The sequence below is a fragment of the Microbacterium sp. NPDC019599 genome (assembly GCF_040632175.1).
Classification (GTDB): domain Bacteria; phylum Actinomycetota; class Actinomycetes; order Actinomycetales; family Microbacteriaceae; genus Microbacterium.
In genome coordinates, this window is record NZ_JBEYBL010000002.1 from 620,891 (window position 1) to 705,768 (window position 84,878).

Genomic DNA, 84,878 nt, shown 5'->3' on the forward strand with positions numbered 1-84,878 from the left:
CGGCGCCGACATCATCGGCGTGAGCACGGCGCCCGCTCCCGGCAGCGCCGTCGAGCGGGCCGTGACGGCGCACGGGCGGTCGTTCTCCGCGCGCGCCGTCGACTTCGCGGATCGCGACGCCGTCGCGGCCCTCGGCGCCGAGCTCGAGCAGCTCCCCGTCGACATCCTGGTCAACAACGCCGGCACGATCGAGCGCGCCCCGGCCGCACAGCATCCGCTCGAGCTCTGGGACCGCGTCATCGACATCAACCTCTCCAGCCAGTTCGTCCTGACGCAGGCCGTCGGACGAGGGATGCTGTCACGCGGCCACGGCAAGGTGATCTTCACGGCGAGCCTCCTGAGCTTCCAGGGCGGCATCAACGTGCCGGGCTACGCCGCCGCGAAGTCGGGCGTCGCGGGTCTTGTGAAGGCCCTCGCGAACGAGTGGGCGGCGCACGGCGTCAACGTCAACGCGATCGCCCCGGGCTACATCGCGACCGACAACACCCAGGCGCTGCGCGACGACCCCGACCGCTCGCGCGCGATCCTGGACCGCATCCCGGCAGGCCGGTGGGGCCGTAGCGATGACATCGCGGGCGCCGCCGTGTTCCTCGCCTCCCCCGCATCGGACTACGTCTCGGGCGTCGTGCTCCCCGTCGACGGCGGCTGGCTGGGCCGGTGAGGGCGCCGACCCTGACCCACGGTCGCTGAGCATGTCGACGCGTCGAACCTGAGCGGTCGGAGGGCTCAGGCCCGACCCCTCGACAAGCTCGGGGACCGTGCTTGCGTGGCGGGTTACGCGCCGCGCTCAAGAGGACCTGTCCCCTTCGGGAGGCGAGATCCGAGGCATCCCTCCTCCGCTCGAGGACAACACCTCCGCAACGGCACGCGCGAAGCGGGCGACCGACCTCAGCCGGCCGGCTGACCCGCCCGCACGCCCGTCTCGGCCGCTGCGCCGGAGGCCAGCAGCTCGTCGATCCGCGCGTCGTCGTACCCGGCGGCGGCGAGGATCTCACGCGTGTGCTCGCCGGTGAGCGGGGCACCGCGCTCGATGCGCGGCGGCGTCTTGGAGAAGCGGTAGGGGAAGCCCGGCGTCTTGATGCGTCCCTCCGTCGGGTGGTCGTACTCGACGAAGGTGCCGTTGTGCACGATCTGCGGGTCGTCGACGAGGTCGGCGTAGTCCAGCACGGGGCCGATCCAGATGCCGGCGGCGCCCAGGATCGAGATCCAGTGCTCCGACGTGTTCTGGCGCAGTCGCGCCGCCGTGCGGGCGTGGATCTCGTCCCGGCGCGTCCAGCCCTCGACCTCGCTGCGCCAGCCCTCGAACGCCGGCTCGCCGATGAGCTCGCCCAGCGTGTGCAGGTCGGCGAAGGCGAGAGCGACATAGCCGTCGCTCGTGCGGAAGACGCCGTACGGCGCGCGGATGAAGACGTGCGCGTGCGGCTCCTGCGAGCGCTGCTGCGCCTTCCCGCCCACCGTGAAGACGGAGAGCTCCTGCATCTGCAGGGTCGTCAGGGCGTCGAGCATGTTGACCGTCACGAGCTGGCCCTCACCCGTCCGCTCGCGGTGCAGCAGCGCCGCGAGGACGCCTTCGAACGCCGTAGAGGCGGTGACAGCATCCGCGAGGTACTGGCCGGCAGGCGTCGGCTCGTCGCCATCGCGGCCCGCCGAGTACATCGCGCCGGACATGGCCTGCAGGAGGAGGTCCTGTCCGGGGCGGTCGCGGTACGGCCCGTCCTCGCCGTAGCCCGACATCGAGACGTAGACGAGGCCCGGGTTGACGGCGCTGAGCGAGGCGTAGTCCACGCCGAGGCGCGCGGCGACGCCGGGTCGGTAGTTCTGGAGGAACACGTCGGCCGTGCGCACGAGGTCCAGGAGCGCGGCCTTGCCCTCGGCGCTCTTGAGGTCGAGCGCGATGGAGCGCTTGTTGCGGTTGAGCGAGAGGAACGAGACGTTGATCTCGTTCCCTTGCGCACCGCCCGCCGCCGCGTGACGCTGCCACTCCCCCGTCGTCGGCTCGACCTTGATGACGTCCGCCCCGAGGTCTCCGAGGCGCTGCGCCGCGAACGGCCCCGCCATCGCGATCGAGCAGTCCAGGACCGTGTACCCCGCCAGGATGCCGTCCGTCATCGTGTCTTCTCCTCCTGTGCCGCGAGCTCGCGGACGTCGACCTCGATGCCGCCGGCAGCGGAGCTGCGCAGCATCCCGTCGATCAGTTCGATGGAGCGCGCCGCGACGCGGGCGTCCGAGTTGTTCTGGATGCTGGTCCCGGCGACCAGGTCGATGAACCGGTTCGGCGGCACGATGCACTCGTACGCGCCCTCACCTGGCGGGATGTCGAGATCCCACGCCTGGCCGTCGTAGCGGTGCAGCGACACGCGCTCGCGCTCGGTGTCGAGGAGCAGGACGCCCTCGCTCCCGAAGACCCGGAGGTCGACCTGGTAGTCGTTGCCGTCGGGGAGGGTCGCGGCGCCCGAGACCGTGCCGAGCGCTCCGTCGTCGAAGCTCACGACGGCCGCGTCGAACAGATCGACGGCCGCGCCCGCGGTCGAGACCTTCGCGGTGACGGTCGCGGCGCGCAGGTCGTCGAAGAGCCAGAAGAGCAGCGCGCTCGAGTGCGTGATCTGTCCGTGGGCGTAGCCGCCGCCGCGCGACGGCGTCTGCCACGTGCGCGGGTCGGGCCCGCTCGTCTGCGAATCCCACAGCCGGCGGATGTGATTCGTGTCGCCCGCGAACAGGCCGCGCGTCGGCGATGCCATGTGGCACAGGACGTACTGCACGTCGCCGACGTGTCCTTCGTCGACGAGCCGCTTCGCCTCGAGCGTGAAGGGCTTGTAGTTCCAGCCGTACGGCGCGAGGAAGTGCACGCCCGCCTCGCGCACGCGGCGCTCGAGGTCCCAGCCCTGCCAGGCCTCGAGAGTCACGGGCTTCTCGACGAGGACGTGCAGCCCGCGCTCGACGGCAGCGACGGCCTGCGGGTAGTGCAGGTCGTGCGGCGTCGTGATCACGACGGCGTCGAGATCCTGCGCGAGCAGCTCGTCGTAGTCGGTCGTCGCGAAGCCGAAGCCGAACTGCTCGCGCACCGCCTCGAGTTCGGGGCCGATGCCGCACACGCCGACGAGCTCGACGTCGTCGCGCGCCGCGAGGATCGGGAAATGGTTGCTCGTGGCCCACCAGCCGGCGCCGACTGCGCCCACCCGCACGGTCATCGCACGAGCTCCCAGCGCCGCCGACCGTCCTCGGCTCGGGTCGAGACGACCTCGCCGCGGGCCTCGAGCCGCTCGAGGTTGCCGGTCACTGGGAACACGGAGTAGTCCAGCGCCTCAGCCGGCCAGGGTCCGAGGCGCTCGCCCGCAGCGCGGATGATCTCGAGGGTCGTCAGCGGCTCGGGGCTCGACGCGAGCACGGAGCGCGCGACGTCGTCGATGAGCGCCACGTACTCCTCGGACTCCGCGAGGAACCCTTCGACCCCAGCGTCCTGGTAGACGGGATAGTGCGCCGTGAGGAAGAGGTCGGCATCGAACTCGCGGAAGCGGCGGATGCTGTCCAGATACGGCTCGACATCCCGATACGTCGGCGGGAACGCCGCGCGGCCGTCGGCGAACAGCACCGACCGGCCGAGCGTCGCGTCGCCGATCAGGAGCGCGCGGTTCGCCGGGTCGTGGACCGCGACATGCCCCGGGCTGTGCCCCGGCACGTGCAGCACCGTGACGCTCCGGCCGCCGAGATCGAACTCCTCGCCGCCGCGGAGCACGCCGTCGAGCGGGACGAGGTCGCTCACCGAGCGCAGGTACGCCGTCGTTTCGGCGGGGTCGTCGAAGCCGTCGCTGTCGCGGAACTCGCCGTAGCGCTCGTCGATGAGCCGCTGGATGTCCTCGACGAGAGGCTGGTCCTCCACGTGGGCGAGGAGCCGGACGGTCGGGATCGCGGCCTTCAGGGCGCCGTTGCCGCCCGTGTGGTCGAAGTCGCAGTGCGTGTCGATCGCCCAGCGGACCTTGTCACGCGGGATGCCATGCTCGTCGAGATAGGGCAGCAGGCTCTCGGTGATGCTCTCGCGGATGCCGGTGTCCACGAGGAGTGCGGCATCCGTCCCCTCCAGCAGGTAGAGGGCGACGAAGCGCTCGCCGAGCGGGGCCTGGATGCGGTGCAGTCCGGGTCTGATCTCCATCGGACGCCCCTACCGCTCGACGCCGTCGAGGACGAGCCGCAGCCCCGCGCGCGCGGGCCGCATGTGCGGCCCGGCCGGGTCGCGCCAGCCGTCGGACGCGGCGGCGTCCTGAATCGCCGCTTCGTCGACCCGGATGCCGCTCCCCGGCTCGTCCGAGAGCACGATGCCGCCGTCGGCGAACTCGTGGTCGACGGCGAGACCTACCGCGAAGCGGAGGTCCTGCACCTCGGTCGTGAGGTGATTCGGCACGGCGGCCATCGCGTGCGCGACGGCGGGGTTGGCGCCGTAGCCCACTGCGCTGATCGGCAGATCGCGCGCCGCGGCCGCGTGCGCGAGCCGCAGGATGTGCGTGACGCCCCAGATCGCGCCGGCCTGCACGATATCGGGGGCTCCCGCATCGAAGAGCGGACGGAACTGCTCGACGCCCGTGAGGTTCTCGCCGGTCGCGACCGCCGCGCGGATGCCGTCGCTCAGCCGCGCGTGACCCGCGCCGTCCCAGCGCCGGAGCGGCTCCTCGACCCACAGCAGGTCGTGGGCCTCCTCGATCGCGCACACGTAGCGGACGGCCTGCTTGACCTGCCACGACTCGTTCGCGTCGAGCATGAGGCCGGGGCGGGTCGTGTTGCCGGCGAGCACGTCGCGGATGATGCCGAGGCGCCGGATGTCGGCATCGATGTCGAGGCCGCCCTTGAGCTTGCCTGCGACGTAGCCTCGCTCTGCGAACGCGCCGTAGAAGCGCGCGAGCTCGTCATCGGTCAGCGCGATGTCCAGGCCCGACGCGTAGGCCGGGACGAACCGGTCGCCCCCGCCGAGCAGCCGCCACAGCGGCTCGCCCGCGAGCTTGGCCTTGATGTCCCACAGGGCGGCGTCGAAGGTCGCGACGCCTCCGTAGGTCGCTCCGGCGTGGCTCGACTTGAACACCTGCGCGAGCATGCGGTCGAACAGGTAGGAGACCGACCGCGGATCCTGCCCCACGATCGCGGGGAAGAGACGGTCGAGGTCGGCGTGCGACCCGATACCGACGCCCTCGACGCCCTCGTCCGTCTCGACGATCACGAGCGGAACCGTCGTGATGGCATGCGGGACGTGCCCGTTGGCGTCGCCGATGGCGCGGCCCCAGTCATGGTGCGCAGTGAGGGTGCGGTAGCCCGTGATCTTCATGTCGTCCTCGATATGTCACGTTTCGAAGGAGAATACATCATACGAGTGATGAATATAAGGTCCATCTTCGCTAGACTTCCCGCATGAGCGACCTCGAGACGGAAAGCCGCGTCTTCGGCGGCACGGCGCGGCGCACCGCGCCGTCGCGACTGGGGGTCGTCGTCGTGCACGATCTCGTCGCGGCGATCGTGACCGGCGAAGTGCGGCCGGGCGATCTCCTGCCGACCGAGGCCGAGCTCTGCGAGCACTTCGGCGTGAGCCGCACCGTTATCCGCGAGTCCGTCAAACGGATCGAGGAGAAGGGCATGGTCAAGGTCACGCAGGGCCGCGGGACGGTCGTGACCGACGAGCGGCACTGGAACATCCTCGACCACGTCGTCCTGTCGGCCCTCATCGAGAACGATGCGACGCTGGGCGTCCTCGACGAGGTCGCGTCGATCCGCGCCGAGCTCGAGTCCGTGATGGCGCGGGATGCCGCGGCGAAACGCACCGATCCGCAGGTCGTGCTGCTGCGCGACGCGCTGGACCGCATGCGGGACACGATCGACGACTCCGAGCGCTTCGGAGACCAGGACATCGCCTTCCACGGCGTCGTCATGGCGATGTCCGAGCACATCATCGCGCGCGGCATCGCGCGCCGTCTCGTCGACGAGGCGCGGCAGAACTCGGCGCGCTTCCGCACGACCCCGGGCCCCGACGCCCACCGGCTCACGATCGAGGAGCACGACCGCATCCTCCGGGCCATCGAAGCCGGCGACGCTGCGGCGGCAGCCGACGCGATGCGCGACCACATCAACCGCGCGTGGGACCGGCGCCGCTCGAAGTAGCACGCGCCCGCCTCTCTGAAACCCCCGCCATGACAGCGCTGTCAATCGCATTCAAACCGGTTGACGTCACACCTAATACATAGTACATTTCGAGTCACCTGCACGATGTCCCTGCCCGAGGGCGGATGCATCACAATCGACGATGAGAGGTAACGCAATGAAGCGGACAATCGCAGCGGCGGCCGTCGGGGCCACCGCCGCACTGGTGCTCACGGGCTGCGGCGGCGCCGCGACCACGACGCCCACCGAGGGCGGGAGCGACGGCGGCAAGCTCACGGTCTGGAACTGGGGCAGCGCCGACGACGCGGCCAAGGCCTACGAGGCCGACGTCCTGGCGGCCTTCAAGGAGGTCCACCCGGATGTCGAAGTCGAGATCGTCTCGCAGCCGTTCGACCAGTACTACACGCTGCTCGGCAGCGCGATCGAGGCCGGCACCGGTCCGGACCTGGCCCTCTTCAACGGCGGCACGCAGCTGAAGTCGCGCGCCGACCAGCTCATCCCCGTCACCGACGAGCTCGCCGACCTCGAGGACACCCTCGCCGGCTGGCCCGCCTTCCAGACCGGCGGCGAGACCTACTCGGCGCCGATGTTCCTGCAGGGCTTCCCGATCTACTACAACAAGGCGATCTTCGAAGCGGCCGGCCTCGACCCCGAGAACCCGCCCACGACGTGGGACGACCTCTCGGCCGCATGCGACGCGGTCCTCGCGAGCACCGACAAGTCCTGCTTCGCGCTCGGCAACAAGGAGGGCCTCGGCATCGAGTTCTTCCTGTCCGGGTTCGCCTCGGGCCTGTTCACCCCCGAGGAGTACGACTCCTGGATCGACGGCACGCGCGACTGGGAGAGCGAGCACGCCAAGCAGGCGCTCCAGCTCTGGGCCGACACCTCGGCGGACGGCTGGTACAACGACGGCGCCAACTCGACCGCCATGTTCAACGACTCGTTCGACCTCTTCTCGGGCGGCGAGGCTGCGATGGTCATCGGCCTGACGAGCGGCATCGCGCACTGGAAGCAGTTCGACGAGTTCCTCGGCGAGGACCTCGGCTTCATGATGCCCGTGACGGTCAACGACGGCACGACGCTCGCGCTCCCCGTCGAGGGCGGCATCGGCTACGGCATCCTCAACGAGGACAAGAAGGACCTCGGCGTCGACTGGATCAAGGCGACCGTCGACCACGACGCCCTCGCGGCCTACTCGGTCGCCGGTGGCCAGATCACGTCCGACACGACGATCGAGCTCGACACCGACATCCAGTCCGCTCAGGACATCGTCGCCGAGCTGCCCGGTTCCAAGCCCCTCCTCCACACGGCACTGTCCGGTGAGACGCTCGACCTGCTGCACCGCCTCGGCCAGCAGCTGCTCATCGGAGAAGTGACCGTCGACGACGCCGCGAGCCAGCTGGCGGCCAGCGAAGGCTGACATGTCTGTAGACACCACCACGACCCGGAGCCTGGTCCTCAAAGACCGGGCTCCGGGCCGGGGCCGGGCCACCCCGGTCCCCCGCCGCAAGCGCCCGTGGAACTCGGAGCGGATCGCTCCCTACCTCCTGGTCGCGCCGGTCCTCATCATCCTGCTCGTCTTCCGCATCTACCCCCTGCTCCTGGGCATCAACTTCTCGTTCACGGGAGACCGCGAGCTCAACGGCGTCTTCATCGGCCTGGACAACTACGTCACGCTCCTCGGCGACGAGCGCTTCCAGGCTTCGGCCCGCAACGTCCTGGTCGTCCTGCTGTTCGTCCCGATCGAGGTCTTCGTCGCCGGCATCCTCGCGACGTTCATCTTCCTCAAGGTCCCGGGACACCGGTTCTACCGCAGCGTGTACTTCCTGCCGGTCGTGCTGTCGCCCATCATCATCGGCGCGATCTTCAACATCGTCCTCGGGGCGAACGGGCCCCTCAACGGCATCGCGGGCTCGATCGGCCTGCCGACGGTCGACTGGCTCGGGCAGACCTTCACGGCCCTGCCGAGCGTGCTCGCGGTCCACATCTGGGCGACCTTCGGGATGGCCATGGTCATCTTCCTCGCGGGCCTGTCGACCCTCGACACCGAGCTCCTGGACGCCGCGAAGATCGACGGCGCCAACATCCGCCAGACGATCGTGCACGTCATCATCCCCGGACTCTCGCAGACGATCGTGTTCGTCTTCGTCACGACGACGATCGGCATGCTCACCGGGCTGTTCGGACTCCTCTACACGATGACGGCGGGCGGCCCGGGTGCCGCCTCGTACCTGCCGGAGTTCCTCATCTGGAAGCTCAACGGCGAAGCGCGGCCCGCACTCGCGTCGGCGGCATCCGTCTTCCTCCTGCTGATCGTCCTGGTGATCGGCCTCGTCCAGATCCGCGTGCTGCGCCGCGCGACGAAGGAGGCATGATGCGCAAGGAGAAGGCCGGCCTCTGGCTCATCGCGATCCCGATGATGGTGCTCGCCATCGCGACGATCTACCCGATGGTCTACGCCGTCAACATCGCGCTCAAGACCCGCCGCGAGTACGTGCTCGACCGCCTCGGCCCCACGTCGGAGTTCAACATCCAGAACTTCTTCGACGCGTGGGTGCAGGCCGACATGGGCCGGTACTACATCAACTCGATCATCGTGACCGTCATCTCGGTCGCGCTGATCCTGGTGCTCGCCTCGATGGCGGGCTACTCGCTGAGCCACCTCACCTTCCGCGGGAGCCGCGTCGCATTCCTCATGATCCTCGCGACGATGATGGTGCCCTTCCAGGTCATCATGGTCCCGATCATCAAGGTGCTCAGCGACATGGGCCTGCTCGACTCGTACGCGGGCCTCATCATCGCGTACGTCTCGCAGTTCCTGCCGTTCACGGTGTTCTTCATGACGGCGTACTACTCCGGCATCCCGAAGGAGATCACCGAGGCGGCGCGCGTCGACGGAAACGGCCTGTTCGGGGTCTGGGCGCGCATCATGCTGCCGATCGGGCGACCCGCCCTGCTGTCGATGGGCATCCTCAACGCCCTCTTCTGCTGGAACGACATCCTCATCGCGCTGCTCATCATGCAATCGCCCTCCAACCGCACCGTCATGGTCGGCGTCAGCGCCCTGCGCGGGCAGTACCCCGACAACGTCCCGACGTACCTCGCGGGTGTGCTGCTCGTGGTGCTGCCGCTCGTGATCGTGTACATCATCTTCCAGCGCCAGATCACCGCCGGTGTCACGGCGGGCGCGACGAAGGGATAGCCGTGACGGACGAGAGCGCCCGCGTGAAGCGCGTGGCATCGGTCATCGGGCTGCCGGCCGAGCATCGCGAGGAGTACGAGCGGCACCACGCCGCCGTATGGCCCGGGGTGCTCGAGCGGCTCGCGAAGAGCAACATCCACAACTACTCGATCTACCGCCACGGCGAGCTGCTGTTCGCCTACTTCGAGTACACCGGCGACGACTACGAGGCCGACATGGCAGCGATCGCGGCGGATGCCGAGACGCAGCGGTGGTGGGCCGTGCAGGAGCCGCTCCAGCGGCCCCTCGACGACCGCGCCGCCGGCGAGTGGTGGACCGAGATCCCGGAGATCTTCCATACCGACTGAGTCGCGGCATCCCGCCGCTGGATGAAGGGAACCCACACCCCATGCCGACCGATCGGCTCGAGGTCTACATCGGCCCGCACGGCTCCCACCACGGCATCGGCTCGCGCGGATACCCCGTGCGCGAGCTCGGACAGGCTCTCTCGCTCATCCGCGGGCGACGCGAGCCGGGACAGGATGCTGTCGTCTGGGTCTTCCCCGGCACCTACCGCATCGGCGAGACGCTCGTCCTCGGCCCAGAGGACTCGCGCACGACGGTCGCGGCGCTCGGCGACGGGGAGGCCGTCTTCGACGGCTCGGTCCGGGTGACCGGCTGGCAGGAGGTCGAGGTCGCGGGGCGGACCGTGTGGGCCGCTCCCCCGCCGGAGCGCGGCTTCGTGAGCCTGTACGTCGACGGCGAGCGCCGGCAGCGCCCGCGGTTCCCGCGCGGGGGCGAGCTGCGCATGCGTCGGCAGCGCGGCCTCGACGTGCGGGCGGACTTCGACGGGACGCTCTTCGACGGCTCCGACCGCTTCGAGGTCGAGGACGGCGATGTGCCCGACCTCGCCGACCTGGCGGCCGTCGAGGTCGTCGTGCCGCACTTCTGGGTGCAGGAGCGGATGCCGGTCTCCACGTTCGACCGCGACTCCGGCGAGATCGTGTCGACGCGGACGAGCATCTTCGCGCTGCGCGACGACGCGACGAAGAGGTTCGCGCGCTACTGGCTCGATAACGTCGCCGAGGCGTTCGGGGAGGTGCCGGGCGAGTGGTACCTCGACCGCTCCGGCGTGCTGACGGGTGCGCCGCGCCTGCTCTACGCGCCGCGGGACGGCGAGACGATCGAAGACACCGTCATCACGGTGCCGGGCCTCGAGCAGTTCGTGCGGGTGGAGGGCGATGCGGCCGCGGGCGAGGTCGTGCGCAGCATCCGGATCGAGGGCATCACGTTCCGCGGCGCGGGGTTCGAGGAGATGCCCGCCGCGCGTGCGCCGTTCGACGTGCGGGAGGACGGCCTGCTCCCCCGCGACGTCGACTTCGCGGCGGCCGTCCAGGGTGCGACCGAGGCGACGGCGGCGCTGAGCTACTCGGGCGCGCGCGACTGCGCGATCGTCGGGGGTGGGGTCACGCAGGTCGACGGGTATGCCATCTCGTTCCTCGAGGGCAGCCGCGGCAACGTCGTGAGCGGCGTGCACGTTCGCGACGTCGGAGCGGGGGCGGTGCGGATCGGCGGCGCCGGCGTCGCCTCGTCGCCGCTGTTCTCGCGGGCGAACGAGGTGAGCGACTCGCACCTGCACGCGGGCGGCCGGCTCTACCCGAACGCCGTCGCGGTGCTGCTGCAGCACGGCGCCGACAGCGTCGTCGCCCACAACGAGATCCACGACTTCTTCTACACGGGCATCTCGGTCGGCTGGACGTGGGACTACGTGCCCAGTGTGTCGACGGGCAACGACATCGCGTTCAACCACGTGCACGACATCGGGCAGGGCCGGCTCAACGACACCGGCGCGATCTACCTGCTCGGCATCGCACCGGGCACGCTCGTGCGCGGCAACCACGTGCACCATGTGCGGTGCCGCAACTACGGGGGCTGGGGCATCTACCTCGACCAGGGCTCATCGCACGTCGTCGTCGAGGGCAACACGGTGCACGACTGCAGCCACCAGGCCTTCCACGTCAACTACGGCCGAGAGAACACCGTGCGGCACAACGTCTTCGCGTACGGCGGGGAGAGCCAGGTCGCCGTCACGAAGCCCGAGGCGCACCGGCCGTTCACGTTCGAGCGCAACATCGTCGTGGGGGCCGGCACGCCCGCCTTCGCGGGCCGGCAGGACCACCGCGACATCCGCAACCTGACCCTCGACAGCGACCTCAACCTCTACTGGGACGCGAGTCCCGTTCCGGGTGCTCGCTTCGCGGCCAACGGCGGGTACTCCGGTGCGATGGAGTGGGAGCTCCGCGAGCCCGCCGACGAGGTCTGGCTCGCGGCGGGGCGGGACGCCCATTCCGTCTTCGCCGATCCCGGGTTCCGGGATGCCGCTGCCCGCGACCTGCGCGTGGTCCCGGGCGGCCCGGCCGAGGCGCTCGGTATCCAGGCTCCGGACCCGACGCGGGCCGGACCTCGGCCGGTCGAGGACCGCCGGCATCCCCTGGTGCGCCGGACGCGGGAGGACGCGCCCATCCCGGAGTGAGGGCCGGGGCGTTTGCGGGCGGGCCGACGGGCGGGGCTGCCGGGGGCTCCGGCCCGGCGCGGCGAGATGCCAGAACTTCTGGCGAATCGGCGTCGAGATGCCAGAAGTTCGGGTATCTCGGCCGCGAGCGGCGGGCCACTCGGGCGCGAGCGCTCGAGGGCCGGGCGGGACGGATGCCGCGGCCCGGCGCGTCGAGATGCCACAACTTCTGGCGAATCGGCGTCGAGATGCCAGAAGTTCGGGTATCTCGGCCGCTCGATGCCGGTCTGGCGTGCAGGGGCCGGCGCCGCGGGTCGGGATGTCGGAGTCCGGCGCGTAGGGTGAGGCCATGACAACCTCGCTGTCGCGCATCCGGTCGCTGCCGGCCGCGCGCGGCGGCGATCGAGCCGAGAGCGGCGCACGCGGGGTCGAGAGCGCACCCGCTCACGGAAGTCCGCTCGAGACGGAGTATCGGCCGCAGCGACCGCTCGATCTGGGCCGCACGGTGCTGTACCAGCGCCGCGGTGCGGGAGACCCGACCATGACGGTGGCCGGGTCCGTGATCTGGCGCGCGAGTCGCACGCCGGACGGTGTCGCGACACTCGCTCTGCGCGAATCCGCCTGCGGGGCGATCCGCGGCGCCGCCTGGGGCCCGGGTGCCGACTGGGCGCTCGCGCAGCTTCCCGCGCTGTGCGGCGCCGAGGACGACCCGGACGACTTCGATGCCGGCATCCATCCCCTCATCGCGGATGCGCACCACCGGACGCCCGGCCTGCGCCTCAGCCGCACCGACCTCCTTTTCGATGCCCTCGCGAGCGCGATCTTCGAGCAGAAGGTCACGGGCATGCAGGCGTTCGGCGCATGGCGGCGCATCGTGACGTGGTTCGGCGAGCGGACGCCGGGCCCCACGCCCAAGCCGATGTTCGCGCCGCCGACCATCGAGGGGTGGCGCGGCATCCCGTCCTGGGCGTGGCATCGTGCGGGGCTCGAGCCTCCGCAGTCCCGGACGGTCGTCGCGGCGGCGCAGCGCGGCGAGTCCATCGTGCGCGCCGTCTCGTCCGTCACGGCCGGAGAGGACCGCGAGCGCGTCCTCACGTCGCTGCCCGGCATCGGCCCGTGGACGAGCGCCGAGACGCGCATCCGCGCCTACGGCGACCCCGATGCAGTGAGCGTCGGCGACTACCACCTCGCTCACGAGGTCGGCTACGCGCTGACGGGGCGGCGGGTCGACGACGACGGGATGCTGGAACTCCTGGCCTCGTGGCCGGGTCACCGGCAGCGCGTCATCCGCCTCATCGGCGCGAGCGGCGTGCACGAGGCGCGGCGCGGGCCGCGCCTGCACCCCGAGGACCATCGCGCGCGCTGAGTCAAGCGCCTACCGGCGGATGGCGCGGGACGACAGGATGATGCCATGATCGAGCCTCTTCCCGACCTCCCGCCCGGCGTCCTCGGCTTCCGCGCCGTCGGCACCGTCGAGGCGTCCGACTACCGCACCGTGCTCAACCCGGCCGTGGATGCGCAGATCGCCGCGGGCAAGAAGGTCGACCTCGTGCTCGTCCTGGGCAAGGAGTTCGATCGGTACTCCCTGAGCGCCCTGTGGCAGGACGCGCTGATGGAGGGCAAGCCCGAGAACAGCTGGGGCCGCGTCGCTCTCGTGACGCACCACAAGGTCATCGGCGAGATCGTGCAGGGGCTCGCGTTCCTCCTGCCGGCGGAGTTCCGCCTGTTCAAGCTCGAGGACCTGGAGACCGCCGTCGAGTGGGTCGCGGCGCGGGCCACCTCGCCCTCGGCCTGACCTCTTGCGGATGTCGGAGGCCCCGACGACACTGGGACGCGCCGCGGGCCGGAGCGGCATCCCGAACCGACGAGCACAGGAGACGCGATGCCCAGCCTGAACCCCTACCTGTCCTTCAAGGACAACGCCCGCGACGCGATCGAGTTCTACCAGAGCGTCTTCGGCGGCGACCTGCAGATCTCGACCTTCGGCGACTACGAGGGCATGGTGCAGGACCCCGCCGAGAAGGACCTTGTGATGCACTCGCAGCTCACGAGCCCCGACGGCTTCGTGCTCATGGCGTCCGACACGCCGTCGAGCATGCCGTACCGCGAGCCGGGTGGCAGCTCGATCTCGGTGAGCGGCGACGACGAGGCCATGCTCCAGGGCTTCTGGGACGCCCTGTCGGCCGGCGGCACTGTCAAGATGCCGTACGAGACGCCGCCGTGGGGCGGTCGCTTCGGCATGCTCACCGACAAGTTCGGGATCGACTGGATGGTGGCGTACAGCCCCGCGCAGGAGTGAGACGGGATGCTGTCGCCGGCCGTGAACCGTTGGCCGGCCGGCAGCGGCGGGCCAGGCCGTGGCGCGCGGTCCGCGGCGCGCCAGGCCCGGGCGCGCGGGCTGCAGCGCCCCAGGCGGTGACGGACGGCCTGCGGCAGCGCGGCCGGCTCGCGGTGGGGCGCCCCCGGCTCGCGGTGACGCGCCCCGGCTCGCGGTGACGCGCCCTCGGCTCGAGGTGGGGCGCCCTCGGCGCGAGGTGGGGCGCCCCCGGCTCGCGGCGGGGCGCCCCCGGCTCGCGGTGACGCGCCCTCTGCGCGCGGGCTGCAGCGCCCTCGGCGGCCGGCTCGAGGTGGGGCGCCCTCGGCGCGCGGGCTGCAGCGCCCTCGGCTTGCGGTGGAGCGCCCTCGGCGCGCGGGCTGCAGCGCCCCAGGCGGTGACGGACGGCCTGCGGCGCGCTGCGGCGCAGCCGCACCCCTAGGCTGGCGGCATGACGCAATCGAGCGACGGCGGTCCGCGGCGGGGCTGGCCCCGCGGGCGCAAGCAGTGGCTCATCGGCACGATCGTGCTGCTCGCCGCGGGGGCGCTCGTCGGCCTCGTTCTCGGCAGCCTGCTGCTGGGACTCATGATCGCGGCCGTCGTGTCGATCGGGTGGCTCATGGCGTACGAGTCCTGGCGCGGCCGCGCGCCCGACCTGTACGACGACGATGATGACGGAGCGCGGCTCTAGGCGTTCCGCTCGGGCGCCTGCCGTCGTATCGTGACGGCAGGAGGTGTGCCATGCGAGCCACAGTGGGCGACCGGGTGCTGATCCACGGACGTGCGGTAGGGATGGCGGAGCGGACCGGCGAGGTCGTCGAGATCCGCGGCCACGAGTCGGACCCCCTGCTGGTCGTGCGCTTCGACGACGGGCACGAGGCGATCCTCTCACCCGGTTCGGATTGCGAGATCCTGCACGCCACGTGACGGTGCTCCGGCACCGGTAGCGTCGGGCGAGGATGCCATGCATCCCCGTCCGATCGCCGTGTAAAGGAGCAGCACCCATGAGGATCGCCGTCGCAGGTGGAACCGGTCAGGCAGGAGCTGCGGCGGTGGTCGCCGCGCGCGATCGCGGGCATGACGTCGTCGTGCTGGCGCGCTCGGCAGGTGTCGACCTCGTGCGGGGATCGGGCGTCGCCGCAGCGCTGGACGGCGTGGATGCTGTCATCGACGCGTCCGGCGTCCAGGGCAAGGACGATCCCACCGAGTTCCACCAGGCCGTCACGCGATCCCTCACGACCGAGGGCCGCCGCGCCGGGGTGCGACGGATCGTCGTCCTCTCGATCGTCGGGTGCGACCGCGTGCCGGGGTTCGCGCTCTATGCCGGGAAGGTCGCTCAGGAGCGCGCGACGGCGGGTGGCGGCATCCCGTTCACGATCGCCCGCGCGACGCAGTTCCACGAGTTCGCCCGGCAGGTGTGGGGCTTCGCGAAGGCTGGCCCGGTCCACCTCGCTCCGCGCGGCCGCACGCAGCCCGTCGCGGTGCGGGAAGTCGGCGCGCGCCTCGTCGATCTCGTGGAGGCCGACCCCGTGGAGGGCCGCGCCCCCGACTTCGCAGGTCCGCGCGAGGAGGACCTCGGCCACATGGTGCGCGCGTACGCGAAAGCCGCGGGCGAGCGGGGCCTGATCATCCCAGGGCTCGTTCCCGGCGCGCTCGGACGCGCCCAGCGCGACGGCTCGCTCCTCCCGGGACCGGACGCGGTCCTCGGCGTGCAGACCTTCCAGGAGTGGATCGCGGCGCTCGCGCGAGGGACCTGACCGGCCCCGCACGTCGCACCGGTGCCGAGCCGCCAGAAGATCTGGCGATTCGGCGCCGAATCACCAGAAGTTCTGGAGATTCGATGCCGGTTCGCGCACGTCCGCCGCGGCCGGGAAGTCCCTACATCTCCTCGTGGTGGTTCGGGTCGCCGTCCCACAGTCGGCCGCGCTCGAGCGCCGAGATCGCCGCGACCTCGTCATCCGTGAGCTCGAATCCGAAGACGTCCGCGTTCTCGATCTGGCGCGCCGGGTCGGCCGACTTCGGGATCGGCGTCGAGCCGAGCTGCACGTGCCAGCGCAGCACCGCCTGGGTCGGCGACACGCCGTGCGCCGCCGCAACCTCGCCGACGACGGACTCGCTCAGCAGCTCGGAGCGGCGGGCGAGGGGGCTCCAGCTCTCGGTGCGGATGCCGTGCTCGACGTGGAACGCCCGCAGGGCCGCCTGGGGGTAGTAGGGGTGCAGCTCGACCTGGTTGACGGCGGGCGTGACGCCCGTCTCATCGATGAGCTGCGTGAGCATCGCCTCGGTGAAGTTCGAGACGCCGATCGAGCCGACGAGGCCGCCCTCGCGCAGCGCGATCATCGCCTGCCACGTCTCGAGGTACTTGCCGACGCTCGGGTTCGGCCAGTGGATGAGGTACAGGTCGATGCGCTCGAGTCCGAGCGAGGCCAGCGACTTCTCCGCGCTCGCCATGGTCGCGTCGTAGCCGTGGTCCCGGCCGGGGATCTTCGTCGTGACGATGAGCTCGTCGCGCGCGACCCCCAGCTCGTCGCCGGCCCGGCGCACGGCGGCGCCGACCTCGGGTTCGTTCTGGTAGTTGACCGCCGAGTCCAGCAGCCGGTAGCCGTTGGAGATCGCCGCGACGATGGAGTCGGTCCCTTCGTCACCGCGCAGGTTGTAGGTGCCGAGTCCGAGCTCCGGGAATGCCGTGCCGTCGTTGAGTTTCACAGTGGGAATCGTGGGCATCCTCCCATCCTGCCCCTCCCCCGCCGACGGCGGGCGCCCAGTGGCGCCTACGCCTCGAGAGGATGCCCGTCCAGGAGCCGCCGGATGGTCGTGAGCACGCCGCGCTCGAGGTTCGACGGGGCCTGGTGGCGGGCCCGGGCCAGCACGTCGGGGTGCGCGTTGGCCATGGCGAACGAGTAGCCGGCGGCATCCATGAGCTCGAGGTCGTTGAGGTAGTCGCCGAACGCGGCGGTCTGCTCGCGTGTGACGCCGAGCGCCGCCTGCAGCCGCTCGAGCGCGACGCCCTTGTTGACGCCGAGGTTCATGACGTCGATCCAGTGCTGCCCCGACACGACGACCTGATGCGTCTCGCGCAGGTCGGCCAGGCGCGGCGCCGTCGAGGTCTCGGCGACGGCGAAGTCGAAGATCGCGAGCTTGAGCACCTGGTCGTCGGCTTGGAGCAGATCGTCGACGACCTCGAGCTTCGCGTAGTACTTCTCGCACTCCTCGAGGAACGCGGCATCCTTCCGCTCGATGTACGCCGACCGCTTGCCGCACACGACGAGCCCCGCGTCGAAGCCCTCGGCCACGAGCTCCCGCACGCGGTGGACGACGGATGCCGCGAACTGGGCATCCATCGCGTCCGAGCCGATCTCGGCATCGCCTCGGACGACGTACGCGCCGTTCTCGGCGATGTATACGACATCGTCGCGGGCGTGGTCGAACGATCGTCGGAGGGTCGCGAGCTGGCGTCCGCTCGCGGGCGCGAAGAGGATGCCGCGCTCGTCGAGCTCGTCCAGCAACGGCCACAGCTCGTCCGGGATGTTGCCCTCGCCGTCCAGGAGCGTCCCGTCCATGTCGACGGCGATGAGGCGGATGTCGTGGTGCACGGGTTCCGCGCCGCCGCCGCCGGCGAGCCGCCAGCGCTCCATGTGCGGCCCGAGCCCGAGCGCCGCAGCAGCCTCGAGATGGTCCGGCGTGTCGACGTCGCGGCGCAGCGTCGAGTCGGCGGGAACATCGAGCACGGCGCAGCCGAGCGCGACGTGGCGCTGGAGCGACGAAGCGCCGAAGGCGGAAGCCCACGGCACATCCGCGCGCGCCGTCACGAGCGTCGACCCGTCGCCCTCGGCATCCGGAACCACACCCCGGTCGACGGCGTCGGCGAGCCTCAGCGCGTGCGACAGCTCGCCGGGGCGCAGGGCGGCGAGGTCGGCGAGCAGCGCCGCACGCGGCTGCGACACCGGGATCGACGCCATGGCCGCCTCCACAGCGGCGTTCGGGCCGCTGCGCACGCGATCCTCGACGATCACGACGCCGGGCGGGACGGATGCCGTCAGCCCGTCGTCGTCGGTCACGACGACGACGCGAGCCACCGCCTGGCACGCGGCGACCGCCTCGATCGTGTCGAGCGCGATCGCGCGGGCGAGGCCGGGACCGGCATCCCGCAGCCCCGCGAGCCTCGACTTCGCGCGACCGGCGTTCTTGACCGGGAGGACGACCGTCCAGCCGGTGCGGTCTGCGATCGTCATGAGAACCGCTCCCGCAGGCGCGGCAGGATCTCTTCGCCGTAGCGCCGGAGGAAGTCGGCCTGATCGGCGCCGGGGTCGTGGAAGACCAGGTGGCGGAAGCCGAGCCCGATGTACCAGGCGATGCGCTCGATGTGCTCGTCGGGGTCGTCCGAGACGATGAACCGGGATGCGGCGCGCTCGATCGGCAGCGCCTCGCCGAGCCGCTGCATCTCGAGGGGGTCGTCGACGCCCATCTTCTCCTCGGGGCTGAGCGCGAGCGGCGCCCAGAACCGGGTCTTCTCCATCGCCACATCGCGCGAAGGGTGGTAGGAGACCTTGATCTCCATCAGTGTGTCGATCGCGCCCTCGGGCCGCCCCGCCTTCTGCAGCCCCTCATGAAGGGCAGGCAGCAGCGTGTCGGTGTACAGCTCGCGCTTCTTGCCGCTGGTCGTGATGAACCCGTCCGCGATCCGGCCCGCCAGCCGCGTCGCGGCGGGGCCGGCCGCGCCGATGTAGATCGGCACGGGGTCGTCCATCTTGTCGTAGATCGTGATGTTGCGGGTCGTGTAGAACTCGCCCTCGAAGTTCACCCGATCCTCCGACCACAGCCGCCGGATCAGGCCGATCGACTCCTTCAGCCGGCGGAACCGCTCGGGCGGGTCGGGCCACGGGATGCCGAGATTCGCCTCGTTCAGCGCCTCACCCGTGCCCACCCCGAGGATCACCCGCCCCGGGTACATGACCCCGAGCGTCGCGAAGTCCTGCGCGACGACGGTCGGGTTGTAGCGGAACGTCGGGGTCAGCACCGACGTGCCGATCAGCACGCGCGACGTCTTCGCGCCGAGCGCGCCGAGCCACGGGACGGATGCCGGGGCGTGGCCGCCCTCGTGCAGCCAGGGCTGCAGATGGTCCGACACGAACACCGAGTCGAACCCCACCTCCTCCGCGAGGATCGCGTAGTCCAGCAGCTCGGTCGGCCCGAACTGCTCGGCCGAGGCCTTGTAGCCGAACCGGATCGGCACCGTCATGCTCGCCCTCTCTCCGCCGGCACGCCCGGCATCCGTGTCTGCGTCGCCGCGATCTCCAGCTCCGAGCCGTCCGCCTCCGCGAGCACGCCGCGATAGTCCGCGACGGTCCCGGGCCACACGAGGGTGAGCCGGCGCGAGCGCTCGTCGACGTACCAGCTGCGGCATCCGCCCGTGAGCCACGGGGTGCCCGCGGCCCGCTCGTCGACCATCCGCGTGTACTCCTGCTCCGCCTCGGGACGCGCACGCACGATCCCGCCCGCGGGTCGCCGCGCGAGCACCGCGGCGGCATACTCGGCCTGCGCCTCGAGCATCAGAACGGACGACGTGTGGCCGAGCGAGGCGTTGGGGCCGTTCAGCACGAAGAGGTTCGGGAACCCGGGCACGACGGTGGACGCGTACGAGGTCATACCGCAGGACCAGTGCTCCTCGAGCGTCGCGCCGTGCTCGCCACGCACGAAGGCCGCGTACGGCTGGCGCGTCGTCTGGAAGCCCGTCGCGAGGACGATGGCGTCGATTCCCCCGTAGCGGGCTCCGGATGCTGCCACGAGGTCGTCCCCGTCCACCGCGGCGAGCGCGCTGGGCTCGAGCGCGACGCGCCCCGACGCGAGGGCCGGGTAGAAGTCGTCCGACAGCAGCACGCGCTTGCAGCCGAAGGCGTAGTCGGGTGTGAGGAGGGCGCGCAGAGCGGGATCCGGGACCTGGGCCTCGAGGTGTGCGCACGCGGCGGCTTGGGCGGCAGCGGCATCCGGTCCGCCCGAGCGGGACGAGAACCGCGCCTCGCCCTCGGCGTCGAGCCGGGCACGCAGCGCCGCGAGGTGCTCGGGATGCTGGGCGAAGCGCTTGCGCTCCTCCGCGGTGTACGAGCGCCCGCCGCGGGGGACGATCCACGGCGCGCTGCGCTGGAAAAGTGTGACGGCCGCGGCCCGGCGCGCGAGCTCGGGCACGACCTGCACGGCACTCGCGCCGGAGCCGACGACGGCGACGTGGCGCCCGTCGAGGTCGGCCGCGGCATCCCATCGTGCCGTATGGAAGATCGGCCCAGGGAATGCCTCGAGCCCGTCGACGGCGGGGATGCGCGGCTCGGCGAGGCGCCCGCACGCGAGGACGAGGACTTCGGCGTCGATTTCGAACGGGCTCGTTCCGCCGAACGACAGGAGCCAACGACCGGCCTCCCACGCGACGTCCAGGAGCGGCGCACCGAACGTGATCGAGGGCCTGAGCTGCTCGCACTCGACGACGCGCTCGAGGTACGCCTGGATCTCGGCGCCGGGCGCGAACTCCGCCGACCAGCTCGGCTCGGGATGCCGCGCGAAGCCGTACAGGTGCGATGGGACGTCACAGGCGACGCCGGGGTACGTGTTGTCGCGCCACGTGCCGCCGACCCGCTCGGCGCGCTCGAACACAGCGATGTCGTGGCCTGCGTCGCGCAGTGTCATCGCCGCCGCGAGGCCGGCGAAGCCGGCGCCCACGATCGCGACCTCGACCGTCCGGCGGCTCATCGGGTCACCTCGCGGTAGTCGGTCGTGCGCTCGCGCAGCGGCCGGAAGATCCGGCCGACGCGTGCCGAGGCCTCGCCGAACGGGAACTCGAGGCCCTGCTCGATCCCGGTGTCGGGGCGCACGCGGCCGTCGAGGAGCGTCCCGCCGAGGTCGTCGCCGCCCGCCCGCAGCAACTCGACCGCAAGGTCTCGGCCGTGCCGCGTCCACGGGATCTGGATGTGACGGATGCTGCCCGCGAGCATGAGCCGCGAGACGGCGATCATCGCGCGATGTTCGTCGGCCGGGGCGCGCCCTGCCACGAGCGGGGTGCCATAGCCGGGCAGCGGGATGGGCACGAACTCGGTGAAGCCGCTCGTCCGGTCCTGGATCCCTCGAAGCGTGCGCAGATGCGCGACGCGCTCCCCCGCCGTCTCGACGTGGCCGTAGAACAGGACCGACGTCGAGCGCAGCCCCGCGCGGTGCGCCGCCGTGATCGTCTCGATCCATCGATCGATCTCGAGGTCGCCCGGGGCGATTTCCGCGCGCACGCGCTCGCTGAGGACCTTCACACCAGTGCCCGGCACCGTCTTGACGCCCGCCGCCTTGAGCGCTTCGAACGCCTCGTCGAGCCCGAGGCCCGCGCGGTCGCAGAGGTCCGCGACATCCTGCGGCCGATACGCGTGCAGGTGGAGGCCCGCCTCGGCGGCGGAGATCGTGCGGATCAGGTCGAGGTACAGCCCGGGGTCCTCGGTCGGAGGCAGCACGCCCTGCACGCACAGCTCGGTGGCGCCGAGGTCGGCGGCATCGTGCGCGATCGCGGCGGCGTCGGCGAGACCGAACTCGGGCGGCGCTTCGGGCTCGGACCGGAGGTGGCTCGACGTCAGGTTGCGGTTGGCGACCATGCTCACCGCCTCGCCCACGGTGTAGCGGCGGACGTCGTCGGCGGTGCCCACGAGAGCCTCGAGGTCGTCCCCCGTCGCAGTGAGGAGCGCCTCCCACTCGGCGTCGTCGAGCGCGGTGGGGTCGTCGGCCGCGCGCGCGGCGAGGCGGCCGAGGGCCGAATCACCGGTCGTTGAGCGAGGAGCGGAGCGAAGAGACGAAACGCCCGAGCCAGCGGGCAAGACGTGATCGGCGGGTTCGGCGCGTTTCGTCTCGCTGAATCGCGGTTCCTGAGCGAGCGAAGCGAGTCGAAGGGCGCTCAACGACCGGGGGTAGCCCGCGGGCGGCGCCGGGTGGACAGCATCCGTCATCGCCAGTCCCGTCTCGGGATCCGCGAGCCGGGCCACGGCGTCGTGCAGGCCCGCGTCGATCCACCGGTCCGCGTCGCGCACGAACTCGGGATGCGCCGTGAGCCGCTCCTGCAGGTCGAATCCGGATGCCGCGGTCAGCGTCGCGAGGTCGTCGAGGTGCGGCCACGGGCGTTCGGGATTGACGTGGTCCGCCGTGAGGGGCGACACGCCGCCCCAGTCGTCGACGCCGGCGCGGACGAGCAGGTCGAGCTCGGCCGGGTCGCTGAGGTTCGGCGGGGCCTGGATGCGCATGCGCGGGCCGAGCACGATCCTCGCGACGGCGACCGTCGCGAGGTACTCGAGCAGCTCGGCATCCGGTGCCGACCGCATCGCGGTGCCCGGCTTCGCGCGGAAGTTCTGGACGATGACCTCCTGCACGTGGCCGTGCTCGGCGTGCAGGTCGCGCAGCGCGATGAGCGACTCGGCGCGGTCGCGGACGGTCTCTCCGATGCCGACGAGGATGCCGGTCGTGAACGGGATGCCGGCGGCTCCGGCATCCGCGACGACCTGCAGCCGGACGGCAGGGTCCTTGTCCGGAGAGCCGTAGTGGGCACCGCCGGGCTGCTCGTAGATCGCGCGCGACGTGGTCTCGAGCATCATGCCCATCGACGGCGCCGTCGGCCTCAGCGCAGCCAGCTCGGACGCCGTCATGACGCCGGGGTTGAGGTGCGCGAGCAGTCCCGTCTCGGCCGTGATGAGGCGCGCCGCATGGCCGACATAGTCCAGCGTCGAGGCGAAGCCGTGCTCGTCGAGCCACGCGCGAGCCTCGGGCCAGCGGTCCTCGGGGCGATCGCCGAGGGTGAGGAGAGCCTCCTTGCACCCGAGCTCCGCCCCCGCGCGGACGACGCGGAGGATCTGCTCGTCCGACATGTACATCGGCGCGCGCTTGAGCTTCAGCTGCCCCGGGGTGTCGACGAAGACGCAGTAGTGGCAGCGGTCGCGGCACAGCGTCGTGAGCGGCACGAACACCTTGCGCGAATACGTGATGACGCCGGGGCGCCCGGCTGCCTCGAGGCCTTCGTCGCGCAGCGTCGAAGCGAGCGCGAGCAGGCGGTCGAACTCGTCGCCGCGTGACGCGAGCAGGCGCTCGGCGTCATCGACCGTGAGCGCGGTGGAGACAGAGGATGTGACGAACGACGGCATGACGACAGCCGTGTTCAGAGGGCCGCGGCGAAGGCTTCGTCGTAGATCGAGAGCGCCTGCGCGACTTCGTCGTCGGTGACGACGCACGGCGGCACGACGTGGATGCGGTTGTCGACGACGAAGGGCAGGAGGCCGCGGGCGACCAGCTCGCCCTTGACCTTGCCGATTCCGGCGGCGGAGAGCGGCTCTCGGGTCTCGCGGTCGGCGACGAGCTCGAGCGCCCAGAAGACGCCCTCGCCGCGGACCTCGCCGATCGCCTCGTGTCGCTCTGCGAGCTCGAGCAGGCCTGGTCCGATCGCCTCGGCACCGACCCGGCGCGCGTTGTCGACGATGCCCTCGGACTCCATCGCGTCCAGCGCCCCGACGATCGACGCGGCCGCGAGCGGATGGCCGCTGTAGGTCAGGCCGCCGGGGAAGACGCGCTCGTCGAAGGTCGCCGCGATGGGCTCCGGGATGATGACGCCGCCGACGGGCACGTAGCCCGAATTGACGCCCTTCGCGAAGGTGATGAGGTCGGGAACGACGTCGTAGCCCTGGAACGCGAACCAGCGCCCCGTGCGTCCGAAGCCCGCCATGACCTCGTCGAGGATGAGGAGGATGCCGTACTTGTCGGCGAGCGCGCGGACACCCGCGAGGTACCCGGGCGGCGGAATGAGGATGCCGGCCGTCCCGGGCACGGACTCGAGCAGGATCGCGGCGATCGAGGCCGGCCCCTCGGACTGGATGACGCGCTCGAGGTGGTGCAGCGCGCGGGCGCCCTCCTCCTCGGGCGTCGTCGCCCAGAACTCCGAGCGGTAGAGGTACGGGCCGAAGAAGTGCACGTGACCGCGCGCGAACTCGTTGGGCACGCGGCGCCAGTCTCCCGTCGCGACGATCGCGGCGCCCGTGTTGCCGTGGTACGAGCGGTACGTCGAGAGGACCTTGTCGCGGCCCGTGTGCAGGCGCGCCATGCGGATGGCGTTCTCGATCGCGTCGGCGCCGCCGTTGGTGAAGAAGACCTTCGCGAAGCCCTCCGGCGCGCGGGCGACGATGCGCTTGGCCGCTTCGCCGCGGGCGAGGTTCGCCGCCGACGGGCCGATCGTCGCGAGGAGGTCGGCCTGGCGGTGGATCGCGTCTACGACGGCGGGATGCTGGTGACCGATGTTGACGTTGACGAGCTGGCTCGAGAAGTCGAGGTAGCGCTTGCCCGCGTGGTCCCACACGGTGCTGCCCGAGCCGCCCGCGATGACGACGGGCGAGAGCGCCCCCTGCGCCGACCACGAATGGAAGACGTACTCGCGGTCGAGCCGCGCCGTCAGCTCATCCAGATCCGTGGTGGCTTCGCTCATGGTCATGTCTGCCATTCTCGCGCTCTCGGGGGACATGTGGGTCGACGGGCCGCGTACCGGCCGGACCCCGGGGGCACGGCCGGTAGGCGGCATCCGTCCTACTGCCCGCCCTCGGTGAGGGTCACGTCGATCGGGGTGTAGTCCCCCGACACGTCGACGCCTTCGTCCGCGAGCGCGGCCAGCGCCGCCTCGATGTACTGATTGGAGTACGCCGTGTCGGACGGCTCGGTCGTAATGAGGTTGAGGCCGTCCTGGTTGACGGCCGAGAGCGCGCCGGCGACGGTCTTGTCCCACGCCGCCTGGTCGACGACGCCGAAGTCGGCGCCCGTCCAGATGAGCTTGTTGACCTCGTTCATCTGCCACAGCTGGTGGACGGGGCCGACGGGGAAGGCCGCCTCGGCGTTCGCGGCGATGTCGTAGACGATCTCGGCCGCCTCCTCGGGGTTGTCGCGCGCGAACAGCCAGCCCTTCGTGATGGCCTTGAGGAAGCGCACGGCGGCGTCGGCGTAGGCCGGGTCTTCGAGGCGCTCGGTGTCGGCCCAGATGGCGTCCTGAAGCATGGCGCCCTCGGTGTCCTCGTACGAGACGACGTCGAAGTCCTCGGGCTGGTAGAGCTCGCCCGTGTCGGGATTGACGACCTCGAGGATCTGCGCCCACTCGTTGTACGTCATCGCCTGCGCGGCGTCGACGTCCCTGTCGAGGAGGGCGTTCATGTCGAAGCCCTGAGTCGTGATCGAGACCGTCGTCGAGTCGAGGCCCTCGGCGGCCATCGCGGCGAAGATCTCCCACTCGTTGCCGAAGCCCCACGAGCCGATCTTCTTGCCTTCGAAGTCGGCGACGCTCGAGATGCCGTCGCCGGCCCACGAGACCTGCAGCGTCCCGGACTTCTGGAACACCTGCGCGATGTCGGTGAGCTCGACGCCGGCTCCTTCGAGCGTCCCGAGGACCTTCGGCACCCACGCGATGGCGAAGTCGGCGTCGCCCGCGACGAGCGCGTCCTGGGGGACGATGTCGCCGCCGGACGGGATGATCTCGACCTCGTCGAAGCCCTCCTCCTCGAAGTAGCCCTTCTCCTGCGCGAGGTAGTAGCCCGCGAACTGGGCCTGCGGCAGCCACTGCAGCTGGAGCCTGATCGACGTGAGCGGCTCGAAGTCGCCGTCGTCCGGCGAGTCCGTCTCGTCCGGTGAACCGGAACCCGAGCAGGCCGCGAGCGCGAGCGATGCGATGGCGACGGTGGACGCGGCGGCGAGGCCGCGACGGATGCTGTGTCTCATGCTGTTCCTTTCCTGGTGGTGGGTGCTCGACGGCCGGGTGAGCACGTCGACCTGCCGGCTCAGGCCGGCTGCCGCCTCGTGACGAGACGCTCGAGGAGCGAGGTGACGAGGAAGAAGACGAGTCCGATGAGGATGCCGCCGAAGACGTACGCCCACGCGAGCGCCGCGCGCCCCGATTTCGCGTAGGTCGCGATCGCCGTTCCGACGCCGTCCGCCGGCCCGCCGAAGTACTCCGCGACTAGGGCCGAGATGACGGCGACCGATGCCGCGATCCGCAGGCCCGTCATGAGGTACGGCAGTGCCGTCGGCAGCGTCAGCTTGCGGAACGTCTGCGCGCTGGTCGCGGCCGAGGCGCGGAAGACGTCCCGGTGCACGGGCCGGGACTGCCGGAGGCCGCGCAGCACGTTGACGAAGACGGGGATGAACGCGGCGATCGCGGCGACCATCTGGCGTCCGAACTGGCTCGACGCGCCGAACATCGTGTTGAGGATGGGCGTGATCGCGACGATCGGCACGACCGCGATCGCCGCGACGAGGGGTGCCAGCATCCCGTCGATCGGCTTGACCGATGCCGCGAGCCCGGCCAGGACGATCCCGAGAAGGGATCCGGCCACGAGGCCGACGAACGCGTTCGTCGCGGTGACCGCCATGTCGGCGGAGATGATGTTCCAGCGCAGGACGAACTCCTGGAGGATCGCGACGGGGCTCGGCAGCATGCGCGGAGCCGTGCCCGAGGCGACCCACGCCCCCCACACGACGAGCCCGATGAGCCCGACGACGAGCGGGGCGACCCACCGCAGCCACCGCGGAAGGGTGCGGGCGACCATCGGTCCCCGAGCCTGCCGAGGGGTCGCGGTCGTCATCGCTCGTTCGCCCTCTCGACGGGAGTGCCGTGCAGCGCTTCGCGCACCGCCGTGACGCGCTCGAAGAACTCCGGCGACTCGCGCAGGCCCTCCGTCCGCCGCGCTCCGAGCCCCATCGGCAGGACGTCGGTGATGCGTCCAGGTCGGGGGCTCATGACGACCACGCGGTCGGAGAGGAACACCGCTTCAGGGATCGAGTGCGTCACGAACACGACGGCGGCGCCCGTCTCTCCCGCGATCCGCGTGAGCTCTCCCTGCAGGTATTCGCGCGTCATCTCGTCGAGCGCTCCGAACGGCTCGTCCATGAGCAGCAGACGGGGGCGCGACGCCAGCGCCCGCGCGATCGCGACGCGCTGCTGCATCCCTCCGGAGAGCTGGTCGGGGTACCGGTCGGCGAAGTCGGAGAGGCCCACGAGCTCGACGAGCTCCTGCACACGGGCGGCGCGCTCGACCTTGCCGCCGCTCTGCAGCTCGAGCGGCAGAGCGATGTTTCCGGCGACCGTGCGCCACGGCAGCAGCCCCGCCTGCTGGAAGGCGATGCCGTAGTCCTGGTCGAGCCGCGCCGTTCGCGCAGGCTTGCCGAAGATCTCGAGCGTCCCCGTGGTGGTGTCGTCGAGGTCGGCGATGAGGCGCAGGAGCGTGGACTTGCCGCACCCCGAGGGGCCGATGAGCGAGACGAACTCCCCCGCCGCGACGTCCAGGCGGACGTCCGTCAGGGCGACGACATCCCCCGCCTTCGTCGCGAACGTCTTGCCGACGCCCACCGCTGTCACGGCCGGACGGCGCTCGTCGGCCGTTGCCGGACGAACCGCCGATCCCTGAGGCTCTCCCGACCCCTGAGGCTCTCGAATTGCGGTCATCCGGTCTCCTCACCTCTGCGGTAGTTCTGGAGGGTCCAGCCGAGGATCGCGATCGCGCCGGCCGCGACGAGGCCGAGCAGGATCGTTCCGAGCGTCGGGCCCCACGGCGCGGCTGGGTCGCTCGAGGCCTGGCCCGCGAGCTGGATGAGCATGCGGCCGATCCCGCCGCGCATCCCGATGGACACCTCGGCCACGACGGCGCCGACGACGGCGCTCGCGGCGGCGAGCCGCAGCGCCGGCAGCAGGTGCGGGACGGCCGCGGGCAGCCGCAGCCGGAACAGCGTCGACCAGTAGCCCGCCGCGTAGGTGCGCATGAGGTCGAGGTGGATGCGATCCGGCGCCCCGAGACCGCGCAGCATGCCGATCGCGACAGGGAAGAACGCGAGGTAGGACGCGATGAGCGCGACCGACAGCCACTGCGGCCAGGGCGCGACGTCGCGGTCGATCTGATTGCCGATCGCGTTGACGACGGGTGCGAAGGCGATGAGCGGCACCGTCTGGCTCACGACGATCCAGGGCAGGAGTCCCCATTCGGCGAGCTGCCAGCGCTGCATGACGGCGCCGAGGACGGCGCCGACCGTGACGCCGATGACCCATCCGACGGCCGCGATCCCGAGTGTCACGAGGCCCGCCCCGACGACCGTCACCCACAGCGCCGGAGTGTCGCCGCCGCTCGTGGGCGCGAACAGGCGCGCGCCCATGTCCCACACGTGGGGCATGGCGCGGTCGTGCGTGCGCGGCAGGATCATGACGCCCGAGCCGGCGTCCCCCGTCCCGCCCAGCACGACGCCCTCGTCCGGGCCGACGAACTTGTACAGCTCCCACAGCGCCATGACGGCCAGGACGCCCAGGACACCCCATACGATCCCGCTGCGCGAGCGCCGGCCGCGCCGCCTCCGCGGCGGCAGCATCGCCTCGGCGACGGGCGCGTCGGCGATGACGGCGCCCGTCGGCGCCGGGTCGTGGGGCGGCGCCGTCATGACTTCGCCGTGACGTGCTCGGAGATCGCCGGGATGACGCGCTCCCCGTAGACGCGCAGCGTCTCCTCCTTGTTGTCGTGCTGGAGGTAGCCGGCGAACTGGGTCACGCCCAGGGCGTGCAGCTGCTGGAGCTTCGCGATGTGCTCCTCGGCCGTCCCGAGGATGCAGAAGCGGTCCACGATCGCGTCCGGCACGAAGTCGACGTGGTCGTTCTCGGCGCGGCCGTGCGTGTTGTAGTCGTAGCCGGTGCGGCCCGCGATGTACTCCGTCAGGGCGTCCGGGACGGCGCCGTGCGCGCCGTACTTCGCGACGATGTCGGCGACGTGGTTGCCCACCATGCCGCCGAACCACCGGCACTGGTCGCGCATGTGCTGCCAGTCGTCGCCGATGTACATGGGCGCGGCGACGCAGAAGGCGAGCGAGTCGGGGTCGCGGCCGACATTGGCCGCGGCATCCCGGACGCTCTTGATCATCCACGCCGCGATGTCGACATCCGCGAGTTGGAGGATGAAGCCGTCGCCGACCTCGCCGGCGAGCTTCAGGGCGAGCGGGCCGTATGCGGCGACCCACACGTCCAGGCTCGAGCCGCGGCTCCACGGGAACTGCAGCGTCGAGCCCTTGTACTCGACCGGCCGCGAATTCGCGAGCTCACGGATGACGTGGATGGCCTCGCGCACCTCGGCGAGCGACGCCGGCTGCCCGTTCGTGACCCGGACCGCCGAGTCCCCGCGGCCGATGCCGCAGATCGTCCGGTTGCCGTACATCTCGTTGAGCGTCGCGAAGACGGATGCCGTCACAGTCCAGTCCCGCGTCGACGGGTTCGTCACGAAGGGCCCGACCGTGATGCGGTTCGTCTCGGCGAGGATCGCGGAGTAGATGACGTACGGCTCCTGCCACAGCAGGTGGGAGTCGAAGGTCCACACGTGGCTGAACCCGTGCGCCTCGGCGAGCTTCGCGAGCTGGACCGTGCGCGAGGCCGGCGGATTGGTCTGCAGGACGACTCCGAAGTCCATGGTCATTCGCCTCCTTCATCCCGTGCTGCGGGAGCGTGTCCCGATCTCGGCCGAGCGTGTCTCACTTCCGGTGGGATGGAGCCCTTCCCACCCGCCGGAAGTGAGACATGCATACCCGTCACAGGAGGTACTGCGACAGGCCGCGCTTGAGGTAGCGTCCGTCGCCCTTCGATCCGAGGTACTCGCCGCCGTCGACGATGACCTTGCCGCGCGAGAGGACGGTGTCGACGTGGCCGTCGATCTCGTAGCCCTCCCACGCCGAGTAGTCCATGTTCATGTGATGCGTCTTGCCGAGGCCGATCGACGTGTGACCCTGAGGGTCGTACACGACGATGTCGCCGTCGGCGCCGGGCTGGATGACGCCCTTGCGGCCGTACAGCCCGAACATCCGCGCCGGAGTCGTCGAGGTGAGCTCGACCCAGCGCTCCAGCGTGATCCTGCCGGTCACGACGCCCTGGTACATGAGGTCCATGCGGTGCTCGATCGAGCCGATGCCGTTCGGGATCTTTCGGAAGTCGCCGAGCCCGAGCTCCTTCTGGTCCTTCATGCAGAACGGGCAGTGGTCGGTCGACACCATCTGCAGGTCGTTCGTGCGCAGAGCCTGCCACATGTGGTCCTGGTGACCTTCGGCCCGCGAGCGCAGCGGCGTCGAGCACACCCACTTCGCGCCCTCGAAGTCGCCCCACTCGTCGCTCGACGCGCCGAGCTGCTCCTCGAGCGAGAGGTAGAGGTACTGCGGGCACGTCTCGCCGAACACGTTCTGCCCTCTGTCGCGGGCCCACGCGAGCTGTTCGACGGCCTGCTTCGCGCTCACGTGCACGACGTAGAGCGGCGCACCCGTGACGTCGGCGAGCATGATCGCGCGGTGCGTCGCCTCCTCCTCCATCTGCCACGCGCGGGCGATGCCGTGGAAGTAGGGCGACGACTTGCCCTGCTCGACGAGCTGTCCTGCGAGCACGTCGATGGCCGGCCCGTTCTCGGCGTGCATCATCGTGAGCAGGCCCGTGTCGCGCGAGACCTGCATTGCCTGCAGGATCTGCGCGTCGTCGGAGTAGAACACACCCGGGTAGGCCATGAAGAGCTTGAAGCTCGTGATGCCCTCGTCGATGAGCGTCGGCATGAACCTCAGCGACTCCTCGTCGATGCCGCCGATGATCTGGTGGAACCCGTAGTCGATCGCGCAGTTGCCGGCCGCGAGCTCGTGCCACTTGGCGAGCCCGTCCTGCACCTTCGTCCCGTACGTCTGCACGGCGAAGTCGATGATCGTCGTGGTGCCGCCCCACGCGGCGGCGCGCGTGCCGGTCTCGAACGTGTCGCTGGCCGACGTGCCGCCGAACGGCAGCTGCATGTGCGTGTGCGCATCGATGCCGCCCGGGATCACGTACTTGCCGGTCGCGTCGATGACGGTGTCGACGGATGCCGCGACATCCGTTCCGAGAAGCTGCGACCCGGGCGCCAGCACCGCGACGATCGTCTCGCCGTCGATCAGGACGTCCGCCTCGCTGCGGCCGGTCGCCGACACCACGGTGCCGCCCTTGATGAATGTGGTTGCCATGTCAGTCTCCGGTTGTTGCGCTCGTCGAGATCACGGCTGCGCGATCTGGGTGTACGAGTCCGGCCGGCGGTCGCGATAGAACTGCCAGTCGTCGCGCATCTCGAGCACCATGTTCAGGTCGAGGTCGCGCACGAGGACCTCCTCGTGCTCGCCCGAGCCGCGCTCTCCGACGAAGTTGCCGCGGGGGTCGATGACCTGGCTCGTGCCGTAGAAGTCGACGGCGAGGTCGCCGTACTCGTTGTCCTCGCGCCCGACGCGGTTGGGCTGCAGCACGAAGTAGCCGTTCGCGACGGCCGCGGCCGGTCCCTCGATCTCCCACAGCCGGTTGGACAACCCGGGCTTGGTCGCGTTGGGGTTGAACACCATGTGCGCGTTGTTGAGGCCGAGCTCACGCCATCCCTCGGGGAAGTGACGGTCGTAGCAGATGTACATGCCCACCCGTCCCACCGCCGTCTCGAACACGGGATAGCCCAGGTTGCCGGGGCGGAAGTAGAACTTCTCCCAGAACCGGTCGAGGTGTGGCAGGTGGTGCTTGCGGTACTTCCCGAGCACCGTGCCGTCCGCGTCGACCAGGACGGCCGTGTTGTAGTAGACGCCGGTCTGCGCCTCCTCGTAGATCGGCAGGACGGTCACGAGGCCGAGCTCCTTCGCGAGCGCCGCGAACCGCTGCACGATCGGGCCCTCGGCCGACTCCGCGAAGCGGTAGTACTTCTTGTCCTGCGTGATCCCGAAGTAGGGGCCGTAGAAGAGCTCCTGGAAGCACAGGACCTGTGCACCCTGGGATGCGGCATCCCGGGCGAACTGCTCGTGCTTGTCGAGCATCGACTCCTTGTCGCCCGTCCAGGTGGTCTGGGTGATCGCCGCTCGAACAACAGCCATAGCCGCCTCCATGTCGCAAGCCGTCGGGTCGGGCGCTGCGTCGGTGCTCGCGCCAGGCTCGGGCGTCCTGTCGGTTCTCTGTATTCCAGGACATGAAGGTTTCATGCCTGTTTCCCGCCGTGTCCTCATCGTTAAGGCTCACGGGCGCGCCCGCAAGGGGCACTTTGCACCGGCTCGCCCGGCGCGCGGGATTGGTACCGTGGCGTGGTGCCGCAACCCGCCGAACTGACGATCGTGCCGCTGCGCGGCATCCCCGAGATCCAGGCCGGCGACGACCTCGTGACCCTCATCGCGGACGCGGCGGACGGCACGCTGCGCGACGGCGACATCCTCGTCGTGACGTCGAAGATCGTCTCGAAGGCCGAGGGTCGCACGATCGCGGCCGACGATCGGACGGCGGCGATCGACGCCGAGACGGTCCGCATCGTCGCGACCTCGGCGGACGGCGGGGTGCGGATCGTGGAGAGCCGGCTCGGGATCATCGCCGCGGCCGCAGGCGTCGACGCGAGCAACACCCCGGAGGGGACGGTCCTGCTCCTCCCAGTGGATCCGGATGCCTCGGCCCGCGCACTCGCGGCGGGCCTGCGCACCGCGACCGACGCGACGGTGGGGGTCATCGTGTCGGACACGCTCGGCCGCGCGTGGCGCGACGGCCAGACCGACAGCGCGATCGGCGCCGCCGGCATCCGCGTCTTCGAGGACTACCGGGGGCAGGCGGATGCCGCGGGCCGGCCCCTCGTCGTCACACTCCCGTGCGCCGCGGACGAACTCGCCGCCGCCGCCGATCTCGTCAAGCGCAAGACGACCGGGATCCCGGTCGCCATCGTGCGCGGACGCCCCGACCTCGTGGGCGACCTCGACCTGCCGGGGGCCCGCAGCATCGTCCGCGCCGCCGAGCGCGACCTGTTCCACACCGGCGCGCGCGAGGCGTGGGAGGCCGGCTATGCGGCGGGTCTCGCGGCAGCCGCCGCCGCAGCGTCGCAGATCACCACAACGCCGGACGCGACCCGCTGATCCGGTCCGACGCTGCGGTCATCTGCGACGTTGTGGTGAACCGGCGCGGGCTGAGTCAGTTGTAGCCGACGGCCACGGATGACGTCGACACCGTGAGGGTCGTCGTGGCGACGGGCGCGCGCCGACGGACCGAGGCAGGAGTGCGCGAGCCGAACGGGATGACGGCCGCGACGGGCTTGGCCGTGGCGACGGGCTTCGACTCTGCTGCCCCAACCCGGGGTCTGCCGGCGATCGCCCAGTAGCCCAGCCCGACGACCAGGGCACCGCCGACGAGATTGCCGAGGCCGACCCACAGCACATTGCTCGCGAAGAGCGCCCACGTCGCGTTGGGGTCGCCGGCGAGAAGGCCGAGCGTGTAGGTCGTCATGTTCGCGACGACGTGCTCGAAGCCGGAGGCGATGAAAGCGAGGATCGCGGCGAAGATCACCATGATTCTCGCGACATCGGACGTGAGCCGCGCGCACATCCAGATCCCGAGGCACACGAGCACGTTGCACAGGATGCCGCGGGCGAAGAGCTCGACCGGAGACTCGGCCGCCTTCCCCTCCAGCATGCTCGACAGCATCCGCCCCGCCGCCTGGTTCGAATGCAGCACCCCCGAGACGGCGACGAGCACCCCGAAGATCAGCGAGCCGACGAAGTTGGCGGCCAGTGTGAACCCCATCGCACCGAGCGCGGGGCCCGGGCGGACGGCGCGCATCGCGGTGCCCTGCGACAGCGTCAGCATCGACGACGTCACGAGCTCGGCTCCGGCGAACACGACGAAGGTCAGGGCGACGCCGAAGACGAGACCGCCGACGAGCTTCGCGAACCCCGAGCCGGCCTCCGCGAGGGGTCCCGCCGTGCTCAGCATCAGCACGACGCCGATGCCGATGAAGGCGCCCGCGAGCATTCCCGAGATCGCGAACCGGGCCGGCTCCCGCAGGCCGTGCACCTTGTGGCGAGCGGCATCCGCCTGCACCGTGACCAGGGTCTCCTCGATCGTGCGCACAACGCACCTCCTCGACCTCCCATTATGTGTGTGGTCTGACCACATCGCGCACGGTGCGGGCCGTGGATAACCGCCCTGCCGGTAGCGGCGGTGCACAAGTCGCGGAAACACTGGAGCCATGACGATGGATCGGATCCTCGATGAAGTGCGATCGTTCGACGGGCTGCTCGAGCTCGCCCCGGAACCAGGCGGCCCTTATCCCGAGATCGCATGGGGCGATCACTTCTTCTACTTCGCTCCCGACGGCCAGGTTCCCGCGAACACGCAGCCCTTCGCGACGATCGTGACGAAGGACTACCCCGACGACGCCTCGTCGGATCTCGATCCGGACGATCGCTGGCGCGTCAACATCCACGTCGGCCGCGCGCTGTTCGATGGGCTCGTCGGCGACGCCGCCGAGCCCATCGACTTCGCCGAGGCCGACGCCTTCCTCCCCCACCCGGTCTACGGATCGCTCGGCTGGATCGCGGTCGTCAACCCGGGAGAGCGCACGCTCGGACGCGTTCTCGAGCTCCTTCGGGGCGCATATCGGGATGCTGTCGCCCGCGCTGAGCGCCGGGCGCAGCATCCGTCAACCTGAGCGTCGGCTATGTGTCGAAAAAGAATCACGAAAAGGTAACGCGCACCTCTTCCCTTCCGTTACCTCCTCGTTATAGAGTGCATGCACGGTAGTTGTTTTGCTGTGGCAGCTACCGGCATGTGATTGCAGGACACTCTTGGTGCAAGGGACAAGGGCCGGTCGGGAGCCTCTCCGACCGGCCCTTACTCTTGCGTCGAGCAGCCCGCCCGAAGGGCGCGCGTATCGAATCCTCCCGAACCCGGCGGTCACCGCTGGGAACATTAGCGCCCGATGAGAATTCCAGGCCTCTGATCGGCCATTTCCTCGAGAACCGCGTACACGGACCTCCCAGGTGAACCTGGGGAACCGTCCAGAAGAGCCATGCAGACTCGGACCTTCGTGCCCACCCGAGGGCGCACACCGGCGCGTGCCGCCGGTGCGAACCACCGCCCGAAGGAACCTCCTCCGCATGCTCGTGATGCGCCCGCACCGCCCTGCCCGCCCGCCTCGCCGCCCCAACAAGGAATCCGCCGCGATCACGGTCGGCGTCGTCCTCGGCGTCGTCGCGCTGACCGGTGTGACCGCGGTCTCCGCCTCGGCCACCGTCGCGAACGCGGCCGACTCGGCGAGCGCCGCCGTCGGCTACTCGACGACCCCGACACTCGGCGGGACCGCACAGCTCCAGTCGCTCCGCGACATCTCGGCCGACGCCAAGACGACCCTCGGCGCGGCACGCTCGGCAGTCGAGGGCGCTGTCGCGATCGGCGCCGACGTCGCAGCATCCGGACTCGACCTGGAAGGCGACACGTCCGTCGACACCGCCGCGCTCCGCGATGCCATCGAGCGCCTCGACGGCATGGACGTCCTGCCGCTCCTGCTGCTTCCGGGCGTCGCCGACGAGACGGCCGACGCGACCGCGCAGGTCGTCGCGCAGACCGAGGCGCTGCGCGAGCGCCTCGACGCCGCCCTCGAGAAGAAGGCCGAAGAGGAGGCCGCCGCCAAGGCCGCCGCCAAGGCCAAGGCCGAAGCGGAAGCCAAGGCGAAGGCCGAAGCCGAAGCCGCGGCGGCACTGGCCGCGGCCAACACTCCCGCCGGGGCTCAGGCCACGGCCCGCCAGCTGATCGGCCAGTACGGGTGGGGCGACGACCAGTTCTCGTGCCTCGTCTCGCTGTGGAATCGCGAGTCCGGCTGGAACTACCAGGCCTACAACTCCGGCTCGGGGGCGACCGGCATCCCTCAGTCCCTCCCCGGCAGCAAGATGGCCAGCGCCGGCGCGGACTGGCAGACGAACGCGACGACGCAGATCCGCTGGGGCCTGGACTACATCCAGCGCTCCTACGGCTCGCCGTGCTCCGCGTGGGGCCACTCCAACGCGACCGGCTGGTATTGAGTCCTCGTCGGCCATGGGCCCGATCCCTGGCCGACGAGTCCCCGCGCCTCACGCCGGGACAGGTGAGGAGTGACGGACCCCTCACAACCGTCGGGCCGCGGCGGTGAGCACGTCACACCCGCGACGCGCCTGAGGCCACCGCGCTAGCGTGGGGGTCGTGAGTGCCCCCATCGATGCAACAGCCACGTCCGCCTGGGCCGAACTCGACGCGCTGCGAGCGAGCTTCACCCCCGATCTGCGCGGCTGGTTCGCCGCCGACCCCGAGCGGGTCTCGAAGCTGAGCCTGACGCTCGCCGACCTGCACGTCGACCTGTCGAAGAACCTCGTCACCGACGAGGTCCTCGCCGGCCTGGTGCGCCTCGCGGAGCAGACGGGCGTCGCCGATCGCTATATCGCGATGCTCTCCGGCGAGCACATCAACACGACGGAGGACCGCGCGGTCCTGCACACGGCGCTGCGCCGGCCCCCGGGCGCCTCGCCCGCCCTGACCGTCGACGGACAGGATGTCGACGCCGATGTGCAGTCCGTCATCGACGCGATGGCCGCGTTCGCCGAGCGCGTCCGCTCCGGGCAGTGGCTCGGCGCGACCGGCAAGAAGGTCGAGACCGTCGTCAACATCGGCATCGGCGGCTCCGACCTCGGTCCGTACATGATCTTCGAGGCGCTCAAGCCCTACGCGGACGCGGGCATCGATGCGCGTTTCGTCTCCAACATCGACCCCGCCGACCTGGCGCTCAAGACTGCGGGCCTCGACCCCGAGACGACGCTCTTCATCGTCGCGTCGAAGACCTTCACGACGCTCGAGACGCTGACCAACGCCCGTCTCGCGCGGGACTGGCTGTGGGCGGGGCTTTCGACGGCGGGCGCGATCGACGGCACCGACGATTCGAAGACGGATGCTGTCGCCCACCACTTCGTCGCAGTGTCGACCGCCCTCGACAAGGTCGCGGCCTTCGGCATCGACCCCTCGAACGCCTTCGGCTTCTGGGACTGGGTCGGCGGCCGCTACTCCGTCGACTCCGCGATCGGGCTGTCGCTGGTCATCTCGCTCGGTCCGGACGTCTTCCGCGAACTCCTCGCCGGCTTCCACGCCGTCGACGAGCACGTCGCCTCGACCCCGCTCGCCGAGAACGTCCCGGTCCTCATGGGGCTGCTCAACGTCTGGTACACGAACTTCCTCGGGGCCCAGACGCACGCCGTCCTCCCCTATGCGCAGCAGCTGCACCGCTTCGCGGCGTACCTGCAGCAGCTCACGATGGAGTCCAACGGCAAGTCGGTGCGCTGGGACGGCTCCCCCGTCACGAGCGACACGGGCGAGGTGTTCTGGGGCGAGCCCGGCACGAACGGCCAGCACGCGTTCTACCAGCTCATCCACCAGGGGACGCGCCTCATCCCGGCCGACTTCATCGCTTTCGTGAACCCCGCGTTCCCGCTCCAGTCCGACGGCCGCGACGTGCACGGCCTCTTCCTCGCGAACTTCCTCGCGCAGACGAAGGCGCTCGCGTTCGGCAAGACGGCCGAGGAGGTCGAGGCCGAGGGCACGACCGGCCCGCTCGTCGCAGCGCGCACGTTCGCCGGCAACCGCCCGACGACGTCGATCTTCGCGCCGGCTCTGACCGCTCGCGTGCTCGGCGAGCTCATCGCACTGTACGAGCACATCACGTTCACGCAGGGCGTCATCTGGGGCATCAACTCGTTCGACCAGTGGGGCGTCGAGCTCGGCAAGCAGCTGGCCCTGCAGATCGCCCCCGCGCTCGAAGGCGACGACGCCGCGCTGCAGGCTCAGGATGCCTCGACCAAGGCGCTCCTCGAGTACTACACGCAGCACCGCTCCTAGCGATCGCGTCGCGGGTATGCCGGAGCCGCCCGCGCGGCCCGGCACGACGGGGATCCGCTCGTCGACCGGAATGCGGAACGGGCCCGTCTCCGAGAGGAGACGGGCCCGTTCGCGCTGCAGGGTTACTGCGGGTTGTTCACCGTGACGGTGAGCGTGCCCTCGGTGTTCTGATCCGTCACCGTCGCCGTGACGCCGTGTCCAGCCACCTTGACGCCGCCGAGCGGGTTCGTGGAGCTGAAGTACGCGTCGACGTCGGTGTCGTCGAACGTGGCGATCTGCTGACCCGTCGGAGCCGCGGCCCCGAGCGTCTGGATCGTCTGCTTGCTGCCCTTGCCGACGATGACCTCCTTGTGGAGCACGACCGTGTCGGTCTGCTGCAGGCCGAAGGTCGCGTCGAACGGCTGGCGCCGGTTGCTCGGCCCCGTCCCGTCGGAGTACGTGAACTTCTCCGGGTGCGAGTCGACCGGGAGGGCCAGGCCGTGGCCGGGGTGGTCGATCGTGTTGTTGTCGGTGTAGGTCTCGTCGACCGCCCACACGAGCAGCCCGTCCTGGAACGAGAAGTGCTCGACGTGGTCGGGCGCCGTGTAGGGCTTGTCGAACTGGTACGGGCCCGTGCGCAGCGTGTCGTCGTAGTCGACGTACGTGCGGTTCTCGAGCAGGTAGTACCGGTCGCCGACAGACTCCTCGGTTCCCGTGCTGATCTTGAAGCCTCCCACGGCCGTCCAGCCGTTGGCACCGGACTCGACGTTGTCGGAGAGCAGCGTCTTGCCGTTCGCCTTCGCCGTGATGTCGTCGAGGAACGCACCGCCGAGGTGCACGCCGCCGTCCGACTGGTAGCGGAACCGGAACTCGACCGGGCCGCCGCCGGGAACCGTGAAGCTCAGGTTCGTCCACTTGCCCTTCGACGATCCGGAGATCGTCGACAGCGTCGTCCAGTTGGCCGCACCGGCGGGCTTGTACTCGGCGTAGAGGTAGTCGAAGCCCTCCTCGATGTCGTACCAGGCCTTCGCCGTGACCGACGCCTTCGCGATGCCCGTGAGGTCGAGCGAACGGGTGAGCGTCGTGTTGAGGTCGTCCGCGCTCGAGGTCCACCACGCGTGCGTGCCCGACGGCGGGGTCGTGTACGTCTCCGACACGGCCTGGTCCGGAACGTCGACGACGACCGCCTGGTCCTGGCCGTCGACCTGGCGAGCCGCAGGGCTCAGCGTGAACGAGCCGCTCTCGCCCTCGGAGACGACCGAGTAGTCGAGCCACCCGAGCTGGAGCTTCTCCCACGGGCCCATGTAGCCGGGCGTCGTGCCGATGTCGGTCGTCCCGTGGTTGAGCCACGAGCCGCTCGACATGAGCGTCCAGAACGCCGTGGAGTTCTCGCCGCCGTTCGTATCGTAGAAGTCGGGCAGACCGAGGTCGTGGGCGAACTCGTGCGCGAACACGCCCAGGCCGCCGTTCTCGGCCTCGACCGTGTAGTCGCCGATCCAGATGCCGGTGTTCCCGATCTGCGTGCCGCCGAACTTGGCGCCGTCCGGACCGGTCACGCCGTAGTCCGTCGAGTTGACGTACCAGCGGTGCGACCAGATGGCGTCCTCGCCCTGCGCGCCGCCGCCGGCGTCTTCGCCCTCACCGGCGTGCACGGCCTGGAAGTGGTCGATGTAGCCGTCGGGCTCGTCGAAGTTGCCGTCTCCGTCCGCGTCGTAGCGGTCCCAGACGTCGAACTGGGCGAGGTCGGCCTTGATGTCGGCATCCGACTTCCCCGCGGCCTTCTGCGCGTCGTACCAGGCGTTGCCCGTGTCGGCGATGAACTTCCATGCCCCACCGAAGTCCTCGACCGCGTTGTCGCCGTAGACCGACGCGTTGCCGGGCACCTTCACCCAGTCGCTCACGCCACCCGCGACGGTGTACGCCCCGGACGACTGCTTCTGATAGAAGTCCTTGAACGACTCGCCGTCGCCGAAGAACAGCTCTTCGTAGGACGCCGTGTCGAAGTCGGGCAGCCAGTGCGTGCTGTTGTTCACCGAGCGGTCAGGCTCGGGGATCTCGTTGTGCAGCGGGCCGGGCGTCGTCCCCAGTTTCTTGTCGCCCTGATCGCCGAACTCGGACAGGATCGTGAAGACCTGAGCCGTGCCGCTCAGCGTCGCCTCGAAGTACTTGTCCTCGGCGAGCTGCACCACGCCTTCCTCACTCGGGCTCGCCTGACCGGACAGGATCAGCTCCTGCGCGGCCTTGCGGCGCTCGTTCTGGCGCTCCGTGAGCGGACCAGGTCGGTTGTCCGGCCGGTGGGCGGCGGACTTCTGGGCTTCATCGACCGGCGGTGCCGCGACAGCCGCGGGCACGAATGCCACGCCTGCCACTACCGTCGCGCCTGCAGCAACTACGGCCCCAAGACCGTGGATGCGTCGTTTCACGCGTTTCTCCTTCTTCGATTCGTGCCCGGGATCACCGGACACACCAGGGCGACCCTAAGCGCGGAATGCCCCTTTGGGAAGATCTTGAGTTAACGATTTGGAACAGAGAGAATCGCGGGCAGACGCAGAAAGAGCGGCGGGATGCTGGAGGCTCCAGCATCCCGCCGCTTTCCTGTCCGGTCGGCTACTCGGTCTTGGGCTCGACCCAGATGAGCGAGTCGCCGGGCTTGATGTCGCCCTCGGTGACCGGCTCGACCTCGCCGAAGTCATCGGCGTTGAGCACGATGACGGGGGTCACGAGCGGGTAGCCCGCGTTCTCGATGACGGCCCGGTCGAACGTCACGAGCGGCGTGCCCAACTCGACGCGGTCGCCGTTCTTGACCTTGACGTCGAAGCCCTCGCCCTTCAGGTTGACCGTGTCGATGCCGACGTGGATCAGCACCTCGAGTCCGCCGTCGAGGACGAGGCCGAAGGCGTGACCCGTGGGCTGCGCCGCGGCGATCGTCCCCGGTCCGGGCGAGTACACCGTGTCGCCCGTGGGCTCGATCGCGGCGCCCGGTCCCATGACTCCGCCCGCGAAGACGGGGTCGGGCACTTCGGAGAGCGGCACGACCTTGCCCGCGAGAGGCGAGTGGACGTTCACCGCGACCCGGTCGAGCACCGCAGTGGCCGCAGGCGCGGCCGCCGTCGCGGCTGCCGCCGCAGCGGGCGCCGCAGCGGAGCCGTCGATGGCTCGGCCCATCGACTCCTCGACGGCGGCCGGCTTCACGTGCTCGGCCGCGGCCTTCGCCTCGGCCGCGTCGCGGGCCGCCTCGAACTCCGCCTGCTGCTCGGGCGTGCGGAAGTTCGAGAGGATCACGAGGAACATCGCCGTGAAGAACGCCGCCGCGATGGCGATCGCGTACAGCCCGATCGGGTTGAACGCGGGGATCGTCAGGAGCGACGTGAACACGAAGGCCTGCGTCGTGACGCCGTTGGGCAGGCCCATGATGAGGCTGCCGACGCCGATCACGAGACCGCCGACGAAGCAGCCCACGAGCATGCGTGGATAGATCCGCTTGAACCGCAGATGGATTCCGTAGAGCGACGGCTCCGAGATCCCGCCGAGCAGACCTGCCGCGAGAGCACCCGTCGCCGTCTGCCTCATCTGCGTGTCCCGGTGCCGGAGCGTCAGGACGAGCACGCCCGCCGTCGCGCCGAAGCACGCGAAGTTCCACGCACCCATGGGGCCCTGGATGAAGTCGTACCCGAGCGTCTGGATGTTCAGGAGCATGACGGCGTTGATCGGCCAGTGCAGGCCGAGCGGCACCATGAACGGGTACGCCAGCGGGATCACGATCGCGAAGATGAACGGCGAGAACTGGTTGATCGCGGCGAGTCCCTGAGCGAGCGCGGCGCCCGCGTAGACGCCGATGGGGCCGATGATGAATGCCGTCAACGGCATCATGATCAGCATCGCGAAGAACGGCACGAAGATGAGCTGCAGGTTCGGAGTGATGATCTTGCGGAGCAGCTTGTACAGCGGGCCGAGCACGGCCGCCATCAGCAGCGGCGGGAACACCTGCGAGCTGTAGTTGGCGATCGGCAGCGGGATGCCGAAGACCGGGACGATCGCGACCTGTGCGGCTTCGAACCCGAACAGCGCCGTGGGCTCGACGCCGGCTCCCAGGGCGGTGAAGCCCGGCAGCATGAGCACCGCCATGATGGCGAAGCCCACCCACGGGTCGGCGCCGATCTTCGCCGACGCGTTGTAGGCGACCATGAGCGGCAGGAAGACGAAGACGCTCTGCCACATCAGGTTGATGAACGCCCAGGAGGGCTCGAGCGTCACGCCGGGCGCGTTCCAGTCCGGGATGACGTCGAGGGTCGCCATGAGCGCCATGAACGTGATGAAGAACGACGCGCCGAGCAGTGCGCCGAGGATCGGGCGGAACGAGTCCGAGAGGAACTCGAAGAAGGTGTCGATCCACGCGACCTTGCCGCGCACGCCCTTGGCGCGCTCGCGCGCCTTGATGGAGTCCATGTCGTCTTCGGGCACCTGGCCGCCGCCCTCGCCGATGCCGGGCAGCGCCATGATGTCGTTGTAGACGTTCTGGACGCCGCCGCCGATCACGACCTGGTATCGGTCGCCGGCCTGCGGCACGGCTCCCATGACACCCGGGACGGCCTCGACGGCCTTCGTGTCGACCTTGCCGCCGTCGCGGAGCTGGAATCTGAGTCGCGTCGCGCAGTGGCTGAGGCTCTGGATGTTGCCGGCCCCTCCCACCGCCTCGACGATGTCTGCTGCTGAGTTGGTGGCCATGGGACTCTCCTTCGAACGTCCGATCCGCGCTGCCTGGCTGACGGGACCCCAACAACCCCATACCCGTCAATCCGGATGCTAGTAGCGCGCGTAGCAGTCCGCGAGGGGGGAGCCGCGCGCGTCGTCTTCACGTGTCGCCGTTCGACGCCGACGCCGCCGGTCAGGGCCGGGCCATGCGCCGCCGCCGCCGTCCGGCGCGTCTCCGTCAGACGCCGCCGCCTCCGCCGCCTCCGCCGCCTCCGCCCGCGGAGCCCCCGCCGCCCGAGCCGCCGGACGATGAGGACGCGGACGTGCTCGTGGAAAGAGTCCCGATCCCGGCCGAAAAGGCGGCGGCGTTGAAGCCGCTCGAGCCGGCATACCAGACCGGGGTGGCACCCTCGCCGTAGAGCACAGCGAGCTCCTTCGCCCACTGCTTCTCCTGCCCGAACACGACCGCGTACGGCAGGAGCGTCTCGTAGAGCTTCAGCATCTCGCCCCGGTCGGTCGTGTCGATCCGGACGCGCTCCGCGCCCTGCGGCGACTGCAGCATCCGGATGCGGTCCGCCTCGGCCCACTCGATGAACACCTTGAGGCCCGCGAGGTGGTCGCGGGTCTCCGCGCCGAGCGCCGTGAGGGGCTTGTGCGACACGAGTGCGATGACGAGCAGTTCCGCGAGCACGGCCCCGACGATGACGAGCAGGGGCGCCCATTCCTGGACGGACGCGTCCAGCGCCGCGAATCCGAACAGCAGGACGAGGCCCGCCGCCAACCCCGTCACGATGATCGGCAGCGCCCGCACCAACCCGGGCACGGTGCGGCGGAGGCCCCGGCGTCGGAGCTCCGTGCTCGCAGCCTTGAGGATGCTCTGCGCCGCGGTCGACAGCCGCCGATCGGTCTGGCCGAACTCGTACTCCTCCCCCACGACGAGTCCGGGGAACAGTCCATCCAGGAGCATGAGCCCGTCGCCGTCGGCACGCGTCGGGTCGACGAGCTGGGCGCGCAGGCGCACCTTGCCGAAGAATCCGCGCTCGCCCTCGACGATCCGGATGCTGCCGGCGACGGCCTGCTCGAGCACCTCCGCCGGGATCGCCTTCGAGGTGCGGCCGAGCAGCACGGCGCTCTCGAGGGCGTCGATGTGGCGCGGAGGCGTGTACTCGGCGATGATCGTCGGCCGCCCGGGCTCGTCGCGGAGCCGGCGCGAGCGGACCACGAAGGCCCACACGACGCCGCCCAGCACCCCGATGCCCGAGACCGCCTGCAGCCACCCCCACGGCGACGCGAAGTAGGACGGGTCGAAGGGCGTGAAGGTGCCCGCCGCGAAGCCCACCGCCATCGTCATCGTCTGGTACGGCTGGAGGTCGCCGGTCTCGGCGAAGACCTCGGTCGAAGCATCCGCCCGCGTCTCGATCGGGCACGTCTCGGTCGAGCCCTGGTATCCGCGGTAACAGGCGGTCGCCCCCGTCAACGCGGCGGCCAGCGTCTCATCGAGATGCAGCGTCGCCGTGACGCGACCGAAGGGCTGCGGCCACTCCAGGCCGTTGACGTTCCAGTAGAACTCGTCGGCGCCCGCCTCGCCGTCGGGCAGCACGACGTTCTCGAGCGTGTAGGTGAAGACGTACGTCTGCTCGCCGTGCACGAAGTCGTCGGCGCGGGACGTCATCGCGAAGACGCCGTCCTCATGCTCGACCTCCGAGGGACGTGCACCGCCCTCGCCGTCCGTGATCGACACGAACTGAGGATTCAGGGGCACCCCGAGATACGTGTCCGGCACGAGCCGGCGCATCCCGCGGTTCTGGTCGAACTCGGGGAAGACCGCGGTGAACCGCTCGACGACCTCGAGCCGGCTCGTGCCGTCCTCGGCGCGCGTGAGCGTGTAGTCGGCGTCGAGGCTCGCGAACGAGAAGTCGTCGACGCCGGCCGAGACCGAGGCGGCGCCCACGTCGGCGGAGGCCGCGGTCGCTGCCGAACAGGCAGAGAGAAGGAGGACGGATGCCGCGAGCGCGGCCGCGGCGACACGCCGGAGGAGGCTCCCCATGGGCACAGCCTATTGGCGGGACGCGACGCTCGCCCGAGGGCGACCGCGACGGAATAGTCTGGTCGACATGACCGACCGGCGACTCGCGATCGACGCGTGGGAGAGCCTCTTCCGCGCGCAGCACGAGGTCTTCGGCGACATCAGCGGCGACTTCGAGGGCACGGCGCTCTCGCAGGCAGAGTACGACGTGCTGCTGACGGTGACTCGCGGCGAGGATCAGACCGCGCGCCTGCGGGACGTGACGGCGAACATGCTGATCAGCCAGCCGAGCGTCTCGCGCCTCGTCGACCGGATGGTCTCGCGAGGGCTGCTCTCCAAGTGCGCCGACCCCGACGACGGCCGGGGCGCGCTCGTGCGGGCGACCGACGAGGGGGCCGCGGTGTTCCGCCGCCTCGCGTCGTCGCACGGCCGGGCCATCGCCGAGCGGATGTCGATCCTCAGCGACGGCGAGCTCGCCCAGCTTCGCGAGCTGACGGCGAAGCTGCGCAACCCCGACCCCGCCTGCTGACCGGCCCTGCTCCGATATCGCTCGACGCCCGGGGGCTACGGCGTCCGCCGCCGCAGCGTGAGCGAGGCGAGGATGAGTGCGCCGACCAGGAATCCCGCGACGACGAGCAGCGGCCCGTACACGTCCCAGCCCTCGTCGCCCGCCGTCACGGCGTTGATGGCGTCGATCGCGTAGCTCAGCGGCAGCACCTTGCTGATGGCGTAGAGCGCCTCCGGCATGTCCTCGCGCGGCATGAACAGGCCGCCGAGCAGGATCTGCGGGAACACGATGAGCGGCATGAACTGGACTGCCTGGAACTCCGTCCGCGCGAAGGCGCTCGCGAGGAGCCCCAGCGCCATGCCGAGCACGGCGTCGGTCACCGCGACGAGCCCGAGCTGCCACACCGGCCCGTCCGTGTCGAGGCCGCAGACGAGCACGGCGAACGAAACGGTCACGACTGCCTGGATCGAGGCCATGAGCCCGAACGCGAGGGCATAGCCGATGATGAAGTCGGCCTTGCCGAGGGGCGTCGTCATGAGCCGCTCGAGCGTGCCCGACCGACGCTCCCGCAGCGTCGTGATGGACGTGATGAGGAACATGATGATGAACGGGAACAGCGCGAGGATGGGCGGCCCGTAGATGTCGAAGACGCCCTCCTGGTCGCTGAAGAGCCACGCGAAGAGGCCGACGAGGAGGCTCGGGGCGATGAGCATGAGGGCGATCGAGCGCTCGTCGTGGCTCAGCTGGCGGAGCACGCGTCCGGCCGTCGCGAAGGTGCGCAGGCCGTTCATTCGGACGCCTCCTCTCGCGCCTGGCGCCGCGTGCGCGGATGACGGTCGGTTGCAGCATCCCGCTTCACGAGGCTCAGGAACGCTTCGTCCGGATCCGTCTCCCCCGTATCGGCGAGGAGGCCCGCCGGGGTCGTGTCGGCGATGATGCGGCCGGCGCGCATGAGGACGATGCGATCGCAGCGCAGCGCCTCGTCCATGACGTGGCTGCTGACGATGATCGTGGCGCCCGCGTCGGACAGCCCTCGGAAGATGTCCCACAGCTCGGCGCGCAGCAGCGGGTCCAGTCCGACCGTCGGCTCGTCGAGGACGAGCAGCTCGGGAGTCCCCAGCATCGCGACGGCCAGCGAGACGCGGCTCTCCTGCCCGCCGCTGAGGCTGTCGATCCGCTGCTTGGCCTGATCGGCGAGCCCCACCTGCTCGATGACGCGGTCGACATCCGACGCGGGCGCCCCGATGACCCGCGCGAAGTAGCGGAGGTTCTGCCGGATGGTCAGGTCCCCGTAGACCGACGCCGCCTGCGTGTCGTACGCGACCCGCCGACGCTGGATGCCGGTTCCCGCCGGGTCGCCCAGCACGGCGACTGTTCCGCCCGCGACCTTCTGCACGCCGACGATCGAGCGCATGAGCGTCGTCTTGCCGCAGCCGGACGGCCCCATGAGCCCCGTGATCTGCCCGCGCGGGATGTCGAGATGCAGGTCGGTGAACACTTCGGTCTTGCCGCGGCGCACGTGCAGTCCGCGGATCTCGACGGCGTTGCTCGCTGCGTCAGCCATGGCCCTCGCCTCCCCGGGGTGCGGGTGATTTATTCATCACACGATGAATTGTGTGACCGCGTGCTGTTCGCCGTCAAGAGGCGCCCGGACTGTCCGCCGTGAGGTAGCGCTGCACGTTGGGCGCCGCCCATGCCACGAGCTCGTCGACGGATGCCGAGGCCAGCGCGGGCAGCTTCAGCACGTGCCGCGCGATGAGGAGGCCCGCGACCTGCGACGCGACGAGCGACGCGCGCAGCTCTGCATCCGGGGTCCCGAGCTCCGCCGCGACCTTCCCGATCAGCTCGCGCGAGAGGAACCCCGCCACGAGCGGGGTCGTGAGGCGGTTGCCGAGCGCATGCCGGAACAGCGCGACGCCGCGCTTGCGGACCTCGGGCCGCTCCCACATCTCCAGCACGTACCGCACGATGTGCTCGCCGAGCTCGTCCCGCGGGCCGGCGAGGAGGGCCGGGACGTCGACGTCCGGGCGCATGGGCGCGCCGATCGCCTCGGCGAACAGGTCGGCCTTCGTGCCGAAGTAGTGGTGCACGAGCGCGGAGTCCACGCCTGCGCGAGCGGCGATCCCCCGGATCGTCGCCCCGTCGTAGCCCTGCTCGCCGAACTCCTCGACGGCCGAGGTCAGGATGCGCTCGCGCGTGCCCGTCTCTCCCCCGCGCGGACGTCCTCGCCGGCGCGGCTTCGGAACGACATGCTCGGGCATGGCGTCAGCCTAGAACGCGGAACCGCCCCGAGTCCTGGGACTCGGGGCGGTTCGGGCGCGGGCCCGGATCAGATCACTGCTCGATGGGCTGCGGCTCGTCGCGGTTCTCGTGCGCCGTGATGGTCGGCGCGCTCGCATCGGACGAGACCTCGACCTTGCGCGGCTTGGCCTTCTCGCTCACCGGGATCATGACGCTGAGCACGCCGTTGGCGTAGTTCGCCGTGATGCGGTCGGTGTCGATGCCCTGACCGAGGTTCAGCTGCCGGAGGAAGCTCACCGCCTCGCGCTCGCGCGTGATCCACTTGACGCCCTCGCCCGTCGTGAGCGAGCGCTCGGCGCGGATCGTCAGGAGCTGGCCGTCGACGTCGATGTCGACAGACCCGGGGTCCACCCCGGGCATGTCGGCGGTCAGGACGTAGTGGTCGCCGTCGCGATAGAGGTCCATCGGCATGCGGCGCGGCCCGCGGCGGGTCTCGAGAAGGCTCGACGCGAGGCGGTCGAAGTCGCGGAACGGGTCGTAGGTGGCCATTTTGATGTTCTCCTCTTCTCCTTCTGATGGGTGTCGTCGTGTGGTTTGCGGAAGTTGAGTCGTTTCGGCTCAACTGCGTTCAGATTAGCACTCGACCCCTGAGAGTGCCAACGATTTGCCGTTCGCTCAAGACGAACGGCTCCTCCCCAACCCCTGTTCTTCTCTCGGTTTCTCGAGTCCGACGATCGCCGGATCGAAGGGTGTCTTTCCTACCGAGCATGAGGGATGCCTCGAGATCCAGACCCCCTGCCGCCGTCGCTCGGCGACGCGTTCACGGTCGCCGCCGCCCGCGACCATGGGGTGAGCCGTGCGCGGCTGCGCGCGGCTGATCTCGAGCGACCCTTCCACGGCGTGCGCACCCGGCGCGTGGATGTGGTCGCGGACCATGACGCACCCGGGAGCCAGGACCGCGCTCTGCAACAACGAGTCGCTCGGTCCGCGCGCGCCTTTTCGACGGTCATCCCCGCGCACGCCTTCTATGCCGGCACGACGGCCGTCGCATTGCACGGACTGCCTCTCGAGCAGGCGATCGACCGGCTCTGCGTGGCCGTCCACTCACCTGCCCGCGCCCTTCGCGGAAGCGGCGTCCGAGGAATCAAGGTGTCGCCCGCCCTCGCAAGCGTGCGCGATCTCAACGGGCTTCGCGTGGCGAGCCCCGCCTCGACGTGGGCCATGCTCGCCGATGAGCTGACCGTTCGGCAGTTGGTGATCCTCGGGGATGCGATCGTACGCGTTCCAAGAGACGCGCATGGCCGTCCGCGCCCGGAGGCGCAGCTGGCGACGATCGAGCAGCTGCGCGCTGCCATGGAAGCACCCAGGCGGCGGGGTCGTCGCGCTCTCGAGGCGGCGCTCGAGGATGTGCGCGTCGGGAGCATGTCACCGCTGGAGACGGACTTCCGGCTGGTGTCGACCAGAGGTGGTTTGCCCGAACCCCGCCTCGACGTCGAGATCCGAGACGACGCCGGGCGGCTGCTCGGGATCAGCGATGCCGTATATGTCGACGAGCGGGTGATCGCGGAGGTCGAGGGCGACCACCACCGCATGAGCAAGGCGCAGTGGGACCGCGACATCGCCAAGTACGCTGCCTACACCGCACAGGGGTGGGAGGTGGTCCGGCTCACGTCCCGGCACATTCGCGGTCCACGTCCGGAGGCAGTGCAGATCGTCCGAGAGGCGCTCACGCGTCGTGGCTGGAGAGGCTTACGCTGACCGTCCGCCCTGATCGGGGTCACATAAGGCGGCCTCAACCAGATAGTGACAGCCATCTGCGACCTCGATTTCGTGTTCCTCCCCGAATGGGGGTCGCATATGGCGGTCTCAGCCCCCTGGTGACAGCCAATCGCGACCCCGATCTAGCACTCCTTCATCGCGTGCCGTCTGGCCAGGCGGGCAGGGAGCGGATCAATGGCCGACGAAGGTCTCGCGACACGTCGTGACGCTCCCGCGAAACAGGACTCGCCAACGAACCCGAGAAGGATCAGCAGGTCAGCATTCGATGACGTTGACCGCCAGCCCGCCCTCGCTCGTCTCCTTGTACTTGTGCGACATGTCGATGCCCGTCTGGCGCATCGTCTCGACGACGGCGTCGAGCGAGACGTAGTGGCTGCCGTCGCCGCGCAGGGCCAGGCGGGCGGCCGTGACGGCGGTCGAGGCGGCGATCGCGTTGCGCTCGATGCACGGGATCTGCACGAGCCCGCCGACGGGGTCGCACGTGAGGCCGAGGTGGTGCTCCATCGCGATCTCGGCGGCGTTCTCGATCTGGCGGTTGGTGCCGCCCATGACCGCTGTGAGCCCGCCCGCGGCCATCGCGCACGCCGAGCCGACCTCCGCCTGACAGCCGCCCTCGGCGCCCGAGATCGAGGCGTTCGCCTTGAAGAGCGAGCCGAGCGCCGTCGCCGTGAGCAGGAACCTGCGGATGCCGCGGCGACGGTTCGCCTCGGCGATGGCGTGGTCGTCCCACTCGGAGGCGGGGTCCGCGATCACCGGTCCGAGCTGCTGCCGCGCCGCGAAGCCGAGCAGCGCGCTGCCGACGAGCTCGCCGTAGGGCGTCACGGCGTTGCCCGAGCCGAGGCCCGAGTCCGCGAGGTAGCGCCACCAGTACATCGCGACGGCGGGCAGGATCCCGGCTGCGCCGTTGGTCGGGGCGGTCACGACGCGTCCGCCCGAGGCGTTCTCCTCGTTGACGGCGAGCGCGAAGGCGCCGAGCCACTCCCCCGGCAGCTCGCGATGACCGGTCGCCTCGGCATCCTCGAGCTGGCGGCGGATCGAGCCGGCGCGGCGCTTGACGCGCAGCATCCCCGGCAGCTCGCCGTCGGCGCGCAGCCCCGCCTCGACGCACGCGCGCATGGCGTCCCAGATGGCGTCGAGGCCCGCCGCGACCTCCGCCTCCGTGCGCAGCGCCTCCTCGTTGAGCCGCGCGGCCTCGGCGATCGTGATGCCGCGCTCGTCGCACAGCGCAAGCAGCTCGTCGGCACTGTCGAAGGCGAGCGGAAAGGCGTGCGCCGCGATGCGCCCCTGTCCTGAGGCTGTCGAAGGGTCGCCCTCGCGGCGGATGAAGCCTCCGCCGATCGAGTAGTACGTGTCCTCGGCGAGGACCGCGCCGCCGGCGTCGAGCGCCGCCAGCGTCATGGCGTTGGGGTGCCCCGGCAGCCGCGTCCGCGGCGCGAAGACGATGTCGGCCTTCGCGAACGGGATGCTGTGCGTCCCGCCGAGACGGAGCTCGCGACCCTCGGGCCAGGCCGTCCACGCGGAGCGGACAGCATCCGGATCCACCGTCGCGGGGTCCTCGCCCTGCAGTCCCGCGACGACGGCGTCGGGCGTGCCGTGACCGATGCCGGTCGCGCCGAGCGAGCCGAAGAGGGTGCATGCGATGCGGGCCGCGGCATCGAGGGATCCGTCGGCGCGCAGGCGCGCGGCGAAGTCGCGGGCCGCACGCATGGGTCCGACCGTGTGGGAGCTCGAGGGTCCTACCCCTATGGAGAACAGCTCGAACGCCGAGACATAGGCGCTCACCCGAACAGTTTACTGAACGCTCGTTCAGTACGGAGGGGTCAGCGGGGCTGGAAGGCGACGAGGCCGACCGCGTTGCCCTCGGAGTCGCGGACGAACGCCTGCCACTCGTCGTGCCCGGCGGGCCCGAGGGTGTCGTCCTCGTGCGTGAAGATGACGTGCGGGCGCGCGACGACCTCGACGCCCGGGAGGCGCTCGATCGTCTCGTGCACGTTGTCGACCCGGAGGTACACGAGGGATGACGGGGCGTTGCGGTCCAGAAGCAGCCGCACGCCGTCGAGGTCGAAGAAGAGGAGTCCCGGCGGGTCGAAGAGTCCCGTCGGCTCGGCGCCCAGCAGCCGGCCGTAGAACGCGGCCGCGCGCTGGAGGTCGTCGGCGTGCTGTGCGACCTGGACGAGCTGCATGATCCCTCCCGAGGGGGCCCCGAGCCCGAACGAGGGGTGTGGGCCCGGCCGCGGCTCACGCTAGCATCACGGCACGGAGGTCACCATGACCGCACTCGATGAGGACGTCACCGCCGATCAGGCATTCGCGCGAGCCCGCGCCGAGGCGGCCGCCGGCCCGCTCGACGACTCGTTCGCGCGGCGGTTCGATGAGGAGTTCCCGCGCCTCCACGGCCTGTTCCGCCGGCTCTACGCCCAGCGCGAGGACGAGCGGGAGGCCCTCGCGGACGTCGTCGCCCTCGCCGCGGCATCCTGGCACGCGCGCTCCCTCGAGCTGCGGGCGCTGGACAGCATCCGCGAAGCCGACCCCGCTTGGTTCGAGTCGCAGCGCATGCTCGGCGGGGTCTGCTACGTCGACCGCTACGCGGGCGGGCTCACCGGCATCCGCGAGCAGATCCCCTACTTCCAGGAGCTCGGGCTGACCTATCTGCACCTCATGCCGCTCTTCGAGAGCCCCGAGGGCAACAGCGATGGCGGCTACGCGGTGTCGAGCTACCGCCGCGTCGATCCGTCTCTCGGCACGATGGCCGAGCTCGCCGAGCTCTCCGCCGACCTCCGCCTCGCAGGGATCTCGCTCGTGGTCGACTTCATCTTCAACCACACCTCGAACGAGCACGAGTGGGCCCGGAGGGCTGTCGCGGGCGACCCGGAGTTCGAGGACTTCTACCTGATCTTCCCCGACCGGCGGATGCCCGACGCGTACGAGCAGACGGTGCGCGAGATCTTCCCCGATGACCATCCCGGCGCGTTCGTGCAGCTCGAGGACGGCCGCTGGATCTGGGCCACGTTCCACCACTTCCAGTGGGACCTCAACTACGCCAACCCCGCCGTGTTCCGCGCGATGGCCGGCGAGATGCTCTTCCTCGCGAACCAGGGCGTCGAGGTCCTGCGGATGGACGCCGTCGCATTCATCTGGAAGCGCCTCGGCACGGCGTGCGAGTCGCTGCCCGAGGCGCACCTCCTGCTGCAGGGCTTCAACGCGGTCCTGCGGATGGGCGCGCCCTCGGTCCTCTTCAAGTCCGAGGCGATCGTGCACCCCGACGAGGTCATCCAGTACATCTCGCCCGACGAATGCCGGCTGTCCTACAACCCGCTGCAGATGGCGCTCACGTGGGAGGCGCTCGCGACTCGGGACGGACGGATGCTGCAGCTCGCCCTCGACGAGCGGCACGCGCTGCCGGAGGGGACGGCGTGGGTCGACTACGTGCGAGGCCACGACGACATCGGCTGGACCTTCTCGGACGAGGACTCCGCGCGGCTCGGCATCGACGGGCATGCGCACCGGCGATTCCTCAACGACTTCTATGTCGGACGCGTCGAGGGGACCTTCGCCCGCGGCGTCCCGTTCCAGGAGAACCCGAAGACCGGCGACGCGCGCGTGACGGGGACCACGGCGTCGCTCGCCGGGATCGAGGCGGGCGACGCCGGCGGTGAGGACCGCGTCGTGCTCGCCCATGCCCTGGCGATGTCGACGGGCGGCATCCCGCTCCTCTACCTCGGCGACGAGGTCGCGCAGCTCAACGACTACACGTACGCCGACGACCCTGCCTCCGCGGGCGACAGCCGGTGGGTGCATCGACCGAAGCGACCCGTCGAGGCGTACGACGAGAGGACGGATGCCGCCACCCCCGCGGGACGCGTCTTCACGAGGCTCACCCGGCTCATCGCCGCTCGCCGCGGCACGGCCGAGTTCGCCGGGAACGAGCTGATCCCCTTCCACACGCCGATCCCGTCCCTCGTGGCCTTCCAGCGTCCCGGGCGGGACCCCCTCGCGGAGCGGATCCTCGTGCTCGCGAACGTGGCGGACGAGCCCGTCCACATCGACCCGCTTACGCTTTCCGGCTTCGCGCGGGACGCGGTGGACATCGTCGACGGGCGGCGGCGCGACCTCGACGACGGTGTGAGCCTGCCCGCGCACGGCTTCGCCTGGCTGCGGGTCACGCCGTTGTGGTGAGAACCGACGGATTCCGCTCCTCACCTGCCGCATTGCACATCCGCGGGCCCGCTTCAAGGGGGTCGACGTCATGGGTCGCCGCGGCCAGAGTCGTCGCCATGACAGCACTAGCCGTGATCCTGCTCATCGTCGGAATCGTCCTCCTGCTCTTCGGCATCTTCGTCGAGGCAGCGAAGTTCCTCCTGTGGATCGGGATCATCATCCTCGTCGTCGCGATCATCATCGGCCTCATGCGCTACATCCGGCGCGGAGCCGCCTGACCCGACGGAAGACCCACAAGGGAGTCCCAACCCGGACTTCCTCGATTCCCGTGGACGATAAGAGCCTCTCGGAGGTGACCTGATGCTCTTCGTGATCTACGGCGCGCTCCTGGTCGGCGGCATGGTCGTGGTCGGCCTGTCGTTCGCACTGCCGGCGTTCCAGGCGCTCGCCTTCATGGCAGGCGTCCTGCTCATCGCGGCGGCCGTCGCCGTCCCGATCACCGCGGGAGCCCTGGAGAACAGGAAGTAGGACTGGAGGACGCGGATCGAGGACGCCCACCGCGGGCTCCTCGATCGCAAGGGCTGTCTGACGCCCGCACGCGCCCACAGCCGGGCTTCCCGCCCCGGTAGGGTGAAGCGACGCCGCGCCGAAACCGCCGACCGGCGGTGACGGACGGAGGACCGGCTGATGCAGGCGATCGGCTACGTGGTCCCGCTGGCCGTCGCACTGGCCTTCAGCACGCTCCCGATCCTCGTCGCTCTGCTCATCCTGCTCTCGCCGAACCGGTCGCGCTCAGCCATCCCGTTCCTCATCGGGTGGGTGCTCGGGATGGTGCTGGTCGTGTCGCTGTGCACGCTCGGCGCCCAGTTCGTGCCGGCGTCGCGCTTCCCGCGGCGGGAGGACGAGGTCGTCGGGCAGATCGAGATCGTGCTCGGCGCGGCCCTCATCCTCCTCGGGATCTTCTCGCTGTGGCGCGCGCGCCGCCGCGCCAAGGCCGCCGCGTCGGATGCCATCCCGGTGTGGCTGCGGTCAGCCGAGACCCTCGGGCCATGGTCGTCGTTCGGACTCGCGCTCGTGCTGAACTTCCGCCCCAAGGCCCTGCTGATCGCGGCCGCCGCGGGGCTCACGCTGCGCGCCGACGTGACCTCGCCCACCGACATGCTCGTCGCGATCGCGCTCTACACCGTCATCGGCGCGTCCACCGTGGCCGTTCCGATCATCGCGATGTCGGCGTCGCCCGAGCGCATGGAGCCGCGCCTCATCAACTCGCGGGACTGGCTCACCCGCAACGGCGAGGTGATCACGAGCATCATCCTGCTGCTCATCGGCGCGGTCGTCATCGGGATGGGCCTCGGCCGGCTCTGATCCGGCGGCCCGCCGGAGGCGGACAGCATCCCGCCCGTCACGTCACGCGGTAGGCGACGTACCGCGCTCGGTCGGCGTCGCGCACGCACGAGGCGACGTAGAGCGAGCGCTCGAACTCGGGTCTCGCGGACGACTCGATCGTGACGACCGTGCGGAAGTAGTACTCGGACGGATCGACGTCGTCGCCGCGCAGCAGCGCCTCGAGCACCTCGGGCGACCCGCTGCGCACGCCGACGGCGTGGAGGTAGACGAGCGCTCCGTCGGGCGCCCGCGCCGTGTAGCGCCCGTCGATCTCGATCGAGCCGTCGGGGCGGACGAGCTGCCAGTCCGCCCCGCCCGCGAGGATCTCGCCGTCGAAGGCGCCGCGGACGGATCCGCTCGTGATCGGCACGACACGGCGGTGGCCCGCGCGCGTGACGCCGTGGTCCTCGAGCGGGCCGAGCTCGACCTCGACCTCGAACGCCGGCTCGAGCCCGGGAACGGGCGGCTGCACGCTCACGGGCGCCACACCGGGAGGTCGAGACGGGATGCTGTCGCTCCGTCGTGCGAGATCTCCTGCTCCGCGACCACCGTCGTGGCCGCCTCGAACGCGGGCTCCCCCGTGCCGGGATTGCGCCCGTAGCGCGGGTGCGCGCCCGAGCTCACCTGCACCCCGACGCGGTGACCCGCGGCGAACCGGTGGAACGTGGGCCAGAGCGGCACGTCGACCTCGCGGAAACCGTCCTCGTCGGGTGCGGGGTCCGTCGCGCGCGACCCGACCGAGCCGATGCGCCGGATGCCGTCGCACACGGTCATCGACCTGCCGTCGGGGTGCACGTCCGTGATGCGGACGAAGACGTCGAAGCTCGGGGCGCTCGAGCGGACGCGGATCCGCGCGACCGGCTCCCCCGCGACGTCCAGGGCAGCACCGAGCGGCGCGGAGCGGAAGACCGCGACATCCTCCCGGCGCTCGTGCTTCCGGTTGTCGGTCGGCAGCGTCTTGCGCTGCAGGCTCGGTCCGCCCACGGTCGGCGTCGGCCGGTCGGGGTCGTACGTGTAGCGCGTGACGCCGCCGGTCGCGGCATCCGTCGACACGCCTCCGTCCGCCTGGAGGAACCACGACTCCGGCGCCGACCCCGCGGGCGGCCACGCGGCGAGGTCGTGCCACGTCCCGGTGCCGGTCTGGAAGGCGCGCACGGGCTCGGGCCGATCCCAGCTCTCGCCGGCGAAGGTCTCGCGCAGGAACGCCTCGGTCTCGGAGTCGACCACGTCGCGGAGCCCCGGCGTGACATGGCCCCACGGGCCCAGCGTGAGCCGCGGCTGATTGCCCGCCTCGACGAGCTGCGCGTAGGTGCGCAGCTGCCACGGCAGGAAGATGTCGTACCACCCCGTGATCATGAGGATCGGCGCCGTCACGTGCGGCACCGACGCCGTGTGCGACTGCTGCGTCCAGTACTCCTCGGCGAGGCTCTCGTACCTCACCCAGTCCTGGTACCAACGGATCGAACGACCCGCCGCGGCCGAGTCGCCCGCCGCGAGCGGCAGCACGTCGAACGCGCGGCGCAGCTTCGGGTCTGGCAGCATCATGCCGAGGATCGCGGCGCCGCCGTTCTCCATGCGGGCCATCATGCGCGACCATCCGAGTGCGTTGCGCAGCGAGTAGGCGCCGTTGTCCCACGTGATCGCGCCGAAGTCGGGCATCGTGATGTTGAGCACGAGCGCCTCGGGAGCGTTGTCGGGATCCTCGCGCTGCATGCGGCCCGCGACGGCCCACTGCGTGTAGCCCATGTAACTCTCGCCGTACGTCGCGAGCCGGCCCGTGAACCACGGCTGAGCGCGCACCCAGCGGTGCGTCGCGATGCCGTCGCGCTGCTCGTCGATCTGCGGCGTGAAGACCCCGCCCGACCCCCACGTGCCCCGGCAGCTCTGGAAGAACACCGTGAAGCCCTGCTTCGCGAGCCGTTTCGCCCCTCCTGCGACGAGCCCGCGCCGGCCGTACGGCCCGCGGATCACGACGGTCGGCAGCGACGGGTCCGGATCCCCAGGCAGGTAGAGGTTCCCGAACAGCTCGACGCCGTCGTCCATCGGAACGCGCAGGTCGCGCTGCTCGGTGAAGCCCTTGCGCCGCGCACGCCTGTGCGCGGCTGTCCTCTCGTGGTCGCGCTGGTCGGTCGCGCTCATTCCGCCTCCTTGCGGGGTGAGTGGGTGGATGTCCGGGATGCTGTGGCCCGCCGCTCCTCGTCGAGCGCGTCGCGCAGCCGCTCGAGGACGGGAAGCGCAGCTGTCAGGACGGCGCGCTCGCCGGCATCGAGGCGCTGCGCGCCGCCCGCGACGAGGGCCGCACTCGCGGCGTCGAACCGCTCGAAGAGGCCGAGCGCCTTCGCCGTCGCCGTCACGTCGACTCGCCGCCGGTCGCCGGGCACGGCCCGCCGCTGGACGAGGCCGCGCTCCTCCATGAGCGTGAGGAGATTGCTCACAGTCGACCGGCCGAGGCCGAGCAGCTCGGCGAGCTCCCCCGGCGTGCGGGTCACGCCCCGCGGGAGTGCGCGCACGATCTCGATCTGCGCGTCGGGGATGTCGGGCAGGTGCGCCGAGGCGCGTGTCGCCGACAGGAGCGTGCGCCGCAGCGGCGAGATGACCGCCGCAAGCCGGGCCGCGTCGACGTCGTCGAGGGATTCCGCGGTCATCGGGCCGGCGGGGTGAGTGAGGGGCGCGTTGAGGATCTCAGGGAGGAACCCCGCCGCCCGCTTGTAGCCGGCGGCGATCTCGGCGAGCTCGTCGCTGGGGATGACGTCCTCGATGTCGGCGAACCCCTCGGGCGCGCGTTCGCGCGCGAGGAGCATGACCTTCTCGGGTCCCTGCTGCCGGTTGCTCAGCACGAGCGCCGTCGTGGCGGGCCGCCGCGCCTCTTCGTACGCCGCGAGCGCCGTCGGCGCGTCGGCCGCCGTCGCGAGGTGGAGGGCGAGGGTCCGCGCGTCGAGGATCGCCTGCGACGCGCCGTTCGAGCCGTTGGGGTACATCGCGTGCGCCGCGTCGCCGAGGAGCGTCGTCCGCCCGAACGTCCACCGCGGGATCGGGTCGCGATCCACCATCGGATACTCGAGGATCTCGTCGGCCGCGGCGATGACGCCCGGTACGTCGAGCCAGTCGAAGCGCCAGTCTCGGAAGAGCTCCACGATCGGCGCCGGGTTGACGGCGTGGTTCCAGTCGACCGTCTCGTCGCCCACGCCCCGCCGCTCCGCGATGAAGTTGACCACCGCGGTGCCCCCGGCATCCGGTGCACTCAAGGATACGCGACGAACTTCTGCTCGCCGTCGCCGGCCATGATCATCGTGCGGCCGTCGAGGAACGGGCGCACGCGGGCGGTCCCGCGCCACAGTGTGAGGCCCTTCCAGACCGGCCGGCCCTCGTCCGGGTACTGCTGCCGGCGGAAGGCGGAATGGATGCCGTCCGCCGCGAGGACGACGTCCGCGACGACGCGAACCTCTCCCGCGGCCGTCGCGAACACCGCGGTGTCGGCATCCGATCCGTGCTCGGCGCGGACGAGGGCATGGCCCAGCCGGATCGCATCCTCGCCGAGCCGCTCGAGCACCGCCCGTGCCAGCGCGAGCTGGAGCTCGCCGCGGTGGATCGAGACCTGGGGCCATAGGTATCCGGCGTCCAGCCCCCGCTGCTCGGACCAGATGCGCTGGCCGAAGCGGTTGAAGTACGACAGCGTCGACGGGGCGACGCCGAGGGCCGCGATCTCGTCGCCGAGGCCGAGCTCGGTGAGCTCGCGGATCGCATGCGGCAGGACGTTGATGCCGACCCCGAGTGCCCGCAGCTCGTCGACGCGGTCGTACACGACGATGTCCCGCATTCCCGCCGCATGGAGGCTCAGCGCGGCGGCGAGCCCGCCGATCCCTGCGCCGACGATGACGATCCTCATGTGACTCCGATGTCGGGGATCTGACTGTTTTGTGACAAACATAACCGATGCTGTCTTCCCGCGCACCCCTTACGTCGAGCCGCGATGGATGGCACCGTGGGCGAGGATGCAACCGGGCGACGCGCGCCCGCGCGGAGGAGGCTCACGCATGCTGATGGTCTCGATGGGCGTGTCGATCGACGGCTTCATCACCGACCGCGACGGCGGATTCGCGTGGGGCCCGCCGAGCGACGAGCAGTTCGACTTCCATCTGGAGCAGGTCAGCGGCCTCGGGGGCCTTCTCCTCGGCCGCCGGCTCTACGAGACGATGCTGCCGTGGGAGACGGACCCGGCGATGCGCTCCAGCGACACCTATGCCGCGTTCGCCGACGTGTGGACCGCGCTGCCGAAGGTCGTCTTCAGCCGAACCCTGGACCGCGTGGAGCGCAATGCCCGTCTTGCGGACGCGCCCCTCGAGGAGGAGATCGCGCGCATGCTGGCGGCGACCGATCGGGATGTCGAGATCGGCGGCCCGACCCTCGCCGCGCCCGCGATCGAGCAGGGTCTCGTCGACGAGTTCCATCTCTTCCGCCAGCCCGTGCTCGTCGGCGGCGGCACTCGCCTGCTTCCGCCCGTTCGCGAGACCATCCAGCTCGAGCTCCTCGCGACGAGGACCTTCGGCGACCGCGTCGTCTACGAGCACTACCGGCGGGTCGGCGCGGCCGCCTGACACGACCCCGGCGCCGGCGGTCGACTCGGCGTCACGGCGAGTCGGGGTTGAGACGCAGCCCCGAGTGGTCGCGCATCCCGCCGGGCGGCGGCCCGTAGTGCAGCGGCGACGCGACGAAGACGCCCGCGGCGAGCACTGCGACGATCGTCATGACGGCGCACACGCGCGTCATGACGACCGTGGTCCGGGCCCCCAGCAGGCGGCCCGCGAGCGCGAAGAGCCACAGGCCGGCGAGGCCGCCCGCGGTGTTGGCGATGACGTCGGTGATGTCGGAGCTGCCGGTCGCGAGGGCGAACTGGGCCGCCTCGAGCGCCAGGCTCGTGCCGGCGATCGCCGCCGTCATCATCCAGAGAGACCGCCCGTGCGCGACCAGGCCGAGGTAGAGGCCGAATGGCGCGAAGAGCACGACGTTCATGACGACCTCGCTCGGCTGACTTGCGCCGAAGCCCGGGCTCGCGACGAACGGGACGAGCTTGATCGCCCGATCGACGCCCCCTGTGAACGGGACGTCGAGCTTGAACAGGACGGTCCACACGAGGAGCGCGAGGTACACCGCGAACATCGCCGCGACTGCGATCCGGCGCGGCGCATCGGGGTGCCGCTCGGCGGCGCGCGCCTCCAGCGCAGGCCGGCGGGCGATGGTCACTTCTGCATCCGGGGGTCGTGCGTGGGGTCGGCGTACATCGCGGGGCAGCCCTGGCCGATCGCCTCGGGCCGCAGCTCATAGTGCCACGCCTCGTTGGCGTAGATCTGGCAGAGCCCGTACGCGGCTCCGTGGTGCGACAGCCAGGCCGCGGCATCCGCTCCCCCGATGTCGATCGCGGCGCCCCGGACGTGCGGAGAGGTGTCGGGGGTTGCGACCCAGCGCGCGGCCTCGGCGGCCGAGCCGTACTGGGCGACCGCTTCGCTGAGGAGCCGCTCCTGGTAGGCGGCGGATCGCCAGCCGCTGTTGACGAGGAACATGACGCCGCTCGCCGCGGCGTCGGCGGCCGCCCGGCGGACGGCGTCGCGGAGACCCGGGTCGAGGTGCGCCACCGCCGGCACGGAGTCGTCCCAGACCGTCGTGCCGTCCGCGACGCCGCCATCCGACGCCGAGACCGAACCCTCGCCGGTGCCCTCGCGCGCAGGCGGCTCCTCCACGACGTGGGTGCCGTCCGCGCCGACCGACGGCTCGCGGGACGTGGAGCCGGACGCGGTGGCCGTGGCGGCGGAGCGCTGGCCGCCGAGGACGAGCACGAGGCAGGTGAGTGCGATCGCGACCGCGATCACGGCGACGACGGCGAGGCCCGCACGGCCGCGGGCGAAGGGTTCCGATGGAGGGAGGGACATGACACCAGTCCACGCGCGCGCGTGTTGCGGGGGCGTATGCCGATTCCGATATGCCGGCGATAAGTCCCGGCTCGTACGATCGGAGCGTGCGCGTGCTGGTCGTCGAGGATGAGCCTCTCCTTGCCGAGGCCATCCGCGATGGGCTCCGGCTGGAGGCCATCGCGGCCGACATCGCGGGCGACGGCGGCACCGCGCTCGAGCTGCTGAGCATCAACTCCTACGACATCGCGGTGCTGGATCGCGACATCCCCGGCCCGTCCGGCGATGAGATCGCCCGGCACATCGTCGCGTCGGGGACCGGCATCCCGATCATGATGCTCACGGCCGCGGACCGCCTCGACGACAAGGCGACGGGATTCGAGCTGGGCGCCGACGACTACCTCACGAAGCCGTTCGCGCTGCGGGAGCTCGTTCTGCGGCTGCGCGCCCTGGACCGCCGCCGGGTCCACCACCGGCCGCCCGTGCGCGAGATCGCGGGCCTGAGACTCGACCCCTTCCGCCGCGAGGTGTACCGCGACGGCCGCTACGTCGCACTGACGCGCAAGCAGTTCGCGGTCCTGGAGGTCCTCGTCGCCGCCGACGGGGGTGTCGTGAGCGCGGAGGAGCTGCTCGAGAGGGCGTGGGACGAGAACGCGGACCCGTTCACGAACGCCGTGCGCATCACGGTCTCGGCTCTGCGCAAGCGGCTCGGCGAGCCCTGGCTCATCGCGACCACACCCGGTGTCGGCTACCGCATCGACGCGGGATCCGCGGTGGAGGACCAGCGTGACTAGGGAGCCCGGACTCAGCGTCCGGCTCAAGCTCACCCTGAGCTACGCCGGGTTCCTCATGCTCGCCGTCGCACTCCTGCTGGCGGTCGTCTGGGTGTTCCTCCTGCGCTACCTTCCCGCCGACGCGACCCCGACCCTCGGCGGGTACGTGCCGGGACGCGACGACCTCATCCGGGCCTTCGCGCCCGCCGCCGCATGGGCGCTGCTGTTCATCCTGCTGTTCGGCCTGCTCGGCGGATGGATCCTCGCGGGCCGGATGCTCGCGCCGCTCGCCCGCATCACGGCCGCCACGCGGCACGCCGAGACGGGATCGCTGTCGCATCGGATCGCTCTGGAGGGTCGCCACGACGAATTCCGCGAGCTGGCCGACGCATTCGACGCGATGCTCGCGCGGCTCGAGACGCAGGTCGACGAGCAGCGGCGCTTCGCGGCGAACGCCTCGCACGAGCTGCGCACGCCGCTCGCCATCTCGCAGGCGCTCCTCGAAGTCGCCCGCGAGGATCCCGATCACGACACGGGGGCACTCCTGGAGCGCCTGAGCGCCGTCAACACGCGCGCCATCGAACTGACGGAGGCGCTTCTCGTGCTCAGCCGCGTCGAGCAGGGCTCATTCGCGCGCGAGCGGGTCGACCTGTCGCTCCTCGCCGAGGAGGCGACCGAGACCCTCCTGCCCCTCGCGGAGCAGCGCGGGATCGACGTGGAGACCTCGGGCGACATCGCCCCCGCCGACGGATCGCCCGCCCTCCTGCTGCAGATGACGACGAACCTCGTCCAGAACGCGATCGTCCACAATCACGCCCACGGCGGGAGCGTCCGCGTCACCACGTCCGCCGGCGCCGGGACCAGCATCCTGACCGTCGAGAACACCGGCGAGCCGCTGACCCCCGAGCTCGTCGCGACCCTCACCGAGCCGTTCCAGCGCGGCAGCGAGCGCCTCCGCGGCGACCACCCAGGCGTCGGGCTGGGCCTCGCGATCGTCCAGAGCATCGTCCGGGCGCACGGCGGGAGCCTCCGGCTCACCCCGCGCGACGGCGGCGGGCTCGTCGTCGCGGTGCAGCTGCCTGCGGCGTCCTCAGGGAGCGGATGACGCTCCGCGCCCGGATCGGACGGTCACGCCTCGTCGGCGAAGATGTCTTCGATCGGCAGGCCGAACAGCCGCGCGAGGCGGAAGGCGACCGGCAGGCTCGGGTCGAACTTCTCCTTCTCGATCGCGTTGATCGTCTGCCTCGACACGCTCAAGTGGACGGCGAGATCCGCCTGCGTCCACCCGCGCTCGGTGCGCAGCTCCCTCACCCGGTTCCTCACCGGTACCTCATGCTCCCGACGGCGATCGCGATGAGGTAGACGACCGCCATCACGATGGACAGGAGTGCGATGTCGACGTCGAAGGCGACGAGTCCCGCGCTGCGGGCGGCCGCGAAGGCGCAGCCGCCGACGAGCACGACGCCGAGGGCGATCGCCATGGCGTCCATGAGGATCTTCCGCCACAGATCGTCCACGCCACGGAGGAAGCGCGCGTGCGCGATGATCCACCCGGCGCCGGCGAGGAGGTTGACGATGATCGCGACCCAGCCGAGGACCGGGGACGAGCCCCACCACAGCTCGGGCCCGAACTGGGCGACCGCGAGCGTCAGCACCCAGGCCAGGGTCCAGACCGCCAGCCAGCCTGTGTCGGAGAGCGTCCGGCGATCGCCGGTGTGCTGCGGGTCCTGCATGCCAGCATCCCTTCGTGTCAAGTGTGCTTGACATCCTCGCAGGCGCGGAGGCCGAATGTCAAGTGTGCTTGACACGGTGAAGGTCAGCCCGAATTGCCGGCAGCCCGGTGTGCCGGATGTCCTGCGGGGAGCAGCAACCGTTCCCCCTGTCGGCGACGCGGCCGTTCCGTGAGAATGGTCCGCGGGGGCAGAAAAGGTGGCTCCCATGCCCGTGACCCGGACTTCCTTCGCGACCACCGACGTCGCCACGGTCCGCGCGCTCATGAGCGTCGCATACGGCGGACGGCTGTCCATCGAGGAATCCGGCGAAGAGGCGTTCCTCTTCGAGCAGCGGGTCGCGGCGGAGGGACCCCTCACGGTCTCGACGATGCGCTTCACGGGCCACATCGAGGCGTCCACGGACGGCTTCAGCGAGGTGCTGTTCGCAGACATCCTCGAAGGACCGTACGTCTGGCAAAGCAGAGATGCGCGGGGCGATCAGGACCGGTCGCTCATCCTCCCGGCGAAGCAGGAGCTCAGCGTCCGCTTCGAGGCGGTGCGATCCGTGCTCATCACCGTGGACGACGGCACCGTGACCCGCTGGCTCGCCCGCTACGGCGGACTGCCGCCGTCGCCCGCGCTGCTGCATCGCCCGTCGGCGGGGTCCGACGCGGTCCGCAAGGCGATCCGCTTCCTGGGCGAGATCATGCCGAACGACGTGTTCGAAAGCGACCTGGTGCGCGCGAACCTGCTCGACGTGCTGCTGAGCATGACGGCGCACCAGCTGCTCGGCGAGGCGACGACCGTCGACCACCACGGCGCGCCGGCCTCACTGCGCCGCGCGGAGGAATACCTGCAGAGCCACGCGAGTGAGCCCGTCTCGATCGCCGACGCCGCGGAGGCGGCGCGCATGTCGGTGCGCGGCCTTCAGCAGCAGTTCCAGCGCTGGTACCAGCTCACTCCCGCGCAGTACCTCCGCAACGCCCGCCTCGACGGCGCACGGGCCGAGCTCACCGAGGCGAGACTGTCGGGCCGTCCGACCAAGGTCTCCGACCTCGCGAGGCGCTGGGGGTTCGCGCATGCGGGCCGGTTCGCCGCGTACTACGCCGAGGCCTACGGCGAGTCACCCGCCGAGACACTTCGGGAGCATCACGTGGCGATCGCGACGCCGGACGGCGCGTCGCCGGCCGAGGCCGCACCAGAGCACAATGGGGCGATCGCGGCAGACGGCGCGTGAGCGCTACCGCGCTTCGGCGGACGGCCTCACGTCGGCGCCCCACGAGGCGAGGACCCTGAGGCGATCGGCCGACGGAGATCCCGGCTCGGCAGTGTAGATCATGAGCACCTGCCCCGGCTCGGCCGTTATCGCGAGCTCCTCGTACGCGAGCGTGACCTCTCCCACCACGGGGTGCCGGAACCGCTTGGTCCCGGCCCCGTGCGTACGCACATTGTGGGCCGCCCATAGCCGCCGGAACGTCTCGCTGCGCGTCGAGAGCTCGCCGACGAGGTCCTGCATCGCCGGGTCGTGCGGATCCCTGCCCGCCTCGGCGCGCATGATCGCGACGCACATCTCGGCGAAGAGGTCCCAATCCGGGTAGAAGTCCCGAGCCGCAGGATCCAGGAACTGGAAGCGCGCGAGATTCGGGGTGCGGCCCCCGTCTCCGATCAAGGGCGAGTAGAACGCGCGTCCCAGGTCGTTGGTCGCGAGGAGGTTCTGGTGCTGGTCGCGCACGAACGCGACCCCGTCGGCGATCGCGGCCAGCGCCCACTGCAGGCTGGGGCGAGGGGCGGACGGCTTGGTCACGCGGCGGCGCGGACGGCCGGAAGCGGGGATGCCGTCGGCAGCGCGAGCGAGATCGAGCAGGTGTGCGCGCTCCGTGTCGTCCAGCTGCAGCGCCCGAGAGACGGCCTCGAGCACGGAGGCGGACGCTCCGGCGATCGCTCCGCGCTCGAGCTTGGCGTAGTACTCGACGCTGACGCCGGCGAGGGTGGCGACCTCGCTGCGGCGCAGCCCATCGACACGGCGGTTGGCGCCTGCGGACAGGCCCGCGGCATCCGGAGTCAGCCGTGCCCGGCGCGACATGAGGAATTCGCGCACTTCAGCTCGGTTGTCCATACGGAAAGGGTAGGTCGGCGCCGTCCCGCGAGGGATGCCCTGCTGGTACACCCCTTGACAGTGACTCCCTCGTCCCGCCGCGACCGGGTTCAGTGGAGGAGTGCCTCAGACCTCCCGCTCCCCACACGCCGCCGCGGACCGACTCCTGCCGGGCCTCCTGCTGCTGCTGACCGTGTTCGGCCCGATCTCGATGGATCTCTACCTGCCGGCGCTTCCCGCGCTCACCGTCGAGCTCGGGGCGCAGACCTCGATCGCGCAGCTCACGGTGACCGCATGCCTCGTGGGACTCGCCGCAGGCCAGCTGCTCGCAGGCCCGCTGTCCGATCGGCACGGTCGCCGCGGCATCCTGCTGATCGGCGTCGTGGCGTACATCGCGACATCCGCGCTCTGCGCGATGAGCCCGTCGATCGAACTCCTGATCCTCGCGCGGTTCGTCCAGGGTCTCGCGGGCGGAGTCGGCATCGTCATCGCGCAGGCCGCAGGACGCGACGTCTACTCCGGCGGTGAGCTCATCCGCTTCTACGGGCGCCTCACCGTCGCGGGCGGCTTCGCCGCGATCGTCGGCCCGCTGCTCGGCGGTCTGCTCGACGCCGTCGCAGACTGGCGCGGACTCTTCGCCGTCCTGTCGCTGATCGGCGCGGGCATCCTGATCGTGACGCTCCTGATCTTCCGGGAGACGCTGCCGGCTCAGCTCCGCACGCGCGGCGGGTTCGGTCAGACGCTCCGGGATTTCCGCGCGCTGCTGGTGGACCGCGTGTTCCTCGGCGCCGTGCTCAGCCAGGGGTTCCTCTACGCGGCGATCTTCGCCTATCTCGCCGGTGCGACCTTCGTGCTGCAGGACGTGTACGGCCTGTCGCCGCTCGGCTACGCCCTCGCGTTCGGCCTCAACTCCGCCGGCTTCATGGTCTTCGGCTACCTCGGCGGCCGACTCGCCGAACGCTGGAGCACCCCGGGCACGCTCACGGTCGGCATCCTCGTCGCGGGGCTCGGCGCGTCAGGCCTCCTGGCGTCCGGAGTCAGCAGGATGCCGCTCCCCTTCATCATCGTCTCGCTCTTCGCCCTCGTCAGCGGCGTCGCCATGTCGTCGGCGCCGGCGACGACCCTCGCGCTCGCGGGCTATCCGCGGATGGCCGGAACGGCCTCATCGCTGCTCGGCATAGTGCGGTTCGGATTCGGCGGGGTCGCGGCCCCGCTCGTCGGCATAGCCGGAGCCACCAGCACCCTTCCCTTCGGCGTCGTCACCGCCGCGGCTGTCCTGGCAGGCGGCGCCGCCTGCCTCGTTCTCGTGCGCCTGCCGGGTCGCGGAGCCGGCGAGCGCGCCGGCTCCGCGGAGCCCGCACTGAGCGGCACCTCCTCGATTCCCACCCAGTAAGGAGAACACCACCCATGCGTGGAGTCATCATGTATGCGCCCGGCGACGTCCGCGTCGAGGAGCGCGAGAACCCGACGATCATCGAGCCCACCGACGCGATCCTGCGCCTGGCCGCCACGTGCATCTGCGGCTCGGATCTGTGGCCGTACCGCGGCGCCGAGCACGTCGACCACACCCCGATGGGACACGAGTACGTCGGCGTCGTGAGCGAGATCGGCGCAGAGGTGCAGACCGTGAAGGTCGGCGACTTCGTCGTCGGCTCCTTCTTCGCGTCCGACAACACGTGCGAGATCTGCCGGGCCGGCTACCAGACGCACTGCGTGCACCGGCAGCCGGCCGCCGCGAGCGGCGGGCAGTCGGAGTACCTGCGCGTGCCCCTCGCCGACGGGACCCTCGTCGCGACGCCCGGCCGGCCGGACCCCGCGCTGATCCCCTCCCTCCTCGCGGCCTCCGATGTGCTCGGCACGGGCTGGTTCGCCGCCGTCGCCGCCGAGGTCGAGCCCGGCAAGACGGTCGCGGTCGTGGGCGACGGCGCCGTCGGCCTGCTCGGCGTCCTCGCGGCGAAGCAGCTCGGCGCAGAGCGGATCATCGCGATGTCGCGCCACGCCGACCGGCAGGCGCTCGCCCGCGAGTTCGGCGCGACCGACATCGTCGAGGAGCGCGGCGACGAGGGGGGCGAGAGGATCAGGGAGCTGACGGGCGGGTTCGGAGCGCACTCCGTCATCGAGGCGGTCGGCACGCAGGAGTCGATGATGCAGGCGATCCGCGCGACGAGGGCCGGCGGCCACGTCGGCTACGTCGGGGTCTCGCACGATGTGTCACTGGACGGGCACGAGCTGTTCTTCTCGGGCGTGCACCTGCATGGCGGGCCGGCGCCGGTCCGCCGGTTCCTCCCCGAGCTGATCCGGCTCATCTGGGACCGCAGGATCGATCCCGGCAGGGTCTTCGACCTGGAGCTCCCGCTCGAGGAGGCCGCCGAGGGCTACCGGGCCATGGATGAGCGTCGCGCCATCAAGGTGCTGCTCACCGTCTGAGGGGTCTCTCCCCCGCCCGCCGGTGCACGAGGCGCCGGCGGGCGATGCGCCGTCCGAGCCCGACGTGCTCGGCGTCAGGTGAGCTTCGCCAGGGCCTCGCGGACAGCATCCCAGAATCGCTCGACGTTCAGCTCCGTCGCGACGAGCGCGTTCGGCTCCCGGGACTCGTCGACGCGCGTCGCACCCGCGGTCACCGGATCCGAGACCTCGACGTCGAGCCGCGTGCGAACGCGCCGCACGGCGTCGGGCTGGGCGACGGCCATGACCGCTACGGGGTCGTGCAGCGGCCCGTCGGCCAAGCCGAAGTGCTCCTCGTTGGTGCGACCGAAGAAGTCCAGGAGGTCGTCGCCGAAGGCCGCCGTCCGCGTGCCGGTCGCCGCCAGACGTGCGCGCACGTCGGCCGTGACGAGGGCCGTGTGCGTGACGTTGAGCCCCACCATCGTGAACGGGATGCCGCTCCCGACGACGAGCGCGAGCGCCTCGGGGTCCACCCACGCGTTGAACTCGGCATGCGGGGTCGCGTTCCCGCCGGCCGTCGAGCCGCCCATCCACACGATCTCGCGGACGCGCGCGGCGGCGTCGGGGCGATCGCGCAGCAGCACCGCGACGTTCGTGATGGGCCCGAGCGCGATGACGGTGACCGGCTCGGCCGCCGCCTCGAGGACGTCGACCATGAGGTCGGTCGCGGTGCGCGGATCCAGTGCGAACGCGGGCTCCGGAAGCGTCGGGCCGCCCAGGCCGTTCTTCCCGTGGATCCATTCCGCCGTCCGCAGCGGCCGCGCCAGCGGTCCCGGGGCGCCGGCCGCGACCGGCACATCGGTGACGCCCGCCACCGTGAGGGCGACGCGCGCATTGAGGCTCGTGAACTCGAGCGGCGCGTTGCCGCCCACCGTGGTCACGGCGCGCAGGTCGATCGCCGGGTGTCCCGCGGCCAGCCAGAGCGCGAAGACGTCGTCATGCCCGGGATCGCAGTCCACGATGACCGGGATGCTGTCGCGCGGCGCTGTCGTCATGCCCGCCATTCCATCGGCAGACGTGGCGGGCACGCAACCCGGCTGTGGGTGCAGCCGAGAATCGGGGAGAGGTCAGCCCTGGCCCATACCTCCGCAGCCGCCCCACATGCCGTGTCGGTCGGGAGCGACGTCCGCGACGGTGAGCACGTCGCCGCCGAGCGTCACGATGAAGGCCGTGTCTCCGGCGAAGGAGAGCGATGTCGGACGATCGAGGCCGTCGACGATGACGCTGAAGCTGCCGTTTCCGTTGACGCGCAGGAGCTCGCCGCTCTCGGGGAGGCCCGGCGACCCGGGCTCCACCATGCCGGGCGAATCGCCCTGAGACACCGCGTACAGGCCGCATGCCGCCGCTTCGACGTCCGTGATGAGGCTGTAGCCGGCTGCGACCGCCCGTTCGACCGGGTGGCTCATCCCGAGCGCGACCACGCGACCCGTCGCGGGATCGTGCGGGATCGGTCCCGCCTCGGCCATGTAGATCTTGCCCCGGCCCAGCTGCAGACCCGTCGGCACGATGTTGGCGAACTGGGCGACCTCGCTCACCTCGCCGTCGAGCCCGGCGAACAGCAGCCGGTTGTGGTGCCCGTCCGTGACGAGGAAGCCGTCCTCGAAGGGCACGAACGCGTACTGCACGCCGCTCGGCACGAAGAAGTCGGCATCAGGCGGGTTGTCCGTCGACCAGGTGGAGGTGTCGGCGACGAGCGTGACGTCGTCGACATCGTCGATGCGGTAGATGCCGCCGACATCCGTGCCGCCCACGTCGGGACCGACCACGCTGATGAGCGCGTACGCGGTGTCGCCGATGAAGGTCACGTCGAACACGCCGCCCGGAGCCGTCACCGGCAGACCCGTCGCGATCGGCGACATCGCGCCGGTGCTCGTGTCGATGCGGACCACCTGCCCGGCGGCCCGGTCGGCGACGTAGAGCGCGCCGTCGGGGCCGATCGTGCTGCCGAGCGGGCCGACGAGGCCCGTCGCGAGCTCTTCGGCGACCGGCGGTGGCGCGGATTTCTTCGGGACCGCGTTCGCGGCCGCCGGCAGAAGCATCGCCGGCACGACTGCAGCCGTCATGATGGCGGCGAGGAACGCCGCTCGTCTCGTACCCATGTCCGGATACCCCCAGTGTGAGAGCCGTTGTCGCACCGACCGAGGAGCCGGGCGACCCTTCAGCGCTGCCTTGCGGGAGATCACGGAGGATGCTGCGACGGCAGCACCGTTCCAGGGTCCTCCTGCGGTCGGGTGCCGTCAAGGAGTCAGCGTGCGTGTCCGGTTCGGACGCGGAATCGAGCCGGGGCACCTCGCGAGCCTGCGGGCCCGATCCTGACCGGGGTCGGAATCCGGGGCGCTCCACCCTCGATACGGTGAGGGGATGCGTGAAGCGTCGTACCTCGACCGGATGTTCGGACTGGCGGGCCGGGTCGCCCTTGTGACCGGAGGCAGCTCGGGCATCGGCCGCGCCATCGCGCTCGCCCTCGCGGGAGCCGGGGCGCACACCATCGTGGCGGCCCGCACGGCATCCGCTGTGGATGCGACAGTCGCCGAGATACAGGCCGCGGGCGGATCCGCGGCGGGTGTCCGCGCCGACCTCGCGACGCGTGAGGGCGCACACGCGCTCGCGGACGAGGCCGGCGACGTCGACATCCTGGTGAACTCGGCGGCCATCAATCTCCGCCCGCCGATGGCCGACCTCGACGAGGCGGACTGGGATGCGACGATGGCCGTCAACCTCGAAGCGCCCTTCGTGCTCGGCCAGCGGCTCATCCCCGGAATGGCCGCGCGCGGCTACGGCCGTGTCATCCACATCAGTTCGCAGCAGGCTCATCGCCCGTTCGCCAACAGCGGCGCGTACGGCGTCTCGAAGGCCGCGATCGAGGGCCTGGCGCGCTCGCAGGCGGAGGCCTGGTCGTCGCAAGGGGTCACCGCGAACGTGCTCATCCCCGGCTTCGTGCTGACGGCGCTCAACCGGCGATTGAGCTCCGATGCAGCGCTGGTCGCGGCACTCGCGGCCCGCACGCTCATCGGGCGCAACGGCGAGCCGGAGGACTTCGCGGGCGCTGCGGTGCTCCTCGCGTCGCCCGCGGCCGCCTACATCACAGGCCAGTCGCTCGCCGTCGACGGCGGCTTCTCGGTGCACTGAGCCGGCTCCAGAGGGCATTCCGGATGCTGTCGGCCCGGGTCCCCGCAGACGCTGTGTGCGTCAGCCTCGAAGTGCCAGCGCGAACGGAAGCACCGCGGTCGCGCCGGCCCGGCGCAGCTCGCGAGAGGCGACCGTCATCGTCCACCGGCTGTCGACGAGGTCGTCGACGAGCAGCACGGGGCCTGCCGGCACGTCGAGCTGTGCCGCGCTGAGCCGTGCCCAGACCCCCGCGAGCCGGAAGGCGCTGTTGCCGCCGGGTCCGCCCGTCGGGCCCCCGTCGACGAGATCCAGTGCTCCCAGGAACGGCAGGCGCCCGACCTCCGCGAGGCCGCGGGCCAGCGTGTCCGCCAGCTGAGGCTTCGACCGGGACGGGATCGCGACGACGGCGACCGGGCGCTGCGCCCACCCCCAGTCGGCCAGCACGCGGACGCAGGCGGCGAGCACGTTCGGCGGCACCGGACCGTCGGCGGCGCCCGCCGCGAAGAGCTCACGGAGCGTCCCGCCCCAGCCGAGATCAGTGAGGCGCGCGAGCGCCCTCCCCTCGTCCGACTGCTCGTCGGCGGGGATGCGGCCGCGCACGGGCACGCCGAGCCGATCGGCACCCGTCGGCCACAGCCGTCGCACCTCGATCGGCACGCCGACGCGATCGAGGGCCGAGGCTGCAGCATCCGTCGCGTCCTTCCCGATCGTCCTGGGAAACCACGCGCCCGCGCAGTTGTCGCAGCGGCCGCACGGCGTGGCGGTGCCGTCGTCGAGGGAGCGCTGCAGGAACTCCATCCGGCACGCGCTCGTCTGCTCGTACTGGATCATGTGCTCCTGCTCGGCGACGCGTTCCGCCGCGATGCGACCGTAGCGGTCTTCGTCGTAGACCCACGGCCGGCCCGTCGCGAGCCAGCCGCCCTTCTCGCGGGCGACCGCGCCGTCGACGTCCAGCACCTTCAGCAGCAGCTCGAGCGGCGTGCGGCGGATGTCGACCATGGCCTCGAGCGCGGGCGTCGACAGCGGCGTCGTCGAGGCGCCGAGCGCCGACAGGACGCGCTCGGCTCGCTCCCGGTCGGGCATCGACGCCGTCGCGAAGTAGTGCCAGATGTCGCGGTCCTCGACGCCGGGAAGAAGGAGCACATCGGCCGAGGCGGTCGCGCGCCCTGCGCGGCCGACCTGCTGGTAGTACGAGACCGGCGATGAGGGCGCGCCGAGATGCACGACGAAGCCGAGATCGGGCTTGTCGAATCCCATGCCCAAGGCGCTGGTCGCGACGAGCGCCTTGACCCGGTTGCCCTTGAGGAGCGCCTCGGATTCCTCCCGCTCGTCGGGATCGGTCTGACCCGTGTACGCGCGCACGTCGTACCCGCGGTCGCGGAGGAGCCGCGCCGTGTCGTTCGCGGCGGCGACGGTGAGCGTGTAGATGATCCCGGAGCCGGGGAGGTCGCCGAGGTGGCTGATGAGCCACGCGAGCCGGCTCGGGGCATTGGGCAGCTCGAGCACCCCGAGCCGCAGCGAGGTGCGCGCGAGGGCCCCCCGGATGACGAGGACCTCTGGCGCCTCCTCGCTCCGGTCGAGCGCGCCGAGCTGCTCCGCGACATCCGACACGACGCGGGTGTTGGCAGTCGCGGTCGTCGCGAGCATGGGGATGCCCGGGGGCATGCGCGCGATGAGGTCGCGCAGCCGTCGGTAGTCGGGGCGGAAGTCGTGCCCCCAGTCGCTGATGCAGTGCGCCTCGTCGACGACGAGGAGGCCGATCCTCGGGATCAGCTGCGGCAGCTGCTCGTCGCGGAACGACGGGTTGTTGAGCCGCTCGGGTGACACGAGCAGGACGTCGACCTCGTCGCGGTCCAGCTGCGCCAGGACATCGCTCCACTCGTGCGCGTTGGTGGAGTTGATCGCGACCGCCCGCACGCCCGCGCGCTGCGCCGCCGCGATCTGATCCCGCATGAGCGCGAGCAGCGGCGAGACGAGCACGGTCGGCCCCGCGCCCTGACGGCGCAGGAGCAGCGTCGCGACGAAGTACACCGCCGACTTGCCCCACCCGGTGCGCTGCACGACGAGTGCGCGGCGGCGGCCTTCGACGAGGGCATCGATCGCCTCGAACTGGCCCTCGTGGAAGTCGGCGTCGCCTCGGCCGACGAGCGTGCGGAGGGCGTCGAGGGCGGCGTCCCGCGCAGGCGTCGTCGAGGTCATGAGGTCAAGCCTCTCCCGGACCACTGACACCTCGGCGCCACCTCGACGACGAGGCGGCCCGCCTGCGCTCGAGGCTACGAGTCCGCCTGCTCCGCCGGGGATGCCTCCGTCGCCGCGGCGGAGTCCGCGCGCTCTGCCGCCGCGAGGGTGCGCGTGAACAGCAGCAGCCAGCCGACGACGAGGCCCGCGCAGACCATCTCGTGGGTCGCGAGGGTGTAGTACCCGACCCAGAAGAGGCTCGCGGAGAACAGGATGCCGGTCGCCACTGCGACCGCGAGCACGAGCATCGCCCTCGGCAGGCACGGCAGCACCCAGCGCAGGCCGAGCAGGAGCGCTCCGAACACGACGGCCATCCCGATCGCGAAGATGTTGTGGCCCACCTGGCTGAACGTGACCGGCACGAGCGCTGCGCCGATGAAGCACGCCGCGAGCACGAGGAACACGCCGTAGACGATGAGGCTCCGCGCACGCGTCACCCGAGGCTCCGTGCGCGCCCAGGCCTCGAGACTCGTCAGAAGGTACAGCGCGAGCAGTGCCGTCACGCCGCCCGCGAGGATCAGCGTCGCATTGAAGACCGCTGCCGTCGCGCCGCCGCGACCGCCGAGCTCGCTGAAGTTGAGCTGATACCAGGTGTCGTCGCGCGTCGTGACGACGCTCACGGTGAACCCCGTCGCGACGACCGCGAACAGCAGCAGCACGAGTCGCGTCGCCGTCACGTGGGCCGCCAGCGTGAACGCCGTGTAGCCGGAGCAGCCCGCCACGAGGGCGACGATCATGGTCGCCGTCAGCGTGTCGACGGCGGCCCCCGGCCAGATGAGCGACGCCGCGTGGAACAGCATCCACTGGAGCATTCCGAACACCCCGGCCAGCGAGATCGCGAGCGCCGCCGTCATCCACGCCCGCCGGGAGCGCGTAACGCCCTGCAGCCACGCCTGCCTCGGATCGCGCCATGCCAGTCGGTAGCTCACCGCCGCGGCGGCGAGGGTGACGGATGCTGTCACCGCGATGCCGGCCGCGCCGACGGACGCGCCCTCCCACACGGGCACGGCACGGCCCCAGAACCCGACCGCGCCGCCGGCGAGCCCGACGGCGAACCCCAGGATCGCCACGACGATCGCGCGTGCCTCGGTGCGCACGGCGAAGCGGCGCGCATCGGCCACCCCGTGGCGATGAAGCTGCCTCTCGACCCGCACCGCAGCGGCCTCGAGTCGGGCTCCCTGCGTCCACGCGCCGCGTGTCATGGCACGATTGTCCATCGTTCCGGGCCCGCCGACGAGAGGCACGGCGCGAGGCGGGAGCCTGGCCTCCCGGCCGGGAGCGGCCTCGGGACGCCTCGGCTGCGCGAGTCAGAGGGGGGACTCGATGAAACTCAGGTCCGCGAGTCCGCGGGGTCGAGGTTGGCGTGCAGGAACCTCATCGCCTCCGCGACGGCGAGATCGACGCGATCGAAGTTCAGCACCGAGTGCCCCGAGCCGTCCGCCCAGACCACCTGCGAGCGCGCGCCCGTCCACACCTCGATGCCGCGATCGCAATGCGGCAGGCCGGGGTCTTCGGGCCCGACTCGGCTCTTCGACACCGGATCCTCGAGCAGCTGCGGGAGCCGCTCGACCCGGTCTTTCGCCGATCTGCGGTCCTTGCGGAACCTGAGGACCAGCAGTGGCGTCTTCCTCTTCGCCAGCTGCTCGTCTCCGCCCGGTATCCCCCAGCTCCGGCGGCGCCAGGCGGGCAGCGCAGGCTGGCTTCCGACGACCGCGCCGACAGCGGGATCGAGCACGGTGGCCATCGCGAAGGCGCCCGTCGCGCACATGCCGATGACGCCGACTCCGCGCGGGGACGGCGCGTAGGCCGCGAGTTCGCTCACGGCGGCCTTCAGCCACGTCGTCCCGCGTTCGGGGTGGTCGGCCACGAGGAGGCTCATCTCGCGGGCGATGCAGCGGCCGATCAGGCCAGCCGCCCCGGTCAACATGGCGCGTGGGCCCGACGGCCCGGCACGGCCGAAGAGGTGCGGGAGCGCGACCGTGAAGCCCGACGCCGCGATCTCGGCGGCGAGAGTCTTCGTGTTGTCGGTCAGTCCCGCCAGCTCGTGCATGAGCAGGACCCCTGGACCCCGAACGGGACCGAAGTGCACATCGTGCTCGATGTCGGCGGTCTTGACGCGACGGCGTTCGAAGGAGATCTCATTCGCCCCATCCACGGGCCCACCCTAGTGAGAGGGGCTGTTCCCGCAACAGACTGGGTCGCTCGTCGGGCATTGTTCGCGGTCAGTTCGACATTTGCCCTGATCAGCGGCGCCTGAACGCACTAGGTTCGGTGCTGACGGGACTGCAGGTCCAACAGGAGCGATGCGATGTCGACGGAACTGACCTCGGAACGGGCGCCCGCGTCCGAGCACCGGAACGGCGGTGGGTCTCGAACGAGGATCGTGAAGCGCATCTGGGTGACGGCTCTCGTGGCCGCGATCGTCACCGTCGTGTTCGGCGCCCTCGTGGTGCTCAGCTGGATGGTCGACGAAACGCACTTCGACCGTCCGAGCGGGGCCTTCGACGAGTTCGCGGAGCAGGTCGAGGACCTGCCGGGCGTCGACCTCGTCGACCGGGCCCGCTGGGTCGAAGCGCCGACGTTCTCGGACCCGACGTCCTGGATGCACGTCACGGTGGACGAGGCGGGCCTGCCGGGCCTGGTCGACGCGGCCTGCTCGACCGAGTACGCCGACGCCGTCACCTGGTCGATCGTCGTGCGAACACCTTCGCGGGCCGAGGTGTCATTGCATGCGGCGCCCGCCCCGGGAACCGATGCCGGCGATGCGCGGTGTCCTGACTTCGGGTTCGACGCCGTGCGTCTTGTCGACGAACTCGATCGAGTCTCCCCTGGCCTCGCGGTCCAGCCGTCGATCTGGAAGGACGGCGTGCTCACCCTCGTCGCGCTCGAGATGGAGCAGCCGACGGGGTTCGCCGACCTGCTTCCGCTCGTCGAGCGCTCCGACGATCTGGTCGCTGCCGCCGGTCTCGATGCGGATGGCGCTCTCGAGATCAACTCGGCGAACCTCGGCGCCCTCATCGAGCCAGGCGAGAATCGCGCGTACCTCGCGCTGCTCAGAGAGCTCGCCGAAGATCGTGCCGTCGGCAGCTTCTGGGCCGACGGCGGCGGCACTCCGACCGACGGCGTCGAGAAGGTGCAGATCGTCGCGCCGGAGGATCAGCATGCGGCGATCGAGGACAGCATCCGGTCTTCGGGCCTGCACATCGCGGATCTTCCGGTGCGGTTCATCGAGCAGTGAGGTCATGAGTCCACCCGGCAGCACGAGGGGTCGACCAGCCGGGGCGGATCGGGGATCCTCGTATCCAGGTGCACCCGACAGAGAAAGGACGAAGATGTCTGGAAACAGGGCAGTCGCCTACAAGGGGCCCGGAGTCGTCGAGGTGGTCGACACCCCCTACCCCGAGTTCGAGCTGAAGGACGGGCCGGGCGTCAACCCGGCGAACGTCGGCAGGAAGGTCCCGCACGGCGCGATCCTGCGCACGGTGTCGACGAACATCTGCGGGTCGGACCAGCACATGGTCCGCGGCCGCACGACGGCACCGGAGGGACTCGTGCTCGGTCACGAGATCACCGGCGAAGTGGTCGAGGTCGGCCCGGGCGTGGAGTTCGTCAAGGTGGGCGACATCGTGTCGGTGCCGTTCAACATCGCGTGCGGCCGGTGCCGCAACTGCAAGGAGGGCAAGACCGGGATCTGCCTCAACGTCAACCCGGACCGGCCGGGCAGCGCGTACGGGTACGTCGACATGGGCGGCTGGGTCGGCGGGCAGGCGGAGTACGTGCTCGTGCCCTACGCCGACTGGAACCTGCTGGTGTTCCCCGACCGCGATCAGGCGCTGGAGAAGATCCTCGACCTGACGATGCTCTCGGACATCTTCCCGACCGGCTTCCACGGCGCCTACACCGCCGGCGTCCGTCCCGGCTCCACGGTGTACATCGCCGGCGCCGGTCCCGTCGGCCTGGCCGCGGCCGTGGGCGCGCAGCTGCTGGGCGCCGCCGCCGTCATCGTCGGCGACCTGAACGAGGAGCGGCTCGCGCAGGCCCGTTCGTTCGGGTGCGAGACGGTCGACGTGTCCCAGGGCGACCCCAAGGAGCAGATCGCGCAGATCCTCGGCGTCCCCGAGGTCGACGCCGCCGTCGACGCAGTCGGGTTCGAGGCGCGCGGACACGGAGCGGATGCCTCGCACGAAGCGCCCGCGACCGTGCTCAACTCGCTCATGGATCTGACCGCCGCAGGCGGGGCTCTCGGCATCCCGGGTCTGTATGTGACCGGGGACCCGGGCGGCATCGACGAGGCGGCGAAGGTCGGCTCGCTGTCGCTGCGGCTCGGCCTCGGCTGGGCGAAGTCGCTGTCGTTCACGACCGGCCAATGCCCCGTGATGCGCTACAACCGCCAGCTCATGATGGCGATCCTGCACGACAAGGTGCAGATCGCCAAGGCCGTGAATGCGACGCCGATCCCGCTCGAGGACGCTCCGCGCGGCTACGAGGAGTTCGACCACGGCGCCGCCAAGAAGTACGTCCTCAACCCCAACGGCTACATCAAGTCGTAGAAGACCTCGAATCGGGATGCCTCGACCGAGCCGTCCCTCGCCCCCAACGAAAGGAATCACCATGTCCGTGAACCTCGAAGACGCCCGCCGCGTCATCGCCGCCGCAGAGAAGCGCGCAGACGAGATCGGCCAGCCCATGAACATCGCCGTCGTCGACGCCGGGGGCAACCTCGTCTCGCACGTGCGCCAGGACGGCGCCTGGATCGGCAGCATCGAGATCTCGATCAGCAAGGCCTGGACGTCGCGCGCGTTCGACATCTCGACGAAGGATCTCGGCGACAACTCGCAGCCGACGCAGCAGTTCTTCGGCATCCACACGACCAACGCCCACGGCCGCGGCGTCGCGATCTTCGCCGGCGGCGTGCCGCTCACCCGCGACGGCAAGGTCGTCGGCGCCGTGGGCGTCTCCGGCGGCTCGGGCGAGCAGGACCAGACGGTCGCCGAGGCCGGCGCGGCCGCACTCTAGCTGCCACGACGAAGGGTGCCGTCACTCGTGGGGGGCGGCACCCTTCGCCGTGTGCCACGGACTCGTGCGTCAGGGTTCCGGCCCGATTGTCCCGAGCCTGGCCCTACGCGTAGAGGTCCGCGCGATCGGCGACCACGCGGAGCCCGGCCGACTCGTCCTCGACGACCTCGAAGAGCTCGGCCCGGACCCGCGGCGTCCCCATGCCCCGATGCAGCACGAGCATGAGCACCCCCTCGAACGTGGTGAACAGCATCCCGTGACCGGCGTTCCCACCGACGAGGATGTCGAGCTGCTCCCACGGTCCCTCGAGCGAGCCTCCGCGCGAAATCGCCATCGTCTCGACGTATTCGGCGGTCGATCCCGCGCGCCGGTAGGTCGCCCAGAGCATCAGCAGACCTCCACCCGCGAGCCGTCGCAGCTGGGGACCGTCTGTGACGTACGGCACAGGTGAGAGCGCGCTCGGCGTGCGCTCGCGGAGGAGCTTGGCCTCCGATCCGCGGAACAGGTGGATGGGGCTTCCGACGGAACGGCTGAGGTCGGCATCCAGTCGGATCGCCTCGATCGTGCCGTCCAGGATCTGGACCCACTCGTGTGCGTAGACCATCCACGGCCGGCCCGACTCGTCGACGTACAGGGTGCCGTCGAGCGTCATGAACTCGCGCGGAGCGACGGGACCATCGAGGTGGAGCAGCTCGAACGGGCCGAGAGGCGAAGACGCGACGGCGATCACCGTGCCCCGTGCAACGGGCGCATATGCCCGTCCGTCGCGGGCTCGCGCCGAGAATTCCGACGAGCCGTCCGACGCGGCGGGCAGGGCATGAGTCGAATCGTGCAGCGTCGTGAAGAGGTAGAAGCGCCCCTCGAACTCGTGCACTTCGGGAGCCCACGGCGACTCGGCGGGGTTCGCCCACGAGCCGTCGGGGATGGTGAACACCGTGGTGGGGCCGACCCAGTTCCGCAGGTCGGCGCTGCGGTACACCGTGACGACGGGAGCGTCCGGCGAGGACGTGTAGAGGTAGTAGGTCCGATCCGGCTCGTTCGCGAGGATGAACGGATCATGCACCCAGAAATCCGCGAGGACAGAGGTGTCGGCAGGGGTCACAGGGCGGCTCCGGGCTCGGCGAGCGATGGCGAACAGCGCGGATCGCGATCATCGCGGGCCTCGCTCGCCCATCATCGCCCGCCCGGGACCGCGCGAGGCCGATCGGCGCGTCAGGACGCCGAATTCGCCCCGAGCGGGAGCAGAGCACGGATGAGTCCGTCCTCCACCGAGGTCCGCGAGAGATGCGGCGCCTCTCGCTTCATCGTCCCGAAGGTCTGAGCACGCCAGTCCAGCTCGAGCGCGCGATTCGCCTCGACCAGCACCTCGACGAGGTGATCGACTTCGCCGAATGCCAGCATCCCGCTCAGCAGTCTCGCCCCGCGGACCGCGCGCTGCGATGTCCCCATGAGCTTCACCTCACCGCGGGAGTTGATGCTGAACTCACCGGGGCAGTACTCGCCCGGGACCGGTCCGAGCCTCGCGTCGACGTCGAGGTCGCGCAGCGCATCCACGATCGTCCCGCCGGCGCGCCCGAAGAACTCGTTCTGGTCCATTCCGCCGTCATCGCGGCAGATGAGATCGAGGATGAGGCAGGACTCGTCGTAGGCTACGGCCCGTCCCCCCGTCGGGCGCACGGCGGGCTCGAACCCTCGGGCCTCGGCGCTCTCGCGGGCCCGCGAGAATCCCGGCATCCGGCTCTCGCGCCTGCTCATGGCGAGGGTCGGCTGCGGCGTGTACAAGCGCACGACGCGTGGCTCGGCGATCTCGCCCGACGCGACGCGGCGCAGCAGCACGACCGAGGTCTCGAGGTCGTCAGCAGCGGTGCCGGCCACCGTCTGCCGGATGACCAGTCCCGCGGCGGGGCTGAGCGCCATCGCCGGTTCCGTGTCAGGCCATTCCGAGAAGCTGCTTCAGCCGGACGACATGACCCGCGGGGTCGACCTCGTAGAGGGCGTGCAGGATGCGGCCGTCCTCGTCGACGACGAAGGTCGAGCGGATGACGCCGATCACGGTCTCGCCGTTGCGCTGCTTCTCACCCCAGACGCCGTAGGCCTCGTGCGCCTCCCGCTCCGGGTCGCTCAGGAGGTCGAAGGGCAGGTGGTCGCGCGCGCGGAATTCGAGCAGCTTGTCGGGAAGGTCGCGTGAGACGCCGAGCACCTCGTAGCCAGCGGCCTGCAGGGGCGCCAGGCTGTCGCGGAAGTCGCACGCTTCCGTCGTGCAGCCGGGCGTCATCGCCTCAGGGTAGAAGAAGAGGATCGCGGACCTGCCGCGCAGGTCGCTCAGCGCGACTTCCTCCTCGTCCTGGTTGACGAGCGCGAAGTCCGGAGCAGGGTCGCCGGCGGCAAGACGATTCATCACCCCAGCCTAGGAGGAGGCGCAGCCGCTCGGCCGTGCCGCCTTGAGGGCGACCGTCCTCCTCGGGCCGGCGGAGGCTCGTCGGACCTCTACCTTCGGGCGGGGTCGGCTCGAAGCGGCGCCTGAGGAACGAGAGGTCATGGGGACGGTCCGCCCTGACGCCCTGACGTGGCGGCTCGATCGGACGTACGATGTGCCCATGTCCGGTCGCAGGGTTGCGCGTGCATTATCCGTTGCTGCACTGACAGGGCTGCTCGTGGTCTCGGCGGCCGCCGCGTACGGTGCGGAATCTCGCCGAGGAGGCGGTGCGGTCGAAGACCTGATCCCGTTGCCCGATGGCTTCCAGCCCGAGGGCATCGCGATCGGTCCGGGCGGCACGGCCTACCTCGGCTCGCTCGCCGACGGCGACATCTATGCCGTCGACCTGCGAACAGGCGAGGGCGAGACCATCAGCCAGGGTCCCGGCACCCCGTCGGTCGGGTTGAAGCTCGATCAGTTCGGACGCCTGTTCGTGGCCGGCGGCACCTCCGGCACGGCTCGCGTGATCGACTCGGCGACCGGCGACCTGCTCGCCGACTTCCAGTTGGCGCAGCCTCCGGCGTTCATCAACGACGTCATCCTCACCCGAGACGGCGCGTGGTTCACGAACAGCTTCGCCGCCGAGCTGTACTTCCTCCCGGTCGAGCCGTCCGGAGGGCTTCCCGACGAGTCGGTGATCGTGCCCCTCACGGGCGAGTGGATGCAGCAGCCCGGCTTCAACGCGAACGGCATCGCCGAGACACCCGATCACAAGGCGCTCCTCGTGATCCAATCGGCGACGGCGACGCTCTTCAGGGTGGATCGCGAAACAGGAGAAGCCACGAAAGTCGATCTGGGGGGCGCGTCGCTGCCTGCCGGCGACGGCCTGCTCGTCATCGGTCGCACCCTCTACGTCGTCCAGAATCAGCTGAACCAGGTGGCGGTCATTCGCTTGGACGCGAGCGGCATGAGGGGCGCGCTCGTGGAGACGCTGACCGATCCGGACTTCAGAGTGCCGACGACGGTCGCCCGATACGGATCCGGACTCTTCCTGCCCAATGCGCGGTTCGGCGTGCCTCCCACACCCGACACGGAGTACGAGGTGGTGCGCGTCGACCGCTGAACCTCCCGCCCGGGGCTCGGTCGGGACCGGTTTCGGGGCGAGGGTGCCGTCGCCGACCTTGCCGGCATCGGCGACCGAACAGCGGACGAGCCGGTCGTCCGGCGTGGAGATCCCGAGGGTGCACGTGCGTGGCCGACGTGACGCCACGGCATCAAGCCGGCCCGGATCGTCCCTACGACGGGGGCGAACGGACGTGGTGGCTGGTTCACTCCGCGCAGCGGCGTGTGGAGCACTGTGTGTTCGGAACCCCCTGCAGGATGGCGGTGTGAAATCTCCTGATGAGCGTGACGATCTCTCCCGGCTGAAGCCGGTGATCGTGGGCGCGGCGGCGATCATCGTCGCCGTCGTCTTGCTGTGGATCGTGACATCAGTCCGCCGCGACCAGCCGTTTCCCGTCGACGTCAGATGGCACGAACTGATGATTGCGAGCCGAACGGACGCGGGGCTCGTCGTGGCGTGGATACCGAGCCACATCGGAGGTCCGGCCATTGCCATCGTCACATCGGTGGTGGTCGTGGGGACACTCTTGATCTTGCGGTGGTGGTGGGCCGCTATCACTGTCGCGGCAGCCCTCGCGCTGTGCATCGCCATCGCAGCGCCGCTCGCGCGACTGGTGGCGCGGATCAGGCCGGAGGACTCGCTCGCGGAGGTCGTGCCCACGTCGTTCCCCTCCGGACACGTCGCATTCGCCGCCTGCCTTGTCACGGTGCTGGCCCTGCTGTTTCGGCACTGGCTCTGGTGGGTGTTCGGAGCCGTCTGGGTCGTCTGGATGGCCTGGAGCCGGACGTATCTCGCCGCGCATTGGCTGTCCGACGTCGTCGGCGGCCTCTTCCTCGGGGTGGCCGTGGGGATACTGGCATGGGCCGTGGTCGAGACGATCCGCCGGCGGAGGGCTGCTCGCACGGCCGATCCAACACTCGAGGACCGGAGTGCATAGTCCAGTACAGCCTGAAGCCGAAAGCATCCGAGGGTTCTGCGGACCTCCCTTCTCAAACACAGCTCGCCCTTTCCCGGTCGTTGAGCGAGCGGAGCGAGACGAAGCGTCCGAGCCCGGCGCTGCGCGTGATGACTGCCCCTCTGCCGGGTGCTTCGCTTCCTCACCCGACGACCCACCCACCCGATCGCTGAGCTTGTCGAAGCGTCGGGGTCGAGTCCGCCGTCAGCGTCGGGTTCGACCCGTCGACAAGCTCGGGAACCGACGCCGGAAAGGGTTCTTGAACGGGGATTAACAGCATCCGGGATGTCGGAACCCCTCGTCAGAATAGGGTCATGGAAGCCCTGCTCGACACCCTCCGCGGCACCGTCGAGCAGCTCCGCGACCTCACCGCTCAGGGCCTGCGCCGCGGTGCGATCCGGGCCGCTGCCGACGTCGATCTGATGGACGCGCTCCGCGTCGCCGGTGACGCCGCGCGCCTTGCGGACGCGCTGCTGGTCGAGGGCGCGGGTGAGGTGGCCCGGCGTTCCCGGATGCCGGAGCGGGATCTGCGCCTGTCGACCAGGCTGGGCTGCCACGACGTGAACGAGCTCCTGCAGCGGCTGACGCGCCTGGCTCCGTCCTCCACCGCGCGACTGCAGCGCGCCGCGCGCGCCGTGCTGGTCGAGCACCGCCTGGACGGCGAGGAACTCCCCGCGACGCTGCCCGCGATGCGGGAGGCGCTGATCGACGGCCAGGTCGGTGTGGACGGCCTCCTCGCGGTGGCCGGGCCGTTGGAGGCGATGGGTGACCGGGTCGGCCGGGAGGACCTGCTCACCGCCGACGCCGTGCTGGCCGCCGAGGCCCGCGGGGAGGGGCCCGATGCCGCACCCCCGGCCTGCGCCGACCTGCTCCGTGTGCAGGCCACGGTGTGGGCGGCGGCGCTGGACCAGGACGGCGCCGAACCCCGCGAACAACGCGCCACCCGGCTCCGCGGCGTCTGGTTCGGTCGGGAGCGCGACGGGATCATCCCGATCAAGGGCGCGCTGCTGCCCGAAGTCGCCGCGCAGTTCCAGCGGATCTGCGACGCCACCGGGTCACCCCGCGCATCCGACAGCGGGGTGAGCTTCCACCCCGACGCCCTCGAGGCGGACCCGGTCCTGCCAGACCCGCGCACCACCGCGCAACGCACCCACGACGCCCTGGCGACGGCCCTGTTCACCGCCGCATCCAGCGAACTGCTGCCCACCCTCGGCGGCGCCGCCCCCACCCTGGTCATCTCCGTCCGGCACGAAGACCTCCTCGCGGGCACCGGGTGGGCGCACGTGGACGGCGTGACGGAGCCGGTGTCGATCGCCGCGGCCCGGCACGCCGGCTGCGCCGGCGTCATCCAACGCGTCCTGCTCGCCGGCAACGGAAGGATCATCCGGATCGGGACCGAGGAACGCGTGTTCAACAAGCACCAGCGTCGCGCCATCGCCCTCCGCGACGGGAACTGCATCATCCCCGGCTGCGGCGTCCCCGCCGCCTGGTGCGAAATCCACCACGTCACCGACCACGCCCAAGGCGGCCCCACCCACACCGACAACGGTGTGCTGCTCTGCTGGCACCATCACCGGTTCATCGACACCGGCACCTGGAAGCTCCGGATCAACCACGGCATCCCCGAAATCCAAGCCCCACGATGGCACGACCCCAGCCTCCGGTGGAGACCCGTCACCACCTCCCCCACCCGCCTCCGCGACCGCACCGTCAGACGCACATGACGGCACGCCGTGTGGTGTCCGCTGCCGAGCTCCGCGGTTCCGGTCGCACGGACCACCTCGGCCACCTGCCGGGGGGACACCGTCCTTCGCGATTCGACTGACCTTGCGCGGTCTGTGGGCACGAGTCCGCAAGCCTGAACGCAACTCGCATGACGCGCCATGTCGCTGAGTGACCGGGTTTGACGACCGATCAAGCGAGCTGCTCCGCCGCCTCCTACTCTCGCCGTTGGGCCTCGGCAAGGCCCCGCCTCCGGTGAGTGATTCACCGCGGCGACAGCCGTGACACGACGTGTCACGCGCATTCCCTACCCGAGCAGTGCCGACCAGAAGGTGACACCGTGAACAGAATCCGCACCGCGACAGCAATCACATCTCTCGGGCTGGTGGCGGCCGTCATGGCGGGCTGCGCCTCCGGTGCCGGCACGGCCTCCGCCGAGAACGGCGGCGAGGTCACTGAGCTGCGCCTCGGCTACTTCGCGAATGTGACGCATGCTCCGGCGCTGGTCGGCCTGGAGGAGGGGTTCTTCCAGGACGCGCTCGGCGACGTCGACGTGACGACCTCGGTGTTCAACGCGGGCCCCGCGGCCATCGAGGCGCTCACCGCGGGCGCGATCGACGCGACCTACATCGGCCCGAACCCGTCGATCAACACGTTCATCCAGTCCGGCGGCCAGTCCGCGCACATCATCGCCGGCGCCGCCACCGGCGGTGCCGCGCTCGTCGTCGCGGACGGCATCGACAGCCCCGCCGACCTGGCCGGCACCACC

Annotated in this window: 81 protein-coding genes (1 of these 81 cut by a window edge); 37 read left to right on the top strand and 44 right to left on the bottom strand. The window is 70.7% G+C overall.

Annotation, left to right across the window (positions count from 1 at the left end):
* Positions 1-661, top strand: the 3' portion of a protein-coding gene (locus ABZ477_RS06355) for an SDR family oxidoreductase (protein WP_360129557.1). Its footprint begins 98 nt before the window's first position; the window shows 661 of its 759 coding nt (coding positions 99-759); the start codon falls outside the window, past its left edge; it ends in the stop codon at positions 659-661.
* Between the two features lie 227 nt (positions 662-888).
* Here the strand turns inward: ABZ477_RS06355 and ABZ477_RS06360 are convergent, their stop codons facing one another.
* The 4 genes from ABZ477_RS06360 to ABZ477_RS06375 are packed head-to-tail and all read right to left on the bottom strand — an operon-like array spanning position 889 to position 5,308.
* Positions 889-2,109, bottom strand: a complete 1,221-nt coding sequence (locus ABZ477_RS06360) for a CoA transferase (protein WP_360129560.1) — start codon at positions 2,107-2,109, stop codon at positions 889-891.
* A complete protein-coding gene (locus ABZ477_RS06365; RefSeq protein ID WP_360129563.1) occupies positions 2,106-3,188 on the bottom strand; it encodes a Gfo/Idh/MocA family oxidoreductase in 1,083 nt (360 codons plus the stop codon). Before ABZ477_RS06365 ends, ABZ477_RS06360 begins: the two co-directional genes overlap by 4 nt.
* Positions 3,185-4,147 (bottom strand): MBL fold metallo-hydrolase, encoded by a 963-nt coding sequence (locus ABZ477_RS06370; RefSeq protein ID WP_360129566.1) that lies wholly within the window; start codon positions 4,145-4,147, stop codon positions 3,185-3,187. Before ABZ477_RS06370 ends, ABZ477_RS06365 begins: the two co-directional genes overlap by 4 nt.
* Positions 4,148-4,156: 9 nt before the next feature.
* The gene (locus tag ABZ477_RS06375; RefSeq protein WP_360129569.1) at positions 4,157-5,308 is read right to left on the bottom strand and encodes a mandelate racemase/muconate lactonizing enzyme family protein; all 1,152 of its coding nucleotides are present in this window, start codon (positions 5,306-5,308) and stop codon (positions 4,157-4,159) included.
* Between the two features lie 83 nt (positions 5,309-5,391).
* Between ABZ477_RS06375 and ABZ477_RS06380 the strand changes: the two genes are divergently transcribed.
* The 12 genes from ABZ477_RS06380 (at position 5,392) to ABZ477_RS06435 (ending at position 15,899) form a co-directional block, all read left to right on the top strand.
* The gene (locus tag ABZ477_RS06380; RefSeq protein WP_360129571.1) at positions 5,392-6,135 is read left to right on the top strand and encodes an FCD domain-containing protein; all 744 of its coding nucleotides are present in this window, start codon (positions 5,392-5,394) and stop codon (positions 6,133-6,135) included.
* A 157-nt stretch (positions 6,136-6,292) separates the two neighbouring features.
* A complete protein-coding gene (locus tag ABZ477_RS06385; RefSeq protein WP_360129574.1) occupies positions 6,293-7,555 on the top strand; it encodes an extracellular solute-binding protein in 1,263 nt (420 codons plus the stop codon).
* Position 7,556: 1 nt separating this feature from the next.
* Positions 7,557-8,510, top strand: a complete 954-nt coding sequence (locus tag ABZ477_RS06390; RefSeq protein WP_360129577.1) for a sugar ABC transporter permease — start codon at positions 7,557-7,559, stop codon at positions 8,508-8,510.
* Positions 8,510-9,337: a carbohydrate ABC transporter permease gene (locus ABZ477_RS06395; RefSeq protein WP_360129580.1), complete on the top strand. Its 828-nt coding sequence runs from the start codon at positions 8,510-8,512 to the stop codon at positions 9,335-9,337. Before ABZ477_RS06390 ends, ABZ477_RS06395 begins: the two co-directional genes overlap by 1 nt.
* 2 nt (positions 9,338-9,339) lie before the next feature.
* Complete coding sequence (locus ABZ477_RS06400; RefSeq protein WP_360129583.1) at positions 9,340-9,684, top strand: L-rhamnose mutarotase; 345 nt, start codon at positions 9,340-9,342, stop codon at positions 9,682-9,684.
* Positions 9,685-9,725: 41 nt separating this feature from the next.
* Entirely contained in the window at positions 9,726-11,849 is a 2,124-nt protein-coding gene (locus ABZ477_RS06405; RefSeq protein WP_360129586.1) for a right-handed parallel beta-helix repeat-containing protein, read from the top strand.
* A 328-nt stretch (positions 11,850-12,177) separates the two neighbouring features.
* The gene (locus tag ABZ477_RS06410) at positions 12,178-13,194 is read left to right on the top strand and encodes a DNA-3-methyladenine glycosylase 2 family protein (RefSeq protein WP_360129589.1); all 1,017 of its coding nucleotides are present in this window, start codon (positions 12,178-12,180) and stop codon (positions 13,192-13,194) included.
* A gap of 45 nt (positions 13,195-13,239) precedes the next feature.
* Complete coding sequence (locus ABZ477_RS06415) at positions 13,240-13,623, top strand: STAS/SEC14 domain-containing protein (RefSeq protein WP_360129591.1); 384 nt, start codon at positions 13,240-13,242, stop codon at positions 13,621-13,623.
* Between the two features lie 87 nt (positions 13,624-13,710).
* On the top strand, positions 13,711-14,127 hold the full coding sequence (locus tag ABZ477_RS06420; protein WP_360129594.1) for a VOC family protein: 417 nt from the start codon (positions 13,711-13,713) through the stop codon (positions 14,125-14,127).
* Positions 14,128-14,593: 466 nt separating this feature from the next.
* On the top strand, positions 14,594-14,833 hold the full coding sequence (locus ABZ477_RS06425) for a hypothetical protein (RefSeq protein WP_360129597.1): 240 nt from the start codon (positions 14,594-14,596) through the stop codon (positions 14,831-14,833).
* 50 nt (positions 14,834-14,883) lie between these two features.
* The gene (locus ABZ477_RS06430; RefSeq protein WP_360129600.1) at positions 14,884-15,069 is read left to right on the top strand and encodes a DUF1918 domain-containing protein; all 186 of its coding nucleotides are present in this window, start codon (positions 14,884-14,886) and stop codon (positions 15,067-15,069) included.
* Positions 15,070-15,146: 77 nt separating this feature from the next.
* The gene (locus tag ABZ477_RS06435; protein ID WP_360129603.1) at positions 15,147-15,899 is read left to right on the top strand and encodes an NAD(P)H-binding protein; all 753 of its coding nucleotides are present in this window, start codon (positions 15,147-15,149) and stop codon (positions 15,897-15,899) included.
* Positions 15,900-16,020: 121 nt separating this feature from the next.
* Here ABZ477_RS06435 and ABZ477_RS06440 read toward each other — a convergent pair whose 3' ends face one another.
* The 13 genes from ABZ477_RS06440 to ABZ477_RS06500 all read right to left on the bottom strand — a co-directional run bounded on the left by ABZ477_RS06440 (position 16,021) and on the right by ABZ477_RS06500 (position 32,043).
* Positions 16,021-16,866, bottom strand: coding sequence for an aldo/keto reductase (locus tag ABZ477_RS06440; RefSeq protein ID WP_360129606.1), 846 nt, complete (start codon positions 16,864-16,866; stop codon positions 16,021-16,023).
* A gap of 47 nt (positions 16,867-16,913) precedes the next feature.
* Entirely contained in the window at positions 16,914-18,374 is a 1,461-nt protein-coding gene (locus ABZ477_RS06445) for a Cof-type HAD-IIB family hydrolase (RefSeq protein WP_360129609.1), read from the bottom strand.
* Positions 18,371-19,381 carry a glucose-6-phosphate dehydrogenase (coenzyme-F420) gene (gene fgd / locus ABZ477_RS06450; RefSeq protein ID WP_360129612.1) on the bottom strand — a complete coding sequence of 337 codons (1,011 nt, stop codon included), beginning with the start codon at positions 19,379-19,381 and terminating at the stop codon, positions 18,371-18,373. The genes ABZ477_RS06445 and fgd overlap by 4 nt, the downstream gene beginning before the upstream one ends.
* Positions 19,378-20,880, bottom strand: a complete 1,503-nt coding sequence (locus tag ABZ477_RS06455; RefSeq protein ID WP_360129615.1) for an NAD(P)/FAD-dependent oxidoreductase — start codon at positions 20,878-20,880, stop codon at positions 19,378-19,380. Before ABZ477_RS06455 ends, fgd begins: the two co-directional genes overlap by 4 nt.
* Positions 20,877-23,291: a 7,8-didemethyl-8-hydroxy-5-deazariboflavin synthase CofG gene (gene cofG / locus ABZ477_RS06460; protein ID WP_360129618.1), complete on the bottom strand. Its 2,415-nt coding sequence runs from the start codon at positions 23,289-23,291 to the stop codon at positions 20,877-20,879. Before cofG ends, ABZ477_RS06455 begins: the two co-directional genes overlap by 4 nt.
* Before the next feature lie 14 nt (positions 23,292-23,305).
* A complete protein-coding gene (locus ABZ477_RS06465) occupies positions 23,306-24,619 on the bottom strand; it encodes an aspartate aminotransferase family protein (protein WP_360129841.1) in 1,314 nt (437 codons plus the stop codon).
* A 98-nt stretch (positions 24,620-24,717) separates the two neighbouring features.
* Positions 24,718-25,893, bottom strand: a complete 1,176-nt coding sequence (locus tag ABZ477_RS06470) for an ABC transporter substrate-binding protein (protein WP_360129621.1) — start codon at positions 25,891-25,893, stop codon at positions 24,718-24,720.
* A 59-nt stretch (positions 25,894-25,952) separates the two neighbouring features.
* A complete protein-coding gene (locus tag ABZ477_RS06475) occupies positions 25,953-26,720 on the bottom strand; it encodes an ABC transporter permease subunit (protein WP_360129624.1) in 768 nt (255 codons plus the stop codon).
* Positions 26,721-26,752: 32 nt separating this feature from the next.
* Entirely contained in the window at positions 26,753-27,616 is an 864-nt protein-coding gene (locus ABZ477_RS06480) for an ABC transporter ATP-binding protein (protein ID WP_360129627.1), read from the bottom strand.
* Positions 27,613-28,596 (bottom strand): ABC transporter permease subunit, encoded by a 984-nt coding sequence (locus ABZ477_RS06485; RefSeq protein ID WP_360129630.1) that lies wholly within the window; start codon positions 28,594-28,596, stop codon positions 27,613-27,615. Before ABZ477_RS06485 ends, ABZ477_RS06480 begins: the two co-directional genes overlap by 4 nt.
* Positions 28,593-29,609: a TIGR03842 family LLM class F420-dependent oxidoreductase gene (locus ABZ477_RS06490; RefSeq protein ID WP_360129844.1), complete on the bottom strand. Its 1,017-nt coding sequence runs from the start codon at positions 29,607-29,609 to the stop codon at positions 28,593-28,595. The genes ABZ477_RS06485 and ABZ477_RS06490 overlap by 4 nt, the downstream gene beginning before the upstream one ends.
* 118 nt (positions 29,610-29,727) lie before the next feature.
* Complete coding sequence (gene hydA / locus ABZ477_RS06495; RefSeq protein ID WP_360129633.1) at positions 29,728-31,164, bottom strand: dihydropyrimidinase; 1,437 nt, start codon at positions 31,162-31,164, stop codon at positions 29,728-29,730.
* A gap of 30 nt (positions 31,165-31,194) precedes the next feature.
* Positions 31,195-32,043 (bottom strand): nitrilase-related carbon-nitrogen hydrolase, encoded by an 849-nt coding sequence (locus ABZ477_RS06500; RefSeq protein WP_360129636.1) that lies wholly within the window; start codon positions 32,041-32,043, stop codon positions 31,195-31,197.
* Between the two features lie 207 nt (positions 32,044-32,250).
* On the opposite strand from ABZ477_RS06500, the gene cofE reads away from it, so the two are divergent.
* Positions 32,251-33,057 (top strand): coenzyme F420-0:L-glutamate ligase, encoded by an 807-nt coding sequence (cofE, locus tag ABZ477_RS06505; RefSeq protein ID WP_360129639.1) that lies wholly within the window; start codon positions 32,251-32,253, stop codon positions 33,055-33,057.
* Positions 33,058-33,112: 55 nt separating this feature from the next.
* On the opposite strand, the gene ABZ477_RS06510 is transcribed toward cofE, so the two are convergent.
* The gene (locus tag ABZ477_RS06510) at positions 33,113-34,048 is read right to left on the bottom strand and encodes a formate/nitrite transporter family protein (RefSeq protein WP_360129642.1); all 936 of its coding nucleotides are present in this window, start codon (positions 34,046-34,048) and stop codon (positions 33,113-33,115) included.
* 118 nt (positions 34,049-34,166) lie between these two features.
* On the opposite strand from ABZ477_RS06510, the gene ABZ477_RS06515 reads away from it, so the two are divergent.
* From ABZ477_RS06515 to pgi, 3 genes are all read left to right on the top strand, one after another.
* Entirely contained in the window at positions 34,167-34,628 is a 462-nt protein-coding gene (locus tag ABZ477_RS06515; protein ID WP_360129645.1) for a DUF6194 family protein, read from the top strand.
* Between the two features lie 448 nt (positions 34,629-35,076).
* Positions 35,077-35,997: a phospholipase gene (locus tag ABZ477_RS06520; protein WP_360129648.1), complete on the top strand. Its 921-nt coding sequence runs from the start codon at positions 35,077-35,079 to the stop codon at positions 35,995-35,997.
* 157 nt (positions 35,998-36,154) lie between these two features.
* Positions 36,155-37,834 (top strand): glucose-6-phosphate isomerase, encoded by a 1,680-nt coding sequence (gene pgi, locus ABZ477_RS06525; protein ID WP_360129651.1) that lies wholly within the window; start codon positions 36,155-36,157, stop codon positions 37,832-37,834.
* Positions 37,835-37,956: 122 nt separating this feature from the next.
* On the opposite strand, the gene ABZ477_RS06530 is transcribed toward pgi, so the two are convergent.
* The 3 genes from ABZ477_RS06530 to ABZ477_RS06540 all read right to left on the bottom strand — a co-directional run bounded on the left by ABZ477_RS06530 (position 37,957) and on the right by ABZ477_RS06540 (position 44,552).
* Entirely contained in the window at positions 37,957-40,173 is a 2,217-nt protein-coding gene (locus ABZ477_RS06530; RefSeq protein ID WP_360129654.1) for an immune inhibitor A domain-containing protein, read from the bottom strand.
* A gap of 247 nt (positions 40,174-40,420) precedes the next feature.
* Positions 40,421-42,538 carry a glucose PTS transporter subunit IIA gene (locus tag ABZ477_RS06535; protein ID WP_360129657.1) on the bottom strand — a complete coding sequence of 706 codons (2,118 nt, stop codon included), beginning with the start codon at positions 42,536-42,538 and terminating at the stop codon, positions 40,421-40,423.
* 205 nt (positions 42,539-42,743) lie between these two features.
* Entirely contained in the window at positions 42,744-44,552 is a 1,809-nt protein-coding gene (locus tag ABZ477_RS06540) for a DUF2207 domain-containing protein (protein ID WP_360129660.1), read from the bottom strand.
* Between the two features lie 67 nt (positions 44,553-44,619).
* Between ABZ477_RS06540 and ABZ477_RS06545 the strand changes: the two genes are divergently transcribed.
* A complete protein-coding gene (locus tag ABZ477_RS06545) occupies positions 44,620-45,060 on the top strand; it encodes a MarR family winged helix-turn-helix transcriptional regulator (protein WP_360129663.1) in 441 nt (146 codons plus the stop codon).
* 35 nt (positions 45,061-45,095) lie between these two features.
* Here the strand turns inward: ABZ477_RS06545 and ABZ477_RS06550 are convergent, their stop codons facing one another.
* From ABZ477_RS06550 to ABZ477_RS06565, 4 genes are all read right to left on the bottom strand, one after another.
* Positions 45,096-45,830 carry an ABC transporter permease gene (locus ABZ477_RS06550; protein WP_360129666.1) on the bottom strand — a complete coding sequence of 245 codons (735 nt, stop codon included), beginning with the start codon at positions 45,828-45,830 and terminating at the stop codon, positions 45,096-45,098.
* Positions 45,827-46,603: an ABC transporter ATP-binding protein gene (locus ABZ477_RS06555; protein WP_360129669.1), complete on the bottom strand. Its 777-nt coding sequence runs from the start codon at positions 46,601-46,603 to the stop codon at positions 45,827-45,829. Before ABZ477_RS06555 ends, ABZ477_RS06550 begins: the two co-directional genes overlap by 4 nt.
* 73 nt (positions 46,604-46,676) lie before the next feature.
* Entirely contained in the window at positions 46,677-47,300 is a 624-nt protein-coding gene (locus ABZ477_RS06560) for a TetR family transcriptional regulator (RefSeq protein WP_360129672.1), read from the bottom strand.
* Between the two features lie 73 nt (positions 47,301-47,373).
* On the bottom strand, positions 47,374-47,829 hold the full coding sequence (locus ABZ477_RS06565; RefSeq protein ID WP_360129675.1) for an Hsp20/alpha crystallin family protein: 456 nt from the start codon (positions 47,827-47,829) through the stop codon (positions 47,374-47,376).
* Between the two features lie 351 nt (positions 47,830-48,180).
* On the opposite strand from ABZ477_RS06565, the gene ABZ477_RS06570 reads away from it, so the two are divergent.
* Positions 48,181-49,038, top strand: a complete 858-nt coding sequence (locus ABZ477_RS06570) for a hypothetical protein (RefSeq protein WP_360129678.1) — start codon at positions 48,181-48,183, stop codon at positions 49,036-49,038.
* A 276-nt stretch (positions 49,039-49,314) separates the two neighbouring features.
* Here the strand turns inward: ABZ477_RS06570 and ABZ477_RS06575 are convergent, their stop codons facing one another.
* On the bottom strand, positions 49,315-50,841 hold the full coding sequence (locus ABZ477_RS06575) for an L-serine ammonia-lyase, iron-sulfur-dependent, subunit alpha (RefSeq protein WP_360129681.1): 1,527 nt from the start codon (positions 50,839-50,841) through the stop codon (positions 49,315-49,317).
* A 38-nt stretch (positions 50,842-50,879) separates the two neighbouring features.
* Positions 50,880-51,242: a methylmalonyl-CoA epimerase gene (locus ABZ477_RS06580; protein WP_360129684.1), complete on the bottom strand. Its 363-nt coding sequence runs from the start codon at positions 51,240-51,242 to the stop codon at positions 50,880-50,882.
* 85 nt (positions 51,243-51,327) lie between these two features.
* Here ABZ477_RS06580 and ABZ477_RS06585 point away from each other — a divergent pair, with 85 nt between their 5' ends.
* The 4 genes from ABZ477_RS06585 (at position 51,328) to ABZ477_RS06600 (ending at position 54,582) form a co-directional block, all read left to right on the top strand.
* Positions 51,328-53,235, top strand: coding sequence for an amylosucrase (locus ABZ477_RS06585; protein WP_360129687.1), 1,908 nt, complete (start codon positions 51,328-51,330; stop codon positions 53,233-53,235).
* A gap of 98 nt (positions 53,236-53,333) precedes the next feature.
* Entirely contained in the window at positions 53,334-53,495 is a 162-nt protein-coding gene (locus tag ABZ477_RS06590; RefSeq protein WP_360129690.1) for a hypothetical protein, read from the top strand.
* An 82-nt stretch (positions 53,496-53,577) separates the two neighbouring features.
* Positions 53,578-53,745 carry a hypothetical protein gene (locus tag ABZ477_RS06595; RefSeq protein WP_360129693.1) on the top strand — a complete coding sequence of 56 codons (168 nt, stop codon included), beginning with the start codon at positions 53,578-53,580 and terminating at the stop codon, positions 53,743-53,745.
* A 159-nt stretch (positions 53,746-53,904) separates the two neighbouring features.
* Positions 53,905-54,582, top strand: a complete 678-nt coding sequence (locus ABZ477_RS06600; RefSeq protein WP_360129696.1) for a GAP family protein — start codon at positions 53,905-53,907, stop codon at positions 54,580-54,582.
* 37 nt (positions 54,583-54,619) lie between these two features.
* Here ABZ477_RS06600 and ABZ477_RS06605 read toward each other — a convergent pair whose 3' ends face one another.
* From ABZ477_RS06605 to ABZ477_RS06620, 4 genes are read right to left on the bottom strand one after another with little or no spacing between them, the layout of a single operon-like run.
* Positions 54,620-55,081, bottom strand: a complete 462-nt coding sequence (locus ABZ477_RS06605) for a DUF3237 domain-containing protein (protein ID WP_360129699.1) — start codon at positions 55,079-55,081, stop codon at positions 54,620-54,622.
* The gene (locus ABZ477_RS06610) at positions 55,078-56,742 is read right to left on the bottom strand and encodes a CocE/NonD family hydrolase (protein WP_360129702.1); all 1,665 of its coding nucleotides are present in this window, start codon (positions 56,740-56,742) and stop codon (positions 55,078-55,080) included. Before ABZ477_RS06610 ends, ABZ477_RS06605 begins: the two co-directional genes overlap by 4 nt.
* Positions 56,739-57,818, bottom strand: a complete 1,080-nt coding sequence (locus ABZ477_RS06615) for a MarR family transcriptional regulator (RefSeq protein ID WP_360129705.1) — start codon at positions 57,816-57,818, stop codon at positions 56,739-56,741. The genes ABZ477_RS06610 and ABZ477_RS06615 overlap by 4 nt, the downstream gene beginning before the upstream one ends.
* A gap of 26 nt (positions 57,819-57,844) precedes the next feature.
* Positions 57,845-58,489: an FAD-dependent monooxygenase gene (locus ABZ477_RS06620; RefSeq protein ID WP_360129708.1), complete on the bottom strand. Its 645-nt coding sequence runs from the start codon at positions 58,487-58,489 to the stop codon at positions 57,845-57,847.
* Positions 58,490-58,637: 148 nt separating this feature from the next.
* Here ABZ477_RS06620 and ABZ477_RS06625 point away from each other — a divergent pair, with 148 nt between their 5' ends.
* Complete coding sequence (locus ABZ477_RS06625; protein WP_360129711.1) at positions 58,638-59,198, top strand: dihydrofolate reductase family protein; 561 nt, start codon at positions 58,638-58,640, stop codon at positions 59,196-59,198.
* Positions 59,199-59,229: 31 nt separating this feature from the next.
* Here the strand turns inward: ABZ477_RS06625 and ABZ477_RS06630 are convergent, their stop codons facing one another.
* The gene (locus ABZ477_RS06630) at positions 59,230-59,844 is read right to left on the bottom strand and encodes a VanZ family protein (protein ID WP_360129714.1); all 615 of its coding nucleotides are present in this window, start codon (positions 59,842-59,844) and stop codon (positions 59,230-59,232) included.
* Positions 59,841-60,527 (bottom strand): M15 family metallopeptidase, encoded by a 687-nt coding sequence (locus tag ABZ477_RS06635; RefSeq protein ID WP_360129717.1) that lies wholly within the window; start codon positions 60,525-60,527, stop codon positions 59,841-59,843. Before ABZ477_RS06635 ends, ABZ477_RS06630 begins: the two co-directional genes overlap by 4 nt.
* A gap of 86 nt (positions 60,528-60,613) precedes the next feature.
* Between ABZ477_RS06635 and ABZ477_RS06640 the strand changes: the two genes are divergently transcribed.
* Both ABZ477_RS06640 and ABZ477_RS06645 read left to right on the top strand, forming a co-directional pair.
* Complete coding sequence (locus ABZ477_RS06640; protein ID WP_360129720.1) at positions 60,614-61,300, top strand: response regulator transcription factor; 687 nt, start codon at positions 60,614-60,616, stop codon at positions 61,298-61,300.
* Positions 61,293-62,384 (top strand): HAMP domain-containing sensor histidine kinase, encoded by a 1,092-nt coding sequence (locus ABZ477_RS06645; protein ID WP_360129723.1) that lies wholly within the window; start codon positions 61,293-61,295, stop codon positions 62,382-62,384. Before ABZ477_RS06640 ends, ABZ477_RS06645 begins: the two co-directional genes overlap by 8 nt.
* A 23-nt stretch (positions 62,385-62,407) precedes the next feature.
* Here the strand turns inward: ABZ477_RS06645 and ABZ477_RS06650 are convergent, their stop codons facing one another.
* Positions 62,408-62,590 (bottom strand): helix-turn-helix transcriptional regulator, encoded by a 183-nt coding sequence (locus tag ABZ477_RS06650; protein ID WP_360129726.1) that lies wholly within the window; start codon positions 62,588-62,590, stop codon positions 62,408-62,410.
* Between the two features lie 8 nt (positions 62,591-62,598).
* A complete protein-coding gene (locus tag ABZ477_RS06655) occupies positions 62,599-63,012 on the bottom strand; it encodes a hypothetical protein (RefSeq protein WP_360129730.1) in 414 nt (137 codons plus the stop codon).
* Between the two features lie 205 nt (positions 63,013-63,217).
* Between ABZ477_RS06655 and ABZ477_RS06660 the strand changes: the two genes are divergently transcribed.
* A complete protein-coding gene (locus tag ABZ477_RS06660) occupies positions 63,218-64,228 on the top strand; it encodes a helix-turn-helix transcriptional regulator (protein WP_360129733.1) in 1,011 nt (336 codons plus the stop codon).
* A gap of 3 nt (positions 64,229-64,231) precedes the next feature.
* Here ABZ477_RS06660 and ABZ477_RS06665 read toward each other — a convergent pair whose 3' ends face one another.
* Positions 64,232-65,107, bottom strand: coding sequence for a helix-turn-helix transcriptional regulator (locus ABZ477_RS06665; RefSeq protein ID WP_360129736.1), 876 nt, complete (start codon positions 65,105-65,107; stop codon positions 64,232-64,234).
* Positions 65,108-65,207: 100 nt separating this feature from the next.
* On the opposite strand from ABZ477_RS06665, the gene ABZ477_RS06670 reads away from it, so the two are divergent.
* Together ABZ477_RS06670 and ABZ477_RS06675 are read left to right on the top strand one after the other, a co-directional pair.
* A complete protein-coding gene (locus ABZ477_RS06670; RefSeq protein WP_360129739.1) occupies positions 65,208-66,479 on the top strand; it encodes a multidrug effflux MFS transporter in 1,272 nt (423 codons plus the stop codon).
* Positions 66,480-66,493: 14 nt separating this feature from the next.
* Positions 66,494-67,513, top strand: coding sequence for a zinc-dependent alcohol dehydrogenase family protein (locus tag ABZ477_RS06675; RefSeq protein ID WP_360129742.1), 1,020 nt, complete (start codon positions 66,494-66,496; stop codon positions 67,511-67,513).
* A 74-nt stretch (positions 67,514-67,587) separates the two neighbouring features.
* Here the strand turns inward: ABZ477_RS06675 and ABZ477_RS06680 are convergent, their stop codons facing one another.
* Entirely contained in the window at positions 67,588-68,526 is a 939-nt protein-coding gene (locus ABZ477_RS06680) for a nucleoside hydrolase (protein ID WP_360129745.1), read from the bottom strand.
* A 72-nt stretch (positions 68,527-68,598) separates the two neighbouring features.
* On the bottom strand, positions 68,599-69,630 hold the full coding sequence (locus tag ABZ477_RS06685) for a ScyD/ScyE family protein (RefSeq protein WP_360129748.1): 1,032 nt from the start codon (positions 69,628-69,630) through the stop codon (positions 68,599-68,601).
* Positions 69,631-69,892: 262 nt separating this feature from the next.
* Between ABZ477_RS06685 and ABZ477_RS06690 the strand changes: the two genes are divergently transcribed.
* The gene (locus tag ABZ477_RS06690) at positions 69,893-70,660 is read left to right on the top strand and encodes an SDR family oxidoreductase (protein WP_360129751.1); all 768 of its coding nucleotides are present in this window, start codon (positions 69,893-69,895) and stop codon (positions 70,658-70,660) included.
* Positions 70,661-70,720: 60 nt separating this feature from the next.
* Here ABZ477_RS06690 and ABZ477_RS06695 read toward each other — a convergent pair whose 3' ends face one another.
* From ABZ477_RS06695 to ABZ477_RS06705, 3 genes are all read right to left on the bottom strand, one after another.
* Positions 70,721-72,838: a DEAD/DEAH box helicase gene (locus ABZ477_RS06695; protein WP_360129754.1), complete on the bottom strand. Its 2,118-nt coding sequence runs from the start codon at positions 72,836-72,838 to the stop codon at positions 70,721-70,723.
* Positions 72,839-72,912: 74 nt separating this feature from the next.
* Positions 72,913-74,079 (bottom strand): hypothetical protein, encoded by a 1,167-nt coding sequence (locus tag ABZ477_RS06700; RefSeq protein ID WP_360129757.1) that lies wholly within the window; start codon positions 74,077-74,079, stop codon positions 72,913-72,915.
* 128 nt (positions 74,080-74,207) lie between these two features.
* On the bottom strand, positions 74,208-75,032 hold the full coding sequence (locus tag ABZ477_RS06705; protein ID WP_360129760.1) for a dienelactone hydrolase family protein: 825 nt from the start codon (positions 75,030-75,032) through the stop codon (positions 74,208-74,210).
* Between the two features lie 228 nt (positions 75,033-75,260).
* On the opposite strand from ABZ477_RS06705, the gene ABZ477_RS06710 reads away from it, so the two are divergent.
* The 3 genes from ABZ477_RS06710 (at position 75,261) to ABZ477_RS06720 (ending at position 77,893) form a co-directional block, all read left to right on the top strand.
* On the top strand, positions 75,261-76,115 hold the full coding sequence (locus ABZ477_RS06710; protein WP_360129763.1) for a hypothetical protein: 855 nt from the start codon (positions 75,261-75,263) through the stop codon (positions 76,113-76,115).
* A gap of 94 nt (positions 76,116-76,209) precedes the next feature.
* A complete protein-coding gene (fdhA, locus tag ABZ477_RS06715) occupies positions 76,210-77,427 on the top strand; it encodes a formaldehyde dehydrogenase, glutathione-independent (RefSeq protein ID WP_360129766.1) in 1,218 nt (405 codons plus the stop codon).
* Positions 77,428-77,488: 61 nt separating this feature from the next.
* A complete protein-coding gene (locus ABZ477_RS06720) occupies positions 77,489-77,893 on the top strand; it encodes a heme-binding protein (RefSeq protein ID WP_360129769.1) in 405 nt (134 codons plus the stop codon).
* Positions 77,894-77,996: 103 nt separating this feature from the next.
* Here the strand turns inward: ABZ477_RS06720 and ABZ477_RS06725 are convergent, their stop codons facing one another.
* The 3 genes from ABZ477_RS06725 to bcp form a co-directional block, all read right to left on the bottom strand.
* Positions 77,997-78,995, bottom strand: a complete 999-nt coding sequence (locus ABZ477_RS06725) for a glycoside hydrolase family 43 protein (RefSeq protein WP_360129772.1) — start codon at positions 78,993-78,995, stop codon at positions 77,997-77,999.
* A gap of 110 nt (positions 78,996-79,105) precedes the next feature.
* Positions 79,106-79,810, bottom strand: coding sequence for a lipoate--protein ligase family protein (locus ABZ477_RS06730; protein WP_360129775.1), 705 nt, complete (start codon positions 79,808-79,810; stop codon positions 79,106-79,108).
* A gap of 13 nt (positions 79,811-79,823) precedes the next feature.
* Positions 79,824-80,291: a thioredoxin-dependent thiol peroxidase gene (gene bcp / locus ABZ477_RS06735; protein WP_360129778.1), complete on the bottom strand. Its 468-nt coding sequence runs from the start codon at positions 80,289-80,291 to the stop codon at positions 79,824-79,826.
* Positions 80,292-80,490: 199 nt separating this feature from the next.
* On the opposite strand from bcp, the gene ABZ477_RS06740 reads away from it, so the two are divergent.
* From ABZ477_RS06740 to ABZ477_RS06755, 4 genes are all read left to right on the top strand, one after another.
* Positions 80,491-81,432 (top strand): hypothetical protein, encoded by a 942-nt coding sequence (locus ABZ477_RS06740; protein ID WP_360129781.1) that lies wholly within the window; start codon positions 80,491-80,493, stop codon positions 81,430-81,432.
* 265 nt (positions 81,433-81,697) lie between these two features.
* Positions 81,698-82,369: a phosphatase PAP2 family protein gene (locus tag ABZ477_RS06745; protein WP_360129784.1), complete on the top strand. Its 672-nt coding sequence runs from the start codon at positions 81,698-81,700 to the stop codon at positions 82,367-82,369.
* Between the two features lie 332 nt (positions 82,370-82,701).
* The gene (locus ABZ477_RS06750; protein ID WP_360129787.1) at positions 82,702-84,111 is read left to right on the top strand and encodes a DUF222 domain-containing protein; all 1,410 of its coding nucleotides are present in this window, start codon (positions 82,702-82,704) and stop codon (positions 84,109-84,111) included.
* A 395-nt stretch (positions 84,112-84,506) separates the two neighbouring features.
* Positions 84,507-84,878 (top strand): ABC transporter substrate-binding protein (locus tag ABZ477_RS06755; RefSeq protein WP_360129847.1); only part of this gene is annotated, 372 nt, incomplete at its 3' end.

Excerpts from the sequence above, each read along its gene's own strand:
- ABZ477_RS06425 (WP_360129597.1), top strand. The coding sequence starts at position 14,594 with ATGACGCAATCGAGCGACGGCGGTCCGCGGCGGGGCTGGCCCCGCGGG.
- ABZ477_RS06420 (WP_360129594.1), top strand. The coding sequence starts at position 13,711 with ATGCCCAGCCTGAACCCCTACCTGTCCTTCAAGGACAACGCCCGCGAC.
- ABZ477_RS06555 (WP_360129669.1), bottom strand. The coding sequence starts at position 46,603 with ATGGCTGACGCAGCGAGCAACGCCGTCGAGATCCGCGGACTGCACGTG.
- hydA (WP_360129633.1), bottom strand. The coding sequence starts at position 31,164 with ATGGCAACCACATTCATCAAGGGCGGCACCGTGGTGTCGGCGACCGGC.
- ABZ477_RS06430 (WP_360129600.1), top strand. The coding sequence starts at position 14,884 with ATGCGAGCCACAGTGGGCGACCGGGTGCTGATCCACGGACGTGCGGTA.
- ABZ477_RS06680 (WP_360129745.1), bottom strand. The coding sequence starts at position 68,526 with ATGACGACAGCGCCGCGCGACAGCATCCCGGTCATCGTGGACTGCGAT.
- ABZ477_RS06545 (WP_360129663.1), top strand. The coding sequence starts at position 44,620 with ATGACCGACCGGCGACTCGCGATCGACGCGTGGGAGAGCCTCTTCCGC.
- ABZ477_RS06405 (WP_360129586.1), top strand. The coding sequence starts at position 9,726 with ATGCCGACCGATCGGCTCGAGGTCTACATCGGCCCGCACGGCTCCCAC.
- ABZ477_RS06600 (WP_360129696.1), top strand. The coding sequence starts at position 53,905 with ATGCAGGCGATCGGCTACGTGGTCCCGCTGGCCGTCGCACTGGCCTTC.
- ABZ477_RS06720 (WP_360129769.1), top strand. The coding sequence starts at position 77,489 with ATGTCCGTGAACCTCGAAGACGCCCGCCGCGTCATCGCCGCCGCAGAG.
- ABZ477_RS06585 (WP_360129687.1), top strand. The coding sequence starts at position 51,328 with ATGACCGCACTCGATGAGGACGTCACCGCCGATCAGGCATTCGCGCGA.
- ABZ477_RS06730 (WP_360129775.1), bottom strand. The coding sequence starts at position 79,810 with ATGGCGCTCAGCCCCGCCGCGGGACTGGTCATCCGGCAGACGGTGGCC.
- ABZ477_RS06365 (WP_360129563.1), bottom strand. The coding sequence starts at position 3,188 with ATGACCGTGCGGGTGGGCGCAGTCGGCGCCGGCTGGTGGGCCACGAGC.
- ABZ477_RS06580 (WP_360129684.1), bottom strand. The coding sequence starts at position 51,242 with ATGCAGCTCGTCCAGGTCGCACAGCACGCCGACGACCTCCAGCGCGCG.
- ABZ477_RS06465 (WP_360129841.1), bottom strand. The coding sequence starts at position 24,619 with ATGAGCGAAGCCACCACGGATCTGGATGAGCTGACGGCGCGGCTCGAC.
- fgd (WP_360129612.1), bottom strand. The coding sequence starts at position 19,381 with ATGACGGTGCCGATCCGGTTCGGCTACAAGGCCTCGGCCGAGCAGTTC.
- ABZ477_RS06470 (WP_360129621.1), bottom strand. The coding sequence starts at position 25,893 with ATGAGACACAGCATCCGTCGCGGCCTCGCCGCCGCGTCCACCGTCGCC.
- ABZ477_RS06685 (WP_360129748.1), bottom strand. The coding sequence starts at position 69,630 with ATGGGTACGAGACGAGCGGCGTTCCTCGCCGCCATCATGACGGCTGCA.
- ABZ477_RS06410 (WP_360129589.1), top strand. The coding sequence starts at position 12,178 with ATGACAACCTCGCTGTCGCGCATCCGGTCGCTGCCGGCCGCGCGCGGC.
- ABZ477_RS06370 (WP_360129566.1), bottom strand. The coding sequence starts at position 4,147 with ATGGAGATCAGACCCGGACTGCACCGCATCCAGGCCCCGCTCGGCGAG.
- ABZ477_RS06435 (WP_360129603.1), top strand. The coding sequence starts at position 15,147 with ATGAGGATCGCCGTCGCAGGTGGAACCGGTCAGGCAGGAGCTGCGGCG.
- ABZ477_RS06475 (WP_360129624.1), bottom strand. The coding sequence starts at position 26,720 with ATGGTCGCCCGCACCCTTCCGCGGTGGCTGCGGTGGGTCGCCCCGCTC.
- ABZ477_RS06610 (WP_360129702.1), bottom strand. The coding sequence starts at position 56,742 with ATGAGCGCGACCGACCAGCGCGACCACGAGAGGACAGCCGCGCACAGG.
- ABZ477_RS06360 (WP_360129560.1), bottom strand. The coding sequence starts at position 2,109 with ATGACGGACGGCATCCTGGCGGGGTACACGGTCCTGGACTGCTCGATC.
- ABZ477_RS06620 (WP_360129708.1), bottom strand. The coding sequence starts at position 58,489 with ATGAGGATCGTCATCGTCGGCGCAGGGATCGGCGGGCTCGCCGCCGCG.
- cofG (WP_360129618.1), bottom strand. The coding sequence starts at position 23,291 with ATGCCGTCGTTCGTCACATCCTCTGTCTCCACCGCGCTCACGGTCGAT.
- ABZ477_RS06665 (WP_360129736.1), bottom strand. The coding sequence starts at position 65,107 with ATGGACAACCGAGCTGAAGTGCGCGAATTCCTCATGTCGCGCCGGGCA.
- ABZ477_RS06500 (WP_360129636.1), bottom strand. The coding sequence starts at position 32,043 with ATGGCTGTTGTTCGAGCGGCGATCACCCAGACCACCTGGACGGGCGAC.
- ABZ477_RS06540 (WP_360129660.1), bottom strand. The coding sequence starts at position 44,552 with ATGGGGAGCCTCCTCCGGCGTGTCGCCGCGGCCGCGCTCGCGGCATCC.
- ABZ477_RS06550 (WP_360129666.1), bottom strand. The coding sequence starts at position 45,830 with ATGAACGGCCTGCGCACCTTCGCGACGGCCGGACGCGTGCTCCGCCAG.
- ABZ477_RS06590 (WP_360129690.1), top strand. The coding sequence starts at position 53,334 with ATGACAGCACTAGCCGTGATCCTGCTCATCGTCGGAATCGTCCTCCTG.
- ABZ477_RS06625 (WP_360129711.1), top strand. The coding sequence starts at position 58,638 with ATGCTGATGGTCTCGATGGGCGTGTCGATCGACGGCTTCATCACCGAC.
- ABZ477_RS06535 (WP_360129657.1), bottom strand. The coding sequence starts at position 42,538 with ATGGCCACCAACTCAGCAGCAGACATCGTCGAGGCGGTGGGAGGGGCC.
- ABZ477_RS06660 (WP_360129733.1), top strand. The coding sequence starts at position 63,218 with ATGCCCGTGACCCGGACTTCCTTCGCGACCACCGACGTCGCCACGGTC.
- ABZ477_RS06480 (WP_360129627.1), bottom strand. The coding sequence starts at position 27,616 with ATGACCGCAATTCGAGAGCCTCAGGGGTCGGGAGAGCCTCAGGGATCG.
- ABZ477_RS06565 (WP_360129675.1), bottom strand. The coding sequence starts at position 47,829 with ATGGCCACCTACGACCCGTTCCGCGACTTCGACCGCCTCGCGTCGAGC.
- ABZ477_RS06395 (WP_360129580.1), top strand. The coding sequence starts at position 8,510 with ATGCGCAAGGAGAAGGCCGGCCTCTGGCTCATCGCGATCCCGATGATG.
- ABZ477_RS06390 (WP_360129577.1), top strand. The coding sequence starts at position 7,557 with ATGTCTGTAGACACCACCACGACCCGGAGCCTGGTCCTCAAAGACCGG.
- ABZ477_RS06635 (WP_360129717.1), bottom strand. The coding sequence starts at position 60,527 with ATGTCCCTCCCTCCATCGGAACCCTTCGCCCGCGGCCGTGCGGGCCTC.
- ABZ477_RS06440 (WP_360129606.1), bottom strand. The coding sequence starts at position 16,866 with ATGCCCACGATTCCCACTGTGAAACTCAACGACGGCACGGCATTCCCG.
- ABZ477_RS06455 (WP_360129615.1), bottom strand. The coding sequence starts at position 20,880 with ATGAGCCGCCGGACGGTCGAGGTCGCGATCGTGGGCGCCGGCTTCGCC.
- ABZ477_RS06655 (WP_360129730.1), bottom strand. The coding sequence starts at position 63,012 with ATGCAGGACCCGCAGCACACCGGCGATCGCCGGACGCTCTCCGACACA.
- ABZ477_RS06740 (WP_360129781.1), top strand. The coding sequence starts at position 80,491 with ATGTCCGGTCGCAGGGTTGCGCGTGCATTATCCGTTGCTGCACTGACA.
- fdhA (WP_360129766.1), top strand. The coding sequence starts at position 76,210 with ATGTCTGGAAACAGGGCAGTCGCCTACAAGGGGCCCGGAGTCGTCGAG.
- ABZ477_RS06490 (WP_360129844.1), bottom strand. The coding sequence starts at position 29,609 with ATGGACTTCGGAGTCGTCCTGCAGACCAATCCGCCGGCCTCGCGCACG.
- ABZ477_RS06675 (WP_360129742.1), top strand. The coding sequence starts at position 66,494 with ATGCGTGGAGTCATCATGTATGCGCCCGGCGACGTCCGCGTCGAGGAG.
- ABZ477_RS06385 (WP_360129574.1), top strand. The coding sequence starts at position 6,293 with ATGAAGCGGACAATCGCAGCGGCGGCCGTCGGGGCCACCGCCGCACTG.
- ABZ477_RS06695 (WP_360129754.1), bottom strand. The coding sequence starts at position 72,838 with ATGACCTCGACGACGCCTGCGCGGGACGCCGCCCTCGACGCCCTCCGC.
- ABZ477_RS06690 (WP_360129751.1), top strand. The coding sequence starts at position 69,893 with ATGCGTGAAGCGTCGTACCTCGACCGGATGTTCGGACTGGCGGGCCGG.
- ABZ477_RS06415 (WP_360129591.1), top strand. The coding sequence starts at position 13,240 with ATGATCGAGCCTCTTCCCGACCTCCCGCCCGGCGTCCTCGGCTTCCGC.
- bcp (WP_360129778.1), bottom strand. The coding sequence starts at position 80,291 with ATGAATCGTCTTGCCGCCGGCGACCCTGCTCCGGACTTCGCGCTCGTC.
- ABZ477_RS06700 (WP_360129757.1), bottom strand. The coding sequence starts at position 74,079 with ATGACACGCGGCGCGTGGACGCAGGGAGCCCGACTCGAGGCCGCTGCG.
- ABZ477_RS06375 (WP_360129569.1), bottom strand. The coding sequence starts at position 5,308 with ATGAAGATCACGGGCTACCGCACCCTCACTGCGCACCATGACTGGGGC.
- ABZ477_RS06560 (WP_360129672.1), bottom strand. The coding sequence starts at position 47,300 with ATGCCCGAGCATGTCGTTCCGAAGCCGCGCCGGCGAGGACGTCCGCGC.
- ABZ477_RS06445 (WP_360129609.1), bottom strand. The coding sequence starts at position 18,374 with ATGACGATCGCAGACCGCACCGGCTGGACGGTCGTCCTCCCGGTCAAG.
- ABZ477_RS06380 (WP_360129571.1), top strand. The coding sequence starts at position 5,392 with ATGAGCGACCTCGAGACGGAAAGCCGCGTCTTCGGCGGCACGGCGCGG.
- ABZ477_RS06595 (WP_360129693.1), top strand. The coding sequence starts at position 53,578 with ATGCTCTTCGTGATCTACGGCGCGCTCCTGGTCGGCGGCATGGTCGTG.
- ABZ477_RS06750 (WP_360129787.1), top strand. The coding sequence starts at position 82,702 with ATGGAAGCCCTGCTCGACACCCTCCGCGGCACCGTCGAGCAGCTCCGC.
- ABZ477_RS06515 (WP_360129645.1), top strand. The coding sequence starts at position 34,167 with ATGACGATGGATCGGATCCTCGATGAAGTGCGATCGTTCGACGGGCTG.
- ABZ477_RS06485 (WP_360129630.1), bottom strand. The coding sequence starts at position 28,596 with ATGACGGCGCCGCCCCACGACCCGGCGCCGACGGGCGCCGTCATCGCC.
- ABZ477_RS06520 (WP_360129648.1), top strand. The coding sequence starts at position 35,077 with ATGCTCGTGATGCGCCCGCACCGCCCTGCCCGCCCGCCTCGCCGCCCC.